The organism is Leptospira saintgironsiae (genome assembly GCF_002811765.1).
In the GTDB taxonomy this organism is placed as follows: domain Bacteria; phylum Spirochaetota; class Leptospiria; order Leptospirales; family Leptospiraceae; genus Leptospira_B; species Leptospira_B saintgironsiae.
In genome coordinates, this window is sequence record NZ_NPDR01000005.1 from 173014 (window position 1) to 288356 (window position 115343).

At 38.3% G+C, this 115343-nt stretch carries 109 protein-coding genes (2 of these 109 only partly in view); 52 read left to right on the plus strand and 57 right to left on the minus strand.

The window, feature by feature from the left end:
- The 7 genes from CH362_RS12990 to CH362_RS13020 form a co-directional block, all read left to right on the plus strand.
- On the plus strand, positions 1-1935 hold the 3' portion of the coding sequence (locus CH362_RS12990; protein ID WP_100710773.1) for an adenylate/guanylate cyclase domain-containing protein. It extends 330 nt beyond the left edge of the window; the window shows 1935 of its 2265 coding nt (coding positions 331-2265); its start codon lies beyond the left edge, outside the window; it ends in the stop codon at positions 1933-1935.
- A gap of 52 nt (positions 1936-1987) precedes the next feature.
- Entirely contained in the window at positions 1988-2356 is a 369-nt protein-coding gene (locus CH362_RS12995) for a hypothetical protein (RefSeq protein WP_100710774.1), read from the plus strand.
- Between the two features lie 82 nt (positions 2357-2438).
- The gene (locus CH362_RS13000; protein WP_100710775.1) at positions 2439-3545 is read left to right on the plus strand and encodes an MBL fold metallo-hydrolase; all 1107 of its coding nucleotides are present in this window, start codon (positions 2439-2441) and stop codon (positions 3543-3545) included.
- A 9-nt stretch (positions 3546-3554) separates the two neighbouring features.
- Positions 3555-4361: an SDR family oxidoreductase gene (locus CH362_RS13005; protein ID WP_100710776.1), complete on the plus strand. Its 807-nt coding sequence runs from the start codon at positions 3555-3557 to the stop codon at positions 4359-4361.
- A 1-nt stretch (position 4362) separates the two neighbouring features.
- Positions 4363-4983 (plus strand): trimeric intracellular cation channel family protein, encoded by a 621-nt coding sequence (locus CH362_RS13010; protein WP_100710777.1) that lies wholly within the window; start codon positions 4363-4365, stop codon positions 4981-4983.
- 45 nt (positions 4984-5028) lie between these two features.
- Entirely contained in the window at positions 5029-6318 is a 1290-nt protein-coding gene (locus CH362_RS13015; RefSeq protein WP_100710778.1) for an alanine racemase, read from the plus strand.
- Between the two features lie 49 nt (positions 6319-6367).
- Positions 6368-7780, plus strand: coding sequence for an MFS transporter (locus CH362_RS13020; protein WP_100710779.1), 1413 nt, complete (start codon positions 6368-6370; stop codon positions 7778-7780).
- A 4-nt stretch (positions 7781-7784) separates the two neighbouring features.
- On the opposite strand, the gene CH362_RS13025 is transcribed toward CH362_RS13020, so the two are convergent.
- The 4 genes from CH362_RS13025 to CH362_RS13040 all read right to left on the minus strand — a co-directional run bounded on the left by CH362_RS13025 (position 7785) and on the right by CH362_RS13040 (position 10817).
- On the minus strand, positions 7785-8678 hold the full coding sequence (locus tag CH362_RS13025; protein ID WP_100710780.1) for a tyrosine-type recombinase/integrase: 894 nt from the start codon (positions 8676-8678) through the stop codon (positions 7785-7787).
- 240 nt (positions 8679-8918) lie between these two features.
- Positions 8919-9458, minus strand: coding sequence for a shikimate kinase (locus tag CH362_RS13030; protein ID WP_100710781.1), 540 nt, complete (start codon positions 9456-9458; stop codon positions 8919-8921).
- The gene (locus CH362_RS13035; protein WP_100710782.1) at positions 9455-10306 is read right to left on the minus strand and encodes an HDOD domain-containing protein; all 852 of its coding nucleotides are present in this window, start codon (positions 10304-10306) and stop codon (positions 9455-9457) included. The genes CH362_RS13030 and CH362_RS13035 overlap by 4 nt, the downstream gene beginning before the upstream one ends.
- Before the next feature lie 4 nt (positions 10307-10310).
- Positions 10311-10817 carry a chemotaxis protein CheD gene (locus tag CH362_RS13040; RefSeq protein WP_100710783.1) on the minus strand — a complete coding sequence of 169 codons (507 nt, stop codon included), beginning with the start codon at positions 10815-10817 and terminating at the stop codon, positions 10311-10313.
- A gap of 172 nt (positions 10818-10989) precedes the next feature.
- On the opposite strand from CH362_RS13040, the gene CH362_RS13045 reads away from it, so the two are divergent.
- From CH362_RS13045 to CH362_RS13070, 6 genes are all read left to right on the plus strand, one after another.
- Positions 10990-12225 (plus strand): TraB/GumN family protein, encoded by a 1236-nt coding sequence (locus tag CH362_RS13045; RefSeq protein ID WP_425269064.1) that lies wholly within the window; start codon positions 10990-10992, stop codon positions 12223-12225.
- A 23-nt stretch (positions 12226-12248) separates the two neighbouring features.
- The gene (locus CH362_RS13050) at positions 12249-14390 is read left to right on the plus strand and encodes a 7TM diverse intracellular signaling domain-containing protein (RefSeq protein ID WP_100710785.1); all 2142 of its coding nucleotides are present in this window, start codon (positions 12249-12251) and stop codon (positions 14388-14390) included.
- 13 nt (positions 14391-14403) lie between these two features.
- A complete protein-coding gene (locus tag CH362_RS13055; protein ID WP_100710786.1) occupies positions 14404-14949 on the plus strand; it encodes a CsgG/HfaB family protein in 546 nt (181 codons plus the stop codon).
- Between the two features lie 48 nt (positions 14950-14997).
- Complete coding sequence (locus CH362_RS13060; protein ID WP_100710787.1) at positions 14998-15405, plus strand: hypothetical protein; 408 nt, start codon at positions 14998-15000, stop codon at positions 15403-15405.
- Entirely contained in the window at positions 15393-16823 is a 1431-nt protein-coding gene (locus CH362_RS13065) for a UTP--glucose-1-phosphate uridylyltransferase (protein WP_100710788.1), read from the plus strand. Before CH362_RS13060 ends, CH362_RS13065 begins: the two co-directional genes overlap by 13 nt.
- 78 nt (positions 16824-16901) lie before the next feature.
- The gene (locus CH362_RS13070) at positions 16902-18251 is read left to right on the plus strand and encodes an EAL domain-containing protein (RefSeq protein ID WP_100710887.1); all 1350 of its coding nucleotides are present in this window, start codon (positions 16902-16904) and stop codon (positions 18249-18251) included.
- Positions 18252-18562: 311 nt separating this feature from the next.
- Here CH362_RS13070 and CH362_RS13075 read toward each other — a convergent pair whose 3' ends face one another.
- From CH362_RS13075 to CH362_RS13145, 15 genes are all read right to left on the minus strand, one after another.
- Positions 18563-20971 carry a C1 family peptidase gene (locus CH362_RS13075; protein WP_100710789.1) on the minus strand — a complete coding sequence of 803 codons (2409 nt, stop codon included), beginning with the start codon at positions 20969-20971 and terminating at the stop codon, positions 18563-18565.
- An 11-nt stretch (positions 20972-20982) separates the two neighbouring features.
- Positions 20983-21435, minus strand: a complete 453-nt coding sequence (locus CH362_RS13080) for an LIC_20196 family exoprotein (protein WP_100710790.1) — start codon at positions 21433-21435, stop codon at positions 20983-20985.
- Between the two features lie 84 nt (positions 21436-21519).
- Positions 21520-22071 (minus strand): hypothetical protein, encoded by a 552-nt coding sequence (locus CH362_RS13085; RefSeq protein ID WP_244280580.1) that lies wholly within the window; start codon positions 22069-22071, stop codon positions 21520-21522.
- Positions 22072-22242: 171 nt separating this feature from the next.
- Positions 22243-22899 (minus strand): energy transducer TonB, encoded by a 657-nt coding sequence (locus tag CH362_RS13090; protein ID WP_100710792.1) that lies wholly within the window; start codon positions 22897-22899, stop codon positions 22243-22245.
- 9 nt (positions 22900-22908) lie between these two features.
- Positions 22909-23313 carry an ExbD/TolR family protein gene (locus CH362_RS13095; protein WP_100710793.1) on the minus strand — a complete coding sequence of 135 codons (405 nt, stop codon included), beginning with the start codon at positions 23311-23313 and terminating at the stop codon, positions 22909-22911.
- A 27-nt stretch (positions 23314-23340) separates the two neighbouring features.
- Complete coding sequence (locus CH362_RS13100; protein ID WP_100710794.1) at positions 23341-23958, minus strand: MotA/TolQ/ExbB proton channel family protein; 618 nt, start codon at positions 23956-23958, stop codon at positions 23341-23343.
- Positions 23959-24036: 78 nt separating this feature from the next.
- On the minus strand, positions 24037-24537 hold the full coding sequence (locus CH362_RS13105; RefSeq protein WP_100710795.1) for a hypothetical protein: 501 nt from the start codon (positions 24535-24537) through the stop codon (positions 24037-24039).
- The gene (locus tag CH362_RS13110; protein WP_100710796.1) at positions 24537-27083 is read right to left on the minus strand and encodes a TonB-dependent receptor plug domain-containing protein; all 2547 of its coding nucleotides are present in this window, start codon (positions 27081-27083) and stop codon (positions 24537-24539) included. The genes CH362_RS13105 and CH362_RS13110 overlap by 1 nt, the downstream gene beginning before the upstream one ends.
- The gene (locus CH362_RS13115) at positions 27080-27421 is read right to left on the minus strand and encodes a hypothetical protein (protein ID WP_100707497.1); all 342 of its coding nucleotides are present in this window, start codon (positions 27419-27421) and stop codon (positions 27080-27082) included. Before CH362_RS13115 ends, CH362_RS13110 begins: the two co-directional genes overlap by 4 nt.
- Positions 27418-27825: a hypothetical protein gene (locus CH362_RS13120; protein ID WP_100710797.1), complete on the minus strand. Its 408-nt coding sequence runs from the start codon at positions 27823-27825 to the stop codon at positions 27418-27420. Before CH362_RS13120 ends, CH362_RS13115 begins: the two co-directional genes overlap by 4 nt.
- Positions 27826-27837: 12 nt before the next feature.
- A complete protein-coding gene (locus tag CH362_RS13125; RefSeq protein ID WP_100710798.1) occupies positions 27838-28218 on the minus strand; it encodes an LIC20211 family lipoprotein in 381 nt (126 codons plus the stop codon).
- 232 nt (positions 28219-28450) lie between these two features.
- On the minus strand, positions 28451-29494 hold the full coding sequence (meaB, locus tag CH362_RS13130) for a methylmalonyl Co-A mutase-associated GTPase MeaB (RefSeq protein WP_100710799.1): 1044 nt from the start codon (positions 29492-29494) through the stop codon (positions 28451-28453).
- Between the two features lie 7 nt (positions 29495-29501).
- Complete coding sequence (scpA, locus tag CH362_RS13135) at positions 29502-31679, minus strand: methylmalonyl-CoA mutase (RefSeq protein ID WP_100710800.1); 2178 nt, start codon at positions 31677-31679, stop codon at positions 29502-29504.
- Positions 31676-33553, minus strand: a complete 1878-nt coding sequence (locus CH362_RS13140; RefSeq protein ID WP_100710801.1) for a methylmalonyl-CoA mutase family protein — start codon at positions 33551-33553, stop codon at positions 31676-31678. The genes scpA and CH362_RS13140 overlap by 4 nt, the downstream gene beginning before the upstream one ends.
- Positions 33554-33564: 11 nt before the next feature.
- On the minus strand, positions 33565-34554 hold the full coding sequence (locus tag CH362_RS13145) for a TerC/Alx family metal homeostasis membrane protein (RefSeq protein ID WP_100710802.1): 990 nt from the start codon (positions 34552-34554) through the stop codon (positions 33565-33567).
- 103 nt (positions 34555-34657) lie between these two features.
- On the opposite strand from CH362_RS13145, the gene CH362_RS13150 reads away from it, so the two are divergent.
- From CH362_RS13150 to CH362_RS13185, 8 genes are all read left to right on the plus strand, one after another.
- Complete coding sequence (locus tag CH362_RS13150; protein WP_100710803.1) at positions 34658-35287, plus strand: lysoplasmalogenase; 630 nt, start codon at positions 34658-34660, stop codon at positions 35285-35287.
- Positions 35288-35353: 66 nt separating this feature from the next.
- Positions 35354-36091, plus strand: a complete 738-nt coding sequence (locus CH362_RS13155) for a ferritin-like domain-containing protein (protein ID WP_100710804.1) — start codon at positions 35354-35356, stop codon at positions 36089-36091.
- A gap of 128 nt (positions 36092-36219) precedes the next feature.
- The gene (locus CH362_RS13160; protein WP_100710805.1) at positions 36220-37365 is read left to right on the plus strand and encodes an aminotransferase class V-fold PLP-dependent enzyme; all 1146 of its coding nucleotides are present in this window, start codon (positions 36220-36222) and stop codon (positions 37363-37365) included.
- A gap of 4 nt (positions 37366-37369) precedes the next feature.
- Positions 37370-38335, plus strand: coding sequence for a bile acid:sodium symporter family protein (locus CH362_RS13165; RefSeq protein WP_100710806.1), 966 nt, complete (start codon positions 37370-37372; stop codon positions 38333-38335).
- A gap of 125 nt (positions 38336-38460) precedes the next feature.
- Positions 38461-38613 (plus strand): 50S ribosomal protein L33, encoded by a 153-nt coding sequence (rpmG, locus tag CH362_RS13170; protein ID WP_010514486.1) that lies wholly within the window; start codon positions 38461-38463, stop codon positions 38611-38613.
- A gap of 12 nt (positions 38614-38625) precedes the next feature.
- Positions 38626-39078 carry a TraR/DksA family transcriptional regulator gene (locus CH362_RS13175; protein ID WP_100710807.1) on the plus strand — a complete coding sequence of 151 codons (453 nt, stop codon included), beginning with the start codon at positions 38626-38628 and terminating at the stop codon, positions 39076-39078.
- 155 nt (positions 39079-39233) lie between these two features.
- Entirely contained in the window at positions 39234-41201 is a 1968-nt protein-coding gene (locus CH362_RS13180; protein ID WP_100710888.1) for a hypothetical protein, read from the plus strand.
- A 7-nt stretch (positions 41202-41208) separates the two neighbouring features.
- The gene (locus CH362_RS13185; RefSeq protein ID WP_100710808.1) at positions 41209-41883 is read left to right on the plus strand and encodes an HAD family hydrolase; all 675 of its coding nucleotides are present in this window, start codon (positions 41209-41211) and stop codon (positions 41881-41883) included.
- Here the strand turns inward: CH362_RS13185 and CH362_RS13190 are convergent.
- From CH362_RS13190 to CH362_RS13200, 3 genes are all read right to left on the minus strand, one after another.
- Complete coding sequence (locus CH362_RS13190; protein WP_100710809.1) at positions 41866-43218, minus strand: PrsW family glutamic-type intramembrane protease; 1353 nt, start codon at positions 43216-43218, stop codon at positions 41866-41868. The two genes, CH362_RS13185 and CH362_RS13190, sit on opposite strands and share 18 nt — an antisense overlap.
- Positions 43219-43302: 84 nt before the next feature.
- A complete protein-coding gene (locus CH362_RS13195; protein ID WP_100710810.1) occupies positions 43303-45279 on the minus strand; it encodes an LruC domain-containing protein in 1977 nt (658 codons plus the stop codon).
- Positions 45280-45336: 57 nt separating this feature from the next.
- Positions 45337-46068 carry a ubiquinone/menaquinone biosynthesis methyltransferase gene (locus CH362_RS13200; protein WP_100710889.1) on the minus strand — a complete coding sequence of 244 codons (732 nt, stop codon included), beginning with the start codon at positions 46066-46068 and terminating at the stop codon, positions 45337-45339.
- A 111-nt stretch (positions 46069-46179) separates the two neighbouring features.
- On the opposite strand from CH362_RS13200, the gene CH362_RS13205 reads away from it, so the two are divergent.
- Both CH362_RS13205 and CH362_RS13210 read left to right on the plus strand, forming a co-directional pair.
- Positions 46180-46656: a MotA/TolQ/ExbB proton channel family protein gene (locus CH362_RS13205; protein ID WP_100710811.1), complete on the plus strand. Its 477-nt coding sequence runs from the start codon at positions 46180-46182 to the stop codon at positions 46654-46656.
- 6 nt (positions 46657-46662) lie between these two features.
- On the plus strand, positions 46663-47061 hold the full coding sequence (locus CH362_RS13210; RefSeq protein WP_100710812.1) for an ExbD/TolR family protein: 399 nt from the start codon (positions 46663-46665) through the stop codon (positions 47059-47061).
- A gap of 4 nt (positions 47062-47065) precedes the next feature.
- Here the strand turns inward: CH362_RS13210 and CH362_RS13215 are convergent, their stop codons facing one another.
- From CH362_RS13215 to CH362_RS13255, 9 genes are all read right to left on the minus strand, one after another.
- Positions 47066-47398 (minus strand): nucleotide pyrophosphohydrolase, encoded by a 333-nt coding sequence (locus tag CH362_RS13215; RefSeq protein ID WP_100710813.1) that lies wholly within the window; start codon positions 47396-47398, stop codon positions 47066-47068.
- Positions 47395-48465, minus strand: a complete 1071-nt coding sequence (locus CH362_RS13220) for a DUF1574 family protein (protein WP_100710814.1) — start codon at positions 48463-48465, stop codon at positions 47395-47397. Before CH362_RS13220 ends, CH362_RS13215 begins: the two co-directional genes overlap by 4 nt.
- A gap of 3 nt (positions 48466-48468) precedes the next feature.
- On the minus strand, positions 48469-49866 hold the full coding sequence (locus CH362_RS13225; RefSeq protein WP_100710815.1) for an MBOAT family O-acyltransferase: 1398 nt from the start codon (positions 49864-49866) through the stop codon (positions 48469-48471).
- Between the two features lie 2 nt (positions 49867-49868).
- Complete coding sequence (locus tag CH362_RS13230) at positions 49869-51026, minus strand: hypothetical protein (RefSeq protein WP_100710816.1); 1158 nt, start codon at positions 51024-51026, stop codon at positions 49869-49871.
- 7 nt (positions 51027-51033) lie between these two features.
- On the minus strand, positions 51034-52542 hold the full coding sequence (locus CH362_RS13235; protein WP_100710817.1) for an MBOAT family O-acyltransferase: 1509 nt from the start codon (positions 52540-52542) through the stop codon (positions 51034-51036).
- A gap of 63 nt (positions 52543-52605) precedes the next feature.
- Positions 52606-53991, minus strand: a complete 1386-nt coding sequence (locus CH362_RS13240) for a hypothetical protein (RefSeq protein WP_100710818.1) — start codon at positions 53989-53991, stop codon at positions 52606-52608.
- On the minus strand, positions 53991-54596 hold the full coding sequence (locus CH362_RS13245; RefSeq protein WP_100710819.1) for an LIC20162 family protein: 606 nt from the start codon (positions 54594-54596) through the stop codon (positions 53991-53993). Before CH362_RS13245 ends, CH362_RS13240 begins: the two co-directional genes overlap by 1 nt.
- Positions 54597-54606: 10 nt before the next feature.
- A complete protein-coding gene (locus CH362_RS13250; RefSeq protein ID WP_100710820.1) occupies positions 54607-55734 on the minus strand; it encodes a glycosyltransferase family 4 protein in 1128 nt (375 codons plus the stop codon).
- 13 nt (positions 55735-55747) lie between these two features.
- Positions 55748-57058: a glycosyltransferase family 87 protein gene (locus CH362_RS13255; protein WP_100710821.1), complete on the minus strand. Its 1311-nt coding sequence runs from the start codon at positions 57056-57058 to the stop codon at positions 55748-55750.
- An 84-nt stretch (positions 57059-57142) separates the two neighbouring features.
- Between CH362_RS13255 and queA the strand changes: the two genes are divergently transcribed.
- The 4 genes from queA to CH362_RS13275 all read left to right on the plus strand — a co-directional run bounded on the left by queA (position 57143) and on the right by CH362_RS13275 (position 60576).
- Positions 57143-58198, plus strand: coding sequence for a tRNA preQ1(34) S-adenosylmethionine ribosyltransferase-isomerase QueA (queA, locus tag CH362_RS13260; protein WP_100710822.1), 1056 nt, complete (start codon positions 57143-57145; stop codon positions 58196-58198).
- A 51-nt stretch (positions 58199-58249) separates the two neighbouring features.
- Complete coding sequence (locus CH362_RS13265; protein ID WP_100710890.1) at positions 58250-59869, plus strand: AAA family ATPase; 1620 nt, start codon at positions 58250-58252, stop codon at positions 59867-59869.
- Between the two features lie 111 nt (positions 59870-59980).
- Positions 59981-60211 carry a hypothetical protein gene (locus CH362_RS13270; RefSeq protein ID WP_100710823.1) on the plus strand — a complete coding sequence of 77 codons (231 nt, stop codon included), beginning with the start codon at positions 59981-59983 and terminating at the stop codon, positions 60209-60211.
- A 56-nt stretch (positions 60212-60267) separates the two neighbouring features.
- A complete protein-coding gene (locus CH362_RS13275; protein WP_100710824.1) occupies positions 60268-60576 on the plus strand; it encodes a YbaB/EbfC family nucleoid-associated protein in 309 nt (102 codons plus the stop codon).
- On the opposite strand, the gene CH362_RS13280 is transcribed toward CH362_RS13275, so the two are convergent.
- A complete protein-coding gene (locus tag CH362_RS13280) occupies positions 60577-62199 on the minus strand; it encodes a peptidase M30 (protein WP_100710825.1) in 1623 nt (540 codons plus the stop codon).
- A 93-nt stretch (positions 62200-62292) separates the two neighbouring features.
- On the opposite strand from CH362_RS13280, the gene CH362_RS13285 reads away from it, so the two are divergent.
- Positions 62293-63078: a hypothetical protein gene (locus tag CH362_RS13285; protein WP_100710826.1), complete on the plus strand. Its 786-nt coding sequence runs from the start codon at positions 62293-62295 to the stop codon at positions 63076-63078.
- Positions 63079-63113: 35 nt separating this feature from the next.
- Here CH362_RS13285 and CH362_RS13290 read toward each other — a convergent pair whose 3' ends face one another.
- Positions 63114-63818, minus strand: a complete 705-nt coding sequence (locus CH362_RS13290) for a leucine-rich repeat domain-containing protein (RefSeq protein ID WP_100710891.1) — start codon at positions 63816-63818, stop codon at positions 63114-63116.
- 174 nt (positions 63819-63992) lie between these two features.
- Here CH362_RS13290 and CH362_RS13295 point away from each other — a divergent pair, with 174 nt between their 5' ends.
- The 4 genes from CH362_RS13295 (at position 63993) to CH362_RS13310 (ending at position 67779) form a co-directional block, all read left to right on the plus strand.
- Positions 63993-64391 carry a Fur family transcriptional regulator gene (locus tag CH362_RS13295; protein WP_100710827.1) on the plus strand — a complete coding sequence of 133 codons (399 nt, stop codon included), beginning with the start codon at positions 63993-63995 and terminating at the stop codon, positions 64389-64391.
- Positions 64388-65974, plus strand: a complete 1587-nt coding sequence (locus tag CH362_RS13300) for a hypothetical protein (RefSeq protein WP_100710828.1) — start codon at positions 64388-64390, stop codon at positions 65972-65974. Before CH362_RS13295 ends, CH362_RS13300 begins: the two co-directional genes overlap by 4 nt.
- Position 65975: 1 nt before the next feature.
- The gene (locus CH362_RS13305) at positions 65976-67214 is read left to right on the plus strand and encodes an AZOBR_p60025 family cell surface glycopolymer formation protein (RefSeq protein WP_100710829.1); all 1239 of its coding nucleotides are present in this window, start codon (positions 65976-65978) and stop codon (positions 67212-67214) included.
- 307 nt (positions 67215-67521) lie between these two features.
- The gene (locus CH362_RS13310) at positions 67522-67779 is read left to right on the plus strand and encodes an RNA recognition motif domain-containing protein (RefSeq protein WP_008589002.1); all 258 of its coding nucleotides are present in this window, start codon (positions 67522-67524) and stop codon (positions 67777-67779) included.
- A 49-nt stretch (positions 67780-67828) separates the two neighbouring features.
- Here the strand turns inward: CH362_RS13310 and CH362_RS13315 are convergent, their stop codons facing one another.
- The 8 genes from CH362_RS13315 to CH362_RS13350 form a co-directional block, all read right to left on the minus strand.
- The gene (locus CH362_RS13315; protein ID WP_100710830.1) at positions 67829-68182 is read right to left on the minus strand and encodes an LB_289 family protein; all 354 of its coding nucleotides are present in this window, start codon (positions 68180-68182) and stop codon (positions 67829-67831) included.
- A gap of 294 nt (positions 68183-68476) precedes the next feature.
- A complete protein-coding gene (locus tag CH362_RS13320; protein ID WP_100710831.1) occupies positions 68477-70003 on the minus strand; it encodes a S1C family serine protease in 1527 nt (508 codons plus the stop codon).
- Positions 70004-70006: 3 nt separating this feature from the next.
- The gene (locus tag CH362_RS13325; protein ID WP_100710832.1) at positions 70007-71467 is read right to left on the minus strand and encodes a S1C family serine protease; all 1461 of its coding nucleotides are present in this window, start codon (positions 71465-71467) and stop codon (positions 70007-70009) included.
- 7 nt (positions 71468-71474) lie between these two features.
- Complete coding sequence (locus CH362_RS13330; protein WP_100710892.1) at positions 71475-72008, minus strand: adenine phosphoribosyltransferase; 534 nt, start codon at positions 72006-72008, stop codon at positions 71475-71477.
- 102 nt (positions 72009-72110) lie between these two features.
- Positions 72111-73022, minus strand: a complete 912-nt coding sequence (htpX, locus tag CH362_RS13335; protein ID WP_100710833.1) for a protease HtpX — start codon at positions 73020-73022, stop codon at positions 72111-72113.
- Between the two features lie 80 nt (positions 73023-73102).
- Positions 73103-74710: a permease gene (locus CH362_RS13340; RefSeq protein ID WP_100710834.1), complete on the minus strand. Its 1608-nt coding sequence runs from the start codon at positions 74708-74710 to the stop codon at positions 73103-73105.
- Entirely contained in the window at positions 74707-75186 is a 480-nt protein-coding gene (locus CH362_RS13345; protein ID WP_100710893.1) for a ClpXP protease specificity-enhancing factor SspB, read from the minus strand. The genes CH362_RS13340 and CH362_RS13345 overlap by 4 nt, the downstream gene beginning before the upstream one ends.
- Positions 75179-77065, minus strand: coding sequence for a polysaccharide biosynthesis protein (locus CH362_RS13350; RefSeq protein ID WP_100710835.1), 1887 nt, complete (start codon positions 77063-77065; stop codon positions 75179-75181). The genes CH362_RS13345 and CH362_RS13350 overlap by 8 nt, the downstream gene beginning before the upstream one ends.
- Positions 77066-77170: 105 nt before the next feature.
- On the opposite strand from CH362_RS13350, the gene CH362_RS13355 reads away from it, so the two are divergent.
- Both CH362_RS13355 and CH362_RS13360 read left to right on the plus strand, forming a co-directional pair.
- Positions 77171-77647, plus strand: coding sequence for an STAS domain-containing protein (locus CH362_RS13355; protein WP_100710836.1), 477 nt, complete (start codon positions 77171-77173; stop codon positions 77645-77647).
- Between the two features lie 72 nt (positions 77648-77719).
- Positions 77720-80560, plus strand: coding sequence for an adenylate/guanylate cyclase domain-containing protein (locus tag CH362_RS13360; protein ID WP_100710837.1), 2841 nt, complete (start codon positions 77720-77722; stop codon positions 80558-80560).
- A gap of 2 nt (positions 80561-80562) precedes the next feature.
- On the opposite strand, the gene recD is transcribed toward CH362_RS13360, so the two are convergent.
- The 4 genes from recD to CH362_RS19405 form a co-directional block, all read right to left on the minus strand.
- On the minus strand, positions 80563-82347 hold the full coding sequence (gene recD, locus CH362_RS13365) for an exodeoxyribonuclease V subunit alpha (protein ID WP_100710838.1): 1785 nt from the start codon (positions 82345-82347) through the stop codon (positions 80563-80565).
- A complete protein-coding gene (locus CH362_RS13370) occupies positions 82344-86003 on the minus strand; it encodes a UvrD-helicase domain-containing protein (RefSeq protein ID WP_100710839.1) in 3660 nt (1219 codons plus the stop codon). Before CH362_RS13370 ends, recD begins: the two co-directional genes overlap by 4 nt.
- Positions 85990-89391 (minus strand): exodeoxyribonuclease V subunit gamma, encoded by a 3402-nt coding sequence (locus CH362_RS13375; protein WP_100710840.1) that lies wholly within the window; start codon positions 89389-89391, stop codon positions 85990-85992. Before CH362_RS13375 ends, CH362_RS13370 begins: the two co-directional genes overlap by 14 nt.
- 491 nt (positions 89392-89882) lie before the next feature.
- Positions 89883-90092, minus strand: coding sequence for a hypothetical protein (locus tag CH362_RS19405; protein ID WP_244280581.1), 210 nt, complete (start codon positions 90090-90092; stop codon positions 89883-89885).
- Between the two features lie 678 nt (positions 90093-90770).
- Between CH362_RS19405 and CH362_RS13390 the strand changes: the two genes are divergently transcribed.
- The 10 genes from CH362_RS13390 to CH362_RS13435 all read left to right on the plus strand — a co-directional run bounded on the left by CH362_RS13390 (position 90771) and on the right by CH362_RS13435 (position 102461).
- Positions 90771-91283: an LB099 family protein gene (locus CH362_RS13390; protein ID WP_086445869.1), complete on the plus strand. Its 513-nt coding sequence runs from the start codon at positions 90771-90773 to the stop codon at positions 91281-91283.
- 180 nt (positions 91284-91463) lie between these two features.
- Complete coding sequence (locus CH362_RS13395) at positions 91464-92894, plus strand: polysaccharide deacetylase family protein (protein WP_100710843.1); 1431 nt, start codon at positions 91464-91466, stop codon at positions 92892-92894.
- A 131-nt stretch (positions 92895-93025) separates the two neighbouring features.
- Entirely contained in the window at positions 93026-94822 is a 1797-nt protein-coding gene (locus CH362_RS13400; RefSeq protein ID WP_100710844.1) for a sensor domain-containing diguanylate cyclase, read from the plus strand.
- 101 nt (positions 94823-94923) lie between these two features.
- Entirely contained in the window at positions 94924-96858 is a 1935-nt protein-coding gene (locus tag CH362_RS13405) for an AMP-dependent synthetase/ligase (protein ID WP_100710845.1), read from the plus strand.
- Between the two features lie 58 nt (positions 96859-96916).
- A complete protein-coding gene (locus CH362_RS13410; RefSeq protein WP_208859589.1) occupies positions 96917-97309 on the plus strand; it encodes a DoxX family protein in 393 nt (130 codons plus the stop codon).
- A 93-nt stretch (positions 97310-97402) separates the two neighbouring features.
- Positions 97403-98665, plus strand: a complete 1263-nt coding sequence (locus CH362_RS13415) for a porin (protein WP_100710847.1) — start codon at positions 97403-97405, stop codon at positions 98663-98665.
- A gap of 114 nt (positions 98666-98779) precedes the next feature.
- Entirely contained in the window at positions 98780-99577 is a 798-nt protein-coding gene (locus CH362_RS13420) for a UDP-2,3-diacylglucosamine diphosphatase (protein WP_100710848.1), read from the plus strand.
- A gap of 92 nt (positions 99578-99669) precedes the next feature.
- The gene (locus CH362_RS13425) at positions 99670-101238 is read left to right on the plus strand and encodes an FMN-binding glutamate synthase family protein (RefSeq protein WP_100710849.1); all 1569 of its coding nucleotides are present in this window, start codon (positions 99670-99672) and stop codon (positions 101236-101238) included.
- Between the two features lie 53 nt (positions 101239-101291).
- Positions 101292-102011, plus strand: coding sequence for a hypothetical protein (locus CH362_RS13430; protein WP_100710850.1), 720 nt, complete (start codon positions 101292-101294; stop codon positions 102009-102011).
- Positions 102012-102032: 21 nt separating this feature from the next.
- Complete coding sequence (locus tag CH362_RS13435) at positions 102033-102461, plus strand: acyl-CoA thioesterase (protein ID WP_086445878.1); 429 nt, start codon at positions 102033-102035, stop codon at positions 102459-102461.
- Positions 102462-102485: 24 nt separating this feature from the next.
- Here the strand turns inward: CH362_RS13435 and CH362_RS13440 are convergent, their stop codons facing one another.
- From CH362_RS13440 to CH362_RS13450, 3 genes are all read right to left on the minus strand, one after another.
- A complete protein-coding gene (locus tag CH362_RS13440) occupies positions 102486-102923 on the minus strand; it encodes a DUF1801 domain-containing protein (RefSeq protein ID WP_100710851.1) in 438 nt (145 codons plus the stop codon).
- A 103-nt stretch (positions 102924-103026) separates the two neighbouring features.
- Positions 103027-103893 carry an AraC family transcriptional regulator gene (locus CH362_RS13445; RefSeq protein ID WP_244280582.1) on the minus strand — a complete coding sequence of 289 codons (867 nt, stop codon included), beginning with the start codon at positions 103891-103893 and terminating at the stop codon, positions 103027-103029.
- A gap of 12 nt (positions 103894-103905) precedes the next feature.
- Positions 103906-105459: an NAD(P)/FAD-dependent oxidoreductase gene (locus tag CH362_RS13450; protein ID WP_100710852.1), complete on the minus strand. Its 1554-nt coding sequence runs from the start codon at positions 105457-105459 to the stop codon at positions 103906-103908.
- A gap of 196 nt (positions 105460-105655) precedes the next feature.
- Here CH362_RS13450 and CH362_RS13455 point away from each other — a divergent pair, with 196 nt between their 5' ends.
- On the plus strand, positions 105656-105886 hold the full coding sequence (locus CH362_RS13455) for a helix-turn-helix domain-containing protein (RefSeq protein ID WP_100710853.1): 231 nt from the start codon (positions 105656-105658) through the stop codon (positions 105884-105886).
- A 4-nt stretch (positions 105887-105890) separates the two neighbouring features.
- Here the strand turns inward: CH362_RS13455 and CH362_RS13460 are convergent, their stop codons facing one another.
- The 5 genes from CH362_RS13460 to CH362_RS13480 all read right to left on the minus strand — a co-directional run bounded on the left by CH362_RS13460 (position 105891) and on the right by CH362_RS13480 (position 109221).
- The gene (locus CH362_RS13460) at positions 105891-106526 is read right to left on the minus strand and encodes a hypothetical protein (protein WP_244280583.1); all 636 of its coding nucleotides are present in this window, start codon (positions 106524-106526) and stop codon (positions 105891-105893) included.
- A gap of 46 nt (positions 106527-106572) precedes the next feature.
- Positions 106573-106977: a DoxX family protein gene (locus CH362_RS13465; protein WP_100710854.1), complete on the minus strand. Its 405-nt coding sequence runs from the start codon at positions 106975-106977 to the stop codon at positions 106573-106575.
- A 144-nt stretch (positions 106978-107121) separates the two neighbouring features.
- Positions 107122-107508, minus strand: a complete 387-nt coding sequence (locus tag CH362_RS13470; protein WP_100710855.1) for an iron chaperone — start codon at positions 107506-107508, stop codon at positions 107122-107124.
- 20 nt (positions 107509-107528) lie between these two features.
- Positions 107529-108683 carry a hypothetical protein gene (locus tag CH362_RS13475; protein ID WP_100710856.1) on the minus strand — a complete coding sequence of 385 codons (1155 nt, stop codon included), beginning with the start codon at positions 108681-108683 and terminating at the stop codon, positions 107529-107531.
- Positions 108684-108807: 124 nt separating this feature from the next.
- A complete protein-coding gene (locus CH362_RS13480) occupies positions 108808-109221 on the minus strand; it encodes a hypothetical protein (protein WP_100710857.1) in 414 nt (137 codons plus the stop codon).
- A gap of 260 nt (positions 109222-109481) precedes the next feature.
- Between CH362_RS13480 and CH362_RS13485 the strand changes: the two genes are divergently transcribed.
- From CH362_RS13485 to CH362_RS13495, 3 genes are all read left to right on the plus strand, one after another.
- The gene (locus tag CH362_RS13485) at positions 109482-109787 is read left to right on the plus strand and encodes an ArsR/SmtB family transcription factor (protein WP_244280584.1); all 306 of its coding nucleotides are present in this window, start codon (positions 109482-109484) and stop codon (positions 109785-109787) included.
- On the plus strand, positions 109750-110211 hold the full coding sequence (locus CH362_RS13490) for an SRPBCC family protein (protein ID WP_100710859.1): 462 nt from the start codon (positions 109750-109752) through the stop codon (positions 110209-110211). The genes CH362_RS13485 and CH362_RS13490 overlap by 38 nt, the downstream gene beginning before the upstream one ends.
- A 62-nt stretch (positions 110212-110273) precedes the next feature.
- On the plus strand, positions 110274-110741 hold the full coding sequence (locus CH362_RS13495) for an SRPBCC family protein (RefSeq protein WP_100710896.1): 468 nt from the start codon (positions 110274-110276) through the stop codon (positions 110739-110741).
- Between the two features lie 39 nt (positions 110742-110780).
- On the opposite strand, the gene CH362_RS13500 is transcribed toward CH362_RS13495, so the two are convergent.
- Entirely contained in the window at positions 110781-111170 is a 390-nt protein-coding gene (locus CH362_RS13500) for a DUF1801 domain-containing protein (protein WP_100710860.1), read from the minus strand.
- A gap of 9 nt (positions 111171-111179) precedes the next feature.
- The gene (locus CH362_RS13505) at positions 111180-111542 is read right to left on the minus strand and encodes an MmcQ/YjbR family DNA-binding protein (protein ID WP_100710861.1); all 363 of its coding nucleotides are present in this window, start codon (positions 111540-111542) and stop codon (positions 111180-111182) included.
- A gap of 110 nt (positions 111543-111652) precedes the next feature.
- Between CH362_RS13505 and CH362_RS13510 the strand changes: the two genes are divergently transcribed.
- Positions 111653-112069, plus strand: a complete 417-nt coding sequence (locus CH362_RS13510; RefSeq protein ID WP_100710862.1) for an SRPBCC family protein — start codon at positions 111653-111655, stop codon at positions 112067-112069.
- Between the two features lie 94 nt (positions 112070-112163).
- Here the strand turns inward: CH362_RS13510 and CH362_RS13515 are convergent, their stop codons facing one another.
- Positions 112164-112544 carry a VOC family protein gene (locus tag CH362_RS13515; RefSeq protein ID WP_100710863.1) on the minus strand — a complete coding sequence of 127 codons (381 nt, stop codon included), beginning with the start codon at positions 112542-112544 and terminating at the stop codon, positions 112164-112166.
- Between the two features lie 135 nt (positions 112545-112679).
- Here CH362_RS13515 and CH362_RS13520 point away from each other — a divergent pair, with 135 nt between their 5' ends.
- A complete protein-coding gene (locus tag CH362_RS13520; protein WP_100710864.1) occupies positions 112680-113276 on the plus strand; it encodes a dihydrofolate reductase family protein in 597 nt (198 codons plus the stop codon).
- A 191-nt stretch (positions 113277-113467) separates the two neighbouring features.
- Here the strand turns inward: CH362_RS13520 and CH362_RS13530 are convergent, their stop codons facing one another.
- Positions 113468-113884 (minus strand): MarR family winged helix-turn-helix transcriptional regulator, encoded by a 417-nt coding sequence (locus CH362_RS13530; RefSeq protein ID WP_100710866.1) that lies wholly within the window; start codon positions 113882-113884, stop codon positions 113468-113470.
- Positions 113885-114291: 407 nt separating this feature from the next.
- On the opposite strand from CH362_RS13530, the gene CH362_RS13535 reads away from it, so the two are divergent.
- Both CH362_RS13535 and CH362_RS13540 read left to right on the plus strand, forming a co-directional pair.
- Positions 114292-114846, plus strand: coding sequence for a methyltransferase family protein (locus CH362_RS13535; RefSeq protein ID WP_244280587.1), 555 nt, complete (start codon positions 114292-114294; stop codon positions 114844-114846).
- A 13-nt stretch (positions 114847-114859) separates the two neighbouring features.
- Positions 114860-115343, plus strand: the 5' portion of a protein-coding gene (locus tag CH362_RS13540) for a hypothetical protein (RefSeq protein ID WP_100710898.1). Its footprint extends 281 nt past the window's final position; the window shows 484 of its 765 coding nt (coding positions 1-484); the start codon lies at positions 114860-114862; its stop codon lies beyond the right edge, outside the window.

Here is a 115343-nt window from a genome sequence, read left to right on the forward strand (position 1 = left end):
GTGTTCTTAAGTCCGATCCGATTGTACTTAAATTTTATAGGAGAGAACTGGGAAATTTATCTGAACGGACATCTTTTGCAAAAAGAGATCCATTTGGACTCGAATGGAAAAATGCAGATCCGAAAAACTCTCCGTGATTTGGAAGTGCAGGTTGATTCCAGTATCTTACAGGCCGGGGAAAACAAACTTGTATTCCATATATTGGGAGATGCACCTGCAGTCCATCTTTCGGAAGAAGAATATCCTATACTTTCTCCTATCTTCACACCTACGAACGTGGATCTTGGATTTTATTTAGATGGTGATTATACCTTAGGAGTTGAATACGATTTTTCTAAGAAGATCGGGATCTTAATCAATTTAAGTCTAAATACGATCTATATATTCTTCGGGCTTTATCATCTTCTCATTTTTTCTAAAAGAAGAACTGATAAATACAATTTATATTTCGGGATCTTCTCTATCTCCATGGCGATATACTCGTTGAGTAGATCCACCATCATTTTTGATTTTATACAAGATAGTACTTGGATTACAAGAATTGAATATGGTTCGGTATCCTTACTTGCTCCTTTGTTCTTATTGTTTCTTCACGATTATTTTTACGGATCCACAATTCCTAATAAGGCGATACTTACCATCTCCGGATGGAGTTTTGGGATCTTCTTCTTTTCCTTTTTTGCCCCATTCCAATATTTGATGATAAGTTTGAGAGCATGGCAGATCTCCATTCTACCTTCTCTTATTTATCTATTGTACTTTATGGGGAAAGCGGTTTATCTCCGCAAAAAAGACGCATCTCTTATGGCGATCAGTATGTTCATCATCGTATTCATTTCTGGTTACGATGTTTTGGATTCAATGTTTTTCCAATCAGGGATCCGATTCACACAGTTCGCATATCTTTTATTTGTAATTTCTTTAACCACCATTCTTGCGAACAGGTTTATCGATCTGTACAAACAGTCTGAAGATTTGAATATTGAGCTCAGTCACCAGAAATTGGAATTGGCAAGACAGAAGAATGCATTCTTCCGTTTTGTTCCGATGCAATTTTTAAGTGTGTTAGGAAAAGATTCTGCGGTGGATGTGAACTTAGGCGATTCTGCATTGAGAGAGATGAGTGTTTTATTCACAGACATTCGATCTTTTACTACTATCTCAGAGAAAATGACTCCTGAAGAAAATTTCAGATTTATCAATGGTTATCTCGCCAAGATGGAACCTTTGATCCAAAAGTACGAAGGTTTCGTGGATAAGTTTATGGGAGATGCGATCCTCGCATTATTTTCCGCAGAAAGAGTGATCCATTCTGAAAATAATTGGGAAGGTAAATCTGCTGCAGATAGGGCGGTTCTTGCTGCAATTGATATGAGAAGAAGGGTCCGGGAACTCGAAGAAGAAGTTAAGGGTAATCATGGACATGTAAAAGGTGTTCGTATCGGTATCGGAATTAACACAGGAAGTTTGATGCTCGGAACTGTAGGTTCTTCTCATAGGTTAGATACAACTGTGATAGGGGATACAGTTAACGTTGCATCTCGTCTAGAAAGTCTCACAAATTTATATAAAGCAGATATACTAATTACTCAAAATACTTTGTCTAGTCTTACTATCGCAGATGACCTTGCGATCAGAGAAGTAGACTCAGTTGTGGTTAAAGGAAAAAGCCAACCTATCATCATTTACGAAATTTATGAATCAGATGATCCTCATATTCGCAAACTAAAGGATGCTACACTGGCCTTGATCTCCAGAGGGATCATTTTATATAAGGTCGGAAATTTTAAAGAAGCACTTCAGAATTTCGAGCAAGCCCTAAAAGTTTATCCAGAAGATATAGTGGCGATTTTATACAGAAAACGTTGCCAAGAATATATAGAAGCTCCTCCAGTTGGGAATTGGGTCGGAGTACAACATCTTTTGGAAAAGTAGAAGATCGTTTTTCGCTTTCCAGAAGACCAAAGGATCTTGAGAATGATCACCTATGATTTCTTATCCGGTGTACAAACTCATTCATATCCTTGGTATTTTATTCTTATTCTCCGCTTACGGTGGTCTTGCACTTCACGTATTAGGAGGAGGCACAAAAGAGAACGCTCCTAAAAAACTAATCGCTTCCGCTCATGGAATTGGTATGACACTCATACTTTTGGGCGGTTTCGGAATGTTAGCAAGAATTGGACTTTTGACTAGCTTTCCTGGTTGGGTGATTGCTAAAATTGCGATCTGGTTGGTCTTCGGTGGACTATTGACTGCGTATTATAAAAAGCCTGAGTTTGCAAAAATACTTTGGTTCGGCCTTCCAATACTTGGTACATTCTCAGCTTATTTGGCTTTGTATAAACCGTTTTAAGTTTTTATAAAAGAATTTTATCAGAAAACCCCATTTTCATTTTTTGAGAATGGGAACAAAATAAATGTGAAGGGATGAACTTATGGCAAAGGTAAATGTTTCCAAATCAGTCAAAAAAACATCTTCTAAAAAAGATACTAGCTTAAAACCGATCAAAGATTTTTTAGGTTCTCGTAGCCTTCCGGCTCCTGTGGATCGTCTGGAAGATGTTCGTAAAAGAGCGAGAAGATTCAGAGATAAATTTTTATCGGGTCCACAAGTAGTATATTATAAATCCTTTGATTTGGTTCGAGTTCCTTATCCTACAAAGTATGCACTACTGAATGCATTTAGTCTTCCTACACCATTTCTGCATATCATCAATCGATTGTTTATCATCCAATACAAAACATCTGAAGGTATTAAAACTTTACTTTTCTCTCCTTCTGATGTAGATGCAAATGCGGAGACTCCATTTTTCAAAAGACTTTCCCAAAGTTTTGGACCTTTCCAGAATATTGGAAGAAAGATCATGGCTCCTATATTGAATACTGTTGAGGAATGTCTTAAACAAGTAGGACTTCCTCCGGAGAAGGTGGATTATATTTCTTTCGATCATTTGCATACTCAAGATTTACGCAAATGGTTGGGAGCGAATGGCCAACCTGGATATTTTCCAAATGCAAAACTATTGGTCATGAAAGAAGAATGGGATTCTATCCAAGGACTTCTTCCTCCTCAATCCGATTGGTATTGTCCAAATGGTTCCGGTGGAATTTCTATGGATCGAGTTGTCCTTTTAGATTCGGATACTGAACTGGGCGGGGGAGTTGCTTTGATCAGAACTCCTGGGCATACATATGGAAACCATAGTTTGGTAGCAAATACTCCGGAAGGGATTTTTGTAACTAGTGAGAATGGAGTGAGTGCCGATAATTATAATCCGCTCAAATCACGTATCCCTGGTGTACGCAAATATGCTAAAAACACTGGAATGGAAGTGATCTTAAACGGAAATACTTTGGAGATTGGTCTTGATCAATATATCTCCATGGTTTTAGAAAAAGAGATTGCTGGTCCTTCTTTGCGAAATCCTGAATTTTATAATGTTATGCCTTCTTCTGAAATGAGCGGGTTCTGGCTTTTTCCCGGAACAAGTCCAACATTCTCATTCGGACAATTACAATTCGGTAATATAGTTACACATTAGGAAATATACATGAATATACTCATCACTGGTGCAAGCGGCGGTTTAGGAAAAAATCTGGCGGAGAAAGCGTACGCTTTAGGTCATAATATTCTTCTCACGAATTTGAATGAAAAGGCTCTGAAAGATTATATTACTAAACAAAAGTTTGATAAGAACAGAGTTTTAACTTCAAAATTAGATGTCACTTCTCCTTCCGATTGGAAGAAGGTTATGGATCTCGCTTATAAAAAATGGGGCAAACTGGATATTCTAATGAATGTGGCAGGTTATCTTCTTCCTGGATATATCGAAAATGTAAGCCCTAAAGATATTGATAAACATATAGATATTAACGCTAAAGGTTTAATGTACGGAACTAGAGAAGCTTCTATCAGAATGATCGCACAGGGTGGAGGGCATATTATAAATATTGCATCTTTGGCGGGCGTCGCTCCTATTCCTGGGATTTCTCTTTATTCTACTTCTAAATTTGCTGTTAGAGGATTTTCCTTGGCAGTAGCACAAGAGTTAAGACCTAAAAAAGTATTCGTAAGTGTTGTGTGCCCAGATGCAATCCAAACACCGATGCTTGATCTTCAAAAAGATTATGAAGAAGCTTCCATGACATTCTCTGGAAATAGATATCTCAAAACGGAAGAAGTAACTGATATTATCTTTAATAAAGTGATCCCAAACAAACCTATGGAAGTTCTGATCCCTGGTTCCAGAGGATTTTTAGCTAAGGTGGGAAGTTTCCTTCCTGGATTGAATGCGTTACTCAGTCCTTCTCTTATGAATAAAGGAAAGAAGAAACAAACAGTCTACAAAAAGAATTAAGGTGGATCTTTCTTATTTTTTCAATTTGGCTGGGGTCACTGTGTTTGCAGTGTCAGGAGCCCTGGCCGCTGCTGAAAAAAAGACGTATCATGCTGATGCATTCAGCGTATTTTTTACAGGATTTATCACTGCGATTGGTGGTGGAACTTTAAGAGATATTACACTCGGAAATTATCCTGTCTCTTGGGTTTCCGATTCAAATGTTCTTTGGGCGATATTTGCAGGTTTCGCTATCACATTCGTCTTCCCTCGATTTTTGATCCGAATGAAAACTGGGATTTTCTTTTTCGACACAGTTGGAATTGGGATCTATACAGTGATCGGAACTAGGATCTCATTACTCAGCGGAGTAAATCCATTTGCGGCAGCGATCTTAGGGATGGTATCTGCAGTTTTTGGAGGTGTTATCCGAGATACTTTAATCAACGAAGTTCCAATGATCTTCCGAAGAGAAATTTATGCAACTGCATGTTTGGCAGGGGCAATCTTATACATTGTATTAGATAAATTCGAAGTGAACGGAAGTTTAAATACCGCTGTCTCCGCTTTACTTGTTATTTTAGTCCGAATGATCGCAGTTCGATTTAATCTATCTCTTCCTAAATTCCGTTTGCCTGAATAATAGTTCTTTTTAAAATCCAATCTGGTTTTTCGAAGGAGAATCTAGATGTATAGAAAAGGGTCTGATCATGGATTACTTTGGATTTTTGCAGTTGCACTTTTACTGATTGTTTTTATAAAACCGAAAGATAACGGCAGTTCTTACAATTCTTATTTTAAAGATCTGAATTCAGAACTCAAACAAAATGGTCCAGGAAAACCGATTGTACTTCTCGATATGGATCGTTTGGACTCCAATCTAAAACTTCTAAAAGAAAAAATTAAACCGCCTTTATCATACAGAGTAGTAGTAAAATCCCTTCCTTCTTTAGATTTGCTTAAGTATATCGTAGCCGCAACAGGTTCCAAAAGACTGATGGTATTTCATTCTGGAGACATCATCATGTTATTGAATGATCCAGAATTCCAAAAGTTTGATATTCTTTTGGGAAAACCGATGCCGATCTCTGCTTTGGAAAATATATATTCTAAAACCAAAAAAGAGAATTTTCAAAATGTACAATGGTTGTTGGATACTTCTAATCGTGTAGAGCAATACTTAGATTTTGCAAAGGAGAAGGATGTAAAATTAAAATTAAGTTTAGAGATAGATATAGGATTGCATAGAGGAGGATTTTCGAAACCAGAAGATTCTCTTTCTGCGTTGGAACTTCTACACACGAATCCTAAAAACATAGAACTTTCTGGGTATATGGGATACGAACCACATGTTGCTTCTGTTCCTGTGATTTTTGGGGATAAGATCTCCGCTATGGAAAAATCACTGCAAAACTCATTAGATAAATATTCTAATTTTGTAAAACTGGGAAAGGAGAAGTTCCCGAATTTATTCCAGAAAGAACTAGTATTCAATGGGGGAGGAAGTAAAACTTACAGCTTCTATCAAAAAAATCCTGGAGTAGTTAATGATGTGTCTTTGGGTTCTGCTTTGGTAAAACCTACTGATTTTGATGTAGAAAGTTTAGAAGAGCATAGTCCAGCAGTATTTATAGCAACTCCGGTTTTGAAAAAAATAGAAGGGACAAAGATCCCATTTTTAGAATCCTTATCATTCCTATTTCCACTTTGGAATCCGAACCAAGAGGTAACTTATTTCATTTATGGAGGAGCATTCTCTGCCAAAAAAGAATCTCCTAAAGGTCTTGAAGACAATTCTCTATTTGGAACAAGTACCAACCAAAGTATTCTAAACGGATCCAAAGCAACTGCATTGGAACCTGATGATTATGTATTTTTTAGGCCTACTCAAAGTGAAAAGGTAATGGCGGAGATGGGAGATATCCATCTGGTTCGTTTTGGCAAATTGATAGGGACTTGGAAAACTTTTATCAATTAAGATAGAACGTCTAATTCCTAAAATAGTGCTTGGAAAAACTCCTTATTTAATGAAAGAACAAACTCTCTCGAATAAAACCATGGTTGGTTATGCTTCCGCAGAAGTGGGGATCACTGCTGTAGAAACTATGGCCCAGATCTATCTTCTAGATTTTTATGTTTCTACAGTTGGATTAAAACCTTCTCTCTTTGGTTTGGCTATGCTGATCGCGATTTTATGGGATGCGATCAGTGATCCAATTATGGGATACATTTCGGATCGAACTAGTTTCGCAAATGGAAGAAGAAGACCTTATATTTTAATTGGTGGATTATTACTCGGGTTAGGGGCTTATTTTCTTTTTACTCCCCCAGAGTTAGAAACCCAAAGTCTTAAGTTTTTATATCTGGTAATCACTTACTTTCTAACGAATACATTTATGACAATGATCGCAGTCCCTCATATTAGTTTAGGAGGAGAGATCGGTCATACATCCGTAGAAAGAAATAAGATCTTTGGTTGGAGATTATTTTTTGCGAATATAGGTCTTTTATCAGGGTTATTACTTCCTGCAATTTGGGTTTCTGCAGGAAAAGATGGATTTAGTTCCAGAAGCTTTTCTTCTGGGAGTATTTGGGTCTTGCTCTGTTTTGTATCTTATTTTTCTTATACTTTTACGAAGGGTAGAGATTTTCCGTATCAAGGATCCGAGACAAAACCGAATTCTTTCGGAGAGAATGTTTTATCCTTTTTACAATCCGCTCGTTTTATATTAAAAAATCGTTATTTTCTTCCGCTTCTTTTGGCGTTCATAGTAGCGACTGCTGCTAGGACTTTAAATTCTTCCTTGGGACTTTTGTATTATAAGGAAAGATTACTTCTTGAAGACTCTCAAGTTGTGATACGTATACTTCTTCCTTTCGTATTCTTTCTTACTATTTCAATTCCACTTTGGGTGTACTTGGCAAAAAGATTCGGCAAAAAGCGTCCTGCGTTTTGGGGGAGTTTTTTACTCGGAGTTCTGACAATCATCTTATATCCTATCTTACCCCAAGGATCTTATGAGGCTCCTTTGATTGCAGCATTTCTTGGCGGAATATTTGCAGGGTCCATTCTTCTTTTCGATTCATTGGTGGCAGATGTGGTGGATTATGATGAACTTTTGACTGGAGAGAAAAGAGAAGGTGCTTATTTCGGATTCTGGAAGATGGCAACAAAGATAATCAGAGCGCTCGGGTTTGCATTTTTAGGATTTTTATTAGAAGCAATCGGATACCAAGCAGGAGCGGAAACTCAAAATCCAGAGCTTGGTTGGAGAATAACTTTAATATTTGGACCCATTGTAGGAAGTTTATTTGTTATAGCTTCTTTGGTGTTTACTAGAATGGAGCTGACTTCAGAAGTTCATGCAAAAATACAGGAACTTCTATCAAGAAAAAAGAATATTCAAAAAAGAAGAAGTTCCGGCGCTTCCGCCGGATAAGTTTTTAGTATTTATACTTCTTCTTAATTTCTTTTAAAGCGTCTTGGATATGTTTTTGTCTGACTTGAGGCCTTAGATTCTTGCGGATCGGAAGATAACTTTCCGTGGTCGCAAGACTTTTGTGCCCTAAAAACTCTCTGATATCTTCTAAACTTTTTCCTTCAGCCAATTGGTGGATTGCTCTACTATGTCTGAGAGTAAATAAAGTCACTTGGGCCTTGATCCCTGCATACTTTGCCAGATCCCCAACTAAACGTTCTACGTTCCTGGAAGTTAAATGAGTACCTTGGTATTTGCCCGGAAACAAATAAGAGCTTTTCTCAGTTCCTACTTCCTTTTCGAACTTCTTCAAGATCTTTTGTAATTCTCCGTCCATCAAAACGGTTCTGTTTTGAGTAGGGATAGGAGAGTCTACTTTGATCGTCTTTTTAGAAAGATCAAATTGTCCCCACTTCAAACGAATGATCTCTCCCACTCGTAAACCTGCATAATAGGCTAACGCGCAAAGAAGATGGGACCTAGGAGACTCGGATGCTGTCTCCAAAAGGAGTGAAATCTCTTTCTGGTTCAGAACCTTAGGGGTTTTATATTCCCTGGCAGGTCTTCTGAAGTCTTCGAATACATTCATATCCAGAACTTCTTCAAAAAACATTTTTAAAGAACTTATGTTTATCTGGATCGTGGAAGAAGAAACCTTCTTCTTCCTTAAATATTCTATGTACTTTTCGATATCCTTTGTAACTACTTTTTCCGCGGGTTTGTCCGCGAACAAAAGAAAGTCCAAATTATATCTTAGGTAAGTGTATTCGGTCGCCTTTTTATAATTTCTTTGCCGAATTACCTTTACTAGTTTCTCGAAGGAAGACTTATTCTTCTTCGGGACCTCCGTATCTATCATCTCGGACCTCTAGTACTAACTGTATCATTTTTATTTTTTGTGTATCCGGATGTTCTAAAAGTCCGTGTCGCGATTTGTTGGAGTTCCAACATCGGGTTTGAAACTATTTAGAATGATATTTTTCTCATCCGGTTATAACGAAGGTTCTAATTCCATTAGAATATCGTAAAGATATTTATGATTTTCATAATATCTTAAAAATTTGGGCGTTTAAGGAAAGGGCAGAACGCCCGATTTGTATTAGACCCAGCCGGATCTGCGTAGGATTTCCTCGCAAACTTCTTCAGTACTGCGGTCATCTAAGGCAATCTGGATATCCGAATGTGCTCTGTACTGAGGTAGTCTGGATTCTAAAATTGTTTTGTAAGATAGGACGCTACTTAAAGGAGGGCGGGTAGGATCATTCTGGATTTTCTCTACTAAGTATTCAGATTTTCTGGATAAAGAGATCACAAATGCAGTTTCTTTCAGTATATTGATCTTTCTCTCACTTACAATCTCCTTACTTGAATCGTCTTGGTCGAATAATATCCCACCACCACAATCTAAGATCAGATTTTGAGAGCCTGAAATTTGTTTTAGGATTTGGAATTCTAGGTCGCGGAAAGGTTTCCAATTTCCTGAATGCGATTTTACGAAGTCCGGGATGGACACTCCGCCTGTCAGGTAGACAGCTATCATGTCAGTAGAGATTACAGGTTTGCCTGTGAGTTTGGAAAGTTTGCGGGAGATTTTAGATTTTCCGACACCTCTAGGGCCGATCAGGGCAATGTTTTTCAAACCGAGATCAACTCTTCGATATGTTTAGCCATCTCCGGTAAAAGAGTGTAGTACATTTGCAGATCTCCCTCTGTCACACCTACGTTTTGTAAGGCTTTAGAAGAGAGTGGAAATTTCAAACCGCCTATGTCAATTCCCATTCCACCTAGGATCACGATACAATTTGCGATATGTACGATAGAAACTAACTCAGGGAACTGAGTAGCTTTTTCAGGTTCAGTATAATATCTGGCTACTTCTATCAATTCCTCAGGGAAATTCCATTTTTCCAAAAGTTTTGCGCCTGTCTCCTGGTGAGTGTATCCAAAAAACTTAGCTTCCAAGTCGGTATAAGGTCCTTGGTAAGTTTGTAGTTCAGTTCTGAATTGCATAAGAACTGTAGGAAAGAACTCAGCCAGGATCACTTTTCCAATATTATGAAGAAGTCCCGCAGTAAATACTACGTCCTTATCCACTTTTAGTTTTTTCTGGACTGCGATCCTTTTGGCAAGTTCAGCTACGATCAAAGAATGGATCCAGTTGGATTCCCCATCTACCTGATAACCTTTCAGTTCTTTCTTAAGAATACCTTTGGTTTCATTTAATAGAATGATTTCTTGTACCGTTTTAATTCCAAGAGTCATCAAGGATTCTTGTACAGTTTTTACGGGTTTAGCAGGGCGAAAATATGCGGAGTTGGAAAGTTTGATCACTGCAGCAGTAAGTCCAGGATCTTTGGAAATTTCCTTGGCTAGGTCTGCGATGACTACATCTGGCTTTCCTACCATCTCCATTACTTTACTTACTACGGAGGAGATCTTAGGAAGCTGGGCTTCGTTTTCAAAAAGTTGATCTATCTTTTCTTTCATTCCGTTACCTGACCTTATAAAGGTACTTTTCGAATCCGCCCTTCTTTAGAAGGATCCTGCCATCATCCAAATAGAGACTGATCGTTCTGCCTTCATGGCCACCGACGTCTTCCACTAGTAACGTTATTTTTTCTTTATCTAAAAATTCTTTTGCGACACTTACGTTCAAGTCGCCAATGTTCTGTAGGAAACTTGAGTTCATTCCTTTGAACATGGACGCTCCTCCGAATAGACGAGCGTAATATTCTCCCTTACCGCAGCCTAACTCAGTCATTCTCTTTACCAATTCTGGAAGAGCGGTCTCTGCGTATTTATGGGGATTTTTGGAGGAATCTTTTCCAGAAGGATCTTTGGCGAGCATGATATGGGCCATGGCTCCTACCTTCTTTTCCGGAGAATAGAAAACGACTCCGATACAGGAACCTAATGTGGTGCGGATCATTGAAGGGGACTGGCCTCCTTGGATATCCGCTATCCCGACGTTTATAGTTTTTACGTCTTTATTGAGCATACTTTCTGTCAGTAATAACCGGGTAGTATTTTAGGATCATCCAAGTTCCTTCAAATCTTTTTTACCGGAAATTTCACCGGACCGGAATCGAATTATGTGACGATTTAACCTTCTAAAAATCTCGTAGGAATTCCTACTCTTTTTGGAAAAATAGAGTTTCATATCATCCAGCATAAAGGAAACTGTATGTAAAGAAAGGAATTTGTATCTCTTGCAAACAATCGCCTCCTCAGAACCGATCCGCACCTTGGAATTAAATGGTTCCCAGATCATTATTTTGGGAACGGCTCATATCAGCCAAAAAAGTATAGATGAAGTTGAAAGGATTATCCAAGAAGAAAAACCGGACACGGTCTGTGTGGAACTTTGTGCTTCCAGAATGAGATCCGTTCAGGATCCGGATCATTGGAAAAAATTAGATATTTTCAAAGTGTTTAAGGAAAGAAAGATGTGGCTCCTTCTTTCCAGCCTAATCCTTTCTTCTTTTCAGAAAAAACTAGGTTACGGAAACATTCGTCCTGGTGACGAGATGAGAAAAGCGATCGAAGAAGGAAATAAGATCCACGCTAAGATCGTTCCAGTTGACCGCGAGATTTCCACTACTCTCAAAAGAGCGTGGTGGAATGTAGGTTTCTGGAGTAGAATGATGTTATTCTCTACCTTGGTAAGTTCACTTATCGTTAAAGAAGAGATCTCTCCTGAAAAAATAGAAGAGATGAAATCTGATGATGTTCTCAAGGATCTATTCTCTCAACTTCCTTCCAGATACCAATCAGTTAAAAATGTGATCATAGATGAAAGAGATGAATATCTCGCACAAAGGATCAGACAACAGGCTGCAGTAGGTAAGAAAATTTTCGCAGTAGTTGGTGCTGGGCATTTAGAAGGTATCATAAACCATATCGTAGAGGATAAGGATATCGATCATTTGGATATCCAACCTGTTAAAGGTTTTTGGGATCGAGTTCGTCCTTTATTATTCCCTGCAATTATTATCTCTGCTTTCACCGCTCTTTATTGGTTCGGTGGAAAAGAAGAAGGCCAAGAATTCCTGATTAGATGGATACTTGTTAAAGGAACACTTGCTGCAATCGGTGCAATCATTGCACTTGCGCATCCAGTTTCTATTATTCTTGCATTTATCGCAGCTCCAATCGGGAATTTTAATCCAATCATCAAGCCGGGCTGGGTAGCAGCATTATCAGAATCCTGGTTTAGAAAACCATTGGTAGAAGATTTCGAAAAATTGGGAGAAGATACAGAAACTTTCAGCGGATATTGGAAGAACAAAGTAACTCGTATCTTCTTAGTATTTATGCTCCCACAGATTGGAAGTAGCATCGGGACTTTTATAGTGTCCAAACAGATTTTTGATAAAATCATAAAATTTGTAGGCGCTTTTTTCTAAAATTTGCATACGATTTGTAGCCCATGCGAAAGGAAATCAAGACTCGATCTATAATCTTATCTAGTTTTCTTTTGATGATCTTCTTCTCTTTTCCAATTTGGGGAGAAGGTCAGGTCTATGAAAAAAAAGACCGTTTCTTTTTAGAAGAGAAGATGGACGGTGCTTCTCTTCTTCCTTATCTTTCCGTCTATCAAGATGAAACCGGAAAAAAGTCTTTTAAAGAAGTATTAAAAATATTCGATCAAGGCGGATCTGAAAAGATCTTCCAAAACAGTTTAGGATATTCTAAATCTGCAATCTGGGTTCGTCTTCGCACAGAAAACCAAACGAACAAAACCGCAGATTGGATCTTAGAAATAGATTATGCTCTTTTAGATTTTGTGGATCTATATGCAGGAAGAGTTTCCGATTCTGCGACCAATCATTCGGGAGATCTAAGAGAATTCGGCACACGTCCAATCGAACATAGAAATTTTGTTTACCCCTTTTCAGATGAGCCTGGTTCTAAAAGAGAGATCTATTTTAGGATCGCAAGTTCCAGCTCTATTCTTTTACCTTTTCTGGCATTTTCCAAAAACGAATTTATAGAGCATACTTTTACAGAACAACTTGCACTTGGATTGTATTACGGCTCCATGCTGATCATGGTGGTTTATAATCTATTTTTGTTATTTTCTACCAAGGATAAAAGTTATCTATATTACGTTATTTATATATTAACTTATATACTCTTTCAATTTACATTGAACGGTCTATCTTTCCAATATTTGTGGAGAAGTTCCGTTCTATGGGCAAATTACAGTCTGCCGTTTTCCATTTTTTCAGTGATCTTAACGGCGGGCGCATTCAGTAGATCTTTTTTGAATGCTCCTGAATACACTCCTAAAACCTCCAAATTGTATTATTTACTTTTTACTCTTAGTTTTGGTGGAATGATCTCCACTCTGTTCATTTGGGAATATAGAACTGCGATCATGAGTAGCCTAGTTCTCATGTTTTTCACTCTAGGGTTTTTGATCTCTAACGGGATCCAATGTCTGCTAGCAGGAAGAAGAGAGGCAAAATACTTCCTATTCGCTTGGTCATCTTTTTTATTCTTTAGTTTTCTATTCGGATTAAAATCTTTCGGGATACTTCCAAATAACTTTTTCACTCTTTGGGGAATACAAGTAGGTTCAGTGATGGAAGTAAGCCTTCTATCCTTGGGACTAGCAGATAGGATCAAAAGATTATCTGATCAATTAAAACAAAGGGTAGAAGAGCTCGGAAATATCCGAAACTACGCAGAAGAGTCGGAAGCAAAATACAGAAGTTTATTCGAAGTGGAAGAAGACTTTCTATTCTCCTTGGACCAAAACTGGAATATTCTAGCGGCGAACAGATCTGTCTCCAAACATATAGGATTCAAGCCGCATGAAGTGATCGGCAAAAATTTTATGGAGCTGATCTACAAGGCGGGAGAATTACAGGACGCGTACAAAAAATTATACGTATTAGAAAAGTTGGAAGAACTTGCTTCTGAAGGAAAACCAGTTCGATTCTTAGGCGAATTCCTACAGAAATATTTGAGGGAACCAAAAGAGCTTCAAGTTCAATTTCAGATCTTGGAATATGAGGGACAAAGAGAAATTTTAGGAAGAGCTTATGAGCCTGACCAAGACTTGATGTCTAGATATGTAGATGATGAGAAGACAGTCTACTCTGCGAATAATTACCTACAGAATGCAGAGCTTCTTAGCCAAAGAATGACTGCAAACTTATACAGATTTGTGGATCCAAGCACGATTACCGCAATGAGAAACTGCTTAAGAGAAATGATCATCAACGCAATCGAACATGGAAACTTGAATATCAGTTTTGAAGAAAAAACAAGAGCCATGTCCGAGGGAAATTATTTTAGATTCGTTCAAGAAAGACAGAAGGACCCTTATTATAAATCTAAAAAAGTAAAGGTAGAATATTCACTTTCCAGAGATAGGATAGGTGTCAGGATCACTGACGAAGGAAAAGGATTCAACCATGCTAGATTACAAAAAAGCAGTATGGAAAAATTGAATTCGGAAGGTATTACTCATGGGCGAGGGCTCACGCTTACTTTAGCCACATTCGATCTGGTGAAATTTAATAGTCCTGGAAATCAAGTCACATTAGTTAAATATTTTTAATATAGGCGGGAAAATGAAAATCCGAATCTTCCTATTTTCAGTTATAATATTATTCGTATCTTGCACTTCTTCCGGCGAGGTCAAAAAAAAAGCAAAAGATCCGAATGCAGGAGTGGCAACGATTGCCTCCGAGCTTAGATATCAATTTTTGTCTTCTCTCAAAGCACAAGGAGGGAAACTACCTGCAAGACTCGCCATCTTGAATATAATTAACGAAGACGGGAGCAACTCCCAATTAGGAAGGTTAGTTACTGACCGACTTGGAAAAGAATTATTTGATCCTAAAACATTCCAATTGCTGGAAAGAGATAGGTTGAATCGAGTCATAGGGGAGCAGGACTTTCAAGCAAGCGGACTTGTGTTGAACGATCAGATTGTTTCTATAGGAAAACTTTCGGGGGCAGAATATTTGGCCTTAGGACAACTTGTTTTCCAAGACCAAGAATTTTTACTCAATATCAGGATTGTTTCCTTGGGTGGAGTGATCTGCGCTACTGCGGATATTGTATTCGATTCGGACAACGAGACCTACTCTAAATATAAGGAATCCGTTAAATAAGTAATTACTTGAAGAATACCAACTGATTCTTAATCTGTCTGTAAGTTTATGAAAGCTATCTTTCGTTTCCTGGTATTAGGTATTTTTCTTTTTTCCGTAACGAATTTGTATTCGGAGGTGCCTAAACACCCTGAGATGGACAAGGTACTTCTTGCCACTTGGAATAAGACCTTTCCTGTGCCTTATACAAAGATCCTAAAACGAGATCTTGCCGAAAAAGGGGTTTTGTACTATAGAAAAAACTCCAAAAAATATGTGTATATCTATTCTTACTCTGTGTTCCTTCCTTTGTATGTGGAACAAAATGAGAAGCCCGTAAAAAAGGACGATAACGGCAGAGAAGTAAAACTAAAACTGATTTATGATCCTTCTTCTAAAGATGAAAAATATACAATTGAATTGGGCGAGTTTGACGAAATGTACGATGCGAAAGGAATTATAAGATGGATCCGTTGATTGCTGAATCCGAAAAATTAATCAGAGAAAAAATGTTGAGAGAAGGACTTTCGCAAGAGTTCATCTCTGATTTTATTTCCAAGATCCAAGAAGTTCGTAACGGTGAAACTGGGATAGTTAAATGGGAAGAAGTTGGGGATCTGGACTCGAACAAAGACGAGATCTCTTTAGAAAAAATCGAATCCGAATATTCAGGTGATCCTAAATTTTTAAAAGAACTAGTGGTGATCAAATTGAACGGAGGCCTTGGAACCAGCATGGGGCTTTCCGGACCCAAATCCTTGATAGAGATCAAGGATGGAATGAGCTTCTTAGAAGTAGTCTGTAGACAAATAGAGTATATTCGACAAAAATATAATTTAGAAGTCCCTCTCATTCTGATGGATAGTTTTAGCACCCAGCAAGAGAGCCAAGAAGAGCTTAAAAAGATCAAATTCTCTCAAAATTATCCTACAAGTTTCTTGCAACATAAGGTTCCAAGACTGGTTGTTCCGGAACTAAAACCTCTGGAAATTTCTAAAAACAATTCAGAAGAATGGTGTCCTCCTGGCCACGGAGATATCTGGTTCACTCTTTTGGAAACGGGACTATTAGATCGACTTTTAGAAAATGGCTACAAGGTAGCATTCGTTTCTAATGGAGATAATCTAGGTGCAACTGTTCATCCTGGAATATTAGAATATATTCTGAAAGAAAATCTGGACTTCTGCATGGAGATGACTCCTAAAACACTCGCTGATAAAAAAGGCGGAGCGATTTTTAGAAGAGTCGTTAGCGGAGAAAAAAAGAACTTACAATTATTAGAAACTGCTCAGGTGCCTTCAGATCATATGCATGAGTTTGAGGGCTTAGGTAAATTTAGAACATTCTCCACAAATAATCTTTGGATACGATTAGATGTATTAAAAGAAAAATTACTCGCAGGGGATTTCAAACTATCTTTGATAGTGAATCCTAAAAAGGTAGAAGGGAAGGAAGTCCTACAGTTAGAGACAGCGATGGGATCCGCTATCCAAAACTTCTCCAATACAAAAGGTCTTATCATTCCACGAGATCGTTTCGCCCCTGTAAAAAAATGTGAAGACTACCTAGTCAGACGATCTGATGCATATTCTTTGAATCCAGACTTCTCTGTAACTATGTCGGAAGAAAGAAAGAAGGCAGGTCTTGGAGAATTAGTTATCTCCTTAGATGAAACATATTATAAGAAAGTAAGAGATTTTACTGATCGTATACAAGCCATCCCATCTTTAGTGCGCTGCACCTCCTTGAAAGTCGAAGGAGATATTTTGTTTGATAAGAAAGTAATTATAGAAGGAGATGTTATATTAGTAAATCCCGGACCAGGACAAAGAAAATTGTCCGAATTAGGTGTGGACCGAATCTCGAACGATAGTTTACGTTTCCGCTTTACATAAAACAACAGTCGTTTAAAATCCAGTCCACGGGCTTTCGAGTTGTAAGCCTATCCTATGCCGATTAATGTCGCAAACGAAATGACCGATGCTTATAACTTAAAATTAAGATCCTTCGATATGGGGGATCTCGAACAGTTTAAGACGGTATTCATCAATGAAAATCGAGGAAAGCCAATCTTCCTCCTCAGATTTCAAAATATTTCCACAGTTTCTTTAGTAGAATTCATACAATTGATCCCTCAGAGGATCTCAGATATAGAGCCTTCTCATCGCGAACTATTTCGTTATTATGCCTACGGTGATAAAAAGAATCTACTGATCGGTGTGGCTCCTTTAGATAATGCAGGGCCTATCAGTCTCGCTAATTTTGATGCTGCCATGGGAAGATTCCATGATCAAGCAATTCGAACCGGAGCTCTCAATTTTGATTTCGGTATCGGAAGAACTCAGTGCAATTTTATTTCCTACGTAGAAGAGATCTTCAGAGAGCTGGAAACTTCTTCTTTAAAAAATCTAAAAGACAATTTGGTTCGTTGGAGCTGGACTTATCTGAATCGTGTAAACGATTACTTTGCTAGCGAACGTGCAGATGCGGTCATCCAGCCGATCATTCATTATAATCATAGGGATCATACTTTCTCCATGAAAGGTGGGGAAGTTTTCGTAGGTGGAGAGGCATACGCAGGCTACGCGGACCTTATTCGTGATATTCCTCATGACCAAGATCTTAACAGAATAGAACTTCTGATCTTAGAGAAGTTGATCATGTCTTGTAATGGTTCTCCTGGACTTTTGAAATTTAATATCTCTCCTCAAACTTTAATCGATACATTCGATACGGATGAGAAGGTCACCCGCTTTCATGAACTTCTTCTGAAACAAAACCTGAATCCTCAAAATGTTCGTATGGAGCTGATCGAAAAACCGTATGAGGAAGGAGAGGCGACTCTCAAATCTGTATGCAGAAGGTTCTGGAATTTCGGGATCAGTTTTGCTGCGGACGACTTCGGAGTAAAAAGCCAAAGTCACCAAGTCGTTTTGGATTTAGGAGAGATGATCAAAGAATTTAAACTGGATCCAATCAGTTTTAAATTCAAAGCGGACCAGGATTTGACTAAATTCTTGGATAACCTTGCATTCATAGATTATTGCAGAAGACTTTCAGATAACAGGGAAGCTATCATCACTGCGGAAGCATTGGAAGATATTGATTCCTTAAACTTCCTAATCACTCACCAAGTGTACTATTTCCAAGCAAATCTATTCTGTAGAAAAATCTGGATCCAAGATTATCAGGAACGTTTTAAAGAAATGCAAAAACTTCCTGAAACAGCGGTCACTAAAGTGTTAAGTTCGCCTGAGTTAACGCAGAGATTGAAAGAAGTCGGAAATATTTTTGTTCTAGCTAAAGAAGTAGATCTGTTTTAATTGTAGGTATTCCAACGGAGAGTGGGGTTGCCCCACCCTTGTTCTGGGTGGGGGCTGGCAGGTGGTACCAAAAAAGACTTTCGATAGAATGGAGGCTGTTGATTTGATCAAAGGTCTCGTTTGACCTCGATTCTCTCGGTCACCGACTCAAGCAAGTTGGTCGTCTTCTCGCTCCTATTGTCGCTGCGAAGGGGGCTGGCCGGTGGTACCCGTTTACCCTCTAAATCCCCGTATTACAAATCCGCAAAAGATCAAGTAGATCTTTCACAGATTTCGCGTGTAGGAACTCCTACACGCATATCACTGCGGAGCTATTCTTTCAGAAAGTTCAACGTCGCCTTCTGATTGATGATCCCGTTATCTTTCAGAGTCACTTGTAAAGCATCTCCCGCATTTTCGATCTCAATTCGGAATTTACCTTCTTTGTCGATGATCGGGCTATTCTCCACGTATCTTCCTTCGAAAATTTTCTGCTTATTGAACTTCACAACATAGTTCACATTGTCTTGGCTTTCAATCTCGAGAAGAACTTGGTTCACACCTTTGGAACCGTCCCAAGACATAGCAGTCCAAGGTCCTTTAAATTTTTCTAAACTAGAATCTCCACCGAAGGAACGCATTACCTTTGCAGGCTTTGCTTGGGAAAGAACTGCGGAGACTGGAGTGGCCTTATCACTTTCTCCTCCCAAATCTGTTTTCGAAGTTACCGAGTATAGATACAAAATTTCTTTTTCAGGAACATCTGCAGTGAAGTTTGTAGTCTTCTCATTTGTTCCGGAAACGAAATCCCAAGAAGAAGCTCCTCTTTTTTTACGATATACATAGTATTCGTTGGCTCCTTTTACTGAGTCCCACTTCAAAGAGATTTTTCCTGTTTTGGTATCAAGAGCCCCCTTCAGATTTGCTGGGGTAGGAAGTTTTGCAGCTCTATGTTTGTTTGGATCTATGTATCCGTAAGCATAATCGGAGAATGGTCCGGATTGTCCGTCCTTGTTCACTGCTGCTACAGCATAGAATGCATATTGGCCATTGAGTTTTTCGTCAATGAATGCTTCTTTTGCTTCCTCTCCAATTTTGGACCAAGCACCTCCTCCAAATAATCCGCTTACATCATAACGGTAGACTACATATTTAGAAGCGCCTGAAACCTTCTGCCATTGTACTTCTATTTTACTATTATATAATCCTTTTGTAGCTGTAAGTCCGAAAGGTTTAGAAGGTTTAGCCTCTGCCTTCATGGTAAATCCTGAGACTGCATCGGAAGCATCTCCAGTTTTACCATTACCGATTGCAGCGATTACATAAAACTCAGTCACTCCGTTCTTAGAAGCGGCATTGTCAGTGTAATTCGTGTTCTTTACTCTTCCAACGGAGAGATATTTTTTCTGGTTGGAGTTCCACTTGTATACATAGTAATCAGAAACTCCGCTGATGGATTCCCAAATAAGATCGATCTTATTTGGATACTGGCCTTGGCTTGCTTTAACTCCTACAACTTTAGGAGGAGCTTTAACTTCTTCCGTTTTTGCGTAACCGATTGCTTCTCCATCAGATAGATCAGAAGAGTCAGTGTCAGTTAGAGTAGCAACCTTATAGGAATAAGCGACATCCTTTTGGATCCCATCGTCTGTGAATCCATTCGTTTGAGAAAGTCCCACCTTAGAAAAAGAAGAATCTCCCGGACCTTTTCTGTGGATCTCATATCCGATCGCAAGTGGAATAGATGCCCAAGTTAAAATGATTTTATCAGAAAATGAACCTTGTGTAGCTGCGATCTCTTTTGGAGCTATTGGTTTTACTTTTTCAGGTGGAACAGGTTTTACATCTGTTGAAGGTGTAGTAGTGGTTGTTGTGTCCGTGGTGGTTGTAGTTGCAGGCGCCACATCATCCACGAGAACGAAAGCAGATTGGCAAACCTTAGTGAACCATCTGTAATCGATATAACCATAACCATTATCTCCCCACTGTGTTGACCATGAGTTGATAAATTTAAACGCACCCTTGGAATCATCGTAACCTACGATTGCGATTGCATGTCCTCCATAGGTCTTACCAACGCCCTCTTTATAAATTTCTTTTCCTTTTAAATTCATAAAGTTTTCATAAACTATAATTCCAGCGACAACTGGTCTTCCTAAAGCGAGTTGGTTTTTCAGTTCGTTTGGATCCGTTTGTCTGATCCTTAAGAACTCTTTTGCTTTATAAGAAGCAGCCACATTAAAGGCATCTTGAGGAGGACGTGCCAGATAATCTCTTTCGTTATAAGGCATAGAAGACCAAGGAGCTGCTCCTTTTTCTACAACTATGCGCATTGCATCTGAGATTAAAGATCCGTTATCTCTTCCACCATTGATTTGGTTATAGATGAATGCCGGCGAAAAAATATTGGAATAATTCGGACTTCCAGAAGAATCACTTAACTTCCAACCTCTGTCTTTTCTCTCCATATATTCTTGGAAAGACTTGGTAGCATAAGCAGTGGACCAAGCCACACAAGAACTCTGTTGTCCTTGGTCACCCACAGGAGGCATATACTGGGAAAGATCCACAGAGGAAGAAAGTCCTCTATGAGAGATCCTATTCGGGTTTGCTTCTTTGAAAGAAGCTAATAATTCCGCAGGTTCTTGTTTCATTCCCAGGCCAGGAGGTGTCTGAGAGAATAGGCCTGTTGCGGAGAGTAAGAGTAATAAAGCGGATAATAAACGCAAATTCAGTTTCATCTATTTTTCCTTTAGTTCTTGGTAAGAGATAAAATATTTTCTTCTAGTTGTTTATTGTATTCTCGGAAAGCGTAAGGATGTGGTTCATACAAGCTGATCACCTCAGATTCTACACCTTTACTATCCTTTACTTTTTTCTTAATTAAAAAAAGTATATAGTCTCCTTCTTGAGGAGCTGCTTTTAACCATTTCCCGAATAGTTCTGGAAAGATCAAAAATGCTATATCAAATTTTTGTGGGAGTTCCTTTCCACCTTTTAAAGATTTAAGAATTTCTACACTTGCTGTGACAGAAATGGAATTGGAAGAGATCTTACTTTCTTTCACATTGGAAAGTTTTGCCAAGGCGATAAAGTTAGAAGAATTCACCTGAGATTCCAGACTGGGTGGTGGTGTTAATGCTGAAATTGGTGAGATGAATAATAGGACCAGTACGAATAGGACCGATACGAAACGTTTTTGCATTTGGAATAACTCCGGAAACAATTTGTTAACGCGGCTTTCTACTCTACTGGTGATCGGTTACCTTTTTCAAGGATTTTATCGTAATTATTTTGCTCGGACGAGTAGGGAAGGTAGATCTATTGAATCAGGTTTTTCAGGAATTTTCGGAAAGATCCCTCTGATCTTGGGAGAATCATCCACCCAGATAAGCGCGGTCTTATATTTTACAGTTCCGCTTTCAGGTTGGATATATGCTTGGATCCCGAATGATCTAGCAAGTTCCAATGCTGCACTTGAGTTTGCAGGTTTGAGTAAGATTACTTTCTCACTCAGTTTACCAAATCTATCCTTTAGATCTTGCTGTGCATCTTTTTCTGGAGTTAAACTGATAAAAACAAATTGAGAGTCGCCAGGTGCGGATTTATCGAACCAGTTCAGGAATATCTCTACTTCTTTCAGATCGTTTTTAGAAGGGTCTAAAGTTCCGAAATATAAGAAGCTTTGTTTATGTGAGAATATAGACTGGACGGAAACACTTTCTTGTTTATCTGCAAGAGTTAAGATTCCTTCAGGAACATCCTTCTCCGCTTGGATCATTCCAGAATCGGAATGAGAAAACAAGAACACAATGATGAGACTAACGACTACGCCAGTCATAAAAAATTTCCAAGCCCCGGATTCCATCTATAGTTACAATGGACGAAAACTAAGAAGAAAACAGCAGCTATATTCTTAGAATATAGCCTTGAATATATAAGGAATCTTATTCAGAAAAATATTTCCAGTGTGTAAAATATGGAAATATATAGGCGGTTTAAAACGTCGAGATTAGTTATCGTCCAGCTCGAAATGGACCGGGACTCTATGATTCATACGAGTGGGTCTTCCCTTTGCATAACCAGGGCTCCAGCGAGCTAAACGAATTACTTTAACTGCTGCTTCTTCGAAACCATATCCACGAATAGAAGATTTGATTACCTTTGCATTGATCAAATTTCCCTTCTCATCTACTTGCACTTCTAAGTAGATCATTGCATCGGAGATTCCTTGTGCACGTGCATTTTCAGGAAAATAATCTCTCAAAGAAAAATCAATGATTGGAGTAGGGGCTTTGTCTCCGTAAAAAGCGAATAAAAATCCGTCTTTATCAGTACCTTCTCCGCTGATCTCGTTCTCTTTGATCTCGTTCGGGTCCGGATCTTTTCCTTCTTCGTTGGCTCCTTCTACCCATTCATTAGGATCTTTATGAGTAGGAGAAGTTTCTCCTCCTAGTAATTCAGGAGGAATGTCTTCGATATCAACTTCTACATTCATTTCCAATTGTTCGGAATCTACAAATTCCTTTTCTTTGTGAGTGACGTAGTAATAAGTTAAGAACAGAAATAGGTGAAAAGCAAGTGATCCGTAAACACAGATTTCCCAAAGAGAAAGTTCTTTGAGTTTTTGGATTACGTCAGTCTTTACTTTTTCCAGAGTAGGATTCATTTCTCCGGATCACCTTTTAACTGATAATGCAATTTGGTGCACGCCCGCTTTTTTGATCTTTCCCATAGTCTCTGCTATTTTTCCATAAGGAAGGGAAGAATCAGCGGATAACGTGATCCTCATATTAGGACGGATCTTAGTTTCTCTTTGCAATTGAGCTTCGAGTCTTGGGAAATCTGTTTCATTTCCTTCTAAGAATATTTTTCCATCTTTAGATAATGCCACCTGAACGGTTTTGGCTAGATTCGCATCCACTGCATCCGCTTTAGGAAGGTTGATATTGATAGATTCTTTTTTTAAGAAGTTCGCGGTAACCATGAAGATCACCAAAAGAACCAAAATTACGTCCACCATCGGAGTAATATTAATACTGCCGATTTCTTCTCCGTCGCCGGAAGAACTTTGACCTGCCATAAATTCTCCTTTCTAGAAATCCTCGGTTTAACCTTTCCGAGACAGGCTTGCTAAAAATTCTTTGGAAAGAATTTCCAGATTGGATTGGATGATTTTCAATTTTCTGGTGAAGTAATTATTCGCCATTACCACCGGGATCGCTACAGCTAAACCAACTGCAGTTGCGAGTAGTGCTTGTGAAATGGTTCTCATTACCACTTCTCCTGCTGCGTTCCCTAAAGTTCCTAATTTATAGAATGCGCTGATTACTCCGAATACTGTTCCTAATAGTCCGATAAATGGAGCGTTGTTTCCTAATGTGTTTAGGATAGAAAGTCTTGTTTCGAAGCCGACTCTTTCTCCGATCATCTTTCCTTCCATCAATTCACCCAGGCTTTCTTTTCCACCTTTGGAATGTTCGGAGGAGAAGTCCGCGAATCTTGCGTAAACATTCTCTGGATAATTTTCTGAAAATTTAGGAGCTCCGGAAAGATCTCCCTTTCTTGCGGTTTGGATGATTTCAGGTAATACGAAGGAGGAGTCTTTCGTATTTTTAACGAATATGATCGCTCTTTCAACTACAACGGCTACAGCAAGAACACTCGCGATCGCCATGATCACAAAGATCGCAGTTTCCATGTACCCAATAGCATTTTCAAAACTCATTTTATAGTTCCTTCTTAATTTCTGTTTTTTTGCCTGATACGATCCCAGTCATTCCGTTTTTGTTCCGAAATTTCGGACTTAAAATTCTGGTTCTGACGAATAAAGTTCTTTGCAATTTCTAACGCAGCCTAGGGTTTCTATTCCGGAATTAGATATTAGGATTTCGGAACCTTCTCCGCTACAATCGTTTTCAGATCCGACCCTGGACCAATAGGCTTCATTACAACTAAAGATACATTCTTGGGTTTTAGAATCTAGACTAGATATCTGTTGTTGGGCCAATAATTGGCCACAATAAGATTCATAACTCTTGGCAGTTCCCCCGGAGAATAATCCGGAAATTTCAGCTTCTCCACTTCCGCTTAAGTCGGAGGAAGTTTTTAAACAATCTTCTGCTTCTTGCATGGAAGACTTACATGCTGCAGATGGATTTGCAGAATAATTTAAGAGAGATTGTAAGACCAACGTGCTTTCGTTAGATGCTTCTGGCGAGTATTGGGAACAGTATGAGAATATAACTAGAGCGGAGAATAATCCGAACCAGTGTGTAGAAACTTTTCCCAAACTCCGAACGTTCATTAGAACTTAACCTCGATACCTACGTTAAAGAACGGAATGATCACACCACCTGGCAAAGGAATTGTTCCAAATGTCGGGCTAGGACTTGGGTTCGTTTTGGAATAAGGTTTCGTATTGTCGAAATCTTCTCCACCCACGTTCTCTCTTAGGTATACGTTTACTATCTCCAGGAAGGTATTCACATACCCCCATTCATAATTGAAAAATCTATCGAAACGGATGTCAAGTCGATGATAAGGCTTTAATCTACGACTATTGATATATTCTCCAAGGGCCGGGTTATTGGCATATTGAGGCACCCAATAGGTTTGGCCATTTGCAGGGTTACTGAACCTTCCTCCATCATCCCCTACAATTGGCGTAAACGGCCTACTTGTTAGGTAGGACCATCTGGCGCCGAACTGCCACTCTTGGCTCCATCTCCAACCAAAGACCATATTGATCACATGGGTCCTGTCATAGTCGTATAATGTCTCTTTAGAATTCTTATAAAACTCTGCGGCGATCTGGGTCTCTTGAGCGGATAAAGGGGCAGCACCAGCATCAGGTGTGAATATATTATTATTTCTGAATGTTTGGGACCAAGTGTAGGTAATCCAACCGAACCAGTTCCTAGTTCCAGGGCGTGAATTCTTACGAAGTACTAATTCGTAACCTCTGGACCAACCGGTCCCACTATTGGAGTAGTTCAACTTTTTGTTTGCGATAAAAGGTTGAGCGATCCTAGAATATGGATCTGGATTTGTTCCGATAGGCTCGGTGATATAGGGGTCATCCACGATCAAGCTGGAGTATTCTTGTTTAAAGATCTCTCCTTTGATCTGGTAATCACCTTCTAATAATTGTTCTATACCCCCACCATACTTGAATACTTTTTCAAAATCCAAGTGAGGGTTTCCACTGTCCTTATTAAATCTGGTGTCGAGAGGGAAGCGGAAGAAATTACCTCCACCTCCAAAGATAGTAGTTCCTTTTCCTATACCTTCAAACTTATAAGATGCCTGAGCTCTTGGGCCGAGTGCACTATTGTTTACGTAAGGAATATAATCGTAACGTGCTCCCGGTTCAATATGCAAATTTCCTAAACGGATCTTAGTTGTAAGATATCCATTATAATAGGATCCTTTAGCAGTGATATTTGTAGGAATAGTAGTGAAGTCAGGGCTTTGAGTATCATAAGGGTTCGGACTTAGATTGTTCGGATCTGATTGTATGATACTAGAACCGGTAGAATAATAATTTAATAATCTATATTCTGTTCCGAACTCAGCACTAAAATATTTATTCGGGTCCCAGAAAGCATCCTGACGTATACCGTTATAGGCACCGCTTGCTCTGTTCTTTCCTTGTATAGAACCGAAAGAGACATTAAAATCAGTAAACGGATCGTAACTGATAAGTGTTACACGATTTGAGAATGTATCAATTGGTTTCCAAGTATAACGTAATGCTTGGGTCCTGAATCCTTGTCCTGAAGAAATGCTCGCACCCGCAAATGCAGCAGTCGAATCGTTCGCGGGGTCATTCTGATATTTAGCAGGAAGGTTCGCTGCAAAATCATCTTTAGAATAGAATGAATGAAAAGAGACCTGATGATGTTCATTAAAATTATGAACAAACTTTACTTGAGAATCTACGAATCTTGGAAGTCTTAAACCTTCTGGAAAGTCGGCCCCTAATGCAGAAGTCAAACCTTGTACAAATCTGTCCAAGTATCCTACACGAGCAGAAGCAATTAAATAACCTTTCCCGCCGAAAGTAGGGCTCATATAACTGATACTACTGGACCAAGCGGAGATGATCAGGTTTTTCTGAGACTTGTCTACCTTATCTACAGTATCGATATGAATGACCCCGCCCAACGCGTTATTGAAGTTTGCAGGGAATACACCTGTATACACGTCGATTGATTTGATCAAGTTAGCGTTTACCACTGCACTCAATCCATCAAAGTGGAATGGATACAAAATAGGAAGATCATCCACTAAATATAAGTTCGAGTTCGGATCGGAACCCCGGATCACATAATTGTTTGCTCCACCACCAAATGCTGCAGAAGGGACCACACCTGGAATTGTTTCCAACGCGCGTAACGGTTCCCCGAAAGTTCCTGGCATCCTTTTGATCTCTTCGTATTTGATCGTAGTTCTGGAAAGAATAGGTTTATCTCTTTCTGCAGCAACTGTGATTGTGCCCTTAGGCGCTTTTGCTTTAGGAGACCCTACAGAAGCGTCCGAACCGGCATCCGTATAAAGAGTAACCGTTTGGCCAGAAGCTTCTACGTTACCTTTGATATCCTGCATATCTTCTACTTTTAAGATACGGAAAGTATAAATACCTGGAGAAGGTACTACAGCATCAAAATAACCTTCTGCATCTGTTCTATAGATCTTTTTAGTTTCGAAAAGTAAAACCTGGGTTTTAGCTTCTCCTTGGTTTTTTTGTCTGGAGAATAACCTAGCTTTAAAAGTTACTTCTGCAAACACATCCAATGGAGCGATTGCCGCGAGAAAAGCGATTTTGATCAGAACTTTTTTTAACTTCATGGCAATTTAGGATCCACAAACACATCTTTAAAATTCAAATACCAAGGGATCTCTCCCGCAGGTTTATCATAATAGATCCAAAGACAAACCACAGGATAAGAGTTAAAAGGGCATTCTGCCTTTGTGATTGCGATACTGCAAAGATCTAAGTTCCTTCTTTGTACATCTCCAATCGCAACTGGAAAATGTGGCGGGATTGGATCTCCACATTTTTTAGAAAGATATTCTGCTGCAGCATAGATCTGGCTGTTTGCATCTCCCTGAGGAACAGTATCTTCCCGAACACAATCTACTAATAAAATACAAAAGAAGCTAAAAGCAAATACACGGGTTTTCATTTTTTACCCGCCTCGTTTGGAGTTGTAGAAGGAGAACCGATCACTGTGCCTTTTACTTTTAGGACACTTATTGTACCGACAGGAAAGAATAGGTGAGTCTCTTGCCAGTATTTTACCTTGATCAAACTTTTCCCTCCCGGCACTTTTTGAACTGCTTCACTAAGTGCATAATCCATATTTAATGGATTGGTGACCGGGATAAGTCCGAACAAAAAGAAAACGGAACTTTCTCCGCTGGAAACTCCTAACTCCATGTAATCTTTGGAGCGAATGATAGTAGCAGAATCGATGAGTTGAGTACTAGTCACTCTGCCACCCACATCCGCTCTATTAAAAGAACCTGAGCATGAGTACATCGTAAAAATTAAAAAACAAAACAGAATGATAGATCTAAGAAGAATCATATTGCCTTGGAATTAACGGCCTTTCTTTTTAGGATCCGGGATCTCGTCTTCGAACTTGATTGCTTCTGCAGAGATATGAAGTCGATTTACAGTTAAGAATACAAAGATGGATTTATCTGTCCAATAGCGGACATTGATCAAAGCATCTGCCTCTTTTTCCTTTTTCAAATCCTCCAGTAGTTGATCAATAGGAGGTTCTCCCAAAGGAATTCCAATGATTGCGATATCAAAGGTATACCAGTATTTTGTTCCTTCAACCGGAGAGATCACTTTATATTTTTTATCTGCTACCGGAACAGTACTAGTTGCAAGTCCAGCGCTAGAAGTAGCACAAGAAATGATAGAAGCGGCTAACAAAAGAGATAAGATTAGTCCGGAAATGCGAGATTTCATGTTTTTTCCTTTTCCAATACCGACTCCGGTCTAAGTCAATTTCTTGCTAAAACAAAGTCGTTTCGCGATTGAGGTTCAATCTTTAGTATCCACCATCAATCTCCCAAAAGACATATTTTCCAAGAAAAAAAATTCCACTCGGAACCGGAATCAATATGATGTGGTCGGGACAGACATTGTTTAGGAGGAGGAATATATTACAAAACCATGATTCTTTGGTTTCGTTGAATGTTTAAATTTGTTGGCCTTCGTTCTTATAATACTTCACAAGCTTGCGAGCAGTTTGATAAGAACCTGCCAGTCCTTGGGTTACAAGTTCTTCTGCCCTATGGAAATCATTTCCTAGTTTGGAAAAGAAATCATCTAATAACATGGATTGAACTGATTCGTGTAACCAATGTTTGGCCTGTTCTTTTCTTTTTTTATCTAAGTAACCTTTGTCTTTGATAGCTTGTATGAAGTTTAAAATTTCAGTCCAGATCTCGGAGATACCTTCTCCAGTAACCGCCGAGCATGTTCTAACTTCTGTTTTAATCCCTGATTCATGAGAAGGAAGAAAATGAACTGCAGAAATTGTTTCTGCTTTTGCTCTATTCGCTCTAGCGGTATTTTCTCCATCTGCTTTGGTGATGGCAATCAGGTCCGCCATTTCCATGATACCACGTTTGATCCCTTGCAATTCATCTCCCGCTCCAGCTATTAAAAGAAGAAGGAAGATATCCACCATAGAATTTACAGCAGTCTCAGATTGCCCAACTCCAACAGTTTCTACAAGGATTGTATCGAAGCCCGCAGCTTCACATAAAAAGATTGTTTCTCTAGTTTTACGTGCAACTCCACCTAATGAATCTCCGGAAGGAGAAGGGCGGATGAATGCTTCTTTTTTACGAGAGAGAATTTCCATTCTGGTTTTGTCTCCCAAAATGGATCCTTTAGATAATTGTGATGTAGGATCTACCGCAAGTACTGCAATCTTTCTGCCTTGTTCAATCAGATGATTTCCAAAGGATTCGATAAATGTACTTTTGCCTACACCAGGAATTCCTGTGATACCAACTCGGATACTTTTGCCCGAATGAGGTAAACATTTTTCTAATATAGCTTCTGCAAGTTCTTGGTGAGAAGGTAGAGTACTTTCTACAAGAGTGATTGCTCTACTTAATAGAACTATATCTCCGGAGAGAATTCCTTGGGAAAAAGTTTCCGCATCCGGAAGGCTCTTCTTTTTGATAGAGCCTCGGATCTGGGCTTCTTCTTTTCCCTCGGTCTCGGGCATAGGTGAATTAACCTTCTACACTCTTGATCAGAAGTTCTAGGATTTCTGCGCCTGCTTTGGAGATCTTTGTTCCAGGCCCGAAGATCCCATTCACTCCAGACTTATACAAGAAATCATAATCTTGCTGAGGGATTACTCCACCTGCAATCACTAGGATATCTTCTCTTCCTAGTTTTTTGAGTTCTTGGATTACCTGAGGAACTAAAGTTTTGTGACCTGCAGCAAGACTCGAAACTCCAAGCACATGCACGTCGTTTTCGATGGCTTGTTTTGCTGCTTCTCCAGGTGTTTGGAATAGAGGTCCTATATCAACGTCGAATCCCATATCTGCAAAGCTTGTGGAAATTACTTTTGCACCTCTATCATGTCCGTCCTGTCCCATCTTAGCGACCATGATCCTAGGCTGTCTTCCTTCTAACTTTGCGAATTTTGCGGAGAGTTCTTTTGCCTTTTTGAAATCCGGATCGTCCATGATTTCCTCCGAGTACACTCCTTTGATCATATGAGTGACGGATTTATATCTGCCGAATATTTTCTCCATGGCGAAAGAGATCTCGCCAAGAGTTGCTCTTTTTCTAGCCGCATCTACAGCAAGTGCAAGCAGGTTTCCATTTCCCGTTTTAGCACATTCAGTGATTGCTTCTAATGCAGCCGTAACTGCAGCATTGTCTCGATTTTTCTTAAGTTCGTTTAATTTACGGATCTGAGATTCTCTCACCGCAGTGTTATCAATATCCAGAATATCCAAAGGATTTTCTTTGGAAGGGCGATAACGATTGATACCTACGATTACATCTCTGCCGGAGTCGATCCTTGCCTGTTTACGGGCAGCAGCTTCTTCTATCCTCATTTTAGGAATTCCGGTTTCGATTGCTTTTGCAATACCACCCAGTTTTTCCACTTCTTGGATAAGTTCCCACGCTCTTTCAGCAAGTTGAGAAGTTAAAGATTCAATATAGAAAGAACCACCCCAAGGATCCACAACTCTATGGATATTTGTTTCTTCTTGTAAGTAGATCTGAGTGTTTCTTGCAATCCTTGCGGAGAAGTCAGTAGGTAATGCAATTGCTTCGTCGAGTGCATTTGTATGCAAAGATTGAGTATGACCAAGGGCTGCAGCAAGAGCTTCTATACAAGTTCTTCCCACGTTATTAAAAGGATCCTGTTCAGTTAAACTCCATCCAGAAGTTTGGCAATGAGTTCTAAGAGCTAAGGATTTGTTACTCTTAGGGTTAAACGTTTTTACAAGTTTTGCCCAAAGAAGTCTTCCTGCCCTCATCTTGGCGATTTCCATAAAATGGTTCATACCAATTGCCCAGAAGAAGGAAAGACGAGGTGCAAAACTATCTACATCCATTCCTGCCTTAATACCAGTGCGTAGGTATTCCAACCCATCCGCCAAAGTATAAGCAAGTTCTATATCCGCAGTAGCTCCTGCTTCCTGCATATGATAACCGGAGATGGAGATTGAATTGAACTTAGGCATGAAGTCAGTGGTATATTTGAAAATATCAGCGATAATTTTCATAGAAGGTTCAGGAGGATAAATGTAAGTGTTCCGTACCATGAACTCTTTTAGGATATCATTCTGGATGGTACCTGAAAGTTGTTCCGGTTTTACTCCCTGTTCTTCTGCAGCTACAATGTAAAAAGCGAGTGTAGGAATTACAGCTCCATTCATTGTCATGGAAACTGACATCTGATCTAACGGGATCTGGTCGAAAAGAATTTTCATATCCAGAACCGAATCGATTGCAACTCCAGCTTTTCCTACGTCTCCTAAAACTCTTTCGTGATCTGAATCGTATCCTCTGTGAGTCGCTAAGTCGAATGCAACAGAAAGACCTTTTTGTCCTGCTGCTAAGTTTCTACGATAGAATGCATTTGATTCCTCGGCAGTAGAGAAGCCTGCGTACTGACGGATTGTCCAAGGTTGTTGGACATACATTGTAGAGTAGGGTCCTCTTAAAAAAGGAGGAATCCCTGCGGCATAGTCCAGATGTTCCAAAGATTCCACATCTTTAGGGACGTATACAGGTTTGACTGGGACTTTTTCGGGCGTATTCCAAATCGTTTCTTCTAATTTAGAAAGTCCTAATTCATCCAAAGCCTCTTTGGACCAGGATTCGAATTTAGTATCTCCAGTTACTGGAGTTCTGTTAGGGGAGAATGTAGGTCTTTTCATTGGATTCCCAGCCTTTTTTGAAGATCGGAAAGTGTTTCTAATAGATTGGATCGAACGTGGATGAATCCGTTTACACCTGCAGATTCCAATTCGGAAAGAATGTCTTTTGGATATCCAGCCGCATAAACAAGAGGTTTAGATTTTAACTTAGGAAGAATATCCTTCACATAAGAAGCTACTTCTTCGTCGGAACTGCAGAAGACTATCATCTGAGGATTTTCTTTTTGGATCCCAACAATTGCTTCTTCAGAAGTTTCATAACTTCCCGGATCGATCACATTAAATCCTGCACATCCTAAAAAGTTCAGAGAGAAGATGGCTCTTGCCTTCTTCATTTTTAGATCACCCAAAGGCAGAAGAAGTACTTTTACGGAAGTTTTATTTTTGGTTTCGTAGTTTTCCGTTTTCATACGGATCTCTTCGATTGCATCTCCTGCAAAAAACTCAGGAAGAGCTGAAACTTTGAGTTCATTAGAAGCAGAAGAGATCTCTGGAGATTTAATATTTTTATTTAGGTCTTTGTTTTGGATCTTATCTTTAGAATTCGGATATTGGTTTGTTCCAAGGAAGATCTCTTTACGAGTAGAGTAATTTTCTTCCTTCTTCTTTCTGGATTCCAAAATAGAAGATTGGATCTTACCGGATTTTAGGCATTCTAAGAATCCGCCATCCTTCTCCACTTCAGTAAACAATTTCCAAGCCTGTTCAGTGATCTGATCGGTAATCGTTTCTATATAATAAGAACCGGAAGAAGGATCAGCGACCTTATCCAAATAAGATTCATGTTTTAGAAGTAATTGAACGTTTCTTGCAATCCGAAGAGAGAAAGAATCTGCAGGTTGTAATAAATGATCGAATGGAAGAACATTGATGATCTCAGCACCGCCAATCGCAGCAGAGATTGCTTCAGTGGTTCCTCTCAAAATATTATTATGAAGATCATAGATCCCGTAATTATATCTCGCAGTTTCCGCCTCTATAAAAGGAAGAGAAGCTTCTCCTTTATCAGAAGAATAAGAAGAAAAAATTTCTGCCCAAAGAGTTCTAGCTGCTCTGAACTTTGCGATCTCTAAGAAATAATCGGGACCAATTGTAAATTGGAAAATTGTCTGAGAGTTAACTACCTCAGGAGAAACTCCTAATTCTCCCAAACGATAAAGATATTCCGAACCAAGTGCGAGAGTGTATGCAAGTTCCTGAACAATTGTAGAACCGCTGTCTCTAAATGTAGAAGAATGAACTGTGAGTGCTCTGAAATTTTTCCATTTACCTGCAAGTTCAGTTAAGATCGGTTTTAAAGTTTCAGGACCATGTCCGCCTGAATGGCCTTGCCTTGCGAGAATTCTGTAAGGATCATAACCGAGTCCCCCCACAAGAGTTTTGTTTTTAGGAAGCCAGGAATAAAGTTCAGGAGATTTTTCTTCTGCAACAAAATGAAGAGTGATCTCATTAAGAGGAAGGTCTTCTAACAAGAATGCCAGATCCTTTTCGTTTTTGATCTGTATTCCTTTTCTGCCAGAACCAACGTCCGCAAGCACGAGCCCCAGAGCAGAAACTCCATTGCCGATTGCTTCTACTGCTAATTCTTTTGCAGTTTTTAGATCCGGAGTATCGATATCTTGTCTGATACTCCAATCATTTGTAAGTTTACGGGTGGATCTAAGGTAAGGAAATTTTCCTGGAAGATTTGAGAGGAGCCATTCCTTTCCTTTTAGATTTTCTTTTCTATAAAACGGCTGGATCTTAAATCCTTCTTGGGTTTCCCAAACCAGTTTTTTTTCGAAGTCCGCACCTTTCAGATCCTTCTGGATTAGGTTTGTCCATTCTTCGGTAGAAACCGGTGGAAATTCGGAGAAAAGTTTTTCTGATGCCATTCGATTTGCCGTCAGGCTCCTTTTTTCGTTTTAAGATAATGAGGAATAGAAGCGAGTACTGAAAGTGTTAGAGTTCCTACAATCACCACCAAGGAGATCTCGATGGATACATGGATCACTTGTCCGAAAACGTATCCGGAAAATGCAGGAAGAAGAAGTTTTACTCCCACAAATGCGAGAAGAAGAGCGACTCCTTTTTTCAGATGTACAAACAGTTCCATCACTCCTCCTAAAAGGAAGAATAAGGACCTGAGTCCTAGGATCGCAAATACGTTAGAAGTATAGATGATAAAACTATCTTGTGTAATGGAGAAAATTGCAGGAATAGAATCTATTGCGAAAAGAATATCGCTGAATTCAACAACGATCAAAATCAAGAATGTAGAAGTAAAAAGGGTTTTTCCATGTTCTTTTACTAAAAACTTTTCCGGATGGAATGTTTTGCTCATTGGAAGAACTTTACGAGCGTACTTCAGAAGTTTCATTTCTTCTGGATCGAAATCTTCTTCTTCATCATGGAAGAACATCTTCCAAGCGGAGTAGAGTAGTAAGAATCCGAAGATATAAAGTATCCATTCAAATCTGGAAACTAATTCTGCTCCCGAGAAAATCATTGCTGCTCTGAAAATCAATGCACCTATGATCCCCCATTTTAAGATCATGGGTTGGTACTGGGATTGTATCCTGAACTTCGCAAAGATCATGATAAATACGAAAAGATTATCCACAGAAAGTGAATATTCCAGAAGGTATCCTGCTAAAAATTCCAGGGTCTTTTGTTTTGCGAGTCCTGGGTTAGTCGGGTCTTCATGAAAGATATAAACTAAAAGAGAAAAACTAACTGCAAGAGTTACCCAGAACAAAGTCCAGTATCCCGACTCTCTGAGAGAGAGTTTATGGGCTCTTTTATTCATTACGAATAGGTCCAAATAAATCAAAAGGCCTACTACAACGGAAAAAATAAGAAAAAGTGTAGAATCTTTTTGGCTAAACGAGATCATCGCAGCTTCCGAGGCCCTATTTGGGCCTTTGAAAGACAGGTTCCTCGGTTTGATCTGGAAGACAATCCCAAATCACCGGGTGTTTTGAGATTAGGAGCTCTTAATGATTTATATTATATTCCCGATTTTGGCCCTTGTTCATTTGGGAGTTCTATTTTTAGGTTCGGACATATTTTTAGTTCGTTTGATTTCCAAAATTATTCCCATTCTATATTTAATTGCGTTAAGTGTGGGAGAAGGAAGATGGAAAACTCGCGCTGGAATTTGGCTCGGGATTGGTCTTGTATTTTCACTCGGAGGAGATACTATCCTAGCTTTTCCGGATAAATATTTTGTTTTCGGTTTGGGCAGTTTCTTAATCGCTCAGGTAGGATATTCCGTTAGCTTTTCTTGGGGAAATCCAGTACATTTCTTAAGATTAATCCCTTATGTGATTTTCGGTGCTTCCTATTTTTATTGGCTTCTTCCTGGGATTGCTCCTGCGTTAACCATTCCAGTCGCGGTTTATGTTTCTGCAATTTGTGTGATGGGTTGGAGATCCGCAGCGAGAGAAGTTTCTTCCAGAGACAGATGGCTTGGTATTTTAGGAGCGATCAGTTTTATAATTTCTGATTCAATCATCGCACTCGGACAATTCACTCCGAACAAACTTCCATTCCACGGAGTTTGGGTGATGTCTACTTACTATATAGCTCAATTTTTAATCTATCTTTCTCAAGAAGAAGAGGAATAAAATAGAAAAAATATTATTGAACCGAGTTGAAAATCCCCTAGAATTGTCGCGACCGGAGTATGCAGAATGAGTATTAAACCTTTAAAAGAAACTACATTTTTGGAAGCTGTTGCAGCTGCGATCCAGCATGAGAAGGACTACTTCGAATTTTACATGGATACGTACGAAAAACTCCCTCCGGGAAGAACTAGGGAATTATTCGAAAAACTAGCAGAGGAAGTGGATGAACATATCAAATTCATCACTGAAATTTATAAAGTAGCTGAAGGAGCGGAACTTCCGAACCTTAAACAATTGGCCGCAATTCACAAATTCCATCAAAGCACTCTTCAAAAGATCATGAATAAGGTGGAACGTACGATTACCGGTTCAGGATCCAAAGATGCGCACGAAGCTCTAGAACTTGCGATCAGAGAAGCTGAGAATTCCGTAGCGTTCTATGAGAAACTCACTACTAAATTCGAAGATTCGAATATTAAACTATTGTTTTCTAAACTAATGGATTATAGCCAAAATTACCAATCTCTGTTAGAGGCTGAGTTGAATACTTTCGACCAGACTCGTTCTGCAGGAGGATCATACTTCTGGGACGAACAAGCAGAAGAAGTAGCAAAGGCAGTAGGAAATTCCAAGCCTAACAATAAGTCTACAAAAGGTCTGAAACCTTCTAAGCCTGTCAAAAAAGCTGCGGCTAAAAAAGTAGCGAAGAAGGCTGCACCTAAAAAAGCAAAAGCGGTCGCTAAGAAAAAACCTGCCGCCAAAAAAGCAGCTCCTAAGAAAAAGGCTGCTAAAAAGAAAAAGTAAGAACTAGAAAACCGGGAAACATTCGATTCCCGGTTTTGACTTTGCGGGTTTGAGAGTTTAAACCTTTTGGAAGAAGGTCTTAAAAAAGAAGTTTTCCCTCCTAAGGACAGATCCAATCTGGCCTCGAGATGAAAACGAATCCTAGTCCGGATTGGACCAAACTACAACATTTGTACCCGGTAAACCGGGAAATGATCTGGTTAAACAATTGTGGGACCACTCCTGCAAATACGGACACCTTACATGCAGTCAATGAATACTTGCAAGGTTACGCTGCAAGAGGCGGTAGCACAGAAGTGCGTAAATACCCGACTGTTAAAAAAGTAATCCGCACCATTCTCGCAGAACTATTAGGTGTAGAAGCTGAAGAACTTTCTTTAATCCATCATACAAACGAAGGAATTGGATTTATTTCCCTTGGTCTTAAGCTCAAAAGCGGCGATCGTATCCTTCTTTTAGAAAACGAATATCCTTCTAATATTTATCCTTGGGAACATTGGAAAGAAAAAGGAGTCTCTATTTCCTTTGTGCCAATGGCAGAAACTCCTGACGGATTTTTAGAAAACTTAAAATCTTCTATCACTCCTGATGTAAAAGTAGTGAGCCTCTCTGCGGTACATTGGTGTACAGGAATGCCTTTCCCATTAGAAGAAATCGGAAGTTTTCTGGCCGAAAAAGGAATTGAGTTCGTTCTGGATGGTGCCCAAGGAGTGGGACTTCTTCCTGTAAGACCTAGAGAAATGGGAATTTCTTATATGGCCTTCCCAGCCTGGAAATGGTTACTCGGGCCTTTAGGACTCGGAGTTTTATACATTGCTAAAGAGAAGTTAGAAGGTCTAAATTTCCCGTTCAAGGGTACTGGCTCCGTAGTAAACGACGAGGTTTATTTGCCTTATAGAGAAGAGTTAAAAGGCACGGATCGATACGAAATTTCTACGGTGAATTTTATAGATTGGGTATATTTCCAATCTACATTAGAAATGCTTCATAAAGTAGGTTTCCATAATTCAATGGAAAGGATTTATGAACTCGCGGACTATCTTTCTGACAAACTCAGAGATGCTGGCTGGAAACTAGCTTCTGACCATTTTCCTGATTTTAAAACTGGGATCGTAGTCGCAGAAAAAGACGGGCTTTCCATGGAAAACGTAGTTTCCAATCTCAAAAAGAACGGGGTAATGTGCGCACTTCGTTTAGGAAGGGTTCGTTTCTCTCCTCATATTTATCTGGCCAAAGAACAATTGGACAGAGTAGTTGATCTAGTTTCGAGATAAGCACTTGGCTTCTCTTTTTGAAAAGGCAGCACTCTTATTTCCACTCTGGGTCATCTGTGGTGTGACATTCAGTTGGTTTTTTCCATCTGTTCTCCACGGATTTAAAGGGCCTTGGATCACTTATAGCTTGGGACTGACGATGCTCGGAATGGGTATCAGCCTAAGAACAGAAGATTTTACCAGAGTATTCAAAGCACCCAAGCCAATCCTAATTGGTGTGATCGGTCAATATACGATCATGCCTTTGACCGGTTGGTTTTTGGGAAACTTCTTCCAACTTCCTGCTCCATTGGCTGTTGGGATCATAGTTGTTTCTTGCTGTCCGGGTGGAGTTGCTTCTAACGTGGTTTCCTTTTTAGCAAGAGGTGACCTGGCCTTGTCAGTTACAATGACTGCGATCTCTACAGTTTTATCTGTTCTAATGACTCCACTTCTCACTTTATTTTTAGTGGGGAATAGTGTGGGTGCAAATGCTTCCGGTCTATTTTTTGATACTGTCCAAGTAGTGATCCTTCCTGTAATTCTTGGAATTTTATTAAATCGTTATACTCCTAAATTCGCGGAGAAGGTAAAAATCGTTTCTCCTTTGATCGCGGTCATACTCATCACATTGATTGTTGCTTCTATCATAGGCTCCGGAAAAGAAGCAGTGATCAGTTCAGGACTTCATTTAATTTCTTCCGTATTCCTGCTCCATATCTCCGGATATTTTTTCGGATACTGGGCGGCTTACTTTGGGACCAAATCTTTTGTAGTAGCTCGCACAGTTTCCATAGAAGTAGGGATGCAAAATAGCGGATTGGGTGCTGTTCTCTCCCGGAATAATTTTTCCGACCCTTTGGTGGCGATTCCGGCTGCAATTTCCAGTTTTGTGCATTCTTTGATTGGGAGTGTTCTGGCGGGGATATGGAGAAGGTCCATTCCGCAGGGAGAACGGGAAAAATCGCTAATTTCGGCCGATCTTCCTTGATTTTTGGCTGTTCTTTTTTTTTATAGCATAATCAGTCCGAATAGTGTAAACTGAGCGGCCATTATTTTGGTCTAAACTCGGCAAATTCCTATTTGGGCCAATCTTAGCTAAGAGTATCATCCGTCATGAGAGAGATCATTAAGCTTTCTTGCCAAGTTTGTAAGAAAAATTCTTACTTCCAAACCAAGAACAAAAAGGCAAAATCAGAGAAGTTGGTAACGAAAAAATTCTGTAAATTTTGCCGTGCCCACGTCGAACATAAGGAATCTAAGGTATAATTCCTAATCCAGATGGTGACTAAAAAAGCTGCATACGATAAAAAGGTCCTGAGTGAAATATCGGACCTTCTTGTAGAGAGAAAAAACTCTCTTTTGGAGAAGTATGCGAAGTGGGAAGATAATAGCAAACCTTCCGGCCTAAAGGAAATGGGAGATATCGCAGATATCGCATCGGAAATCAACGAAGAGATGTTGAGTTCCGTTTTAACCGAGTCAGAGATCGAGACCATCCGAGAAATCGACGTGGCTCTCGAGAAAATCGAGGACGGTTCCTATGGTATTTGCGAAGGGACTGGCAAAAAAATTCCTTTAGCCAGACTAAAAGCAATTCCTTGGACTCGTTATACTGTAGAATACGCTGAGGCCGTTTCCAAACACAAGGCTTCCGGCAAAAAAGGTCCACTTTCGACTACATTAACCGGGACCTATAAAATTCCGTCTGATCCAGATTCTCTGGACGATTAATTCCCTACGCAGACATTCTGCCTATTTTTTTGGATTGAAATCTACTCGTTTTCGGCGAGCATTTCCAATTCGTGCCAAATCTTTTCGCCCGATTGAGGCCTCTTAAAACTCCTACCTTTCTTACACTGATCTTAACAGTGATCTTGTCCTACCTATTGCTACGTTGGACACTTGTAGTAAGAGATCCAGATGGGAATCTTGGAATTGTATGGATCCAGTTCCTAGCTGGATTACTTCCCAATCTTCATCATAGAAAGTCTGGTAGAATGTTCACCGCAGCATTTGCATTACTTTCTCCTGGATTATTGCTTTATGGGGAAGGTGGATATTTATACTTATCTGCTTTATTTGCCGGGGCGATTTTCGGGATTTTCATTCGACAATATATCTCCACTTTTTACGGACATCCTGCAAATGATGATGATCCTGTATTAAGATATTTTTATATAAACCGTCCTTATAAAAACTCTCTTGAATTCACTAAAAACCCTAGAACTGCATTTCTGATCTTAGCAGTATTTTTACTGTTAGATAGACTACTTGCTTATTTTGGAACAGATCCTTTGACATCTTGGATCTTGCAGGACACTGAATATTCTTCTGGGATCTCTTCTAAGTATGCGTTTGCATTGAGCTTAGACAGTATAGGCTCTTGGTTATCTGCATTCTTATACTTCTTCGCAGAAGAAACAAGTTCTCATGATACTGATCCTCCTGGAAAACATTGGAGAACAGGGATCACCGCAGGTTTTACTGGGAATTTAATTTTAGGTGCAATCCAAGGACTTGCTCCTTCTACTGACTTTCCTTTTACAGCAGGAAATGCAGAAACATTCGGAGTATCTGCATTCTTCCCGGACGCTTCTTCTTTTGGAATAGGGATGCCAATCCTATTTGGATTTTTCTTTTACCAGATCCATAGCAGAAACTGGAGGATCTCTTCTAGAGTTCTATTAAGCTTCGCGGTCTTTATTGCCCTAGGGCTTGCAGGGAAATACCAAAGCACCGGCTATTGGCTTCTTATTATTTTCCAAACCGCTTTAGTCATAGTACTTAGTTACCAAAGAGGGTTCAGAAATCCGATCTGGAAGTATTCTTTTATTCCATTCGTGGTGCTCGGGACTGTCGCAGTATTAGTCGGAGTTTATTTTATAGGCGGAATGGACTGGGCCTTTACTCCTTGGCAATTGATCAGGGAAGATGCGTCTAACGCATGGACCAAGGGAAAAACATTCTCCAAAATGTTAGAAATATTCTGGAAGGACGGTTGGGTCCAGACATTATCCGCATGGAATTGGTTCAAAGAAGCCCCAGTATTTGGACAAGGATTTGGTGGATTTGCACTACACTGGATCGAATCAGGACCTAGAGGCGCTTATCCTCCAAACGGGACCCAGGACTTTGCCTTAACTTCTTTTGTGTTCCTTCTTTCAGAAGGTGGGATCTTATTCTTCCTTCTATTTTTTGTATGGGTGGGCTTGGAATCATTTACCAGAACTTCTTATTGGTTTCTGCCTCTTCTATTCTTTCCTGTTACATTTTATGAGCCTTGGACGAGCGGTGCTGGAATATTAGGTTTTCTTTTAATATGGCTTTTAAGCGCATCTGGACCTTCTACTCGAACCCTGCCTAAATGGTGGATGGTTCCCGCATTTAATCTGGTTTGTTTGCTCTTCGGTTTGGGACTAACTGCTAAGGCGTTCATCCGACAATCTTCTCAATTGCAAGGACCTGAATTCAGATACGAAGAAAGAAAAACTTACCAACTTTCTGCAAAGGCAAAATTCCAAGAGAAGGCAGGGGGAAGATATCATACATTCCGTTCCGGAACTTCTTGGATTTTGGGTGATAAGGGGAATATCAGCTTACGTATTGCTTTGGATGAAGCTCCTAAAGCAGGAAAGCCTGTGTATATTCGTTGGATCTTCTCTGATCAGAATGGTGTGGAATTACAATCCAGAAGTACTCCTTTGAATACTACTGTGAACCAAGTTGGTTTAGGGGTTCCTGCAGGAGCTAAAACATTAACCGCGAAGCTTATGAGGATTTCTTGGTACCAAGCTGGGCCGTCTGAGTTTTATATTGGAACAGATGATTTTGACGGACTCAATCGTATCCGTTAAAACTTAAATGTCTGTTTTAGTCGTATTTGATATAGATGGAACATTAACGGATACCGTTTCTTTACACAGAAAAGCTTTCCATGAAGTTTTGATCTCTTTCGGACTGCCTGGTTTAGGTTCCGAAATAAAAGAATATAAACACCATACAGATTCGAGTATATTCAAAGAAATTTATACATCTTTTAAAACAGATTGGGATGAAAAGGTTTCTAAAAAATTCGAAGAAGAGTTGGCCCAAAATATAAAAGAGAAATTTCAAAAAGGAATTTCGGAAATTTCGGGAGCAAAAGTTTTTTTAGAAAGGCTTAGGTCTGCAAAGATCCCTTTTGGATATGCAACCGGATCTTTTTATAGGCCTGCATTCTTAAAATTAAAAGACTGTGGACTTCCTTTGGACGTACCTCTTGCAACTGCTTCTTCTTTTTATGAAAGGGAATCCATCGTTCAGTCTGTAGTTGAAGAATCTTGTAAAAAGTATTCTAAAAGTTTTTCCAAGACGATTTGTTTTGGAGACGGGATTTGGGATTCTAAAACCGCTCGAAACTTAGGTTTGGAATTTATTGGTATTACAGAAGATCCAAAACTTCATTCCGAATGGAAGTACCAGAACATACATCATGTATTTCGGGATTATTCAGACGGTCTTTCTATTCTTTCTGCGGTTTTAAGTTTTTGTGACTGAAAACGCATCTAATGTATTTCGATACTGTTGCTTAATACGTATAAACCATCTCCAGGTTAAAAGGCCCCAAGGGATCTTTGGAAATCTGTATAACGCACCACTTTCGTGTTCTGGATCTTCCGGTCTAAAATTTTTCCAAACTGGCACAACAGGTATCTTCTCGAAATTTCTTCCAGCTATATAAAAGGAAACAGTGGTTTCTTTATTTAGTTCCGGCTCTCGGATGACTGGAGAATAAAAACCTTTTCTGGAAAGAGAATAGGCGAGGCTTGGTTCCTCATCTCCTTCTGGTCCCAAATTTACTGAAAGAAATAATGGGATTTTTAAAATTCTCTCTCGGAAGAAAGAAGGGTTGATCATACCTCTAAGTAAGAATAAAAATCCGAGCCATGCGGGATATTCCATAAAGAGTGTGATAAATTCTAAAGAGCTAATATTTGCTAAATAGTATGGGATCCATTCAGGAACGAATAGATAAAAATTCAGGCAGAAGATAGGAACTCCAAATAGGATTACTGAAATAAATGATCTAATTGTAGATAGATCTCTTAATAAAGGGATTTCTTTTATATTCTCTTTGGATTGAGCTGCTCTCAACCAAGAATCATATCTTGAAAATTTGCGGATCATAGAATAATCATCCACATACAAATTTTCTGCCTGTAATAACTCGAATGGAAGCGTCACTTCTGCTTGGACTACGAGTAATTCTAATATTAAAAAAGAAAGTCCTAGGATTAAAGGAATATAAACTGTACCCAGTCCTCCTTGGATTAGTAAAAAATTATAAAGTCCATGAAGGATTACTAAAAAGGAGAATGTAGAGATCAGATCTAAACCGGAAAAATTTCCTTTTCTAGATTGCAGGAATTTTAAAATAAAAAATCCTAATATACCTCCTGAGAAAGTATGCAAAGGTAAAGAAGTACCTGACCTGAGTAAACCCTGCCAAAAATCCAGTTTGAAAGAATAGAATACATTTTCTATACAACCGAAAGAGGCTCCTAAAGTCAGACCGAAATAGAGTCCGTCTGCAAGATTGGTAGAATTTTTTACCTGTTTTAAGAATAGAAAGATTAGAATTGCCTTGGAAGTTTCTTCTGGAATAGCTCCTACAAGCATTGCTTTGGAGAATGCGGAATAATTTTCGAATAGGTCGAATACTCCTACTTCCCAAGCAAGAGCGATCCCTGTTGCGATCATTCCATAAAAAAATGCGAACGTTGTAAATGTAGTTCCTTGTCCGGAGTAATAGGTCTTACGATAAAAGTCCCAATAAAACCAGGCGGCGAGAATCGCAGAGATTGGTTTGCCTAAAAAAATCCAGTTTTCCATTCGCTTTAATAAAAAAGGCGCCGCCTGACAATTTTAAGCGACGCCTTTCAATCCGCAATATTTGTTAAGCGGTGTTAGTGATTTCTATGCTGCTAAACTTTGTTTTTTTCTCAGCAAATAAACTGCGATTCCACCTGCTATGACTAGTCCCAGTGCATAGAAGATCGCAAATTTTTTCACGGAGAGAAACAGATAACCGAGTAGGCTGCTATTACTTGGAACTGGGAATGCTTTGGACTCGTTAGTCACGTTATTATACCAAGTTTTATATTCTTTTCCGCCGGAAGACACCCAAAGATTGAACTCTGAATATCCTGTTTCCGCAGGATTTCTGATATCATATCTTTCATAAGGATATTTCCAAGTTCCAGGAACTAAGATTGCCCAAGGAAATCCTGTGATGTCCAAATATTTATCAGTTCCAAGCAAGTTCTTATACAGTCCAGGAAAATGGATCTCTTGTTTGGTATTGATCACATACGCATAAAGATCGTAAGGGAAGGACCCTAACTTAGCTCTTTCTACAGGAGCATTGAATGTAATCTCTACAGTTGCGATAAATCCAGGTTTGAACACATCACCTGGGTGAGCGTTCTGTCCTCTGATTGTTTTATTAGAATCATCAAAAATTTGGTAACCTGATTTTAAGTTCGCAGCAGTTACATTTACAGTGTTTGTTGCAACTTCTACTTTTCCATCCGCTTGGGTCAGTGTGTAAGTGATAGAAGCGCCTACATCAACAGGTAACTTAATATAAAGCTGATGTCTATAACCTGCACCTTTCGCAACGTGTTGGTATTTTCCTCTAAGCCTTACGATCTTGCCGGAAGAGTTTAGATCTTCTTCATTTTTGAATTGGATCACATAGTCGTTAAAATCTGCATCACCTGGAGAAGGATATAGATCCTCATAAGCGACAGTGAATACTCCCTCTGCAGGGTAAGCAATTTCTGTCGAACGAGTTGCGTCGTTTGGATAAATATCTGTATTATCAGGCACTCCATCTCCATCAGTGTCAGCAACTTGAACTGTAGGAAGATTTACTTCATATCTAATTGTTCTGTTGATCCCAAGGACAGATTGTAAACTGATATACTGAGAAATAGATTCCCCACCAATCGAAATATCTACAGTGATATTTCCTACAGAAGTTGGAACAGTTAATGTTCCGGTCACTTTTCCAGAAGAATCAGAAACTCCTTGGAATAGTATATTATTATTCTCATCATATACTAGAACGGTAGCTCCCGAAACCACATTAGACTTATTATCCAATACAGTAAGATTCAAAGGAATATTGATCGTAGTATTATAGTTAAAGATAGGATCTCCTTTTGGATCTTCTACCACTACTACAGCTACTGTAGGAGTTCCCGAGGAACTGTTGTTTGTATTATCTGAAGAAGATCCCGAATTCCCACTATTAGAAGACCCATTGTTTGCAGTGGAATCCCCAGAGGAAGAATTCGAAGAACCGGAAGATGAGCTACTTGAACCGGAATTACTATTAGAAGAAGTATTATCTCCTGAACCAGAGTTAGAAGAACTGGAACCTGAAGATCCAGAACCGGTACTTCCACTGGAAGAATTACCAGAATTGTTTGCTGTATCAGAAGGAGAAGAACTAGATCCAGAGTTTCCAGAATTGGAATCATTAGAACTTCCTGAATTTCCAGAAGAAGATCCGGATGTATTAGAAGAATCTGATGTATTCGAATTGGAAGAAGTTTGATCAGAAGAATTGTTTGAACCGCCAGTGGAGCCGGATGAACCAGAAGATCCACTATTAGAATTTCCGCTTCCTGAATTAGAATTGGAATCTGATGGGGTAGTGGTTGAACCTCCATTATTATCAGTATTGTCTGCAGGAGGGGTTACTGGATTTCCGGAACCATCTCCTGGAACAAATACTACTCCAGGGCTACCACTGTTTCCCGGAACTCCTCCGGTTGCGGTGTGTTGGCTTCCTAAGAAAAAAAACGGTAGTAATAAGCCATTTTTCTTATGGCTGCAGTTATAAACGAACCCGGCAATCATCGCCAAGGCTAGGAACTTTTTCATGAAGGGTCTCCCCACTCTAATCTCTTTACCTTAGGAGACGGGTGAAAAGGGTTGGTACTACGGTCGATTAGGTTTTTTTCCTATATGAAGAACGCTATTCCCGAATACAAAATTGGTATATCTGACTTTCTCGAAACCTGTTTGTTCCAATTTGGATTTCAAACCTTCTTGGTCAGGATAATATAAAGAAGAAACCGGCAAATAATCGAACATTTCATTTTTGCCCCCCCATAGTACATAACCTAAAAGAGGAACAATTCTAAAAAAATAGAAATCAGCGAATGCTTTTATAAAAGGATTTTTGACCTTTCCCACGTCCAGGTTTGCAAATACTCCGCCAGGTTTGAGTACTCTATAAATTTCTGATAACGCTTTGCCTAGATCATTCACATTTCTCAAACCAAAACCTATGCTGACTGCATCCAGGCTTTCACTTTTCACTTTGGAAAGATTGGTGGCATCTCCCCATTCTATCTTTACTCTGCCTTGGTTGATCGGTGCTTCTAATCTTGTCTTTGCGACTTCTAACATGTTTTCGGAGAAGTCCAGGCTTAGTAAAGATTCCACTCTTTGGGACCTTTCTAGACGAATGGAGATGTCTCCAGTTCCGCAACATAGATCTAAAACTTTGATTGGGCCCTTGGTTTCAGTTTCGATCTCTTCTACCAATTTATTCTTCCAAAATCTATGTAAGAAGAAGCTACTACAATCGTTGAAACGATCATACTTGGAAGCGATCCTGTTGAAATTTACTCGAACGAAATCCGCCTTCGTATCTGAAGAAGGCATTTGAAAAGAGGCCATTTCCCTTAGGATTTTGACGAATCTCTCCGGCGCAAGAGGGATTTGGATTTTTGTTCGGATGACAGAAAGTAGAAGTCCTCGTATTTTGGAGAAACGATGAAAGACCTAGGCTTTCTACAAGGATTGGATTGGGTTTCCAGCCTGATCATCCTTCTTTCCATATGGAATCTCGGAACCTTTATCCATGTATGGAGCATTCTTCCCAAAAGAAAGGAATCCTTAAAACAAAACTTCTTAACTGAAAACAATCCTTCCATCTGGGAAGAAAAACTTTCAGAAGTATTATTTCCCATTGAAACCAAACTTTCCTGGATGAAACATCTGGCAGGAATTTCAACAATGCTTGGACTTTTAGGAACTGTGCTCGGGATCTCTGAAGCATTCTCTTCTTTGCAAGCAGCAGGAACGGTAAGTTTGGATGCATTTGCAGGTGGGATCAAACTTGCACTAGTGACAACGATCTTAGGCTTGTTCGTGGCAATTCCTTCCTTATTCGGGTTTCAATTCTTAAAACATAGATTATTGGACTTAGAAAGAGAAGCTCTATCCTGGTTAAAGATCCCTCCTAGATAAAAACAAATGAGAAAGTCGATTTTAAAGGAAGAAGATCCAGGAATAGACCTGACCAGTTTTATAGACGTAGTATTTATACTTCTGGTGTTCGTAATGTTGGCAGTAAGTTTCCGAAAAGAGATCAGATCTATTCCATTAGAACTTCCTAAAGTAGGACAGGGAGAAGACCCAAAGGGTGAAAGAGTAGAATTTGCACTTTTGCAAGATGGCTCCTATAGAATTGGAGATGAAAAAGTCCAAAGAGCAGGCTTAGAAGAGAAATTAAAACAAGGCCTTGTCAAAGAAAAAGAAGTCCGTTTTTTTGCGGATAAAACTGCAAACTACGAAGAGATCGTAAAAGTATTAGATTTGTTGAGCAGGTCTGGTGCTTCTTCCCTGGAACTTGCTGTCCAAGGCCAGAAATAATATATTAAAGATCTTTTAACTTAGGATTATTCTTGTGACGATCTTTGTCTCTAGTGGAGTTCTTTTCTAAGGTTGCCTTAAAAGCTTCTTCCATGGAAATTCCCATTTGATTTGCCAGACAAGTTAGAACAAAAAGTATATCTCCTAGTTCCTTAGATAGACCTTCCGGATCTTCTCCCTTCTTGAAAGATTGGTCTCCGTATTTCCTAGCTACAAGTCTGGAAAATTCTCCTACTTCTTCCATTAAGATGGCTAGGTTTGTAAGTTCTGAAAAATATTTAACCCCGATGGTTTTGATCCAATCATCTACCGTCTTTTGGGCTTCGTCGAAATTCATTTTGTTTTAGGAAGGTTTCCCTTTTCCTGCAAAAATTCTATCAGAAATCTAGTAGGTTCTGCATAACATCCACCGCTGAGATGATGTGGATCTATGAATTTTTGGCATTTCATTCTGGAACGATATTCTTCCATATCTAATACCAAAGTTTCCGGATATTCTTGGATAAGTTTATCTCTTAATTCTATCCATTCTTGGAAGAACGGAGCGGATCTGACTTTTTCGGAGAATGTAGAATACAGCAATGGAGTCCATAAGATTACTCTAATATGATTCTCTCTCGCTGTTTTTAAGAAATTTCTAAGAAAGTATTCTTGTACTTTAGAACTTTTGAAATTTTTATAAGACTCGTTAAATATTCTTTCTGATTCCGATCCTAATTTATCTTCCGGAGTATTCGCCAAAAGACCATTTGGGATCCCGCCTTTAAATTTATCAGATTCGTTTATCAGAATATTTCGAATGAACACAAGTTGTTGGACTTCCCCTGGATTTTTGATCCTGGAAAAAGCTTCTTTAAATCTTGGGGGGAATACAGAAGTTCGGAAAACTTTTGCTTTTAAAAAACTATCCCATTCATTCGTGGAGAATATATTCCAATACCTTAAGAAAAATGGAAAATCATAAGAATAACGTAATGGGTATCTATTAGCGAAGTCTGTTCCTGAATCAGGATAATATTCTAAAATCGCATAGTCCAAAGGAATTTTTTTAGAAAGAAGTTTTTCCAAAGTGAAATTATGGAAAGAATAAGGTGCAGAAGGCCCTGAAAGGTTATACACGATCAGACCCGGACTTTCTTTTTCAAATTCTACAAGTGAGAATTCTCCCATATGAGAAGTCCCAAAAAATGTAAGGACTTTTTGGTCTTCTTTTTTGGAATCGGTTTCTTTCTTCATGGTAGAAAGAACCTTATCTTTCATATTATAAAAATAATATTCTGCACCAGTTTCAGTGTAAGGTCTTACCTTCTCAGAAGAAAATACCCTGTCCCATACAAGAAGTAGGGCAGCAATCCCAAGAGGGATCCAAAGAATTTTGCGATGTAACAAAGGAATTCTTTTCATAATCTAAAATGCAAAGTAGATGAAATCTTGTCCCTTGCCTGCGTAATTTCCAAAGATCAAAGCTCCGATCAAAAGGAAGGCAAGTAAAAGTTTGGTCCTATTTCTTTGGAACCAAAGAGGATAGCGTGCTGGTGCTTCCGCAGCATGGAAAATAATTCCGCCTATAATATAAGGAATTGCTAAATTGAAAGATAGAGTATTTGCCTGCTCGGGACGAATATGATAGAACCAACTTTCAAAGAAATAAAATGAATCACTTATATTAATAGAACGGAAGAATACAGCTGCGAGAGCAAATAACGAATAGGTCCAAAAAACTCGAACCCAATGGAAAAATTTTCCTGCTGTGGGTAAAATCCTTATACCTTTTCTTTCCAAGGTTCTTTCTACAAATAAGAAGAATCCATGAGAAAGTCCCCAAGCTAAAAAAGTCCAATTGGCTCCATGCCATAAACCACCCAAAGCGAAAGTGATCGTTTGGTTGATATTGGTTCTGGCTTCTGAACCTCTACTTCCACCTAAAGGAATATAGATATAATCTTTAAGCCAAGTGCCGAGAGTTATATGCCATTTTCTCCAAAGTTCGTGGATATTCTTACTGAAGAATGGAGCATTGAAGTTTCTTGGAATATTAAATCCGAATAATAAAGCACAGCCTTTGGCAACATCGGTGTATCCGGAGAAGTCAGAATATACCTGCCAAGTAAATCCTATTGTAGCTAAAAGTAAGGAACCACTTCCGTATTCTCTAGGCCTTAAAAATACAGGATCGATCAAAGTACCTAAATTGTCTGCAATCAGTATCTTCTTACAAGCGCCTAGTCCAATTAGGAATAGTCCTGTAAAGATCGCAGTTTTATGAATTCTCAAATTTTCCAGTCTTGGAAAAAAATCTTTCGCTCTCATGATAGGTCCTGCGACCAATTGAGGGAAAAATAATAAGAACAAAGTAAAATGGAAGAAGTTTGGAAGCTCTTCTACTTTTCCTCGATACACATCTATCACGAATGCCATTACTTGGAATGTATAAAAGCTGATCGCTAAAGGAAGAATGATCCTGAAAGAGAATGTGCTCGTATTGAATAAGGATAAGTTCGTGACGTAGAAAAGATTGTCCGAAACAAAATAAAAATATTTGAATATTCCTAAATTGATCAAGTCGATCAAAACGATGATCGTAAGTAACTTTTTACTTTTTGTTTTAGCAATTGGTTTTAGGAAAAGATAATTTAAGAATATGATTCCTAATAAATGTAAAAGGAAAGGTGGATTCCAAGAAGCGTAAAATACTAGAGATGCTATTAATAGGATCCATTCTCTGTATTTGCGGCTATCCCATGTCCAGTAGAGAACATAAACGATGAGGAAGAATACGAAAAATAAAGTGGAGGTAAAGATCATCTTTATTTCCGGTTTAATCCTAAGATAGAAGGTAAGTCAGCAGAGAATATCGCAGAAAATTTTTCCATTCCAGCCTTATTCAAATGGATTAGATCGTAATAATAATCTCCATTATTCTGACCATCTAAGCTTGCTTGGTAATCAAGCAGGTGAGTGTCTGGATCAATTTTTTGGATCTCTTCTTCCCAAATACGATTTCTGTCAGGGCTTCTCCAATTTTTAATGATCTCACTATAAGGCGCGATCACTCCGATGATCTTGATCTTCTGCCCATTTTCGAGACCTACTTGGCGAATATCATTATGAAGGATTTTTAATCTATGGAAGTAGTTATTCACCTGTTTGGTTCTTTCTACTTTAACTGGAGTTCTTTCTCCTAAACCACAAGTGTCCCAGATCGCCTTTTTATGAAATTGATCTGACCCTGCGGGAGCAGCGATACCATTTCCAGGATTTGTGATCTTCAAACAGGATTTGATATCTTTTACTTCCGGAAACATGCTAATGCTCGGAAGATTTGTATTTTCATGAGGCCAAGGAGTGAGTTTGGCTTCTTTTTTTCTTCTGCTAATATCTTTCAGTCGTTTGGAAGGATCTAGTATAAAATCACGAATATCTCTTCTGTAAGCAATACTTTTGAAAGCCAAGAACCCAAGATCATCATAACGCACATTATAATTGAATTCGTAGATTAAAGGGAATGCTAACCTTCTATCTAACTCTCCGAGCATTGCAAGAGTGTGGATTTGAAGATCTTCTTGGTCCACCCATGGAGTAGAGATTTCTAGTATATGTAAAACGGTATGTACTTTAGGGAATTTAGGAAGAAGGTTACGTACAAGTGCGTCTTGTACTACAAGCTCGGTTCCTTCCATTGCGATGGATTGGATCTTCTCTCCGTAAGGTTCCAGAGTTTCGTTTAAAGTTTTAAGAGAAAGTCCTTGGTGAGCAACAGAAGTCCCAAGAAGAAGGATTGTAGGTTCGAATTCCGGCTTCTTCTCCAAAACATAATCAGTATTTCGGATAACGTTTGCTGCAAAGGAGCCTTTTTTAAGATAAGGCCTATAAACTCCTGTTTGTAGGCATAGATCGAATAACGCCAATATTATAATTGGTATCCAAAAACTTCTTTGACGGATCAAACTGATGTACGGATTCATATTTGCCTTAGAAATCGAAATACAGGAAGTTTTGACCTCCTGCTCCGAAGAACAGAATGATAAATAGATTCGCTGTAACGAATACTCCGAACTTTTTCTTATTTTCCACGATTGTTTCTATTGGGTTTCGAGAGAAATAATAAGATAGAATAAAACAGATCACGAGTAATATTCCGTAATCGTAATTTACAAATGTTTTAATGGAATAGATTCCACCCGGCACTACGAATACAAGAGATTTCATCATTGCCCAAGCGGCTTTCATTGTTTTTGCACGGAAAAGAATAAAGCCGAAAGAAAGGCAGAACATAGTGAAAACCCGAGCGCCGATATCGTAACTCAAACCACCTTTTTCATTTAACCAGATAGCAATTTTGGTTTTGGAATATTCCCTATGAATACCAAGCATAATACCTTGCCAGAGTCCCCATCCAACAAAATGATAAGCTGCTCCGTGCCAGATACCTGCGAATAACCAAGTTATAAAAAGGTTTCTGTATCCTTTTAAAACTCCAACTCTGGAACCACCTAGAGGAATATAAATATAATCTCTGATCCAAGTGGAGAAGGAGATATGCCAACGAGACCAATGGTCCGCAATATTCCTAGCAACCATCGGGAAGTTGAAGTTTGGATCGAATTTGTATCCGAAAAGTCGCGCTGTTCCGATCGCAATATCAGTATAACCTGCAAAATCGAAGTAGATCTGCCAGCCAAAAGCCATTGCTCCCACCCAAATTTCAGCAGGATTTAGAATTTTATAATTATTGAATGTAAAATCTACTACCTTTGCTAGGTTATCAGCAAATACGATCTTCCTAGTAAATCCCATTAAGATCTGTGCAAATGCGATCTGCACATCTTCTGCAGTAACTTTAGGAGTATCATCCAAATCCCTAAAGAAAGTGTGGGCACGAACGATTGGTCCTGCTACTAATTGAGGGAAGAAGGAAACATACAAAGCAAAATCTAAGAATGACTTACGAGCTTCCAGGTTCCTGCGGAATACATCTATGGTATAACTCATGGACTGGAATGTATAAAATGAAATACCAACAGGTAGAATGATCTTTAGATGTTCTATCTTAAGAGGTTCACCTGTGGAGATTTGATTGAATAGATCTGCAAAAACTTCTAATAGGAAGTTAGTATATTTGAAATAAGCTAAGATCCCAAGATTTGTGATGAGAGATGCGACTAAACAAAGTTTTCTGAATTTTTCAGAAACTCCTTCTCCGCTCATTAATCTTCCTGCAACGTAATCCACGATCATGGAAACGATCAGAATGATGATATATAAGTTAATATTAAAATTACAGAAGGATAGGTCGATCCAGTTCTCGTACCAAGTAGAGGTCCTGATATCGTCGCAAACTATAGAAGCAGGATGCCAAGCGTTATAAAAGTAAAGGCTGGCAAGAAGAAGAAAAGCCCTTTGGTATGTACCTTTTAGGACTTTTGCTAGGATTAAAACGATCGGCAAAAATAATAGAAAATGGGCTGAATTGAACAGCATTCGTTCGTTTATCCTCGACTCCTGTGCAGTTTTTTGGATTGAGGGAAACCCACAAGCACTTATTTACTCGTTTCGATACACTGGTTCAGGGGTGATATGCTCATACTTATCTTCGATCCCTTCTATAAAACTTTTATGAGATCTTTCTGATCTAGGAAGAGTAGAATAAGTAAAATTGACTAGAAAAAGTAAGCTTACATAAGAGAAAAAAATAATATGAGAGATAGATCTTATTCCAAATCTAAAGTTCTCAAATTCCAAAGAACGGAATACTAAAGCAGCAAATATCAGAAGTCCTATAACAGAAGAGACCCAGAACTCAAAAAAATAACCTTCCCACCAAGTATAAAATACAAAAGAAGGAATCAGCCAAAAGAATAAAAGAATGAGTTCTGTTTTGTAGGACTTCCAGAGACGTATCCAATTTAAGAATGCTAAAAATAAGATTCCGATCCAAAATCCTAGATTTAAATTATAAGGGAGACTTTTGAGAGATGTAAGATCGTTTGCATTGATCCTAAGTCCATTTTTCACACCTTCGAAATTTAAGAAAGCGTCTCCAATCCCTCTATAAAAATTCATGATATAATTTTTAGGTCCAGGAGCTGCTCCCCATTTTTCTTGAGAAGCATATAAGAATAGCCAATTTGCAAAATTCTTTTCACTTGCAATCGGAGCAGTTAAGTTTCTTTCTAAAAGAATAAATCCAACATATAAATAAGAAAGTGTAAGAATAAGTACTACTGAGAATAAATATACGAAGATAAGTTTTAGTTTATAAGAAAATTCGAAACTTCTTCCTCTCCATTTATCTGCAAGCAGAACCGAAGCTGGCACGAATGTTAAAAAAATAGTATCTGATTGGTGGAAATAAACATTCCAAACTTGCAAAAATCCTGCGATGTACAGTTTTCCAGGAGACCAACCGTTTTTAGAATTCCAAATGCAGAGTAAGAATAATGAAGCAGTAAAACAAGAATGAATGAGTGGGGTATCGTTATGCTGGGCGTAAAACCAAAACCCTTGGGAACAATGAACAGCCAGTCCCAAAAGAACAGCCCCAATTATATCCTTATACAATCTCCAATAGGAGAGCATAAGTATAAAAATAAAAAAGGACGCTACTACTAAAACTCTAAGCCTGAGTCCGAACATTGCAGAGTCAGGTCCATGGAACCAATACCAAAATTTTAAATATAATAATCCTGTACTTTCAAAACCGATATGGTGAGGATTGAAGAATACTTTCCAGTATTTATTGGTAACTATATTATGAGTGTATACGATTGAATCCCAATCATAATGTCTTGATAAAAATCTAAGATCGAATAAGAATAAGATCCCGGTAAAACAAATCAGGAATAAAAAGCCTGCCCAAAGTGAAGGGGAACGAAAAATATTTTCTCCCTTTTTAAGGAACTCCAGACTTTCTAGAGAACGTTTAAACATTAAACGGATCTAAAAACGGAAGATAAAAAATCTCGATTATATTTGGAGAAAAAATAAGGAGATTCTGCAAGAACTGAATTTTCAGTTTCAGAAAGATGAATTCTAAAAGACAATTTTTCCAAACCTAAAAGTGAACGAAACCACCCTGATTTATGATGGATCTGTAAACCAGTTTGGTCTGGATTCCAACGAATTGTTTCTTTTCCTAAAAATCCCCATTTGGTAACTGCGAGTCTATTTTCTTCCGTAACAAAAGTTTGGAATAAATTCTTTCTTAAGAATCGAACTAGATCCAAAAAGAAAGCAAATGCAATATAAGAGATCACAAATAGTGCAGTGTAATCATAGAGTCTTTTGTCAGTTAGTAGAGAAAGTTTTAGCACTTTGGTGATTTGTAGTAATTCTACAAATTTGAAAATCCAAGTCGAAACTAAGGTTCTTAAAGGGAATAGATAAAATAAAAATACTCCGAAAACCGCGGTCGTAAAGAAAGGAGGTATATAATTAATTCTTAATTTACTTTTTTTGATCTTGGAAGATCTGATTTCCGTCTCGGAATTCTCCCAATTCCACCATACGGATTTGGATATATCGGATTTGTTCATATATAAGGGCCTAGGAGTTTTTCTTTCTTGATTTCCAAAGTTCTACGAGAGAGTTTTCGACCTGCTTTGCGGTGGAATCCCAAGACCAATCGTTTCTACTCGGCTTTCTGCCATAGATCCCTTTTTTACCGGTCAGGGAAAGTGCGTTTTTCCAAGCCTCTAAATTCTTAGGAGAAACGAAAGAATCCGTAAATTCATCTAAAACCTCGTGAAACACAGGAATATCCGAAACTATACAAGGTTTGTTCTCTCGGATCGCTTCTAATAAAGGAAGACCAAAACCTTCATGCAAAGAAGGAAATACAAAGTAAGAGCAATTTTTGTAAAGCCAACCCAGCTTTGAATCATCTGGGTTTTCTATAAAATAAACTCCGTCCTTCTCTAAACCGCCTTCTTTCAAAAGAGAGGTTAGCCCCTCTGATTTCCAACCCAGTCTTCCGGCAAGAACAAGAGGATAGGGGAAGTTCGGTTCTTCTTTTTTTAGAGACAGATAGGCTTCTACAAGAGTGTTTAAATTTTTTCTAGGTTCTAATGTTCCTACGGAGAATAAGAAATTTTTAGGCAGAGTTTTTTCAGGAGGAGATATTGATCCAAAACCTTGTACTCCTGGATAGACTACTTCTAATTTTGATTCTAATTCAGGTAAAAAGTTTAGAATATCGTTTTGCGTATTCTGGGAAAGACAAAGTACTTTATCTGCTTTTTTTAATGTGATGGGTGACATGATCTTATGCTGCCAATAATTTGCAGTGGTCATTGTCTCAGGCGCAGATCTGAAATTTAGATCATGATAATTTACTAAAGTAGGGACTTTCAAACCGAATGCAGGAAGTAATTGTAGGGTTCCCCAAAACAGATCTATTCTATGTTTTTTTACCAAAGAAGGTATGGTAAAGTTTAGCCATAAAACTCCTGGAAGTTTACTCGGAATAAAAGTAGGAGTAAGCCCGATCAGATGATTGAATACAGGATGAATTGGTTTATTCGAATAAAGATAATATTCTAAAGGAGAATCTGGGCGTAAAAGTCTTTCTAAAACTTCTGCAAGGTATCTGGAATTTCCAGTGATCCCGTAAGACAAGGGCCTTGCATCTACTGCCACCCTTGGTTTGTATTTTAAATTTTCCTTTTTTAGCATAGTATTCTAACTACTAACTAGTTCTATCCGAATAGAAAGTGCATACATATTGTATTAAAGAAGTGTATAATAAGAAGGAGAACATCAGTATTGCTTCTTCTGCTATATTCCCTATAAAACTTCTGTTTAAGAGTAATACTAATATGGAAATGGAGATAAAGATCGTAGCAGATCTATATTCTATCAATTTTGATTTCCATTTTTCCCAAACCAAATACGGTTCTCCCTGTTCTGGCCAAAGTTTAGAGAGAGCAAATGCAGTTGGGAATAATAAGAATACAAATGCGTGAATCCAAGAGATCCCGCTGAAAATTACAGAGAAGAAAAATAGTCCAGATAGAACAAATCCTTCTGAAGCACCTTTATATACTCTGTATAAATAAGGACCTGCAATTCCTAAACTTAAAATTCCAGAGATGATCTTTACTTGATTCACTGTCAAAGTACTAAATGGCATCCCGAATCTTCCCTGGTTTAGTAAATCAGAATATGCTAAAAAGTATTTTGCCAGGGTAGAATTCAAACTCTGGTTATTCTTCCAAGCACGTAAAGCAGGAGACTTTAGATATTTGTCTAAAACTAGATCATACCAGGTTTGGTTCATCTTCCATGTGAACTCTGGATTGTATAATGCAGGTAGCGCAATCCAACCTAAGGCAAAGATGACCGTATAAACGATCACCATTGGTCTTTTTTTGTATAAGAAATAAAACAAGAATGCAGCAGGGGTGATCTTGATCACGATTGCAAGTGCTAAGACAAGCCCGGACAACCAATCCTTTTTCACAGAAACAGAAATCAAAATCAATAATAAGAGCAAGAATCCAACTTGATTATTGTTCTGATGGTTCTCTACAAATCGCAAAGATAAAAGTAAAACTGCAGATAAGAATAAAAATGATTTCTCTCTACCTAAAAGTTTTCCGATCAGAAGAAGGCTTAAGACCAAAGCTATAAAATTGATCGTAAAAAATATTCCCGATGCTAGTTCGAAAGGAAGACCTGCAATTGGGATGAGTAAGAAGGCAAAAGTTGGCGGATAAATATAGGAGCCTACATTTTCCACTTTTGCTTTGATCCTAAAGAACACTTCTGGATCAAATATCTGGTCTATTTTTAATTTGCCACTTTCGAATTCTTGGACCACTTCAGATAGCGCATCCAAGCTGTATAAGTCCTTGCCTTGTTTAAAATTACGGGAGGCTTCGTAATAGTCTGAAAAATCGGAAGATTGTTCCGTGCGACTGAACCCGTTTGCGTAAAGGAAAGCTAAGAATAGAAAGAATGCTAAAACAGGGCCGGACTTTTTGAGGTCGATCCGCATTCAGGTACTCTTTTCTGTCCGCCCGAAAAAGCCAAGAAATTAAAAATCGGTTCCCGAATTCTTCGGATCCAATTCATTGGAAGAATGGAATTCCAAGATCTCTCTGATTTTGATTTCGAACTTCCCGAGGATCAGATCGCAAAATTCCCTGCGGCCAAAAGAGATAAGAGCAGGCTGCTTGTTTTAGGAAGGACCCAAAATTTTTTAAAAGAAGAAACTGAATTTTCCAAAATACTAAACTATCTCCAAGAAGGAGATGTATTGGTAGCGAATGCAACCAGGGTTTCCAAACGAAGAGTGTTCCTGGTAACTAAAACAGGAAGAAGACATGAGGCAATGTTCCTTACTGAAACAGAACCTGGGGTTTGGAAAACACTTACTAGAAATTCTAAAAAACTGAAGTTAGGAGATACAATTTCAGACGAGGCCACTGGAAAATTTCTTTTTTCAGTCATAAGAAAAGAAGAAGAATTTACTATCTTTCAATCCGAACTGCCTCTTGATGAAAACTCATTTGAAACAATAGGTAGAACTCCAATCCCTCCTTATTTCAAAAGAGAAAGTACATCAGAGGATGATGTTCGTTACCAAACTGTATATTCTAAAAATTTAGGTTCTGTTGCTGCTCCTACAGCAGGTTTACATTTTACTCCGGAATTATTAGAAGAGTTGAAAAAACGAAACATAGAATTTCTAAAACTAGAATTGAAAGTTGGTTATGGGACATTCCAGTCCTTAAACGAAGATCATTTTGCGAATAAAAAATTACATGAAGAAGAATTTGATCTTCCACTCGAAACAAAAAACGTTTTAGATTTAGCAAAGAAGAATGGTAAAAGAATAATTTCTGTAGGCACTACTACACTTAGAGCTTTAGAATCCGCTTACGATCCAAATACCAAAACATTCAGATCGGGAGAAGGAAAAACGAGACTGTTTTTGCAGCCAGAAGATTCTATCCTGAGTTGTGAAGGTTTGATCACTAATTTTCACCTTCCTCAAAGTAGCTTACTTTTATTAGTAAGCGCATTTGCAGAAAAAGAAAAAATACTGAAGGCCTACAAATTCGCCATAGAACAAAATTTTCGTTTCTTTTCCTACGGTGATTCTATGCTGATTTTGGATCCTGAAAAAGTCTGAATCCAACTTATTTAATTGAGGAATTCTAAGCCGAAAAGGAAAATGGGAAAGGTGTTAAGAAAGGTTCTTCCTGGGCAAACTGAAATCAGATTTAAAGCGGCAAAGCCGGCCAAACTGAACGGACTGCCTGACTTTTTAGTATTTCATAAGGAAGAGGTGAGAACATTCCGCCAAGCCCTTGGCAACCCAGGACTCTTCCGACATATCTTAATTACCGGCCCAGAGATAGAAGCAAACCTTTTGCAATTCGGGCAATACTTGGAAGGGATCGTTAAAGACCAACCTGTAGTTGCAGAACCAAATCCTACATTATTATCTTTAGCAGGATTTCCTTTTGAGAACAAATATAGACCAGGAAAAATTTCAGAAGCAAACGGCGGACTTTTACTTCTTCCAATCAAACCATTTGTAGAAGATCCGGATCTTTATTATTTTCTGAAAGGTGTGCTCCTAACTGGTAAAATAGATTTTCTTTCCCTTCCGGAAGGATCTGATTCTACAAATATCAACCGTTTCCATCCAAGTATAGATTCCAGATTTAGACTTATCCTAGTAGGAGAAGAAACTGAAGTGGATTCTATCTCCCAGATAGACGCCGACTTTTACGGAAGTTTTGATTTTAAAATTCATATGCCGTACGAGATCAGTTTGGAAAAATCCTGGCTTCCTATTTTTTCTGGACTAGTCAAATCTTGGGAGAAGCCAGGTTATCCTCCTTTGGACCAAGCCGCTCTAGATTCACTTCTGGAACTTGCGCTCAGATGGAATGATAGCCAGACTAAACTTTCTTTACATCTTTCGGAACTTCGTTCTTTCGTAAGGGAAGTATTAGCATTTAATAATAAAGGTAAAAAAGCAGTAGGAAGAGCAGAAATAGAAGCAGGTCCTTCTCTTATCCAAAAAAGAACCGCCATCCACAAACGAAAATATATAGAGAATATCAAAGAAGGTCTTATTGGTGTTCCTCTGAAAGGAAAGAAAACAGGACGGATCAATGGACTTTCTGTAATTTTATTGCAGTCTTCCTTACTCGATTTTGGACAAGTGAACCAAGTATCCGCCAGGGTGTCTTTGGGTTCTGGAAACCTGATCAATATAGAAAGAGAAGTAAATCTTTCAGGAAGCCTTCACGATAAGGGAGTTTTTATTCTACAGTCCTATATCAAAGGAATGTTTTCTCATACTCAGTCTTTTGGTTTGGATGCTTCTATTTTATTTGAACAAAATAGTTCTCCGATTGATGGGGACTCAGCAAGTTGTGCGGAACTTCTGGCACTTCTATCTGCGCTTTCCGGTTTGGAGATACCTTGTAATATTGCAGTGACCGGGGCTCTTTCCCAGTATGGGGATATTCTTCCTGTTGGTTCAGTGAATACTAAGATCCAGGCTTGGTATGATGTGATCCGACTTACAGGTTCTACTCGAGATAAATATAAAATTTATATTCCAAAGGATAATATGAGAGATCTGAATCTTCCACGCGAGATCCGAGAAAGTATGAAAAAGGGAAATTTCCAGATATTCTCCTGTTCTCATGTAGAAGATCTGATCCCTGATATTTTCGGGGTCCCAGCTGGTAGGATCTCCAAATCAGGAAAATACCCGAACGGTTCCCTTTTTAGGATCATAGAAGAACGAATCGATCGCAAAAGAGACGGGGAAGAGGCTTAAGGCCGACCCCTGTTTCACAGGGCCGGGCTGCTCCGGGTCAGAATTTCCCAAAATTTCTCAGATTTCCTCTAATCAGTCTCCCCCGAAACGACCGATACTTTATATACAGTCATGAAACGCGGGGCAAACATCAATATTGAGTCCTCTCTTCTTGTAACCTTGGTTGCGAGTATGGGATTCTTAGTTAGTTTGGGAATAGCCCCAGTCAAAACCGGAGGCTTTTTAAGCGAAGAACCGGTCTTAAGAGAACTTATCCCCGACCAATTTACTTGGGAACCAAGCTCGGAACAAATCCGAGATCTGCCAGAGAGAGTAGGAGAAACCGGACCCAGCCTGGTTTAATTTCTTGCTCCGCTTCCCCGTCTGAAAATCCTATCAAGAAAGACCGGGAGTGTTCGATGTTCGGCAAAAGTTTAGATAATCTAAAACAAATGAACCAGATGCGGGTTCGTATGAAAAAATTGGAGAAGGAACTGGAGGCTTTAACCTTCGAGGGAAAATCCAAGAATGATTTGGTCATCTGCATTACTGACGGCAAACAAACCGTACAAGAGATACGTATCGAAGATTCGTTGCTTGCTAAAAATGATAAAAAACTACTTCAAAAAAGTATAAAGCAGGCTGTGAACCAATCTATGGAAGCTGCTCAAAAAGTAGCAGAAGAAAGAATGGGAGAATTTAAATCTCTTCTTTCCGGAATGCCTTAATTATAGGCCTTTATATTCACTAAAAATTTTCTGTTTCGTCCGATTCCGAGAGAGTTTAAAGAACTCATGAGGGCAGATCGGACGAGAATCAGTGGACTCAGGAAGAACAATTGCTTCTTCTCCACCTTCGTCATCATTTTCTGTAATTCCTAAAGAAACCGAAATATCTCCTGTTCTTTTCATTTCTGTATTGATCTGCAGAGAATAAAGATTTCCATCTATATTCTTTTTTAATAATACTAATCTCCCGATCGCATTAGAATTAGAACGATCCGCTTTTACGAATTGTATCTGTCCTGGATTTAATTCTCCTAGTGGAGTGATCTCAGGGATTCTGAGCGGATCGTATAATTTTCTGAGAACATCGCCGTCTGTCCCTGCTGCAGGAAATGGAAAAGATTGGATTGTTTTAGTGATATCTTGCAAAAATCCAGAAGCTCCATTTGTATCCGTTCCGGATTGTGCAAACTCTGGAGAAACATCTCCTAAAGATTGCCATAAGAATGCTGGATAAATTTTCACAAAAATAGAAGATCCATCCGATCCAAGCGCATCTTTTACTTCCTGAGAAGCAGTTAGGTAATTATTTGCGTTTGTTTTGAATAGATGGAATAATCCGGTCGCATCTGAAGCCCTATAACCTTTAGGACCCTGGACTCCAGTTCTAAAAAATGAATTTCTGGAATTTGTATCACTTCCCGAAATCATATATAAGTATTTCATAAAGGAGTAGGCGAATGCGTAGTCTACCAGGGAATTAAATTTAGAACTTCCGAATATACTATTCCCGTTCACCCCTCTAGAACATGCGTTTGAATTTCTACCTCTATAACAATTGATACGATTGATTTGGGGGGAATATCCTGCGATATCTGCGGCAACTTCACTCGTTCCTTCATTGATCCAAGCCTCGTCTCTTCCCCCACCTTGGCTCATGATCCTGGCTTCGTATTGGAATCGGATCAAGTGTTGGTATTCATGGGCAAGAGTTGCTAAGAATGTATCTGGTTTTCCCTGTGCGAGATCAGAATTACGAACTGTAATCAGTTCCACCCCGTCCATATACACTATATTTGAATAATTAGAACGTACTGCATAACTGGAACTGTCTGGGAAATAATCTACAGGATCAAAAAATCCAGCTACAAAGGAAGAACCTGTAGTACTTCCATCATGTATATCTGAAACGATAACTGCAACTTTTCCATCTCCGTCTAGATCATCCGAAAAGCCGAAAGCCTCGCCTAACCTAGGATAAATTTTAGAATCGAATTCTTGGGAGATATATTGATAATCTAAAGCGGATTCTAAACCGCTAGTTGCGTAGATGTTTACATGAGAGCCAGATGCTACCTTTGTTGTTTGCACACAGCTGGAACTGTTTTTTACAAGATTACGGATCCAGAATGTATTATTGCCGCCACAGGAAATAGATACTTTGGCTAATGAAAGTAGATCGTCTATAGTAGGTTCTGATTTGTCTTGTGTGTTAAGTGCGTCATTGCTGACTACACAGTCAGAAAGTAAGAATATCAAACAAACCGAAAGTACAAACGTATATAAAGATCTGCCTAGTGGCATACAAAGGGACTTCCAAAAACCGTCTCCGGTCGAAACCTTCATGATCTTTCCTATCGAAAAAGGAAACTAGCTTTACGCCTTGATCCTTTTTGCTAAGGTCAATAATTATTCAGGGTCGAATGGGAGCAAGGATCATTGACTAAAAACGTTCCGAAGATTTGGAAATTTTTTTCCAAAAAATTTCAATATATCGTAATTATTTCGTTAGGATATAATTGTGGATTTCGTCCTTCTCCCTTACAAAAAGATCCGATCTTAGGTCCACAAATTCCAGCTTTCGATTCCGTTCCGAATAGCGGAGAATATTTTTCAGAGATCAAAAAAATCCCAACCGGGTTTTATATCCGACAGGTTTATCTAAATCATTCCAACAAAAAAGAAATGTTGATCAGTCAACTAACAGTGAGTGAATTTAAAAATTGGGAAGAGACAAGGTTTGAGGGGAAACTAAATTTAGACGAGTCCGGAAAATTTTTTAGATTTCGTCCTAGACTTTGTAGGATGTTCACTAGTAAAAATCCTGGGGATCGTTGGACTTTGACTAGAGCATATGAATGCGATCATTTCGAATTTCTAATATGGAAATCAGGTCCGGAAGATATTCGTTTAACTCCAGGTCCAGAAGGAGAAGAGGAAGGGATTCTTCTTAAAAAATCTAAATCTTCTAATATTTCTCAAATTTCTGCAATTATACTAAAAACGGATCCGACTATTACAAGTATTTGGGGGATTCGCCTATCCAGGGTCAGAAAGGGTGCTAAAGCTATATTAGAAAAACCAGATGGAAAAAGGACGGAACTGAATACTCTTAAAACTGTAGAAACTACAGGAGAGATTAAAACCGAAAAATCCGATCATGCGCAGCCAGGGGATATGATCTTATACACAAACCCTGGAGAAGCTAGGCCCCTCGCTCTATAGTCCGCCTGCGGGCTTCAGGAGTGAAGCGACTATAATCAGTCTAATCCATTCTCCGAACTTAAGATCCTACGTAGGCCAGGAATGATTTTTACATAAGGTTGGATCTTTCTAAAATCAGAAATTTCTTTTGCGGAAACATCTGAACCATCCAGCTGCAGGTGGATCAGGTTCGTAAGACCATATAGAGGACTTAAATCTTTCACCTGGGTCCCGCCCAGATATATTTCCATTAGCCTTGTACAATTTTCTAAAGGCCTTAGATCCGTGATCTTAGTATGTTTAAGCTGTAAATGCCTTACACTACATCCCGGCCCCAAAAACCCTAGGTTAGAAATTTGAGAATCTGTCAGTTCTATTCTAGTGAGCCTATTCCAATGCAGATAATTTTTCAGATCTTGGTCGGCTATTTCTGTTTTGTTTAAAACTAGGCTGTCCAATTTTGCAAAACGATTTAATGGAGATAGATCTTTTACTGAAGATCCAGATAGATGAATATATCTGAGTTTAGGAAGATCAGGTAGGCCTTCTAATGATTTAAGATCTTTAGAATTTAGTTCTAGGATCTCTAATCTGGAGAATACGGAAAGATCGCTCCAAGTCGGATTGTCTTCGAATCCTAACCAACGGATTTCTTTAGGATATTTGCCTAAAATTTCACCTTCGGAATTTCGTACTGAAATAAGATGATTCGATTGAGAACAGGCAAATAAGAAGTAGAGGATTAAAAATAATTTCCTCATTAGATCGAATCTATTTGGATTCAATAATGAAGAAAACCAAAAAATTCAAATTTGGAATTTCGAAAATATAATTCGATTCGTATGTAGGAACTCCTACGAGCGCTTTGGAAGCGGATTTATCGAGTTGACATATGCTTCCTTTTTAGAGCAAGATAAGATTCGAAGCCGGTCTGAATGGAAGAAGATAAAAAATCCGCCTCTCGAAACACTAAACAAAAGGGCGAGATCCTGAGAGTCATCCGTGACGCAAAAGGTCCTCTTTCGGTAAAGGAAATCCACGATATCTCTAAAAAATCCATACAGAATATAGGGATAGCTACTGTGTATCGGTCGGTGAATCATCTGTTGGAATCAGGTTCGATCCATGAGATCCAATTGCCTGGAGAATCTTCCCGTTTCGAGATCAGCCATCTTGACCATCATCATCATTTCCATTGTAAAGTTTGCGATCGGGTTTTTGATGTGGAGATTTGTCCTTTCCCTATGGAAAATTTACCCAAGGGATTTACATTAGATTCTCATGAAATTATTTTATATGGCATTTGTTCCGAATGTAATACCTCTCAAAAATGAATCAAAAAAAAATAAAATCTAAAATAATCTACCTAAGCATTCTATTCATCGCTTTATTTTCCTTTATAGATAGGATCGTACTGCAAAATCTACTTTTCGAATTTCCGAATGAGCTGGAGTGGGATACTTCTCCTTGGTTCAATTTTTTAGAAAAAAGAAGAAGGATCCAATTCTCCGAAAATGAAAAAGGAGCATTGATTGTAGGAAGTAGTGTAGCTCTTTATTCTTCTCTTCCTGAAAGAATGAACGAAAGGCTTAAAGATAAGTCTATCCGCATGGAATTTTATTCTCATCCTGCTCTCACTCCTTCCGATTTCTATTTTTATAAGGAAGATATTTCTTCTAAAAAGCCTAAACTTGTATTTTTTGTTTTAAATCCTGCAGATCTTCAATTGGATTTTCTGATCACAGAAAAAGAAAACGAAGCAAGATTAGCCCAATACAAACAAAATCTTCTCTACCAAGAAAAGTCCATCATCGACTTTCAAAATTTAGAATATTCTGAAAAAGCCTTGGATGATGTTTCCGCAAAAACAAGGCACCAGAACAGAATGATCTATCCCGCTCAGTATCTAAGAGAGAAGTATGAAGATATTCTGAAAACAGGAAAATCCGCATTTTTATCTCTTCTCTCCAGATCTTTGTTTTTAGTTGTCCGGTATCGAAGTTTTTTATATGATCCGATGGACGCTTGGATTGAAAACCATCTCAGAAGTGGGAGATCCTACCATTATTATACAGGAATTATTCCGGAAGAAGGTATCTATCTAAGAGGATGGGCTAAACCTGAATTTTCAATCGATTGCGAATTGAAAAACGGGGTTTTCGAAGAGAGTGTATTTTTCCAAGAGAAGAATACAACTTTAAGAATTTGGGGAGAAGGTAAACCGATCCTGCTCGATAGAACTTTCCCTAAGTCCGGTTGGCATACGATCAAATTTAATGTTCCAGAAAAGTTGGATAAGACCAAACTCAGAATTGCTTCTGATAAAAAAATCTCTTCTTTGCAAGTGGACGCAAGGATTTTCGGAACAGAGGAAATTTATGGGATCAGACTTTCTCAAAACTTTTGTAGAAATGAGATCCGAAAACATATCTCTTATATTCGAATCCCAGGTTTAGATGACTATAGACTTTCTAAAATGGATGATACAATATATTCCAAAGATTATACAGAAAGGATCTATGGATACAAAGGGGAAAGTTCTAAAATGTCCAGACTTGTCACTCTTAGAATGGCAAAGATCAAATTAGCATCTTCTCCTAAATTTTTTATATGGTCCGAATTGGAATATCTGAAAAAAGCAATTGTGTATCTTGAATCTCAAGGTATCCAAGTAGTTCTGGTAAATTCTCCTGAAAATCCGATCGAAAGAGAAGTATACGAATCCAGTCCTTGGTATAAAGGATATATTTCTTATTTGGAAAATTTGGGAAAAACTAAATATAAATTTAAAAATGCAATCTCTGATTTTGAAGATAAAAGATCTTTCTTAGACCCTCATCATTTGACCTACCAGGCTTCCGAAAAATCTTCAGATCTATATGCAGATTGGATCTTAGAAACATTAACGGCAAAGTAAAATGTTCGGATTCTTATCTAAATTTTTACAAAATGAAAAATTGAAATCACAGTGTATTAGCGCTTTAGGAAATCCTAAACTAGTTACTGTAGTTTTTATCATTCTATATTCCTTTTCCTCTTTTTGTGTTTGGAAAAAATACTCTTGGAGCCCTAGCTCCCAGGTAAATTTTGGGAAAGAATTCGCGGATCAAAACAAAGAGCAAACTCCTCCAGGCGCAATCGTATTCTTAGGAGAGGAGGGGAACCTGGGCGCAGGTTACGACGGGCAGATCTTTTATTATTATTCTAGAATGTTGTCCGGTCTTAGTTTAGATTGGCCAAATGGTTTCGAGACTAGCTTTAGGGCGCCTAGGATAGGATATCCACTTTTAGTTTCTCCATTTGGTTGGTTCGGGATGAATGCAACCATCATTGGGATGTACATTCTGAATTTAGGGATCTTCTATCTTTCTTATCTTGCGATCCGAGACTTATTACCTGATCCTAAAAAATACCTAAGTTCGTTCTATTTATTTTCTCCATTTGCCCTAGGGAGTTATATCCTACTGGTCTCAGACACAGTAATGATGGGACTAAGCGTTCTAGCGTATTCGTTTTTTATCAGAAATAGATTTATTACCTTCTCCTTATTAGCTGGTCTTGCAATTCTAACAAAAGAGCAGGCGATCTTTTTGTTTTTCCCTTTGGGACTGATTACATTATTCCAGAAAGAATTCATAAAAAGTATATGGGTAGCTTCTTCTTTAATCCTACCTGTGGTATGGAGTCTATATCTGAGAACCCAATTCCCAGAATGGACCCCAGGAAGTTTAGGCCATTTCTTTGATCCATTCGGAGGGCTTTCAGGATATTTTGGGGAACTCCAACAAGCTATAGTTTCAGGAGATCGAAATCTTATTCTTCTGATCAAAAAATTCTCCAGATTCCCATTGGTACTTCTTCTTTTATCCGGAACCTATCTTTTATTCCGAGGTGATTGGAAGAACGGGCTGGCATTTAGGCTTGGTTTTGGAATTCTTTTATTGACCGCGTATGCGGGAGGTTATGTTCTCTATTGGGCCACCTACGAGAACGTTTCCAGAATGTTTACATTCAGCATTCCTTTATTAATTTTTTGGGAAAAGGAAGATGATACACTTCCGAGTGGAATATATTGGGCTCTAACAGGTATTATTCTAGTTTCGTTTTTAATAAAATTGGCATTCATTTCCAAACCCTTACGTCATTTGGTCTGGTAATTCGGCGCCAATCTGAATCCCTGTTTTTTTGCAAACAAGTCAGCAAAAATTTTCTTAGACTTGATTCTTCTCAGAAAAGAATTAAAATGGCCGAATTGTAGGTCCGCTGTTCAGAAATCCGCACGTGTCATTGTAATCAGATCGGTGAAATCCGAGCTTTGCTTCTCTTAGAAACCCTGCTATCCGCGATTTTACCATCATTCAAATCAATCCCGCTGTTCTTAAAGAGTGTTATGGTCTTACGGAAGGCGAAATTGGTCTCCGTTTGCGAGTCGGAAGCTGCCTAAATATTTTGTTCGAGGAAAGCATGCAGAATCGCAAACTCTTTGTAGGAAATCTTAATTACTCCGTTCGCCAACAGGAAATCAGTGACCTGTTCTCCAACTACGGAGAAGTAGCTTATGCGAAAGTAATTGAAGGTAAAGGATTCGGATTCGTGGAAATGGCTAGCGAGGAGCAAGCTGAAAACGCGAAGAACAGTCTAAACGGAACCGAGTTCAAAGGTAGAACTTTGAATATTGATATCGCAAAACCTCAGACTTTCAACAAACCAAGAAGACATTAATATCTTTCTCGGGGAAGCTTAACTTCCCCGAGGTTTAGAAAGTAGGCGATTAAACGCCTACTTCTTCCTCTTCATCCTCGCTTTCTTCTTCTACATTTAGAAGTTCTAGGAGTTCTTTATAGGCTCTGTCTTTTTCTAGAACGCCAGTTTTCTTAATCGATTTTTTGAGAACATCGTCCCATTTTTTCTGGGGAAGGATCACTTGCATCTCTTCCAAAACTTCCAGAATATTGATATCGTCTTTTGTATTAAAGATCTCTGTTGCGTCGTAACGGAATAATCCGGAAAGTTGATCGATAAAATCGCCGACTCCGTTTCCGCCTCCGCGTTTATCTAGGGCCTCTTGTTTTTTTTGCGCTTTGCGGAGATCTCTTTCTCGTCTCTCCAATTCGGTCCGTTTCATAAGAACCCTCTCTTATCGGCTATACCTGCCATACTTTCGAACCCAGCTCACGGGCAAAGAAAAAACCCTAAAGAATTCAGGTAGAAAAACTCAAGTAAGCTGCCGATCTGGCGGAAGTTCAGGTTTGATTTGCAAAAACTCTCAACTAAAACCGGGAGAATTCTTTAAAATCATTCCAAACTTTCATTCCCATAAGATTAGACCGGGACTAAATTAAAATTCTTTCCGCAAAGGCCCTAGTTTTGGGTCTTTTTTCGTACAACTTGTTAATAAAAAAGAAGAAGAGGCGCTCTTTTAGCGAGAACCCATTGAGGATTTAGGGATCCTATATTCTTTTTGGATCCTTTGGTTAGCCGAATTTAGACTTTCTTTATCCAGGACAATATCTGTTCCATCATCTAATAAAATTGTAATGTACCTGGACTTGGATGATTTTACTTCATTAGAAATATCTTGGATTGATTGAACAGGTTTGCCGTTTACCTCATCTACTAATCTTCCGGAAACTTCGTGATAACCCTGGTTGGATTCATCCGGAATGACCTGGGAAAGTAATACGAATTTACCTTCTTTTTTGTCGCCTGTAGAAAATTTATGATAATCGAATGTGTATAGAAGTTTGCGATCTACTTTAGATCTCCAATCTTTTCCCCATTCCAATAAGTAACCTTCTGAAAGTTCTACAAATAAGAAACCACCATCAAAATAATATTCTGATTTAGACCCAAGATTTCTGTGAGGAATTCGAATAGAAGAATAAGGAAATGGTTTTAAAGTAAGTTGGACTTCTTCTTCTTTTCCGGATCGGATAATTTTGACTGGGATTTGTTTTCCGGTTTGGTAACCGAATTCGTCTCCTAAATGAGCGATATAAGAAAGAACCTGTTTACCGTATTTTGGATGATGGAAATATCCTTTTGAGTCTATTTTTTTGCCGCCGAACTCAAGGACCACATCACCTATTTTTAATATTCCATCTGCAGAACTATCAGGTAAGATCTCAGCTACTAATATCCCTTGATCTTTTGTTTTGAGAGAATAAAAATCTTTGGTGGCTTTGTCCATGATTGGTCTATAACGGAAACCTTTAAAAGGAATCTCAGTTTTACCAAAATCTCCCAGGAATTTGCTGATTAAAAAAGAAGGAATTGCTCTACCTGAGTTTTTATCTCCGGAGAAATCAAAAAGTATTCCGCTTACTTTCCCTTTTTCTAATAAAACTTCTCCATTTCCGTTTAATGTTTCAGTGGAGTTTACATCCAATACCGGAAGTTCTACCATTCCTTGCGGATATTGGTCCAAATCCATGCTGATCAGAGAGCCAGAAGCAGATTGTATGGAACCTGAATTATCCAATTGGTAGATAGAAACTTGTCTAGGATAATCTATCTCTCTTTGGAATTCAAAAGGGATTAGATCTTTGAAGAAGTTCTCTTCTTCTATTTTTAAAAGTGCCAGATCGGATTCTGAATCTTGTCTTGAAACAGTCGCTTTTGTCTCTGCATATGAAGAATGTTTTTTAACTTCAATCAATGTGGAGTGGGTGAGTAGATGTGCTGGGAGTAAGATCTTTTCACCCGGTACTACGATCCCCACACCTCTTCTTACCTTTGGGTTTTTCTTTTTCCAAGGGTTGAAATAATCAGGTTCTTGGTAGGAGATCTTTACTTGGACTATACTCTTTTTGTATTCTTCTTCCGCTTTTGCCTGGGATGCGACTCCATTTGGAACGGTCTTAGTCGCAGATTTTGGCTTTTTAGCGGAAAGCCCAGAGCTGAAAACACAAATGCTTATAATGACTAGAAGGATCTTGGATTTCACGTATTACTCCAAACCGTAGGTGCTTCTGATCTGGGAATCCGCTTTTTGGGTTTCCTCTCGATCCAGGATCAATGGTAGATCTATATTCAAAAATTTTAATTTTAAAAATTTGGACTTAGATTCTCCAATAATCCTTTTAAGATCCGCGAGGCTATTGATCGCTTCTCCATTGACTGATTCCAAAACCAGATTTAGAAAATAATCGGAGGAAGAATTTACGGGATGAGCCAATTTTCTATACAGAACTACATCTGCTTTTTTAGTTCTGCCAATCCCATCTTCTATAAAATAATCGTATCTGTATAAGAATTGGCTGCCGCCTGAAGTATTGCCACTTCTACTCCAAGCTCCCAGAAGATCTCTGGTCATCTCTTGGAATAATAATCCACCGATCATAGAATAATCAAAAGGTGTATCGTACCTGTTTCTCATAAAATCGAAATCAGGCATTCTTTTGGCTTTGAATTCCACATCGATCAATTTGCCATTACGGAATACTTTGAATCGGATTGGTTCGCCTGAATATTTATCATCTACAGTTTCTGTAAAATCTACTCTGGCATCCTTATCTAAGGTGATGGTACCGTTTCTTCCAATTGCAAGGCCATCTATCTCTGTTAAATAATCTCCCTCTTTTAGATACCCATCTGCAGAACCGTTAGGAAGAATTCTGGTTACGAATACACCTTCTAAACCTTCAGGGATTCCTTTTGCTTTTCTGAGAGAAGTATTAAAAGAATTGAATGTTCCGATCCCAAGTTCCACATAACCGTCATATCTTCCGTCTTCTATATCTTTTAGAAAATGACGGATCACTTTTGTAGGGATTAGATAACCAATATTTTCCCCTTTGGTTGCAACTTGGAAAGCGACTCCTACTACCTTATTGTTTTGGATAGCAGGTCCTCCAGAGTTTCCTGGATTGATCGCTGCATCTACCTGCAAAACTAAGTGGCTGTCTACGGAAGAATGTTCGTATTTGGATTGTTCTTTTCTGGAAACGATACCTCTGGTTACGGAGACTTTATTTCCTCCGATTGGATATCCTACTACGATAAGAGAAGAATTTAATTCAGGAATTTCCCCCAAGCTAAGTTCTGTAGAATCTTTATAAAATTCCGGATCTTCTGCTTCTAAAACTGCTAAATCGCAATCGTGAGCTACATGTAGGATTTTGACCCTGTACCATTCTGTCTGGTTATATCTCTGTACCTGAACGTACTTTGCGTTTGAGATTACATGAGCATTTGTTAATATTCTTTTATTCCCGATCAGAAATCCTGTGCCTGAACTTGCACGAACCCCGTCAGTGGCCCAGGGAGTAAAGGTGCTGAATGCTTGGGAATATACTTTGATCTGCACGACTGCTTTTCGCACATGATCGAAATCGCTTTTTTCTTCAGAGAAAAGAGGAAAATGAATAGAGAATACTAGTACAATAAGACCAGATTTCAGGATCCGCATGAGATTCTTAATGTCCTTCGAATTCACAAATAGAGAATACGTTTACACCTAAATCTTTACTTAATTTTGTAGCACCGCCCAGATCAGGAAGATCAATGATAACTCCTACTTCTGGAACTTCTGCGCCTAACTTTTGTAATAACTGAACTGCAGCGATCATTGTTCCGCCTGTTGCGATCAAGTCGTCCATAAGTAGTATCCTGTCTCCAGGAACAACTGAATCCTTATGGATCTCGATCACATCTTTTCCATATTCTAGATCGTATTCTTGGGAAACTGTTTCAGAAGGAAGTTTTCCTTTTTTACGGATCGGAATGAATCCGACTCCTAGTTGGAATGCAAGAGGTGCACCTATGATAAAACCTCTGGCTTCGATTCCGGCTACTTTAGTGATTCCTTTACCTGTGTACCGGTCTACGAAAGTACCAATGGTAAGAGCTAATCCTTCCGGATCTAATAATAAGGAAGTGATGTCTCTGAATAGGATTCCTTTGCGGGGATAATCCGGGATCGTGCGAATTTTGCTTTTAACTATGGACATAGGCTCGAAGTCCAATTCCATTTTCAGGAAAGGAACAAACAATTCTTTTTTCAAGGGTTAATAATAAGAGCGGCCTCCAGAAAAGAAGGCCGCGAATTTAGATTAGTATGCTTTTGCTCTAAGAGCAGCAATTCTTTCTTCTAGAGGTGGGTGGGTTGCAAATAAGGATGCAAGTCCTCCGGCTCTATTTGAAATTTTCAAAGCGGCGATGGTCTCTCCTCTTTGATCGATTGGATCTCTATTAAAAGCTACTTTTAATCTTTCTAAAGCAGAGATCATGCTAGATCTTCCAGCCAATTTTGCGCCACCCGCGTCAGCACGGAACTCTCTGGCTCTGGAAACGTAAGCTACAACTATGGAGCCTAAAAGTCCGAAAACTACCATAAGAAGTTGTCTGATCATGAACTCCATAAAGAATCCACCACTGGATCCTCGATCATCATTGCGACTCAATTGAGAAACGATAACTTTACTTACGATCCAAGAGAAGAAGATCACGAATGAGTTAATCACACCTTGTACCAATGTCATGGTCACCATGTCTCCATTGGCTACGTGAGAAAGTTCGTGTCCTAAAACTCCATCCAATTCTTCGCTATCCATTCCGTTCAAAAGTCCGGTAGATACAGCGACTAATGCGCTACTTCTGCTAGGTCCTGTAGCGAATGCATTAATTTCAGGTGATTCGTAATATCCAACTTCCGGCATTGGAAGACCGGCAGCCGAGGCCAATCTTTGCACTCTAGTTAAAAGATCTCTTTGCCATCCGGATGCGTTTCTAGGATCGATAACCTGGACTCCCATGGAGGCCTTTACCATAAACTTGGAAAGCAGCAAAGAAATGAATGCGCCTCCCATACCCCAGATCGTTGCGAACAGAAGGGTAGTTGCGTAAGGTACTCCGGATTTGGCTAAATATACATCCAATCCAGAAAGTCTGAGTAATAATCCGATCGTGAAGATTACCGCGATATTAGTAAGCGCGAATAATCCAAATCTGCGAAAAAGCGCCATAGGCGAACAGTTCTCCTTTTTAGAAGTTTTTTAGGCCTCGGTAGTTCCGTGCCCGCCGGTCTTCTAAATTCCGGTATTGGTTAGACCGCTCTAGGTTCCTTCTTTAAGAAAGAAGCTAAAAGAAAAAGTCCCGCAAGTAATAAATATGCCCAAACAAATGGACCCAGGTTTAGCTGAAAAGAGTTCAAAATTGCGTTTCCAGCCAAGGAATAAGAATGTATAAACCCTGTTCCAGCAAGGAGTGCACCGATCAAACTCGCAATGATCGCCTTCTTAAAATCTCTATCGATTACGAAAGTTGCGATCGCAGCCCAAACCATGGAAGAAAGTAAAAATCCTTGGGATAAACTTAATAATCCACCGAGAGAATATGGAAAAATCGGCTGATCTAACGGCACTGTAGAAAGCCAAATATTTTGGGTTTTAGAAGCTGCTTCTGTTCCTTCTATCGCTTTTGCAAGAATTGGAGCAGCATAATTGAATGCACTTTGGATCATCAAAACTCCCCAGCCCGCAAGCGCAGGAAGAAGTCCAAGCACAACTGCAGGTGCATGTCTAGTAGGTGTAGCTTCGAATGCTTGTGCTCCGATTACGATACCAATCCAAAGTACGATCGCCATTCCTGCTTCGACTGGGATGAGAGCACATACAAAACTGACTAATCCAAAGAACGCAATTAGAGTCATGAAAATTCCGTTTAAGCTGGAATAACCTGATCTTGCTCCGAGTGCTTTCCAACCTGGATGTCCAATATAAATTGTAGTAGGGAAAGGAGATCCAAATAAGGAACCAACAATTGTTCCGACACCATTCATCATCAGAGAGTTCCTGGTATTAAATTTATCTCCTGCTGCTTCTGCAGATTCAATATTCTGTAAGGAACCAATTACGTTAAAAATTCCCATCGGTAAGATTACAGATAAATATTCTCTAATACCAATTTGGGTCCAAGCTTCGAATAGATCTCCACCGCTCCATACAGGTAGATTAAATCCAAAATCGATAGAGGAGTGTAATGCCGCTCCATCCATCATTTGTTTTCCAGTAAAGTGGGGAAGGTACCAAGCAAGTAAGGTCCCTACAATTACAGAAATAAGTCCACCTGGGATCTTAAATGGAAACACTACTCTTCCAAAATATTGTAAAAGTATAATTCCGAATGGAACAAATGCAACGAGTGGATTTAAGAATGTGCGGACTAGAAAGTCCATGGAGATAAATGTCAGTGCAATTCCTGCGAGCGCAGAAAGAAGTGCTGCTCTTGGTGTCGCCTTGCGGACCTTCTCCGCTACAAATGCTCCAAAAAATTCGATCAAGCCGGAGAGAAAACTTGCGAGAAGTCCAATAGCCCAAGCAGCTTTATAACTATTCGTTTTTTGGTAAACTGGGAACATTACAAAAAAGACGAATGCGAATAAAGAAACAGTATTGATCCCGTAAGGTAGTGCGGTTACATCACTTCTGTTTTCTGAGATTGCAAGTTGTCTCGCCTGCCAAGCGTAAAAAAGGTTTCCAACAAGTAGAGAAATTGCAGCTCCAGGGATCACAACTCTGAATACGAAATCCTGAGGCATTCCGCAAAAACCGATACATAAAGCTACAAGAACCAAAATTTGGATCAGGTTATCGATCATTAGGCCGAAGAATCCATCCAGGTCCCCGGCAACAAACCATTTGTATTTGCTCATTTCTTTGTTTTACTCCCGAAGTCTACTTGGATTACATTATCTTTTCGTTTAGAAGATCCTGATTCAGGATCGGAAACTTCTTCTTTGGTTTCTGCCGAAGATGGTTCCTCTTTTTTAGGAAGAACATCCGGTTTACCTAAATAAATTCTCATTTGAGTGACTGTTTGTTGGGATTTATCGAAATATCTGAAAATTCCGTCCCAGGGTAGGAAGACTTCTTCCCAGGTATAGCCGAACTGTAGTTCTGCATAAACCCATTCTTCTTCTATTTTGATATCTCTTGCGGCGCGGGGTCCTATGACTAGGATGATACCTGATTCAGGCTCTTCTCCCACGAGTCCTCTTTTTCCGATTTTTAGATCTGGATGAGGCATGACGTGTACATAGAATGTGCCGAACCTTTCCCAGTACACTGAAAAGAGTTGTTTTTTGAATTCTCGCAGTGTCTGTATGTCTTCTAAATTCGGACTATCCATCATTTTTCAACTTACGCGAGGATTCCTCGCTGATATATTCTTTATGTATTTTATACTCAGGCACGAGCGTTTTAAAAGAAGAGAAAATCTCATCTTCTCGATCTGATTTAGCTGCTTCTAATAAAGAGTTAAATCTGGCCTGGAAGCTGCTAGGATCTCCTTCCTCTAAGGGGGCTGCAATCCTGATTTTTGGATGATGTGTTTTTTTGATCCCTTCTAGATCTAACAGCAGTTCTTCGAACAATTTTTCTCCAGGTCTTAAACCTGTGAACACGATTGGAATATCTGTATAAGGCCTGAATCCTGAAAGTCGGATCATATCTTCTGCAAGATTTAGGATGCGGATCGGTTCTCCCATATCGAGTAGAAAAATTTCTTCCTTCTCTCCCATAGCTGCTGCTTGCAAAACCAATTGTGTTGCTTCTGGGATTGTCATAAAATAACGGATAATATCAGGATGGGTCACAGTCACTGGGCCACCGTTACTGATCTGTTCTCTAAATCTAGGAATAACTGAACCACTGGAGCCTAACACGTTACCGAATCTTACTGTGATAAATTTGGTTTTGGTTCCTTGGGAGATTGCTTGCAGATATAATTCTGCAACTCTCTTGGAAGCACCCATTATGTTTACTGGATTGACTGCCTTGTCTGTGGAAATTAAAACAAAACGTTCGGTCCCATAAATTCTAGAAATATCCGCTAAGTTCTTAGTTCCTAGTACATTATTTAAAACTGCTTCGGATGGATTGATCTCCATCATGGGCACATGTTTATAAGCTGCAGAATGAAATACAACTTGGGGACGGTCCGATTCAAAAACAGAACCAATTCTAAGTGGATTTTTAATATCTGCGATCACTGCTCTAAATTGGATCCCGCTATCTTTAAAAACTTTTCTAAGTTCGTAATCTATCTCGTATAGAGGAGTTTCTGCAGAATCGAGTAGGATCATTTTTGCTGGATGAAATACCGCAACTTGTCTGCACAATTCGCTTCCGATGGATCCGCCTGCTCCAGAGATCAGCACAGTTTTACCTGCGATATAAGAACGAATGGATTCTATTTCCAGATCTACAACTGGGCGACCTAGTACGTCTTCTACCCGGATCTCCCTTAATTGTTGTACTTTTGGCGGATCGAAAAATAAAGAACCCAAAGAGGGAAGGATCTTAAAATCCACATTTTCAGATTCGAAACTTTTGATAAGTTTACCGATCTGTTTTCCGTCCGGATTGCTAAACGCGATCAGTACCTTTTTGATTTCTAGAGAACGGATCAGAGATTCTGCTTGGTCAATTTTTCCGAGGACTGGAACACCTTGGATATGCGCTCCAATCTTAGATTCGTCATCATCCAAAAGACCCAAGGGGAGAAGATTCAGATCATTATGCCTTCTTAATTCTGTGAGAAGTGTAGCTCCCGTTTTTCCAGCGCCTAGGATAAGTGTGGGAATTCCTTCTCCCTGTTTTTTGCGTAGAATGTACTGATCTCTCACTAGTCTCCAGGATAGGCTGCGAATACATAAAAATCCTAAAAGGAGAAGAGTATCTATAACTGGGATCATTCTGGAAAGATGTTCAAATCCGTTATAGAATAAGAGTGCAGTATTCGAGATCAGTGAAGAAAGTACGGTAGTCTTGATAATCTCCACCAGGTCATGGATGGAAGCGTACGCCCAAATCGATCTGTAAATATTCGAAAATAGAAATACTAGAGAACGACAGACCACTACTATCAGAAGTGGAATAAAAAAGTCGTTAGGTTCCTGTAAAAATACAGTGGATTCGAAACGAATCAGGTGGGCTAAAAAATAGGAGAGGATCATGAAGCTTAAATCCAAAGGGAAGAGAAGGCTTCGACGATTCCATTGTCCCATTAAGTAAAAAAAATGTCGCTGGTGAGGAAAAGTCCAATCTTTTTGAGTTTTTTAGGTTGCTTAAAAACCCGATCTGATTCGAAACTTTAAAGGGCTTTTATTCTAGTGAAAGAATTGATCGTCAATTTACAAGGCAAACTGGATTCCTTACTCGGAAACTCTTTCCGAGAAAAAACGGATCCTCTACTCCGAAGTGAGCCTCATAAAATTCTACTCGATGCCAGAGACCTACAAGTCTGGGACGAGAACGGTTTGCTCTCTCTCAAAAATTCTTCTCTCGCTCATTTAAGTTCCAAATATGCTGCCTGCGGATTGTCTGAAAGTCTGATGGGAGATTGGAACCGACTTGGACTCCGAGAAAAAATCCCCTACTTCAAAACTAGAGAAGAGGCAAAATATTATTTAGTCTCCGGTCAAAATGTAGATTCTAGTTTTGAACCTAACGAAAGTACTACGGCATGTCCTGCTTGTCTCCAGATTTTGAGAGTGCAGGGAAAAGGAAATTATCGTTGTCCATCCTGCGACCATACCTTCTACCTGACCGCAGACTATAGAACGGCTAGTTACGAGAAATTATTCTAATCCATTCGGAAATAAATTTCCAAATTTTATAGGCTTGCCAGAAAAAATTCAGACTGATGCTGTTACTATTATATGGGTACACAGACTTCTGACAAGCGTGGTTTCGGGCAAAAAATCCTAGATCTTACTCTAGTTCTTCCGAGGCTATTTTATTCCGGAATACGAGCAAAACTCGCCTGGTTTACTGGAAGTCTGATCGTTCTGACCATTCTAATACTTTCCTTCATTTATGTGAGACAACAGACCGAAATCCTCACAGATAGTTATGATAGAGAGGCCGCCATTTCCAGAAAGTATATCTCTTCTCTCGTTCTGGAATTGGATAATATTTCCCAAAGTTTGATCCGTATCGAAGAATTTCGCGACCGGGTTAGCAAACAGACAGAAGCATTAAAAAAATATAAAACGACCAAAACCGTAGTCCAGGAAAAGAAGGTCTCCTTTTTTGGGATCAAGACTAGTTTGTTTGGTGCCTTGGGAAAAAATACAGTTCGTAAAACTTTAGATACGTATTATTCAGCTTATCTTTCTAAAGATGATATTCAGGTTTTAGAAAAAAATATCCGACTACAGCTACAACAGGGCGGAGAAGAAGTAGTCAGTGATAAAGAATTCGCCCGCCTACAGGCTATGGCTAAAAAATTCGTATTCACTGATAGAGAGGTCAACCAAATCCGAAAACGCCTAGCTGAGTTAAAAGAAAATCAGGAAAAACCAGACCATACAGAGATCTCTGCTGCAGAAGAAGACCTGCGTAAAAAATCACTCCTTGCACGAAAACTTAGATCCGAACTGGATGAGCATATTGTATCCATTCTTGCAGATTCCAAAAAAAGAAAGATCAAAGAATTAGGATTAGATACTGGCAGATTTAGGATCCAAACATTTCCAGTCTCAGGTATCATACCTGGCGAAGCTTCCGAGCCTACGTTAGACACTAAAATTTTTGATTCAGAATCTTCTTTGAACCAAGCTCCCATGGAAGAAAACTTAGAAGAAGGATTAAAATCCGCGTTAAGTTCTCTTTTAGAAGGCGCCGGAGTTTTAGGAGAGATACCTGCTACTTCTTTCCAACAAAATGGTCTGGAATTACAGGCTTTATATTCTCCTCATTTTAGAAATCCGGCTTCTACAGAAAGAGCCAAACTTTTAGAATCCAGAAGAAGTACACTCGGACCCTGGAACAATTATTTAAGAGAAGAGCAGGAAATCCTATCAGAACTTTCTAAAATTCCTCCTATCTTAGAAACTATACTTAAGGAGTTGAAAGAGAAAAAACCTCCGATCCCTCCTTTCAAAGACAAAGAGTTTAAGAACCAATACACAAAGTACGCTAGCCTAGTGCGTAAAAGAAATTTATTATATGCAACTTATCTACGAAACAATCCTCCAAAAGAAGAAGAGGAACTAGAAGTAGAATCTTTCGGTTCGATCAGAGATTCCGCTTTAGAGGATCAGATCTTACTCAGATTTAGACCGGATGGTTCCGATTATGGGAAATCTGTTCAATCGGAAGAAGGAAAAGAAACTTTCCAAAAGCGTTGGAATTCCGTCAGAGAATGGATCTACTCCGGAGAAAGTGAAACTCCTACTACAAAATTAAAAGCGCTCTTTCCAGATGGGATCATCGGAAACAGTAGAACAGAAGCAGAACAAATTCTTTGGAAATTAGATTCAACACCTTTAATTTCAGAAGCATCGGAAGATCTTCCTACAGTTGTATTAGCTTCTAACTTTTCAGGAGTGATCCGAACTGTAGTAGATAGAACAGAAGGTTTGGAATCTATTCGCCGAAATAGAGACAGGGCAGTACTTTCTGCATTAGGTATCTGCGGATTTTCAATCTTCTTAGCTGTCTTTATCTCTGGTTTTGTGGTAACAAAGATCAAACGTTTGATCAGAAACGCAGAACAAGTAGGAAGGGGAGATCTAAACGTAGAATTCGAGCAAGGCGGAAGCGACGAATTCGGGAATCTTTCTGTCGCACTCAACCAAATGGTGACCGGGCTTCGAGAAAGGGAGAAGATCAAAGGAATACTCGGAAGTATGATCGATCCTGTAGTGATCGGTGAGGCAATGAAGGATCTTGCTGCTCTCAAAAGAGGTACTGAAAAAAGGGTAACTGCATTCTTCTCTGATGTAGCAGGATTTTCTAATATTAGCGAAAAGTTAAGTTCTGTAGAATTATCCGAACTTCTAAACGAATATCTTTCTGCAATGACTCTGATCCTAAAAGATCATGATGGGGTTTTGGATAAGTATATAGGCGATGCGATTGTAGGTATTTTCAACGCACCTGTAGAAGTAGACGGTCATTGTTTGAAAGCGACTAGAGCTTCTATCAAAATGTTAGATAAGTTGGAAGAGTTACGATCCGGCTGGAAGAAGGGTCAAAAATACATTCCAGACGCAAGAGATATGCAGATCAGGATCGGTTTGAACACTGGACTTGCAAAAGTTGGATTCATGGGAACTGATGCTCTAGCTTCTTATACTATGATGGGGGATACTGTAAACCTTGCTGCTCGTTTAGAAGCTGCAGGTAAAGATTATGGGGTTTCTATTTTAGTTTCGGATTCAGTTCATTCTGAAATTAAGGATTCTATTTTTACAAGAAAACTAGATTTAGTTCGTGTAAAAGGTAAGAATGAACCAGTGATCTTATACGAAGCAATCTCAGAATTGAAAGGTGTTGCTTCTGCTAAAAAAGAAATTATCGGTTTATATGAAGAAGGTTTAGCATTGTATTTGGATCGCAAATGGGATGCTGCTGTTAAGAAGTTTAAGGAATCCGAAAAAGCAAAGGGCAAAGACGATAAAGCAGTCCAGTTACTTGTAGAAAGATGTAATGAGTATAAAAAAACTCCTCCTCCCACTTCTTGGGATGGAGTTTATACTCGTGATCATAAGTAATTTTAACTCAGCTTAAAACCGGTTAATCTTTCAAAACGGTTTCGGAGAGAATATTCTAAAAGTTTTCCTTCCGAAACCAAAAACGCAGATCGTTTTGCTCTAGTGATCGCAGTATATAAAATTTCTTTTTTGAATAGTTCTAGAGAGACTTCTTCTGCATTTAGATCTGCTGGGTCAGGCGGATAAATAATAAAAACGGAATCGTATTCCGAACCTTGGGACTTGTGAACTGTGATCGCAAATGCTGGTTCATGAGATGGAAGTGTATCCAATGCAAAATCTCGGATCTCTCCTTCTATAAAAAATAATGCTCTGAGTTCGCTTCCTCCATTTGGAGTTTGGATTTCTAAAACGAGACCGGTGTCCCCGTTATAAACTCCTCTCACTCTATCGTTTTTTGTAATCAGTATAGGAAGTCCCGAAAAATAAGTTTTGGTCCCGATCTGCACCGTTCCTTTTTTATGATGTAGAATTAGCTCCGTTAATTCTTTATTAATAAATTCACTTCCGAAAATCCCATTTCTAAGAATTGTAAGTATTTTAAATCGATTTAACTCTTTGTTTAAATATTCTTTTAACTCTTGAGGAGAATCCGGATTGGGGAGTTTGGAAAATATAGGTAGAATTTTATCTTCCGCAGTTCTTTTTAGAAATTCTTTCCATTCTTTTTTGTAATCCAATCGGATCTGATAAAAACCTTTTAGATCTTTGTTCCCAGAACCGGCGAAAATTGAATCTAATTGCAGAGATTTAGGAAGATTTTCTTGGAATTCTAATAAAGAAATATTATCTTTTACGCAAAGTTCTGCTGCTTTAGAAATAGAAGAAAATTCTTCTTCTTGTCTATGACTTGTTTTCAATTCTATTAGGTTTTCTGAATTTAAATTTTTTAAAGATTTTACCAGGTCGGATAAAACTGCTCCGGCTTCTACGCTAGGAAGCTGGTTTGGATCACCTAAAAGTATAAATCTAAAATTTTCGGAACCGATTGGTAAAGCTTCCATCAATCTGTACATCATATGTAAATCGACCATGGACACCTCGTCCAAGATGATAACTCGATAGGGTAGTGGAAAATTTTCGCCGTATTTATAAGTTCTTTTTCTAGGATTATATTCTAAAAGCCTATGTAAGGTAGAAGTTGGGATTTCAGAAATAGAATCATCTAATTCATTTTTCGTACGCAGATTTGAGATCGCATTTTCTAGGGATTCCTTTAATCTTTGGGCGGCTCTTCCCGTAGGTGCTGCAAGTCCGATCTGTTTAAAATTATAACCTAAACGTAAAAGTCCACGGATAACATTCGTTACTACTGTGGTTTTCCCCGTACCTGGTCCGCCTGTAAGAACAAAAAATGAATGCTGAAGTGCTTTTTCTAAAGCTTCTTTTTGTTCTCCTTCTCCACAAAGTATATATTCTTTATTTCCTTTTTTAATGGCGAGCGGATTGGTCGAGATGATCTCTTTTAAAACCTCTTGTACTTTTTCTGGTTTTGTAGAGGCACCGGTTTTAAGTAAATCCCCAAAACTTCTTTCAACCTCGGCTAGCTGGCCAAATACTTTAGAAAAATATAATAAATTGTCTCTTTTTTTGAATAAAATATCTGAAATTTTATCTTTTCCAGAGAATGGGACTGCAAGATTTCCTGTTTTAGATGCTTGGATTAACGAAAGATTCCAGGAAAATAAAACCTCATATGGAATTTCATTTGCATACGTTAAAAATTCCTTGGTAAGAAATCCTGCGTATTCCCTTTCTAAAATTGTTTCGAGGGATTCTTCTTTCATTCTTTTTCCACCGAAATTTTATTTTTCAAATCCAAGGTTTCTTTTATTTTTTCTTTTGAAACCTTCACGAATTCAGGATCTATATCTTGGTAAAAAATTCCTCTTCCTGGCCTGTTCGGATCCGTTCCTCTAAGGAATACAAAATACATTCCACCCAAAAGTTTAGGATCATATTCTTTTCCGTACTTGAACCTTAGCCAATCGTCAAGAACTACAGAATAGATTGCCATTTGCAAAGAATAAGATTCTTGGATTTTTTCTTTCAGATGAGATTCCGAATAAGGATCTTCTCCGAAATTTGAAGAAAGAAGGTTGGACTTCCAATCTAAGATCCAATATTTTCCTTCTGAAAGAAATATTAGATCCAAGGTTCCTTTTAATAAGTCAGAAGCACCAGTTTGTTCCGGGATTTTTAGAAAGAAATCCACCTCATGCTTTCTTTCTGCGGAAGAAATTTCTGAAAGTGAGATATTTTTTTCTGAGTGTGATAATGGGGTTTTGAGAGTGTTCCAAAACAATTCAGAAATTCTTTTAGCAAATAATTCCAATTGTTCGGAGCTATTTCCGTATCCATATGACTTTAGAATATTCTTATATGATTTTATATTACTTTCTGGGATTTGTTTTAATGATTTTGCATTTTGATAAATACTAAAATCTTCCGTTTCCAAAAGTTGGTGGAGCAAATTTCCCATTTTATTAGAAGAGGGGAGATCTTCTTCTTTTGATTCTTCAGGAGTTTCATCCGTTTTGAATGATTTTGTTTCAGAAACCTGAAACTGAAACCCTTCCGAATTAAAAAATGAATCTAAAGAGGAATAACTTTCGAGAATGATCTTTCTTTTTTCCGCTTTGTCTGGCCAAATTTCTATGGCCCGTAAAATTTCTGGTCCTTCTTCTTTTATTAGATTCGTTGTTAGACCGGATATGGTTTTATGATCTCTAATCCATTCCTGTTCATATTTCCCTTCTTCATTTTCCCAGAATCTGGAAACGGAAGAATCTTTGGGAAATTCAGCGACTGCAGCATGAAAAGATTTTCTGAATAATTCCAAGGGACGTTTTAGGTCCGGTTCTGCAAGTAATGGAAAATAAAATTTATACATTGCACGAGTCAAAGCTACGTAATACAATCTTTTGTCTTCGTTAATCGTATTAAAAACAGAATCCTCTTCCTTATTATTTTCTAAATCTATAATACGTTTATCGTCTTCTCTATACTCCGAGAATTTTTTTCTTTGTGTGCCCCAACCCGAAAATCCTCCAAATAAAAATACAATCGGAAATTCTAAACCTTTACAGGAATGGATAGTGAAAATTTTGACTCTGTCTTCTTCCGAATCTTTTTCTAAATAATCTTTTTCATCTTCTTTAGAAATCATTTTAGATTCTAAATATGTAATGAGCTCTCCTAAAGTCTGGTCTGATTTGGAAGCTCTTTCAGTTAAAAAGAAAAATATCTGTTTGAAGTTTGTGATCTTTCTTTCCCAATCTTGCCTGGATTCATCTGGAAGGGGAGAAGCTAATCTGCTTTCTGTTAGGATGGATCCAAATAGACCTGGAAAATCTTTTTTGCGGGAAAATTTTCTCCAGGTTTCCAAAAGTCTTTTTTCACCGGACTCAATGGGATATTCTTCATAATTTTGAAGATTTTCTGGACTCACGCAGAAAAGATCAGATATTAATAATTTATAAAATGAATCCCGGCTTCCTTCTTCATCCAAACATTGTAAGATCTCTCTTATTCTAATTGTTTCAGAAGACCCGAATAGCCCAGCTTGTTTGGGATAAGTGTAAGGAATCCCTCTTGCTTTGAATTGTTTTTTTAGGAATTCGGAGTCGTTTTCTCCTCGGACCAAAACTGAAATATCAGACCAACTCAGCTTTTCGGGAGAAGAATATCCTTCTTTTTTAATATAGATTTCTGACTTCTCGGCGACTAAATGAAGTATTTCTTCGGCTAAAAATTTAGAATATTGCTCTTTTAACCGATCCGCATTACTTTCCTTAGAAAGCGAGAATGCATTTAAGGCAGCACGATTACTTTTATCTGAATATAAAATTGCCTTTCCTGGAGTTTCAGGAGATTTAACATTTACATATTCTATTGGTAAAAATCCTGTTTCTCCAATAGGGAACCATTCTCCTTTTGCACTTCCAAAGATAGAATTATAGGAAGAAATTAGTTCAGGTAAAGATCTACGATTTGTATCTAATTCCGGATATACAATGGAAGAATCTGCAAATTTTCCGCCGGTATCAAATTCTCTTTTCGCAGCCAAATAAGTGCCTAAGTCTGCACCTCTAAAACCGTAAATGGACTGCTTTGCATCTCCGATCAGGAAAAGTTTTCCTTCAGTCTCTGCATTGCTGGATTTTTCTAAGAATAATATTCTGAAAATATTATATTGATCTGGATCTGTATCTTGAAATTCGTCTATGATCCCGAAACGAAAACGTTTTTGTAATTCAAATACTAATTCCGGATTTTTCTCTAAAGAATTAGAAAGTCCTAAGATCATATCCCCGTAGGTAATTGAATTTTCTTCCTCTTTGATCTTGACTGAGTCTTCCGCAATATCCTCTGCGAGAGAAACTAAGAAAGAAGAAAGAGAAGATCCTAAGCTACTTAAGTTTAAAGAAAGTTTTCGGATTTTTTCTCTTTCTAATGTATAAGAAAGATATCCTGACTCGGAAGTTGCGGTTTTTAATTCTTCGTCGGAAAGAAGAATAGACTCTACTCCAGAACTTTCTCCTCTTTTTAGATCTAGGATCTTTTTAAGAGCTAGTGTAAAAGGAAAAGGAGAAAATGGTTCAGAAGAATTTATAAGTTTTTTCAAAGAATCTTGAAATTCCAATTGTCGAGTAGAAAGAGCTTTGTACTTACTCGCGTTTATCTTTTTCTTAAAAGAATCTTGAAATTCTAAAAACTTAGGAAGAATGGATTGGATTTCCAAAAATACATTTATAATAGAACTGATCTCCGGAAATTTTTGAGGACGAGGAAGAAGCTGGATAGATTCAGGAGAAGAAACCTTCTTCACTGCAAGCCCAGATACAAAATTTTCCCAAGTGGTTCCTTGGAATCCGTCATTATAAAAACGATTCGCTTGTGAGAGTATAAATGGTAAAAGTTCTTTAGGATATTTTCCACTAAACTCGTTACGCATTCTTCTATACAATGCCTTGGATACTGCAGAAAATTCTTCCACAAGTTCCGAATTTTCCGAACTTCCTGATTCTAAAGAATATTCTTTTAAGATCTTATGTGCAAATCCATGAATAGTAGATATATAAGCCTGATCCAAACGAGAAGCTTGATTCAGAAAAAAATCTAGCTCCTTTGATTCTTCCTCACTGGGAGATTCAAGTTTTTCCAATTTAAGAATTGTATTCTTTAACTCAGCTCGGATCCTTCCTTTTAGTTCTGATGCCGCCTTATCAGTATAAGTAAGTACTAATATAGATTCTATACCGAAAGGAGTTTTATCCGAACCCAAAGAAGTTTTAAATGAATCTTTTAGGATTTTCAGAACCAGGAATACGATTGTATGGGTTTTTCCAGTGCCTGCAGAGGCTCCTATAAAACCGTTTTTGGTAATATCGATCTGATCTGCGAAAGAATTAGTTATAGGTTCTAATTTATTTTTCTGCATAAAAAACCTTCTCCAGAGGATAATAGAGTTTTAAGCAGAGGGAAAAATCCTTTTCACTTATATAATTTTGAGGGTAGGGCAACAGTCTGATGATCTCATCCAGATAAATTTCAGGATCGTACTGAACTGATTCTTGTGCCCAGGTTTTGTATTCCTCGGAGAGTAAATTTAAATTTTTAGGATCACTTAAATCAATTTCCGCTCTATCTGGAAAATCTTCCCAGATTCCAGGAGAAATTAAAGAAACAGATTGATCCAAAAATTCCTGCATTAAATCAGCGAGGAATTTTTTACGATATGTTTCTCCTCCTTCTCGATTCATACCGATAATGGTTGGCTTATCTCCATATCCGAAAATTGCAATAGCTGATCTTGGAGTGTTTTTCGAAGGGATAAGGTCCAGTAAAGATTGGATCAAGAATGGTTCTATTAAGTTTTTGAATTTTTTCTTAGAGTTCGGATATACAAGCACAAGGGTAGAAGAGTCGTCGGCTTCCTTTTTCAGGAATACATCTTCTTTCAAACCGGTTATACTAATTTTCATTCCATTCGAAATTTCTAATGGAATAATAGGCAAAGAAAGTAAATTCCCTTTTTTAGGCGATTCTCCGAAAGTAAATCCGGATAAAATTTCTACATCTGAAAGTACTTCAGAAACTGCTTCTGAAATTTTTCCCACTTTTTCTGATTTAGTTAAAAATTCAGTGTCTCCGTAAATTCCTCTGGGGATATTTCCTCTTTTCTCCCAAATCGAAAAAAGTCCTCCCAAAGAATTTTGGATCTCTTTTTCGGTCTTCTTCATAGAATAAGACCATAATTCTTTCATAAATTTGAAATTATCCGAAATCCGGAAAGGTTCTTCTGATGCAGTTTCGGATTCTGAAATTTCTTCCGAGTACAGTCCGAATTTTCTTTGTAAATGATAAGAGAGTGGAGATTTTGCAAATCGAACCAAATCATTCCAATCTATAGTCTCCAGATTTGGAGTTTCCTTTTTTATAGAAGGACTGGCCTGAAAATTCCCGAGAACTGTTTTACGATAATATTCTTTGTCTTCTTCTTTTCCATAAAGCAGAGAAGAAGAAAGATCGTAACTTTTACGGAACTTCTCCGCAAATTTTGCAGAAGGAGTTTCTTTTTGGATAAAATATTCTTTGCTATGTTTGTTTAATGGAATTTTGATCCTGACGGAAGTTTCAGGAGTTAATACATTCTCCTTCAAAGCTTGTTCAAGCAAAAGTAAGGAAGAAGAAGGAGCGATACTTTCGTCTTTTGTAATATCTTCCGCAACGAATGATAATACCAAACTTTGTTTTGCAGACAAAACTGTTTCATATAATAAGGACTGGTTTAATCCTCTTACATTTATATCCCCTTCTCTAGGAGCTAAATGTCTTAAATTGAATGCGGAAGTATCGTCAGTTCCGGGGAATAAACCTTCTCCCAATCCTAAAATATAAACATGTCTAAATGGGATCGGACGCATGGGCTGCAGAGAAGATACTGTAATTCCACCAGTTAGGTATTGGCCTTTTCTAACCTGGATTTCTCCTCCAGTTTGTTTAAAGAAAGCCTCTAAAAATTTAAGCCTATCCTTGAAACTTTTAGGGTCCCATTCGACAGATCTCAATTCATATAATGAATCTATAATATTTTGTTCTAATTCCACTTCGATAGGATTGGAAGAAGGAGAGGAAAATAATTCTCTGAGTAGTTCGGATAGAGAATCTATAATTTTTTCTCCAGAAGATTTTGGATCCGAAACAAGTGAGGAAAATTCTTCTAATAAATAAGATACACGTTTCCAAATTCCAATCCATATAGATGCGGAAAAACCCGATCCGGAATCGAAAGGGGAGACAGGAAGATCTTCCTCTTCTTCAGCCGATAATATATTTCCTGCGGCTAAACGTAAAAAACCTTTTCGAAAAGAGAATGCAAGTGCTTGTTCTTCTGACAAAGAATCATCTTGGTATAATTCTAAGTCGGCAGAAAGTTTTGCCCATTCTTCTACCCAAGATGGTTCGATATCCCATTTCGATTGAAAGCAAGGATTTCTAAGTAGTTTGAAAATATCTGCTCTGGATCTTTCCTTAGAGAGTAGAGTAAATAAAGAAAGTATCCCGCTGATATAGGCGCTTGTTTCTGAAGCGAGCACATCTCTTATACTATAAGGTAATGTTTTTACAGAACTGCCTGACTTCTCCGCAAGTTTTGCTTGTATACCACCTTCGAATACGAACTCTAATGCTGCTCTGTATTCGGAAAGGTCAGAACAGAATATCCCAAAATCGGTTAATTTAGTTTCTTTGGATTCAGATAAGATGGAAAGAATATGATGGAATACTGCTTCTACTTCTCGAACTTTTCCGGGTGCTTCTAAGATTTGTAAACTCTCATCCGGAAGTAATCTAGAGGAAGCTTTGTATTCTGATCGCCCGAGATATTCTTTGAATTCCGATAGAACTGTTTTTGTCTGTTTTTCTTTTTTAGTAGAATGTAAAAATTCCGCTCCAGAAATTTCCCAGGATTTTTTTAGAGAACGAAATGAGTTCGCCCAGTTTCTGCAAATCTGATTTCTTTCTGTTCCAGAAACTAGTTCTCCATCTGGAACTCCAAATTGAAAAACTTCTAAGTGAATTTCAGGAAGTAGATTTTGAAAAATAGCAATATATGTACTCGAAAGTTGAGACAATGCGAATAGATACACATTCTTAGCAGAATGTTTTTTAGCCTTAGACTCGAAGCTAAGATTTCGCATGGAATATTGGATCAAAGTTTCTTTAGAAGGATCAGAATTTGTTAGATAAGAATAAAGTTCTTTCTGAAAGAAAAAAATTTCTGATTGAGTTGCGACTTCTTCCCAGATATCTTCTCCAGGTAATCTTAGAAGCGAATATTTTTCTCCCAGCCAGTTTCGGATCCAATCCTGTCTGTGAAGTTCGTAATCCTTAAAATATTTTGCCAAACGTCCTGACAGATCCAAGAGCCTTACAGGATCTGGAGTTTTTCTCCCGGAAGGCAAAAGATAATTTTTAAGGATTGGATACCTTTGTAGAAATTCCTGATCTCGGAGCAAGGTCTCGTAGATTTGGAATTTTCTGGACTCTCCTTGGAGGAATGGCCTGGATTTTGGATCGATCTCGGGAGAAAATTTTTCGAGAAGTAGTTCTTCTAAAAACTTTTCCAAGAACAAAAATCTGATATTGAATACCACGCCAAACCTCTGGACAAGGTCCAGGTTCAACCAGGTCTCCATACTTTTGTTCGGGATGATTACCGTCGGAGAATAAAGCCCATCCTGCCTTGAAATCTCTTCTCTCAAGGATTCGGATAATGCTTCGGACAAGTCCGTAAGATTGTAGGAACTATGGACTCGTATGCTCATCTTCGATCGGTTCTACCAAAAATTCAGAAATTACGGACCGGTAAAACAAAGTTTTGGTCCGAGAGGGGAGCTCTTATAGGCTTATAAATCGCCAATTGGAAGACCTTTATCTAATGCGACATAATGCTGATTATCGGAAGTTGGGGAAGTGGTGGATTTGCCGGAGCCGATTTGATGGTTTTACGCTATTGCGTCTATTCAGCAAGAGACCGAAAGCTTGTGCTATTGCGCCTATGCATCGATCAAATTCATTCTGAAGAATGTCCTGGAGATTTTGTAGCAATATCGACGACGAACTTCCCGATTTTCTTTGTATACACAGTCTTGTATACAACAGCAGAAGATCAAACTCGATTGTATACGATATTAGTGTGCAGTATACCAAAATGGTCTCTGCTACAATATGTAGAAGCTACTACATTTAAAAAGTTCGTATACTTAATTTCTTTTGTATACAGACTTTGAAAAGTGAGCTGAGATTTCGGATATCCTTACTTAGAGATGGAGAATAATGCGGACTTACATTTTTCTCCCAAAAGATTTTTGTTCTCTTGGAGGCAACGGATAACAGCTGTTCCTCGATCGGAGCAGTACTTCTCCTTATCTTCTTTGCAAGCTTCCATTCTAGACTTTGCTTTTTCCCTGACTTCCTGTAGTAATTCTCTGCAGTCTTCAGAAAGATTTTCCTCATTCTTCTTCAAGCATGATAGAAGATCTCCTTTGGGACTTTCCTTACAGTATTTTTCTTTATCAGCACGACATTGGTCCAAGTGTGAGTGATTCGGTCCTTCTTCATGAGAGCTAACGGAAAAATTGAATAAGAAAAAAAGGCACAAATAAGCCGTAACTACTCTAATTCTGCCTTTATTTGAAGTTTTGAATAACATGATGACTAACCTTGGTTAAGACCTTACCAATTTTTGCTGGTTTCTTTTTTTCTGAAAGATAGAATTATATCTGAAGAGAAAAACCAAAGTCTAATAGATGTTAAAAAGAAGAAGGAGGTAAGACGTTACTATTCGTCGGAACTGAGACAGAAAAACGTAAATGTTTCAGACTTCGATTAATAATAATGGATCGTACACAAACTTTCGATCATATGATATTTCTGTATGAGGACGAGGTCATGCTAACTGCTTCTTGTAGTCCTTCGAGGGACAAACTTTGGAAGAGCATTTGAGTCTCGAAGTTGCTTAGTATACTTTAAAGGAGGTTTTGCGAATCTCTTCTGCATAGCGAGACCAGACGAAGAAGCTTTTTGTTTTTTCCTACCCTAATTTGAAAAAGAGTTTCGGTATTGGTCCAGGTAAGGAACACTATCCACCGACTAAAAAAGAAAATAACACCTGACGGTGCATTAGAAATCGCAAGGCAAGGATATGGATTACGAAAAGGAAAAAAAGAAACTCCTCTCTGCGAAAACGCCAGAGCAGTACATTGAATTTTCCATCAAATCAAAACTAGAAGGACCCAAGAAGTCAAGTATTACCACAGAATGGCTAAATAAATCTGGTTATACAATAGATGACATAAAATATGCAAGGAATAGGCATCCTTTTTGGAGAGAGAAAAGAAACAAAGGCTCTTACGAAAGAAACAGTCGTCGTCTAGAATACCATAACTACTATAAGACAGACGAGAAGATCGTTTGGGATGATGCCAAACTTTCCAAGTTTTACGACCTAAATCAGGAAGGAAATGCGGATCATGAGTTGGCTAGACTTTTCAAAACGTCCATTCCAGCTGTGAATCATATTCGCAGAAAATTCCGTTTTTCCACCATTCTATTAGAACTGGAAAAAAAGAAACCTAACAAGGCTGCGGTTATCAAGCTAAGCGGTCACTCTGAATCTGTTCTGAAACGTTTGATTAAGGAAAAGGGAAAAAAATAAACTTCCTGCCCGTCGATCTTTCTGAAAGACGGGCCTTGTCAATAAATTTCAGGAGAGAGTCTCCAAAAATATCCTTCCTAAAGACGACCACTCATCTATTTTATAAACTTTTACTGTACTTTATATTTTAGTAAAAAGTTGCGCGTCATCTGCCAGAGAGAATCTTGGAACTGATCATCCATGTATAAACAAATCAGCCGCTTTTCCATTTTACTTGTTCTGAGTATCTTCACTTCTTCCGTACTTTTTGCAGGACCAGTCCATGAATTTTTAAGTTCAGATTCTAAGTCCAAAACAAACCAAGAAGAAGAAGGTCCAAAACATCCTTCCGCACCTAAAAGAGAAATTCCTAGATCGGAAGAAACTTCTTCACCTTCTCCTAAGATAGAAGCGAAGGTTAAAAAAGAAAAAGAAGAATCTGTTGCTTCTGCTGAACCTTCTTCGCGTAAATCTAAACGTATAGAGCGCAGGAAAAAAGGGAAAACTAAGGTTTCTAAAAAGGATAAGCAAGAAACTAAAGAGAAAGAAAAAGAGACTGCTTCTAAGAAATACGAAAATTCTCTTCCTGGAATGTCTGAACTTCCTCCTAAAACGCAATACGATACGAATAGCCAAAACGCAAATGCAGAATTGGGACATGGAAAAGGGATCCCTGTTTTATGTTATCATCACCTGGTTGGGAACCAAGACCCAATGGGAGGATATAATTTAGATCCTAGCCTTTTAGAAGAACAGTTTAAATATCTTAAATCTATAGGCTACCAAACCATTAGTTTGGACCAATTCTATCAATACCAACAAGGTAAGGCTGGTTCTGATTTCCCTGCCCGTCCTGTTCTTTTAACGTTTGATGATGGTTCCTTAACTCATAGAGATGTGCTTGTTCCTCTACTTAAAAAATATGGGATGAGAGCTTCTGTTTTTATTTATCCTACTGTGATCTCCAATCCTAGATATAAATTTTATTTAAGTTGGGCGGCGTTGAAAGAAGCTTTGGACAGTGGAGTTTTGGATATAGGTTCTCATACAGTATACCATCCTAAATTACCTGCAATGTCTAGAGCTGAGATTCGAAGCCAGCTCAGAGATTCTAAAGCAACTTTGGAAGCAAAAACCGGAAGAAAGATCCAAGACCTGGCTTATCCATTCGGATTATTCGATGTACGAGTGATAGAAGAAGCTAAGGCTGCAGGTTATAGAATGGCTTTCACTGTAAACCCAGGGAAGAATGTTCCAGGAACGTACGCTTATACGATCCATAGATCCTTGGTGACTTGGGGAATGTCTCAGTCTAGATTTAATTCTATTTTAAGTGCTTCTCCACCTGTTAAGATCCAACTGGGAGTTTTGGATGGTTCTTGGGTAAAACCAGGAGATAGTTTTCCTGTTATAGTAGAAGGTCTAGACCCTAAGTCGGTGGCAATCAAGATCAGCGGGAAAGAAGGTATCATTCAAAGAAAGTCGAATACAGAATATATCATTAGAATTCCTGAATTCAAAAAGACTACTTATCCAGCTATGACTGTGATTGGCAAAACTCCTTCTGGCAAAAGAAGTGAAACTCAATTTTTATTTGTAAATAGAAAAGAGTTTAAAAAAGACCCTGACTAAAACTTACTTTCCGATAAATTTTTAGGTTTCCGAAAGTTCTAAAGTTATATTTTATCTAGAAGAACCGTCAAAATCGTATCGTTTCTACGAAAGTTTTTTGACATCTCTAGGTAGGTAAGAATATTTTCGGTATGCCAAAAGATTCCGAGACATTCGAAAGAATTAAAACATCCAGAACTCGGAATCGCCTTCCTCTTGTTTTATGGACGGTGTTGCTTTCTCTCGCCCTCCCCTATTCTTACTTTGCAGATCCTGTTCCAGACCAGGGTCCTGTACTTCGTTTAGATTCTCATTCTGCAGGCAAAATCCCTTTAAGGGAAGAGATCTCTTATTTCAAAGATACAGAAGGAAACCTTACCTGGGAAGATATCTCCGCAGCAGATTCCGAAGTTGAATTCAAAAAGAATACGGATAGAATGCCAAACTTCGGTTATGACTCTTCTCCTTATTGGCTTAAATTTTCTGTAGAAGCGGAAGAATCTCTTTCAGAAGAACGTTTTCTCACCTTAGAATATCCTCATATAGATTATGTAGATGTGTATTGGAAAGATTCTAAAGGGAGAGAAGGTGAATTCCATACCGGAGACATGCTTCCCTTTAAGGAAAGACCAATTGCAGAGAGATATTTTGTATTTCCTTTAACCTTAGAAGACAAGGGCAAGATAGAAGTTTTCATCCGGGTCAAGTCAGAAGGATCACTCACTCTTCCCCTTCATTTAGTTACTAAATCTCACCTGGAACATTCTTCTAGAATTTCCTTACTCATAGATGGTATCTATTTTGGCGCCCTCGGGGTAATGGTATTCTATAATTTTTTCTTATTTTTAGGGATCCGAGAAAAGACCTATATATATTACGTAATTTTAATTTTTGCGGCGACTTACTTTTTAATTATGAGTTCCGGATATGGTTTCTGGTTTTTGGTCCCGAATTCGCCTAAATTCGTGAATTCTTCCTTTATCATGGCGACTTGTATCGCGATGATATTTTTGGGCCTCTTCGCAGAAGAATATCTTCAGACCAGAAATACGTATCCGATCCTGCATATATTCATCCGAGGACTAACGATCATATGGTCCATTCTAACCGTTTTACCACTATTTGTAGCTTTAAAATACCTTCTTCCGTTTACAGCGATTCTTCCAATTTTGGAAATCCTCGTACTAATGATCATTTCATTGGTCCAAAGTCTTCGAAAAGATAGAAAGGCCAGAATTTTCTTAAGTGCATGGATGTTCAGTTTAATAGGAGTATTCATATTTTCACTGAATAGACTTGGACTTTTTGATTCAGAAGAGATCGCTTCCGGAACATTGAAGATCGGTGTTCTAAGTAACGTTATTCTTCTGTCTCTGGGACTTGTAGATAGGATCAACACATTCCAAAAGGAAAAAGAGGAATATAAGGAAAGAGCAGATAAACTATTTGAACTTTCTCTAATGGATCCTTTAACCGGGGTAGCTAACAGAAGGTTCTTTGACCAAGAATTAGAAAGAGAATGGAACCGTTCTGTCCGAACAGAAAGACCACTTTCTGTTTTAATGATAGATGTGGACTTCTTCAAGGCGTATAACGATACCTATGGTCATTTGAAAGGGGATCAAGTGCTCTTCCAAGTGGCTCAATCGTTAAAAGAATGTTTAAATCGTTCTTCTGATATGATCGCTAGATTTGGAGGAGAAGAATTCTCCGTTATTCTCCCTGATACCCCTGTTGAGGGTGCTATAGTAGTTGCCTTGAACATGTTACAGACAGTCGAAGATATGGGGATACCTCATTCAGAGAGTACCTTCACAAGAGTTACTGTTTCTATAGGTGTTTCTAGTAATACAGATCGTGATATTCATTCTTACCAAGAATTGCTTGGATTAGCTGATAAAAACCTATACGATTCCAAGGCATTTGGTCGAAATCATATACGTCATTGATCCTTTCTGAAACAATCGTTCGAGAAAGACATTCGGGAAAATCATGAAAATTTAATTTTTCCTGGACCCTTGGCCTAGTCGGGATTAAAATCGGTCCCCGCATGGAACCTCTCAAACTCCCCTTTCTAAATTCTCAGACATTATATTGGACTTTAAAGACTTCTACAGAATCTTTTAAAGAGCATCCGGCTCAATTCTTTAAACCGGATGGTAAAACTTATAAATCCATAAACTTTAAAGAGCTGGGTAATATAGTGACCAGGATCGGTTTGGGTCTTGTATCTATTGGAGTTAAAAAAGGAGAGAATGTAGGTTTGATCGCCGATTCCGGACATCGTTGGATTTGGGCGAGTATGGGAATTACAAATATTGGAAGTGTGGATGTACCTAGAGGAACCGACTCCACTCTCGAAGATTTGATCTATATCTTAAACCATTCAAAAGCAGAAGTTTGTTTTGCAGGTAATTCAGAAGTGGTTCGTAAGATCAGTTCTTCTGCTTCTTCGTTTCCTCATTTAAAAACAGTCATTTTATTCGAATCTTCTCATCATTCTGAACAAAGACATCCATTCAAACTTTTGCATCTAGATGATCTAATCTCTTTAGGAGACAGATGGATCCAAGAAAAAGGAGAATTAGAATTTCATTCTAGAGGAGAATCCATCCAAGAATCTGATCTAGCTACTATCGTTTATACTTCTGGGACAACAGGACGTCCTAAGGGAGTGATGTTAACTCATAGAAACATAATCTTTAATGTGAATATGTCTTTGGCATTGGACGATGTTCGTATCACTCCGGAAGATAGAACAATGGCTTACCTTCCACCTTGGCATATTGCAGAAAGATTGATTGAGACCGCATGTATTAGAGCAGGAGCTTCAGAAGCCTTTACTTCTATTTCCAGTTTGGGACAAGATCTGCAGGATATCAAACCTACTTTCCTTCTTTCTGTACCAAGAGTTTGGGAAAGTTTTTATAATAAGGTCCAAGATAAACTAAAGGATGCTTCTCCAGTTGCTAAATCTATTTTCAAAAGTTTCCAAGTAGTAGCAAATTCTTATTATAAATATAAGAGCAGACTTTTTGGTTTAGAGTTCGCTTTAAAACCTAGATCTTTCTTTGGAGAATTTTTCCATAGAATGGGCGGACTATTCGGAACATTATTCTGGTTTGTGCCTAATATTCTAGCTCAATTAGTATTTTCTAAAATACGAAAAAGCCTGGGTGGAAAATTAAAATTTGCCATCTCAGGAGCAGGAGCACTTCCAGAGTATATAGATAGATTTTTTAATTCTATAGGAATTCCAATCTTAGAAGGATACGGAATGACTGAGACTAGCGGAGCTTCTACCAGAAGAAGGTTAAATAAGATTACAGTTGGAACCCTGGGAAAATGTATCCCTGGTGTAGAGATCAAGATCTTAGATGAGAAGGGAGAAGAAATTCACGAGCCTGGGGTGAAAGGGATCGCTTGGCATAAAGGCGGTCATATCATGCAGGGATACTATTTAGATCCTGAAAAAACTGCGGAGACAATGAAGGACGGATGGTTGAATTCAGGGGACCTTCTTCTTTGGACCTCCCAAGGAGAATTAAAATACGCAGGAAGAGCTAAGGATACAATTGTACTTTTGGGTGGAGAAAATTTGGAACCTGAGCCAATCGAGTTCGCTCTTACTCAAAGTGAGTTGATCTTGCAGGCAATGATCGTAGGACATGACCAGAAAACGTTAAGTGCACTTTTGGTCCCGGATTGGGAAGTCTTAGACAAACAATTACGAGACTGGAAATCCAGATTATTACAAGAAATTGCTGATCCAAATTCTGATCCAGACGTCAGAGAATTGTTCAAAAAAGAGATTAAAGAGAGAGTTTCCTCTAAAAACGGTTTTAAAAATTTCGAAAAAGTATCTAATTTTTACCTTCTTCCGAAAAAATTCGAACCTGGAGACGAGTTGACCATGACTATGAAGGTGAAGAGGAACGTTGTCTCGGATAAATATAAGAATCAAATAGATGAATTATTCAGATAAAACTCCATTCGGCGTAACGAATCTGAGAAAAGATCGAATCCAAGATAAAGGAGATTTTATGCCGGTTTTGACTCAAACAGTAAAGAATCGATTGTCCACGATACTTTCCGTTTTTTCGGCTCTTATATTTTTGCAGACCTTATTTTTTAAATTCACAGGACAAGATGAATCAGTTCATATCTTCTCCACTTTGGGGATAGAACCTTGGGGAAGGATCGGAACAGGCTCAGTCGAATTTTTTGTAGCTATACTTTTGATTTTCCCTCCATCCAGATTTGTAGGAGCCTTAGTAGGTTTCGGACTTATGATCGGTGCAGTATTATCTCACCTTTTATTTTTAGGAATAGTGGTAGATGATGATGGAGGTTTACTCTTCGCAATGGCAGTCAGCGTTCTCGTTTCCTGCATCATTATACTGAATCTAGAGTGGGACCATAGACCTCCTACCTAGTTCCAGAATTTTCAAAAATTCTTTCGAATTCTTATCTTTAAAAAAGGAACGGTTGCACTAAACCTAGGTTCCAATTTTGAAGATAAGAAAAATATGAAAGCCCGCTATCCAATTTTCACACTTCTATTCTTTCTGTTTTCCCAATCCGTAAATGCGGAGTCCATTAAGTCGGTTAAAAAGAAGAAGGTCCGGCAAAGACAAACGGAAAGCTCTGAAAAAAATCCAAACTCTCAGCAAGAACTACAAGAACATATCCTGACTAGTATGGGATTTGGAAAAGGACTATCTTTCGAAACTTCAGATAAACAAAACTTTCTGAATATGAGAGTTCGTTTCCAAGAAAGAGCAGTTGAAACGATCAGTCAAAAAGAAGGAGAAAAACAAACGGAAGGTTTGGAATTCCAAGCCAGAAGAGCAAGGCTTGTTTTCTCTGGGAATTTTTTAGGTAAGGACTGGCAATATTACGTTCAATTATCTTTTTCTAATTTAGATATGGAAGAGGATAGACCTGTTCCTTTGAGAGATGCTTCCCTATCCTACACGAAATTTAATAATGCGAATATCAAGCTAGGGCAAATGAAAGTGCCTTATAATCGCCAAAGATTTATATCCGACGGTTTACAAGAATTTGTAGATAGAACAGTTTCAAATGAAGAATTGAATCTGGACAGAGATGTTGGAGTTTTGGTTTCTTCTTCCAATCTATTCGGCTTAAATTGTTTAGGATATTCCGCAGGAGTTTTTGGAGGAGAAGGAAGAAATAGGAGTTCCAACTCAAGCGGATTATTGACTAGCGGAAAACTTACCTATTATCCTTTGGGAGTTTTTTCAGATAATGGAGAACCGGATCTGGAACATTCTGAAAAACCAAAACTTGCAATATCGGTTGCAGGTGCAAATAACCAAAATACGAATCGTGATCTTTCTACTCATGGGGAAACTTATCAATTTGCAAGATTTGATTATACGCATACGGGAGCAGAGTTTTTATTCCAATGGAAAGGTTTCTCTGCTTCCGGAGAATATCTGACTAGAAAAGCAAACTCACCCTTCGTGGAAAAAGAAATTGGGAATCGGAGATTCACTGAATATTCCAGATCAGTAAAAGGAGGATTTTTCCAGCTAGGTTATCTTTTTAAAAATAATCTAGGAGTGGCTCTTAGATATTCTGAATACAGACCTTGGGGAAAAACGGATCCAAAACTTACTTATTCAAGAGAAAGAGGTCTCGCAGTTTCTTATTATCTCAAGGATCATAATTTGAAAATACAGGCGGATTACGCTTATTTGGAAGGAGGATACGTGGACAGTATGGGTTCTCATAGGATCCGGGCCCAGATACAAGTGTTCTTATAAAAAATGTAATCGTTTTTTCATCCGAGAAAGTTTCTTGGGAGTCAATCTGAGTCTCGAATCCGTTGACAATCTTACAGGATTTCGTCTTATGGAAGTAAGGTATTATTCTACTAGATGAAATTTCGAAGAGGAAGACTTTACGATGCGTTTTTCATTTCGGACATCCATTATCTTCTGAATAAGAAGATCAAATCCCATAAACACAAAGAGCTTTTCCAACTACTGGATCATCTGAACAAAAAAGAAGTAAAATTCGATAATCTGTACCTTGTAGGCGATATTATCGAAAACTGGTTTTTTAGCGCGGATAGAAGGTTACAAAGAGTAAAAGGCAAAAAAAGATTTAACAAACTTTTTGAACGTCTAGATAGGCTCTCTTCCGGAAACGGCAAAAAATATTATATTGTTGGGAACCACGACACCACTTCTTACCTGATGAGACTTACCCCTAAGGTAGAACATTATCTTATTGAAAGAGGTTGGATTATCTGCGAGAAGGCAGAGAACGAACTTTTAATCGCCATCCATGGGCACCAAGGCCAGTACAATAAATTTACTTGGATGGGCTCCATTCTTGTCTTAAGAATTCTTCATATATTCGCATCCGCGCTTCCGGCATTATTCAAATTTTCCGAAAACTTCTATCATAAACATCTGAACAGACAAGATCCAAGCACTGTAGAAGAGACATTACATTATTACCAAAAACTTTCTAAACTTACCCACCAAGATAAGAAGGTTTTGATCTCAGGTCATACTCACGACTTCTTATGTATCCCTAAAATGAATATTATAAATACAGGGGATTGGGTGAAGAGTAATAGTTTCGTAATCCAGGATGGCAAAAAATTTTCCGGAATTCGGATGACAGCCAGAAAAGAATTCAAAAAAGAATTCGTCTTACATGTTTGATTGTTTTCTACACGTCGCATCTCTTAAAGTTAAGAACCCAAACCCTTAAAAACTAATTTGCAATTTCTTGCCTGTCGGCTATACTTCGGCGCATGTCTGAAGAACTGTTGATAGAATATTTAAACTTAATAGATGAACATGCTTGGCTTTTTTGGTCAGGGGTGATTTTTCTTTTTTTACTCTGCGTTTTTATCCACGATATATTCCAGAAAAAACATACGATCAAACATAACTTTCCAATCGTCGGCCATATCAGATATTTATTCGAAAAGATAGGACCAGAACTCAGACAATACTGGGTGGCAAATGATAAGGAGGAGATGCCTTTTAATAGGGCGGAAAGATCCTGGGTTTACGCCACAGCAAAAATGCAAAATAATAATTTCGGTTTTGGAACTACTGAATTATTATACGACGCAGGCTACCCTATCATCAAACATTCTGCCTTCCCTTTTGCAGATAGCAAAGCAAAGTTTATAGAAGGTGATAGCTCTATGATCCCTTCTCTCAAAGTAATGGGAGAATTCAGGAACAGAAAAAAATTATATAGACCGGCATCAGTAGTAAATATCTCCGCAATGTCCTATGGTTCTTTGGGAGAAAGAGCAGTATCATCTCTAAACAAAGGAGCAAAAATCGCACGTTGTTATCATAATACAGGAGAAGGTGGACTTTCTCCTTACCATAACTTCGGCGCAGACGTCGTATGGCAATTGGGAACAGGATATTTTGGTGCAAGAGATGAAAAAGGTAAATTTTCCTTAGATCATTTCTTAAAACGTTTAGATGCAAATCCAAATGTGAGAGCAATAGAGATCAAACTTTCCCAGGGCGCTAAACCAGGAAAAGGTGGCATCTTGCCAGGAGCGAAAGTTACCAAAGAGATTGCTGAGATTAGAGGGATCGAGGTTGGGCAAGATTGTATTTCGCCTAATGCGCATACTGAATTTTACGATGCAAAAAGTCTGATTGAATTTATAGAAAAATTGGCATCCTCTTCTGGACTTCCGGTAGGGATTAAAAGTGCAGTAGGAGAATCTAAGTTTTGGGAGGAACTTGCGAATCTGATGAAAGAAACAGGCCAAGGGCCTGATTTTATCACTATCGACGGAGGAGAAGGAGGGACAGGAGCAGCACCTTTAACTTTTACCGATCACGTTTCCCTTCCTTTTAAGGTAGGGTTTGCAAGAGTATATAAGATTTTTCAAAAGTACGAGATCGCAGACAGGATCGTATGGATAGGCAGCGGAAAATTAGGTTTTCCTGATAGAGCTATAGTTGCATTTGCTATGGGCTGCGATCTGATCCATGTCGCTCGGGAAACCATGATGTCTATCGGTTGTATCCAAGCACAAAAATGTCATACAGGTCATTGTCCTGCAGGAGTAGCCACTCAAAGTAAATGGTTACAAGCAGGTTTGGATGTAGAACTAAAAGCAAAACGTGCAGCAAACTATATCAAAGGATTTAGAAAAGAATTATTATCCGTAGCCCATGCATGCGGATATGAACATCCTCTTCAATTTACAGGGAACGATATCGAAATCGGAGCGGGTCAAAATAGATTCAGGACCCTGACTGAAGTTTTGGAATACGAAAGAACTCCTATAAAATTCAGCACTATGATGGATTATACGAGTAATATCACTGCACTCGGTTAGTTTTTAAATCGCTTGCATTAGGTCGGGTCCCTGTAATTATTTGCGGGACCCGAATGAAACTTATCTCATCCTTTTTCCAAAATTTCTGGAATTTCCTTCGTTCTCCTAAGGAAGAACTTCAAAAAAAAGACTCCTTTCCTGGGTATCCTACCCTATTTATCAAAACAGCCGTTCCTATCTTGATCGGATATTTTTTTGCACATCTTTCTTTTAAAGCTCTTGGATTACAATATGTGTTCTTAGGCGGATCCATTCTGAATATGCTAATCAGAGTGATCCTGCCCGATATATTTTTCGGGACTTTGTATGCACTACTCTTTACTGGAATTTACCTGGGAGCTGGAACTAGTATACTTTGGGGAATTTCTAAAATTTTCTCTTACCCGTTCGAGACAAATAGAGGATTAGAATTAAGTTCCAAACTATCATATTCATTCTTGATCTTAGGATTACTTATATTCTTAGGTTTTACTGGAATATTCGGATCCATCGTATATTTGATATTCTTTATATACTTTTCCTTCTTAGTTATTTTAGTTCTATTTTACGGAATAGAAGCAGGGCAAAGGATCAGTATTATTTCAGGCTTAATTATAGGACTGATCTCTTATGGTATTTTTTTCTTAAAAGATGATACGCAGATGGACAATCTCACTATTCCTACTCAACCGGAAACAATGACACCGGAAGAGGAAAGAGAGAAAATACAAGATGCAGAAGACGTAATCCGAAAATTAGAAGAAGCCCGTAAGGAAAAGGGCTATGATAACTAGTATATTCAAAAAGGATAAATAATGGCAAGAGTTCAACTGGATCTTCCCGAAAAATTGGCATGGTCCACCAGTTTAAATATCAGGATTTATGATACAAATTTTGCAGCACATTTAGCTCATGATAAAGTGGTTTCTCTCTTACATGAATCCAGAGCAAGATTATTCAAAGAGAAAGGATTTTCAGAACTGGATGTAAACGGTTACGGTATCATTCTCACCGATCTAGTAGTAGAATATAAGGCAGAAGCATTTTTCGGAGACCAGGTCCGAGTAGAAATCGGAGCTGGAGATTTCAGCGCAAAAGGTTGCGATTTATATTATAGAATGACCCATACAGATGGGCCAATTAACGGTAAGATCGTGTGTAATGCAAAAACAGGTCTTGTATTTATGGACTATGCGACTAGAACAGTTAGTAATATTCCGGATGTCTTTAAGTCCTGGTTTTGAAGAAATAATCTAAAACAAAGTATATTACTTTTTCTTTTTGTCTGAGTGATAAATCAGTGCAAAAGAAATACATTGTTTTAATTCTTTTTCTGGAAGTTTGGTATTTTCAGAAAATATAATACTTCTGTTCCCTTCGAAATGAAATGTTTTAGGATATAATTTTCTGAATCTGGAGATCAGATCTGTTTGGCAATGAAAGAAGATCGCATATTCTTTCGACTCTCCTTTTAATGCATCTATTCGGATCGTAGTCCCACTTTTAGATTCAGGAGTGATATAACTGGGTTGTCCCCATTTTAGAACTTCTTCTATCCTGCCTACTCCTTGGATCTCTTTTGCAGTTTCGAATATAAGTTCTCTTAAACGGAATAATTTCTCTCTTACTGAGGGAGAATAGTCTGAGAATGTTTCCGCCACATCTGAATTAGCAAATTTTTGGAACTGATTCTTTTTTTGGGCCATGGATTCTTCTTAGGTCACACTTGTAGGAGCTCCTACAAGGTATTTTCTTACTGAAAGATAGTATATAGGAATTCCAACATACTATCTTGACCTTTTGTGCTTTTTATCGGATCGAAATATAAATTTCGGAAACCGGATTCGTAGGATCCCAAAACCTTTCGTCAAAGACCTCAAAATCATCTTCTGACCCTCTTTCGTATTCACTATTTGCAAGCCAGGTGCCATAAATATATTTCCAGGCACTCAGTAACTTTTCTGTAGTATTTCCGGGAACAGTAAACAACATATATTTAGAAGCAGTTAAGATCTGTTTTGTAAAACCAGATGGAGTTGAAGTTTCAGGATTTACTTCTGCACCCACAAAAAAGTCAAAATTTTCCTCTAAATCCCAATTAGAATAAACTCCTTGGACTTTTTTTAGATCCGTTCTTTCTGGTATTCTATCAAACATACCTTCTTGAAAGGCTTCCGTCCAGATCCTAGGAATATCCTTTGTGCTTTGATCTTTTTGCATTGTAGTTCTATGTTTTTTGCCAATTAGTACAGCGTTATTTCGAACCACAGTTTTGAATTCAATTCCAGTTCCATCGTAAATAGTTTTGAATTTGTTCTCATGAATATTAATTTTTTCAAATATAAGATGATGCTCTATCTTTCTATATTCAGAAGGAGTTGCTCCAAAATTTTTCTTAAATTCTCTTAAAAAAGTCTCCGGAGTTTCGTATCCAAATTCAAAAGCAATATCTATAACCTTAGATTTAGTTAGGATCAGTTTTTGTGCGGCCTCGGAAAGTCTTCTTTTTCGGATATATGAATATACAGAATATCCAGTCATGTATCTGAATATTCTTTGAAAATGCCAAAGAGAACTGAATGAATTCTCAGAAACGTCTTTTACTGAAATATTATTCTTAAGATTTTTTTCTATGAAGCTGAGCGCAGAATCTATTTTATCATAATGATTAATCATAATTAGAATATTCTAAACGCTTACTGCACAAGCTTGTGCACATCTGATCCCGTCCATAGCCGCGGATACAATCCCACCCGCATATCCGGCTCCTTCTCCGCAAGGATATAAACCTTTGATACGAATATGTTCGAGAGTTTCCGGATCCCTTGGTATACTGACTGGTGAAGAAGTCCTAGTCTCAGGAGCATGAACCACCGCTTCGTTAGTCAGATATCCTTTCATAGATTTATTAAATTCTTTGAATCCATTTTGTAATGCATTCATTATAAATTTAGGAAGAACGGAAGAAAGATCCGCAGATATAATTCCTGGAGGATAAGAAGTTTTAGGAAGATCAGAAGAAATTTTACCTTCTACAAAATCAACCAGTCTGGTCGCAGGAGCTGTTTGGGTTTTCCCACCAGCGATCCAAGCTTTTTGTTCAATCTCTCTTTGGAATTCCATCGCAGCCAATGGCCCAAACTTTTGGAAAGGTAGAAAGTCCTCTTGCCTTAGTTCCACCACGATCCCAGAATTTGCGGTAGGCCTTGCTCTTTTGGAAGAAGACCAACCATTCGTCACAACCTCTCCAGGTTTTGTGGCACATGCAGCAATCACTCCTCCAGGACACATACAAAAAGAATACACTCCCCTTCCATCGATCTGTTTTACAACGCTATAAGGAGAAGGAGGAAGAAAAGGTCCTCTGTCGGCGCAGCTATACTGTATAGAGTCTATTAAAGATTGTTTATGTTCTACTCTAACACCTACTGCGAGTGGTTTTAAATGGATCTCAATTCCTTTATGATATAATAATTCGAATATATCTCTGGCCGAATGTCCTGTAGCCAATATCACTTTGTCGGAAAGAAAACGATCACCATTCTTAGTAACAACACCTTTGATCGAATTACCTTCTAAGATCAGATCGGTTACTCTTTGGTTGAAATGGACTTCTCCACCTCTTTCCTGGATGGTTTCTCTCATTCTACGAACAATACTAGGAAGTTTATTTGTCCCTATATGAGGATGAGCCTCTATTAGAATATTAGGATTTGCTCCAAAACCTACAAGTAATTCCAAAATGCGACGGACGTTTCCTCTTTTTTTGGATCTTGTATAAAGCTTACCATCGGAGTAAGTGCCTGCTCCACCTTCCCCAAAACAATAATTAGAATCCTCATCTACGATATGATGCGCGTTGATATTCTGAAGGTCCTTAGGTCTTGATTTAACGTCCTTTCCTCTTTCCAAAACGATAGGTTTCAAACCGGATTGGATGAGTTCTAATGCGGAGAATAAGCCGGCAGGTCCCGCTCCGATTACAATCACTTCTTTAGAATTTTTTACGTTTGGATAATCGGGTAGATGGATCTCTTCTGCTACAAAGTTTTCGTTAATATAAACTCGGACTTTGAGATTGACGAAAACAGTCTTTTGTCTTGCATCAATAGAATGATTTAAGACCTCAATATGAGTTATATCCGATAAAGAGATCTTTTTGGATTTGGAAATATATTCTGTGAGACGATCCGATTGTTCGGCGATCTCAGGCAAAAGCCTAAGTTCTAATTCTTGGGTCATAGTTCAGGACCAAAAGTTTTAGGATTTGTATGTATTGGAGTTAAAAAAGAAAGGAAGATTGATGCAAGGAATTTTAAGAAAGGATTGGAATAAATAGAAAGGCTTTTATATCGAAAATGAAGATTCCGGGGGAAGATCAAAATTAGAATCGCAAAAATCCTAGATTTATCACTAAGTTGGTAAACCAGGTAGATCCTTGAAAATAACGGACCGACAAAAGAAAAAATTCTTAAAGTCCCTGAAACAGGCAAGGATCGAAGCAGGATTCACTCAATCAGAAGTCGCTCACCAGATCGGGACCAGCCAAAGTTTCATTTCTAAAGTAGAATCAGGAAGTATATCTTTAGAAGTTGAGATATTCTTAAAGTTATATCAATTATACGAAAAACCTGCGGTGTATTTTTTCTCCGAATTCTCCCAAAAATAAAAACTTATTTTTGCACCTCTCCTCTATTCTTAATAAACTTTTGAATCATCTCAAGCTGAGAATCAGAAACGAATAGATCAATCGCGTCATTTGCACTATACAATCTATACTGAAGTGATTTCGCAGAAAGAATATCAGTCTCCATTTCTTTTGTAAATATCAATCTGCCAGAAAGAATATTAGATACTAAGGTAGAAGTCCTGGTGCTTGTTGTAGGAACAGCACTATAGCCATATCCAAAACCAATTCCTGGCCCCATATTTGCAGGAACTTGAGTTCGAACAGTCACCTGATTCGTAGAATAATTCGAATCGAATAGAAGTAACTTCGTAGATTTGCGATCAATTTTTATATAAGCTTCCGGGCCTAAAGAAGCAAGAGTTTCTGAACCTTGGAGTCTGATGATCAGAGTAATTTGAGAGATCACTCCATTCTTAATTTCTTTGGCGTATTGACCGCCATAAGAATATACATTTTTATTTGGATTGTCCACCTTCGCTTCATGATCCATATCCATTTTGACGACGGTGACATCTCTAAAAGGATCTTGTACAACTTGTACCGTTGTACCACAACCAATACATAGAAATAGAAAATAGAATATTAAAAATTTATACTTCAAAATCGGAAGAAAGGTCACGATGTGAATTTTCCTTTTTGGATTATCTACATCGTGACTTCCCAATTTATTTCTGTAAAGGAGTGATTTCTCTCAATTTAGGAAATCTGAGATATAAACCTGCCCATAGAATAATTCCCAAATAAATTGGAAATAGAATATGAGAGCCTAAAGGATTTAAAACACGAACATGAGTAGCAACAGCTCCACCCAAATAACCTGTGAGTAAAGTTGCTCCCAAAACTGCAGTTCTAGGAAATGCGTATAACAAGGTACTTACGATCAAGACCGTTCCCAAGTAAGGCATTACTTCAGGTGGGTACCCTAGTTTAGCTCCTTCTGCCTGAGCCTCAGGCGGCATTTTATCTAAGAAAAATTTTAATACTCCATCAAAAAGCAGAAAAAGTACAACCAACCCGCTGAGTACTCGACCGGTCCAGAGCTGCCCTTTCGAAACGTTTTCAGATCCCATTCTATAGTCCCTCCAAATGAGAGGGCAATTTTGAGATCTTCAGCAGAAAAGTTCAAGAACTATTACAGAAATTTTGAATTCAATTTTGTAATAAACATATGCGTGTCGCAAAGACGACTACTCTCTACTAAGAATTCTTGGAAATTATTTCCTTTTCGTTTTTTTAGGGACCTTCTTCTTAAATTCGCCAACTCTGAATTTTACGATCTTACGAACCAAACCAAAAGGTAAAGGTTGATCGATCGGAAATTGAACTGAACCCTTTGCATTTTTGTATTTATCAATTTCTTTCTGGAATTTTGCGATACCACTTGCTCCAGGATAAAAGCCAATATGATTTTTATAAGCAGCAAAATGTACCAGATTTCCGTTCAGATAGAAAGTCGGGATCTGATAACTGATCTTTTCAATTGCTTCCGGAGCTTCTTCTTGGATGACTTTTCGGAGCTCCTGAAGAATGGATTGGACCTCTTTCGGAAAAATTTTGATGTATTCGTCAATCGATTTGAATGTGTTTTTTGTCTTATCCATAAATGAATCTAAGTTAATTATTATTGCAAGAAACCTAATGTATTTAAGGTTATTTTAGAGACCGAATTGTCTATTAAGTCCTTCATACATTTGCTATCATTGTTAATATTCAACAACCAAGAGCAATTGCCTCTATCTTTCCGAGAAACGATACGCTTACAAAGAGGACAAGCTTCTAAATCTTCATTCTCAAGAATTTCGAAAATGATCGCTTTTTCATGAAGTTCGCGTTTAGCAATAGAAGTAACTTCGTAAACCTCCTTTATCTGACTACTTTCGTTGAATTCTATCGTAATGATCCCTATCTCATTTTCATGGCAGAGTTGCTTAAAGGTTTCAAATCTGTCCTTATCATGAAACAACTCATAATCAAACATAGGGATAACAATATAGGCATAGTTTGAAAATGCCTTATAATTAATCGCCTGACTAATAGCTTTCGTAATTGAATCAATCGTATTAGAAGCCTTTAATTCAAACGTATATATCTCTAAATTATCAAAGTTAATATCCGAAAGGATTTTATATCCAACAAAATCATAATTCTGGAGTTTCCCACCTCCTCTTTCGAACTGCGAATGTCTGATTTCAATGGAAAGGCATTTTTCTAATTTTTCAAGAATTAGATTGCCAAGACCTAATTCATCTTGCTTACCGTCAGGCCCATAATAAGCGAATTCATTTTTGGTTTTATAAAAGTAATTTCCTTTTCCCCTTTTAAATTTGTAAGTGCTATTATTAGATACGAAATCTTTAAACCCATCTCGTACACCGGACAAATTCAATATGGAGGGATCATTCTTTAAATATTTGACCATATTAGGTAATATTGTAGATAAAGCTTCGGTAAGTTCTCCTTCACTTACTGTATCGAATATTTTCTTAGCTAATAAAGTACCAATCGCACTCGGCAAATAAACCTTAGTGAGCCGCATTGGTCCACCTTGACCTTGAGAAGGTTTCCATTCAAAACCTAATCTAGAAAGATAAGATACTAAATCCGATTTAAAAGATTGCCAACTTTCACTCTTTTTGCCGATCAAAGTATACATCAATTGCTCTTTATCAGAACAAGCCACATACTCTTTCATAGAAAGATGATAGTCCTGCTTATCAGAATCTAATTCTATCAGAGCCAAGAATATATCATCAATATCTTTTAATGAAATTTTCATAGTATATAAACCTTATATTTTAATAGCGGAAAGGGATATAAAAGCTGAACGATTACTATAAGCTCGAGTTACATTAAAACAAGCTTACGTTAAATACCGAATACAATGAGTGTATTCTTATAATTTAATTTTTCTTAATGATCAATATCCCGGCAAGATAACTTGTTGGGATATACGCTCCTACCAAATCCAGAACATTGAACCAAACTGGAGAAGGAAGCATCAGAACATTCGCAATTCCACCCGCCAAGAAGAAGGCTCCAATAACTAAAGAAAATTTAAGTTTATGATTCGCAGCAATCAATGCAGCTAACAGCGCTCCCACAAATGTACCAAGAGCATGAGCTAAAAAAGGAAAGACAAAATGTTTAGGCTGGAACAGGTGCATGGATGCTTTTAGGCCTTCTACAGTAGTTACATCGGCGCCTTCCGGAGGAGGAATGATACTCCCGCTGATTGTAATAAGTCCCATATTCACTATACTTCCAATAAGAAGCCCAGCAATCACAGATAAGGTATTTCTAACATAAGGATTCATAATATAGTAGCTCACCAATCAAAAATAAATGATTTAAAGGGCTTATGTAAACAATGCAAGTGCAAAATTATGAGCCTATTCTCTATATTCCGCCCTTTATCTCGTCTCAGAAAACCCTAAAAATTTATTAAACTAATTGGTTTAATATTTGACAAAGGAAAATTTTATTGAATTTATTCAACTAAATGGTTGTATTTCATAAAAATGAACAAAGGCTAGATCGAGTATTCGCGGCTCTTGCAGATAGCTCAAGAAGGCAGATGCTTGCCAAATTGAGAAAAAGGCCTCTCACCATTTCAGAATTGGCAGAACCCTTTTCCATGTCATTTGCAGGAGTTGCTAAACATATAGATGTGCTCACATCGGCTGGTTTAGTTCGTAAAGTGAGGGATGTTGAAGATGGCCGCAGCTTTCGATTAGAGCTGCAAAATCAATCTCTTACGGAAGCTTCTGCATGGCTTGCATATCATCAGGAATTCTGGACCAACAAATTAGATAGACTCGAATCCTTTATAGAGGAGCAAGACCATGATAAACCAAGTCGTAAAAGTAGAAAAAAGAATTAATGCAGAACCGATTCGATTGTTTCGAGCCTGGTTAAAAGCAGAAGAATTTTCTAGCTGGTTTTTACCTGGGAATTCAATCGGGATCGAATCAGCCTTATTAGATCCGCGCCCTGGTGGTCGCTTCAAGATCAATATGTTACATGAAGGCAAAATACTTCCTCATGAAGGGGAATATCAGATAATCGATGAACCAAAAAAATTGGTATTTACTTGGAGATCACATGCGACCGGAGGTTTGGATACATTAGTCACAGTTACTTTCGATCCATTGGAAGAAGGATCTTTAAATCCAAATAAGAAAACACAAACACTCATAACGTTAATACATGAACGTTTAATAGGAGAAGATGCAATCACTTCTCATAAAGCAGGATGGACTCATATACTCGATAGCCTTGAGAAATGGCAGATCGGGAAAGTATAATCCGGTACTTTTATCGGCAATACGCCGGAAAACAAAAGAAACAACAACGTAAGGAGAATAAGATGAACGGAATCTATCATAAGATAGGCGTTCGCGCAGGAACTGCAGACGTCATCAAAGCGCTGACGACTAAGGCGGGACTTTCAGGATGGTGGACTAGACAAGTAGAAGGTCCCTTTACAGGTGGGACCTCTGGTGTAGGAGAACCTATCCATTTTGATTTCGGAATAGCGGGAATCGATATGAAAGTGAAAGAACTTTCATCACAACATGTTCGTTGGGAATGTGCAGCAGGACCGGAAGATTGGATCGGTTCTCATATCGATTTTAAATTAAATCCGGGAACCGCGCCTGACGGAGCAGCATTGACACTTATCTATTTTAGGCATCAAGATTGGAAAATAGAAAGTGATTTTACTGCACATTGTAGTATGAAATGGGCAGTTTTCTTACTTAGTCTAAGAGATTTGATTGAAACTGGTACTGGTAAACCAGCACCGGATGATATTAAGATTGATGACTTTAATTAAAAATTTTTGCGCGGGGACGCCTGCGCTGCTTTTGCAAAATTACTTTAATCTTTCCAGAACACCTTTTCGTTTTACGATATTTTTATAATCCCACTGTATTTTCTTAGATTTATTCACCCAACGTTTTAGATCTTTTTTGTTAATTTGATCTGCGCTTGTATAACGGACCTCAGCAGCTTTAAATGTTCCTTCCGGTTCTAAACCTAGTTCATCAAAAGATTGCCCGCTCCAAAAGAGCAATCGAATACAATTTTTAAGTTTGCTATAACCTACAACAGGGTTCCCATCCAAGAACCAGACTGGATGGGCATGCCAGATTTTATTTTCCGCTTTAGGAAGATGAAGATTAATTTCTTGGAATAGAATATCACAAATCTCCTTTTCAATTTTTGTCTGTGAGTTATTATATTTTTGGACTTCTTTATTCATTCGCTTATATTATAGTTTTTTACGAGATTTTGAATTTTGTTGAAGTGCTTCTACAAGTTTTTTTGGAGCAACACCACAATAAGAAACAACTAACATATCTTTAAACAAAACTAAATCAGTTGATTTCATTTCAACGCAGGTCCAGCCCTGCTGACCCCATTTATTTTCTATCGGATAAACAGAACCCTTAGATGCCGCGGAGAAGAAGTCCTGGTCATTTGTATCAAATTTAAGAACGATCTTCTTATTCTCTTGATCCACTGTCGCAAAAATTTTCTTTCTCACTCTGAATGAAATTTTTTCGAAATGAGGTTCTTCCTTTGCTTCTGGAAGTGCCAATGCAAGTTTTCTTATTTTGTCTAAGGATATCATTATGTTTTTAGTTATAGTATAAATATTCGATTCTCAATTTTTCTTTAAAACGACATTAAATAATACCGAAAAAGCTTTCCTATGAAGAATAGTCTGTTAAATTCCCTAAAATGGACTCAAAACAAATCAATATTCAAGCTACAATTGCAGCAGATATTAAAAAAGCCTGGGAATACTACACTGATCCAAAACATATTATTCATTGGAATTTTGCCACTGACGATTGGCAATGCCCTTGGGCAAAAAATGATCTGAGACCTGGTGGTATGTACAGCGCGAGAATGGAAGCTAAGGATGGAAGTTTCGGCTTCGAGTTTGGAGCTATTTACGATACAGTCGTTGATCAGAAAAATTTGGCATATACAATGGGAGATGGTAGAAAGGCAACAGTTAACTTTGAGAATAAAGATAACGAAACAATTGTAACAGTAATCTTTGACCCTGAATCAACGAACCCAGTTGAAATGCAAAGAGGTGGCTGGCAGGCGATACTTGATAACTACAAGAAGTATACAGAGGCCAATTAATATTTAGCCTTTGTTCGAAAGAGATAAATACTCTTACTCCGTAAAGGCAGCAGGAATTATTTCAAATATCTGCTGCCACTTTGTAATAATATAATTATTGGCCCGCTGGTGGTTGCCAGAGTTCAACTTTGTTTCCTTCCGGATCAATAACCCAGCCAAATATTCCATACTCAGATTCTTCTACCTTCTCCATAACTTGACAACCTTCTTCACGAAGTACTTTCAATAATCCATGAAGATCTTCCACTCGATAATTGACCATAAAAGTAGATGTGCTAGGTGCGAAATAAGATCCATCTCCAACTGACCAAGCAGTTGTTCCGTTTACAGGATTGCCAGAAGCGTCAACCCAACGAAATGCCGCGCCACCCCAAGACTGGACATCTATTCCAAGATGAGTTTTATACCAGGAACCTAATTTAGCAGGGTCTTTAGCACTGAAAAAGATCCCGCCAATACCTGTAACTCGTTTCATAGATGCCTCCAAACTACTATAGTTTTTCCGATGCTACACAAGATGGTTTAAAATAGCTAACTAAATGCTATTGACGTATATGAAATTTTTGCTCCAAATTGTTGTGCTGAAACAGACCTTATAAGGAATATTGCCATGAGAAAAATTATTGTACTCGAATTTCTCACTCTTGATGGAGTCATACAAGGCCCAGGTGGCGAAGAAGAAGATACTAGTGGCGACTTTAAATATAGCGGATGGCAAGCTCCAATTTTTGATGATCTTATGGGAACAGTTATGCAGAAGCAGATGAACCTTCCCTTCGATCTACTATTAGGCCGCAAAACATTTGATATTTGGGAACCATATTGGCCCAAACATTCTGACTTTTGGCCGAGTGTCATGTCGGCAACAAAGTATGTTGCATCAAATACCAGGACGACTAGCGAATGGAGGCCTTCCGTATTTTTAAACGGAGACATTGTGGAAAAAATCGGCAACCTTAAAAAAGAAGAAGGACCAGATTTACACGTTTACGGAAGCGCTAATCTAGTTCAGACATTGATGAAGCATGACTTCGTTGACGAATTTTGGCTAAAGATATATCCACTAACGTTAGGAAGTGGAAAACGGTTATTTGTAGAAGGCACAATTCCTGCGATGTTCAAGGTGACTGAAAGCCAAATCTCTCCAAATGGAGTCATTATTGCGAATTACAAACGTGAAGGTGATATTAAAACAGGGAATTTCTAAGGCGCTCACTATCATCCATATTCATTTTGTTATTCTCAAAGAATGTAGCATTATAATCAGAACTTTCTTTTTCTATCTGATAGTTTTCGATTTCTATATTACAATTTTTAGAGAATAAGAGATTAACTTCATTTAAAATTATAGGAAGCGATATTTTATTCTGCATTCAGTTTATAAAGACCAAGACTTGCTTACTTTTTTAATTGGGCTAATAATGAAATAAGATGTTTTCGATCCACAGCCGACATGCCTCGATATAAGCGAGCATTCATCTTTCTTCCGGCTCGAATTATTTTCAAACGTGTATTTTTGCCCGACGTAGTGAGTCGGACCTGGGACTCTCTTGCATCAAGGGATGAACGTTCCTGAATAGCAAGATTTAAATCAACCAGTTTCTGTACCAATGGAGTAACGCTAGACTGATCTCTAAAAATCTGCTTAGCAATTTCTTTCATAGATTGAGGGTGCTCATTTTTAAGTGCGCAAAGAACAGCACCCATCGCAGGAGTTATATTCGTTAATCCAAAACGCAAATAATCCTTTTTCACCTCATCTAAAATTTGATCTCGCAATGCAGTGACTAGGACTAACAACCGATCTTGTTTCATTCTTCTTCTGTTCTCCCTGCCTTCTTAATAGACAGTTTTATACATACCAAAAATTACTTTGGATACCAAGCAATATTATTCCTAACAAAAGAATTTCTGTGATTTATTATTTACAGCAGGGATTTCCAATTTTCTACCTGAATTGAGAATTTTTAAAAAGCTTTGAATACCAAGCATTTTTGGGAGCACCCTTGACTACAAATAATATACTTAAACGAATCATTTATCTGATATTCGCTATGATTTCCTACACGATCTACCTTTTTAGTATGATCGTTTTTGTCTTCCGTTTGCTTGATATCACTCAATTTATAGAGACCTTCACATTTGAATTCCAAACAGGACTAATAGGATCGATTTGTATAGACATAGCCTTAATAGTATTGTTTGGCCTTCCTCATAGTATCATGGCCAGAGCCGGTTTCAAAAAATATTGTAAACGAATAGTACCTCCGTCAATTGAGAGGAGTCTTTACGTTTTTATAACTAGCATTACTCTGATTGTACTCTCATGCCTATGGCAGCCTATCTATTCCGAGATTTGGAATATTAAAACCAATTTTGGGATATATGTGACCTATTCGATTTTCTTAATAGGATTTATCTTAGCTGTTGTTTCTACTTTTTTGATAGATCACTTTGAACTTTTTGGGTTAAAGCAAGCATGGAATTTTCTTAGAAAAACGGAAGCCCATACTACAGAATTCGCTACACCTTCACTTTATAAGTTAGTGCGTCATCCCATGATGCTCGGAATAGTTTTAGTTCTATGGGGCACACCGCTTATGAATGCAGGCCATCTTCTTCTCTCCATAGGCATGACTCTTTATATTATCATTGGGACATTCTTTGAAGAAAGAGATTTAATACGAACATTTGGGGAGAAGTATCTGAATTATAAGCGATCAGTTCCTATGCTTCTGCCCTTCTTTACACTCAATCGAAATATTAAAAAAGATTAAATTGGAGAAAACTATGAAAGTTGATAATATGATATTGTCTCAAAGATTCTGTGGTCCACCAAAAACAGGCAATGGCGGTTTTACTGCGGGTATTTTGGTGGAAGCTGTAGGAACGAACGCCGCTGAAATACGTTTACTAAGCCCAACTCCTGTTGAGACATCCATTATTCTGGAATCTAAAAAAGGACAACAAGGTGCAATCTATGACGATTCAAAGAAAATACTCGCAACTCTCAAATCAATCTCAGTAGAAGATTTTCCGGATTATAAATTGCCAACAGTTCCTGATCTCGAGGATGCAAAAAAGATATCTGCCTTTTATCCAGGGTTTACAACTCATCCATTTCCTACATGCTTCGTATGCGGTCCTAAAAGAGAAGTGAACGATGGGATGCGGATATTTGTTGGCCCTGCTCCCAAACAAATTGGATTTGAAAATCTCATGGTAGGGCATTGGCTACCAGACGAAACAGTTGAATCGGAGAATGGAATTGTAA

Coding starts and splice junctions, on each gene's coding strand:
- CH362_RS12995 (WP_100710774.1), top strand. CDS start 1,988: ATGATTTCTTATCCGGTGTACAAACTCATTCATATCCTTGGTATTTTA.
- CH362_RS13000 (WP_100710775.1), top strand. CDS start 2,439: ATGGCAAAGGTAAATGTTTCCAAATCAGTCAAAAAAACATCTTCTAAA.
- CH362_RS13005 (WP_100710776.1), top strand. CDS start 3,555: ATGAATATACTCATCACTGGTGCAAGCGGCGGTTTAGGAAAAAATCTG.
- CH362_RS13015 (WP_100710778.1), top strand. CDS start 5,029: ATGTATAGAAAAGGGTCTGATCATGGATTACTTTGGATTTTTGCAGTT.
- CH362_RS13020 (WP_100710779.1), top strand. CDS start 6,368: ATGAAAGAACAAACTCTCTCGAATAAAACCATGGTTGGTTATGCTTCC.
- CH362_RS13025 (WP_100710780.1), bottom strand. CDS start 8,678: ATGATAGATACGGAGGTCCCGAAGAAGAATAAGTCTTCCTTCGAGAAA.
- CH362_RS13035 (WP_100710782.1), bottom strand. CDS start 10,306: ATGAAAGAAAAGATAGATCAACTTTTTGAAAACGAAGCCCAGCTTCCT.
- CH362_RS13040 (WP_100710783.1), bottom strand. CDS start 10,817: ATGCTCAATAAAGACGTAAAAACTATAAACGTCGGGATAGCGGATATC.
- CH362_RS13050 (WP_100710785.1), top strand. CDS start 12,249: ATGCGAAAGGAAATCAAGACTCGATCTATAATCTTATCTAGTTTTCTT.
- CH362_RS13055 (WP_100710786.1), top strand. CDS start 14,404: ATGAAAATCCGAATCTTCCTATTTTCAGTTATAATATTATTCGTATCT.
- CH362_RS13060 (WP_100710787.1), top strand. CDS start 14,998: ATGAAAGCTATCTTTCGTTTCCTGGTATTAGGTATTTTTCTTTTTTCC.
- CH362_RS13065 (WP_100710788.1), top strand. CDS start 15,393: ATGGATCCGTTGATTGCTGAATCCGAAAAATTAATCAGAGAAAAAATG.
- CH362_RS13070 (WP_100710887.1), top strand. CDS start 16,902: ATGACCGATGCTTATAACTTAAAATTAAGATCCTTCGATATGGGGGAT.
- CH362_RS13075 (WP_100710789.1), bottom strand. CDS start 20,971: ATGAAACTGAATTTGCGTTTATTATCCGCTTTATTACTCTTACTCTCC.
- CH362_RS13080 (WP_100710790.1), bottom strand. CDS start 21,435: ATGCAAAAACGTTTCGTATCGGTCCTATTCGTACTGGTCCTATTATTC.
- CH362_RS13085 (WP_244280580.1), bottom strand. CDS start 22,071: ATGACTGGCGTAGTCGTTAGTCTCATCATTGTGTTCTTGTTTTCTCAT.
- CH362_RS13090 (WP_100710792.1), bottom strand. CDS start 22,899: ATGAATCCTACTCTGGAAAAAGTAAAGACTGACGTAATCCAAAAACTC.
- CH362_RS13095 (WP_100710793.1), bottom strand. CDS start 23,313: ATGGCAGGTCAAAGTTCTTCCGGCGACGGAGAAGAAATCGGCAGTATT.
- CH362_RS13100 (WP_100710794.1), bottom strand. CDS start 23,958: ATGAGTTTTGAAAATGCTATTGGGTACATGGAAACTGCGATCTTTGTG.
- CH362_RS13105 (WP_100710795.1), bottom strand. CDS start 24,537: ATGAACGTTCGGAGTTTGGGAAAAGTTTCTACACACTGGTTCGGATTA.
- CH362_RS13110 (WP_100710796.1), bottom strand. CDS start 27,083: ATGAAGTTAAAAAAAGTTCTGATCAAAATCGCTTTTCTCGCGGCAATC.
- CH362_RS13115 (WP_100707497.1), bottom strand. CDS start 27,421: ATGAAAACCCGTGTATTTGCTTTTAGCTTCTTTTGTATTTTATTAGTA.
- CH362_RS13120 (WP_100710797.1), bottom strand. CDS start 27,825: ATGATTCTTCTTAGATCTATCATTCTGTTTTGTTTTTTAATTTTTACG.
- CH362_RS13125 (WP_100710798.1), bottom strand. CDS start 28,218: ATGAAATCTCGCATTTCCGGACTAATCTTATCTCTTTTGTTAGCCGCT.
- meaB (WP_100710799.1), bottom strand. CDS start 29,494: ATGCCCGAGACCGAGGGAAAAGAAGAAGCCCAGATCCGAGGCTCTATC.
- scpA (WP_100710800.1), bottom strand. CDS start 31,679: ATGAAAAGACCTACATTCTCCCCTAACAGAACTCCAGTAACTGGAGAT.
- CH362_RS13140 (WP_100710801.1), bottom strand. CDS start 33,553: ATGGCATCAGAAAAACTTTTCTCCGAATTTCCACCGGTTTCTACCGAA.
- CH362_RS13145 (WP_100710802.1), bottom strand. CDS start 34,554: ATGATCTCGTTTAGCCAAAAAGATTCTACACTTTTTCTTATTTTTTCC.
- CH362_RS13150 (WP_100710803.1), top strand. CDS start 34,658: ATGATTTATATTATATTCCCGATTTTGGCCCTTGTTCATTTGGGAGTT.
- CH362_RS13155 (WP_100710804.1), top strand. CDS start 35,354: ATGAGTATTAAACCTTTAAAAGAAACTACATTTTTGGAAGCTGTTGCA.
- CH362_RS13160 (WP_100710805.1), top strand. CDS start 36,220: ATGAAAACGAATCCTAGTCCGGATTGGACCAAACTACAACATTTGTAC.
- rpmG (WP_010514486.1), top strand. CDS start 38,461: ATGAGAGAGATCATTAAGCTTTCTTGCCAAGTTTGTAAGAAAAATTCT.
- CH362_RS13175 (WP_100710807.1), top strand. CDS start 38,626: ATGGTGACTAAAAAAGCTGCATACGATAAAAAGGTCCTGAGTGAAATA.
- CH362_RS13185 (WP_100710808.1), top strand. CDS start 41,209: ATGTCTGTTTTAGTCGTATTTGATATAGATGGAACATTAACGGATACC.
- CH362_RS13190 (WP_100710809.1), bottom strand. CDS start 43,218: ATGGAAAACTGGATTTTTTTAGGCAAACCAATCTCTGCGATTCTCGCC.
- CH362_RS13195 (WP_100710810.1), bottom strand. CDS start 45,279: ATGAAAAAGTTCCTAGCCTTGGCGATGATTGCCGGGTTCGTTTATAAC.
- CH362_RS13200 (WP_100710889.1), bottom strand. CDS start 46,068: ATGCCTTCTTCAGATACGAAGGCGGATTTCGTTCGAGTAAATTTCAAC.
- CH362_RS13205 (WP_100710811.1), top strand. CDS start 46,180: ATGAAAGACCTAGGCTTTCTACAAGGATTGGATTGGGTTTCCAGCCTG.
- CH362_RS13210 (WP_100710812.1), top strand. CDS start 46,663: ATGAGAAAGTCGATTTTAAAGGAAGAAGATCCAGGAATAGACCTGACC.
- CH362_RS13215 (WP_100710813.1), bottom strand. CDS start 47,398: ATGAATTTCGACGAAGCCCAAAAGACGGTAGATGATTGGATCAAAACC.
- CH362_RS13220 (WP_100710814.1), bottom strand. CDS start 48,465: ATGAAAAGAATTCCTTTGTTACATCGCAAAATTCTTTGGATCCCTCTT.
- CH362_RS13225 (WP_100710815.1), bottom strand. CDS start 49,866: ATGATCTTTACCTCCACTTTATTTTTCGTATTCTTCCTCATCGTTTAT.
- CH362_RS13230 (WP_100710816.1), bottom strand. CDS start 51,026: ATGAATCCGTACATCAGTTTGATCCGTCAAAGAAGTTTTTGGATACCA.
- CH362_RS13235 (WP_100710817.1), bottom strand. CDS start 52,542: ATGCTGTTCAATTCAGCCCATTTTCTATTATTTTTGCCGATCGTTTTA.
- CH362_RS13240 (WP_100710818.1), bottom strand. CDS start 53,991: ATGTTTAAACGTTCTCTAGAAAGTCTGGAGTTCCTTAAAAAGGGAGAA.
- CH362_RS13245 (WP_100710819.1), bottom strand. CDS start 54,596: ATGAACAAATCCGATATATCCAAATCCGTATGGTGGAATTGGGAGAAT.
- CH362_RS13250 (WP_100710820.1), bottom strand. CDS start 55,734: ATGCTAAAAAAGGAAAATTTAAAATACAAACCAAGGGTGGCAGTAGAT.
- CH362_RS13255 (WP_100710821.1), bottom strand. CDS start 57,058: ATGCGGATCGACCTCAAAAAGTCCGGCCCTGTTTTAGCATTCTTTCTA.
- queA (WP_100710822.1), top strand. CDS start 57,143: ATGGAATTCCAAGATCTCTCTGATTTTGATTTCGAACTTCCCGAGGAT.
- CH362_RS13270 (WP_100710823.1), top strand. CDS start 59,981: ATGAAACGCGGGGCAAACATCAATATTGAGTCCTCTCTTCTTGTAACC.
- CH362_RS13275 (WP_100710824.1), top strand. CDS start 60,268: ATGTTCGGCAAAAGTTTAGATAATCTAAAACAAATGAACCAGATGCGG.
- CH362_RS13280 (WP_100710825.1), bottom strand. CDS start 62,199: ATGAAGGTTTCGACCGGAGACGGTTTTTGGAAGTCCCTTTGTATGCCA.
- CH362_RS13290 (WP_100710891.1), bottom strand. CDS start 63,818: ATGAGGAAATTATTTTTAATCCTCTACTTCTTATTTGCCTGTTCTCAA.
- CH362_RS13295 (WP_100710827.1), top strand. CDS start 63,993: ATGGAAGAAGATAAAAAATCCGCCTCTCGAAACACTAAACAAAAGGGC.
- CH362_RS13300 (WP_100710828.1), top strand. CDS start 64,388: ATGAATCAAAAAAAAATAAAATCTAAAATAATCTACCTAAGCATTCTA.
- CH362_RS13305 (WP_100710829.1), top strand. CDS start 65,976: ATGTTCGGATTCTTATCTAAATTTTTACAAAATGAAAAATTGAAATCA.
- CH362_RS13310 (WP_008589002.1), top strand. CDS start 67,522: ATGCAGAATCGCAAACTCTTTGTAGGAAATCTTAATTACTCCGTTCGC.
- CH362_RS13315 (WP_100710830.1), bottom strand. CDS start 68,182: ATGAAACGGACCGAATTGGAGAGACGAGAAAGAGATCTCCGCAAAGCG.
- CH362_RS13325 (WP_100710832.1), bottom strand. CDS start 71,467: ATGCGGATCCTGAAATCTGGTCTTATTGTACTAGTATTCTCTATTCAT.
- CH362_RS13330 (WP_100710892.1), bottom strand. CDS start 72,008: ATGTCCATAGTTAAAAGCAAAATTCGCACGATCCCGGATTATCCCCGC.
- htpX (WP_100710833.1), bottom strand. CDS start 73,022: ATGGCGCTTTTTCGCAGATTTGGATTATTCGCGCTTACTAATATCGCG.
- CH362_RS13340 (WP_100710834.1), bottom strand. CDS start 74,710: ATGAGCAAATACAAATGGTTTGTTGCCGGGGACCTGGATGGATTCTTC.
- CH362_RS13345 (WP_100710893.1), bottom strand. CDS start 75,186: ATGGATAGTCCGAATTTAGAAGACATACAGACACTGCGAGAATTCAAA.
- CH362_RS13350 (WP_100710835.1), bottom strand. CDS start 77,065: ATGGGACAATGGAATCGTCGAAGCCTTCTCTTCCCTTTGGATTTAAGC.
- CH362_RS13360 (WP_100710837.1), top strand. CDS start 77,720: ATGGGTACACAGACTTCTGACAAGCGTGGTTTCGGGCAAAAAATCCTA.
- recD (WP_100710838.1), bottom strand. CDS start 82,347: ATGAAAGAAGAATCCCTCGAAACAATTTTAGAAAGGGAATACGCAGGA.
- CH362_RS13370 (WP_100710839.1), bottom strand. CDS start 86,003: ATGCAGAAAAATAAATTAGAACCTATAACTAATTCTTTCGCAGATCAG.
- CH362_RS13375 (WP_100710840.1), bottom strand. CDS start 89,391: ATGAGCATACGAGTCCATAGTTCCTACAATCTTACGGACTTGTCCGAA.
- CH362_RS13390 (WP_086445869.1), top strand. CDS start 90,771: ATGGATTACGAAAAGGAAAAAAAGAAACTCCTCTCTGCGAAAACGCCA.
- CH362_RS13395 (WP_100710843.1), top strand. CDS start 91,464: ATGTATAAACAAATCAGCCGCTTTTCCATTTTACTTGTTCTGAGTATC.
- CH362_RS13400 (WP_100710844.1), top strand. CDS start 93,026: ATGCCAAAAGATTCCGAGACATTCGAAAGAATTAAAACATCCAGAACT.
- CH362_RS13405 (WP_100710845.1), top strand. CDS start 94,924: ATGGAACCTCTCAAACTCCCCTTTCTAAATTCTCAGACATTATATTGG.
- CH362_RS13410 (WP_208859589.1), top strand. CDS start 96,917: ATGCCGGTTTTGACTCAAACAGTAAAGAATCGATTGTCCACGATACTT.
- CH362_RS13415 (WP_100710847.1), top strand. CDS start 97,403: ATGAAAGCCCGCTATCCAATTTTCACACTTCTATTCTTTCTGTTTTCC.
- CH362_RS13420 (WP_100710848.1), top strand. CDS start 98,780: ATGAAATTTCGAAGAGGAAGACTTTACGATGCGTTTTTCATTTCGGAC.
- CH362_RS13425 (WP_100710849.1), top strand. CDS start 99,670: ATGTCTGAAGAACTGTTGATAGAATATTTAAACTTAATAGATGAACAT.
- CH362_RS13430 (WP_100710850.1), top strand. CDS start 101,292: ATGAAACTTATCTCATCCTTTTTCCAAAATTTCTGGAATTTCCTTCGT.
- CH362_RS13435 (WP_086445878.1), top strand. CDS start 102,033: ATGGCAAGAGTTCAACTGGATCTTCCCGAAAAATTGGCATGGTCCACC.
- CH362_RS13440 (WP_100710851.1), bottom strand. CDS start 102,923: ATGGCCCAAAAAAAGAATCAGTTCCAAAAATTTGCTAATTCAGATGTG.
- CH362_RS13445 (WP_244280582.1), bottom strand. CDS start 103,893: ATGATTAATCATTATGATAAAATAGATTCTGCGCTCAGCTTCATAGAA.
- CH362_RS13450 (WP_100710852.1), bottom strand. CDS start 105,459: ATGACCCAAGAATTAGAACTTAGGCTTTTGCCTGAGATCGCCGAACAA.
- CH362_RS13465 (WP_100710854.1), bottom strand. CDS start 106,977: ATGGGATCTGAAAACGTTTCGAAAGGGCAGCTCTGGACCGGTCGAGTA.
- CH362_RS13470 (WP_100710855.1), bottom strand. CDS start 107,508: ATGGATAAGACAAAAAACACATTCAAATCGATTGACGAATACATCAAA.
- CH362_RS13475 (WP_100710856.1), bottom strand. CDS start 108,683: ATGAAAATTTCATTAAAAGATATTGATGATATATTCTTGGCTCTGATA.
- CH362_RS13480 (WP_100710857.1), bottom strand. CDS start 109,221: ATGAATCCTTATGTTAGAAATACCTTATCTGTGATTGCTGGGCTTCTT.
- CH362_RS13485 (WP_244280584.1), top strand. CDS start 109,482: ATGCTTGCCAAATTGAGAAAAAGGCCTCTCACCATTTCAGAATTGGCA.
- CH362_RS13490 (WP_100710859.1), top strand. CDS start 109,750: ATGATAAACCAAGTCGTAAAAGTAGAAAAAAGAATTAATGCAGAACCG.
- CH362_RS13495 (WP_100710896.1), top strand. CDS start 110,274: ATGAACGGAATCTATCATAAGATAGGCGTTCGCGCAGGAACTGCAGAC.
- CH362_RS13500 (WP_100710860.1), bottom strand. CDS start 111,170: ATGAATAAAGAAGTCCAAAAATATAATAACTCACAGACAAAAATTGAA.
- CH362_RS13505 (WP_100710861.1), bottom strand. CDS start 111,542: ATGATATCCTTAGACAAAATAAGAAAACTTGCATTGGCACTTCCAGAA.
- CH362_RS13510 (WP_100710862.1), top strand. CDS start 111,653: ATGGACTCAAAACAAATCAATATTCAAGCTACAATTGCAGCAGATATT.
- CH362_RS13515 (WP_100710863.1), bottom strand. CDS start 112,544: ATGAAACGAGTTACAGGTATTGGCGGGATCTTTTTCAGTGCTAAAGAC.
- CH362_RS13520 (WP_100710864.1), top strand. CDS start 112,680: ATGAGAAAAATTATTGTACTCGAATTTCTCACTCTTGATGGAGTCATA.
- CH362_RS13530 (WP_100710866.1), bottom strand. CDS start 113,884: ATGAAACAAGATCGGTTGTTAGTCCTAGTCACTGCATTGCGAGATCAA.
- CH362_RS13535 (WP_244280587.1), top strand. CDS start 114,292: ATGGCCAGAGCCGGTTTCAAAAAATATTGTAAACGAATAGTACCTCCG.